This is a genomic window from Candidatus Thiosymbion oneisti (assembly GCF_004359955.1).
Classification (GTDB): Bacteria; Pseudomonadota; Gammaproteobacteria; order Chromatiales; family Chromatiaceae; genus Thiosymbion; species Thiosymbion oneisti.
This window is the reverse complement of record NZ_SMSC01000002.1, coordinates 57,187-172,529: the sequence shown is the minus strand read 5'-3', so window position 1 is coordinate 172,529 and position 115,343 is coordinate 57,187. Positions and strand designations below refer to the sequence as shown.

General features: G+C 60.4%; 107 protein-coding genes (2 of these 107 only partly in view). 52 read left to right on the top strand and 55 right to left on the bottom strand.

The window, feature by feature from the left end:
- Together E1958_RS01795 and ureC are read left to right on the top strand one after the other, a co-directional pair.
- Positions 1 to 119, top strand: the 3' end of a protein-coding gene (locus tag E1958_RS01795; protein ID WP_133510339.1) for an urease subunit beta. It extends 205 nt beyond the left edge of the window; only the last 119 of its 324 coding nucleotides appear in the window; the start codon falls outside the window, past its left edge; the stop codon is at positions 117 to 119.
- Positions 116 to 1,819 carry an urease subunit alpha gene (gene ureC / locus E1958_RS01790; protein ID WP_133510338.1) on the top strand — a complete coding sequence of 568 codons (1,704 nt, stop codon included), beginning with the start codon at positions 116 to 118 and terminating at the stop codon, positions 1,817 to 1,819. Before E1958_RS01795 ends, ureC begins: the two co-directional genes overlap by 4 nt.
- 35 nt (positions 1,820 to 1,854) lie before the next feature.
- Here ureC and E1958_RS01785 read toward each other — a convergent pair whose 3' ends face one another.
- Positions 1,855 to 2,181, bottom strand: coding sequence for a hypothetical protein (locus E1958_RS01785; protein ID WP_207787618.1), 327 nt, complete (start codon positions 2,179 to 2,181; stop codon positions 1,855 to 1,857).
- 75 nt (positions 2,182 to 2,256) lie between these two features.
- On the opposite strand from E1958_RS01785, the gene E1958_RS01780 reads away from it, so the two are divergent.
- The 7 genes from E1958_RS01780 to greA all read left to right on the top strand — a co-directional run bounded on the left by E1958_RS01780 (position 2,257) and on the right by greA (position 10,486).
- Positions 2,257 to 2,931 (top strand): Fe2+-dependent dioxygenase, encoded by a 675-nt coding sequence (locus E1958_RS01780; RefSeq protein ID WP_133510337.1) that lies wholly within the window; start codon positions 2,257 to 2,259, stop codon positions 2,929 to 2,931.
- 532 nt (positions 2,932 to 3,463) lie between these two features.
- Positions 3,464 to 4,606: a glutamine-hydrolyzing carbamoyl-phosphate synthase small subunit gene (gene carA, locus E1958_RS01775; protein ID WP_133510336.1), complete on the top strand. Its 1,143-nt coding sequence runs from the start codon at positions 3,464 to 3,466 to the stop codon at positions 4,604 to 4,606.
- A gap of 63 nt (positions 4,607 to 4,669) precedes the next feature.
- Positions 4,670 to 5,851, top strand: coding sequence for a TIR domain-containing protein (locus E1958_RS01770; protein WP_207787617.1), 1,182 nt, complete (start codon positions 4,670 to 4,672; stop codon positions 5,849 to 5,851).
- Between the two features lie 131 nt (positions 5,852 to 5,982).
- A complete protein-coding gene (locus tag E1958_RS21585; protein WP_133510335.1) occupies positions 5,983 to 6,129 on the top strand; it encodes a GxxExxY protein in 147 nt (48 codons plus the stop codon).
- A 151-nt stretch (positions 6,130 to 6,280) separates the two neighbouring features.
- Positions 6,281 to 6,694, top strand: a complete 414-nt coding sequence (locus E1958_RS01760) for a GxxExxY protein (protein WP_133510334.1) — start codon at positions 6,281 to 6,283, stop codon at positions 6,692 to 6,694.
- A 95-nt stretch (positions 6,695 to 6,789) separates the two neighbouring features.
- A complete protein-coding gene (carB, locus tag E1958_RS01755; RefSeq protein WP_133510333.1) occupies positions 6,790 to 9,996 on the top strand; it encodes a carbamoyl-phosphate synthase large subunit in 3,207 nt (1,068 codons plus the stop codon).
- A gap of 1 nt (position 9,997) precedes the next feature.
- Positions 9,998 to 10,486, top strand: coding sequence for a transcription elongation factor GreA (gene greA / locus E1958_RS01750; protein ID WP_089728415.1), 489 nt, complete (start codon positions 9,998 to 10,000; stop codon positions 10,484 to 10,486).
- 162 nt (positions 10,487 to 10,648) lie between these two features.
- Here greA and E1958_RS01745 read toward each other — a convergent pair whose 3' ends face one another.
- The 11 genes from E1958_RS01745 to E1958_RS01690 all read right to left on the bottom strand — a co-directional run bounded on the left by E1958_RS01745 (position 10,649) and on the right by E1958_RS01690 (position 19,430).
- Positions 10,649 to 11,569, bottom strand: coding sequence for an urease accessory protein UreD (locus E1958_RS01745; RefSeq protein ID WP_089728418.1), 921 nt, complete (start codon positions 11,567 to 11,569; stop codon positions 10,649 to 10,651).
- A complete protein-coding gene (locus tag E1958_RS21810) occupies positions 11,512 to 11,634 on the bottom strand; it encodes a hypothetical protein (protein WP_424945060.1) in 123 nt (40 codons plus the stop codon). The genes E1958_RS01745 and E1958_RS21810 overlap by 58 nt, the downstream gene beginning before the upstream one ends.
- Before the next feature lie 75 nt (positions 11,635 to 11,709).
- On the bottom strand, positions 11,710 to 11,847 hold the full coding sequence (locus tag E1958_RS01735; RefSeq protein WP_243448329.1) for a type II toxin-antitoxin system RelE/ParE family toxin: 138 nt from the start codon (positions 11,845 to 11,847) through the stop codon (positions 11,710 to 11,712).
- The gene (locus tag E1958_RS01730) at positions 11,837 to 13,246 is read right to left on the bottom strand and encodes an ABC transporter permease (RefSeq protein WP_133510330.1); all 1,410 of its coding nucleotides are present in this window, start codon (positions 13,244 to 13,246) and stop codon (positions 11,837 to 11,839) included. Before E1958_RS01730 ends, E1958_RS01735 begins: the two co-directional genes overlap by 11 nt.
- Before the next feature lie 301 nt (positions 13,247 to 13,547).
- Positions 13,548 to 13,907, bottom strand: a complete 360-nt coding sequence (locus tag E1958_RS01720; RefSeq protein ID WP_424945058.1) for a HigA family addiction module antitoxin — start codon at positions 13,905 to 13,907, stop codon at positions 13,548 to 13,550.
- A 15-nt stretch (positions 13,908 to 13,922) separates the two neighbouring features.
- Positions 13,923 to 14,807 carry a hypothetical protein gene (locus tag E1958_RS01715; protein ID WP_133510329.1) on the bottom strand — a complete coding sequence of 295 codons (885 nt, stop codon included), beginning with the start codon at positions 14,805 to 14,807 and terminating at the stop codon, positions 13,923 to 13,925.
- 314 nt (positions 14,808 to 15,121) lie between these two features.
- Positions 15,122 to 16,099 carry an ABC transporter permease gene (locus E1958_RS01710; RefSeq protein WP_133510328.1) on the bottom strand — a complete coding sequence of 326 codons (978 nt, stop codon included), beginning with the start codon at positions 16,097 to 16,099 and terminating at the stop codon, positions 15,122 to 15,124.
- Positions 16,100 to 16,102: 3 nt separating this feature from the next.
- Positions 16,103 to 16,558, bottom strand: a complete 456-nt coding sequence (locus tag E1958_RS01705; RefSeq protein WP_133510327.1) for a clan AA aspartic protease — start codon at positions 16,556 to 16,558, stop codon at positions 16,103 to 16,105.
- A gap of 56 nt (positions 16,559 to 16,614) precedes the next feature.
- Complete coding sequence (locus E1958_RS01700; RefSeq protein ID WP_243725218.1) at positions 16,615 to 18,795, bottom strand: ABC transporter substrate-binding protein; 2,181 nt, start codon at positions 18,793 to 18,795, stop codon at positions 16,615 to 16,617.
- A 50-nt stretch (positions 18,796 to 18,845) separates the two neighbouring features.
- Positions 18,846 to 19,130 (bottom strand): HigA family addiction module antitoxin, encoded by a 285-nt coding sequence (locus E1958_RS01695; RefSeq protein WP_089728888.1) that lies wholly within the window; start codon positions 19,128 to 19,130, stop codon positions 18,846 to 18,848.
- A 21-nt stretch (positions 19,131 to 19,151) separates the two neighbouring features.
- On the bottom strand, positions 19,152 to 19,430 hold the full coding sequence (locus E1958_RS01690) for a type II toxin-antitoxin system RelE/ParE family toxin (RefSeq protein WP_089728886.1): 279 nt from the start codon (positions 19,428 to 19,430) through the stop codon (positions 19,152 to 19,154).
- A 298-nt stretch (positions 19,431 to 19,728) separates the two neighbouring features.
- Between E1958_RS01690 and E1958_RS01685 the strand changes: the two genes are divergently transcribed.
- The 14 genes from E1958_RS01685 to E1958_RS20010 all read left to right on the top strand — a co-directional run bounded on the left by E1958_RS01685 (position 19,729) and on the right by E1958_RS20010 (position 44,474).
- Positions 19,729 to 20,505: an enoyl-ACP reductase FabI gene (locus E1958_RS01685; RefSeq protein WP_133510326.1), complete on the top strand. Its 777-nt coding sequence runs from the start codon at positions 19,729 to 19,731 to the stop codon at positions 20,503 to 20,505.
- A gap of 406 nt (positions 20,506 to 20,911) precedes the next feature.
- The gene (locus E1958_RS01680; protein WP_133510325.1) at positions 20,912 to 21,520 is read left to right on the top strand and encodes a c-type cytochrome; all 609 of its coding nucleotides are present in this window, start codon (positions 20,912 to 20,914) and stop codon (positions 21,518 to 21,520) included.
- Positions 21,521 to 21,538: 18 nt separating this feature from the next.
- Positions 21,539 to 22,831 carry an FCSD flavin-binding domain-containing protein gene (locus E1958_RS01675; protein WP_133510324.1) on the top strand — a complete coding sequence of 431 codons (1,293 nt, stop codon included), beginning with the start codon at positions 21,539 to 21,541 and terminating at the stop codon, positions 22,829 to 22,831.
- Positions 22,832 to 23,643: 812 nt separating this feature from the next.
- On the top strand, positions 23,644 to 28,758 hold the full coding sequence (locus tag E1958_RS01670) for a 2-oxoacid:acceptor oxidoreductase family protein (RefSeq protein ID WP_133510323.1): 5,115 nt from the start codon (positions 23,644 to 23,646) through the stop codon (positions 28,756 to 28,758).
- A gap of 459 nt (positions 28,759 to 29,217) precedes the next feature.
- Positions 29,218 to 32,574 (top strand): ATP-binding protein, encoded by a 3,357-nt coding sequence (locus tag E1958_RS01665; RefSeq protein ID WP_133510322.1) that lies wholly within the window; start codon positions 29,218 to 29,220, stop codon positions 32,572 to 32,574.
- 96 nt (positions 32,575 to 32,670) lie between these two features.
- Positions 32,671 to 32,913 (top strand): P-loop NTPase family protein, encoded by a 243-nt coding sequence (locus E1958_RS01660; protein ID WP_207787918.1) that lies wholly within the window; start codon positions 32,671 to 32,673, stop codon positions 32,911 to 32,913.
- A 430-nt stretch (positions 32,914 to 33,343) separates the two neighbouring features.
- Positions 33,344 to 33,763: a type II toxin-antitoxin system VapC family toxin gene (locus E1958_RS01655; protein WP_133510320.1), complete on the top strand. Its 420-nt coding sequence runs from the start codon at positions 33,344 to 33,346 to the stop codon at positions 33,761 to 33,763.
- A 613-nt stretch (positions 33,764 to 34,376) separates the two neighbouring features.
- Positions 34,377 to 35,528, top strand: a complete 1,152-nt coding sequence (locus E1958_RS01650) for a DUF3322 domain-containing protein (RefSeq protein ID WP_089724366.1) — start codon at positions 34,377 to 34,379, stop codon at positions 35,526 to 35,528.
- A 195-nt stretch (positions 35,529 to 35,723) separates the two neighbouring features.
- Entirely contained in the window at positions 35,724 to 36,509 is a 786-nt protein-coding gene (locus tag E1958_RS01645; protein WP_133510319.1) for an RnfABCDGE type electron transport complex subunit D, read from the top strand.
- Entirely contained in the window at positions 36,506 to 37,894 is a 1,389-nt protein-coding gene (locus E1958_RS01640; RefSeq protein WP_133510318.1) for a DUF2330 domain-containing protein, read from the top strand. Before E1958_RS01645 ends, E1958_RS01640 begins: the two co-directional genes overlap by 4 nt.
- A 598-nt stretch (positions 37,895 to 38,492) precedes the next feature.
- Positions 38,493 to 39,974, top strand: coding sequence for an AAA-like domain-containing protein (locus E1958_RS01635; protein ID WP_165742222.1), 1,482 nt, complete (start codon positions 38,493 to 38,495; stop codon positions 39,972 to 39,974).
- 719 nt (positions 39,975 to 40,693) lie between these two features.
- The gene (locus E1958_RS21115; RefSeq protein ID WP_133510316.1) at positions 40,694 to 42,151 is read left to right on the top strand and encodes an AAA-like domain-containing protein; all 1,458 of its coding nucleotides are present in this window, start codon (positions 40,694 to 40,696) and stop codon (positions 42,149 to 42,151) included.
- Complete coding sequence (locus E1958_RS01625; protein ID WP_243725217.1) at positions 42,117 to 44,252, top strand: WD40 repeat domain-containing protein; 2,136 nt, start codon at positions 42,117 to 42,119, stop codon at positions 44,250 to 44,252. The genes E1958_RS21115 and E1958_RS01625 overlap by 35 nt, the downstream gene beginning before the upstream one ends.
- A gap of 51 nt (positions 44,253 to 44,303) precedes the next feature.
- Positions 44,304 to 44,474, top strand: coding sequence for a hypothetical protein (locus tag E1958_RS20010; protein WP_165742040.1), 171 nt, complete (start codon positions 44,304 to 44,306; stop codon positions 44,472 to 44,474).
- A gap of 307 nt (positions 44,475 to 44,781) precedes the next feature.
- On the opposite strand, the gene E1958_RS01620 is transcribed toward E1958_RS20010, so the two are convergent.
- The 8 genes from E1958_RS01620 to clpB all read right to left on the bottom strand — a co-directional run bounded on the left by E1958_RS01620 (position 44,782) and on the right by clpB (position 51,750).
- A complete protein-coding gene (locus E1958_RS01620; RefSeq protein WP_133510314.1) occupies positions 44,782 to 45,045 on the bottom strand; it encodes a Txe/YoeB family addiction module toxin in 264 nt (87 codons plus the stop codon).
- The gene (locus E1958_RS01615; protein ID WP_133510313.1) at positions 45,042 to 45,305 is read right to left on the bottom strand and encodes a type II toxin-antitoxin system Phd/YefM family antitoxin; all 264 of its coding nucleotides are present in this window, start codon (positions 45,303 to 45,305) and stop codon (positions 45,042 to 45,044) included. The genes E1958_RS01620 and E1958_RS01615 overlap by 4 nt, the downstream gene beginning before the upstream one ends.
- Before the next feature lie 212 nt (positions 45,306 to 45,517).
- Positions 45,518 to 46,594 carry a DegT/DnrJ/EryC1/StrS family aminotransferase gene (locus tag E1958_RS01610; RefSeq protein WP_133510312.1) on the bottom strand — a complete coding sequence of 359 codons (1,077 nt, stop codon included), beginning with the start codon at positions 46,592 to 46,594 and terminating at the stop codon, positions 45,518 to 45,520.
- A 73-nt stretch (positions 46,595 to 46,667) separates the two neighbouring features.
- Positions 46,668 to 46,988: a type II toxin-antitoxin system PemK/MazF family toxin gene (locus tag E1958_RS01605; RefSeq protein WP_089729892.1), complete on the bottom strand. Its 321-nt coding sequence runs from the start codon at positions 46,986 to 46,988 to the stop codon at positions 46,668 to 46,670.
- Positions 46,975 to 47,352, bottom strand: coding sequence for a hypothetical protein (locus E1958_RS01600; protein ID WP_089729890.1), 378 nt, complete (start codon positions 47,350 to 47,352; stop codon positions 46,975 to 46,977). Before E1958_RS01600 ends, E1958_RS01605 begins: the two co-directional genes overlap by 14 nt.
- Before the next feature lie 301 nt (positions 47,353 to 47,653).
- On the bottom strand, positions 47,654 to 48,712 hold the full coding sequence (locus E1958_RS01595) for an AI-2E family transporter (protein WP_133510311.1): 1,059 nt from the start codon (positions 48,710 to 48,712) through the stop codon (positions 47,654 to 47,656).
- Positions 48,713 to 48,722: 10 nt separating this feature from the next.
- Positions 48,723 to 49,130, bottom strand: coding sequence for a hypothetical protein (locus tag E1958_RS01590; RefSeq protein WP_133510310.1), 408 nt, complete (start codon positions 49,128 to 49,130; stop codon positions 48,723 to 48,725).
- 22 nt (positions 49,131 to 49,152) lie between these two features.
- A complete protein-coding gene (clpB, locus tag E1958_RS01585; protein ID WP_133510309.1) occupies positions 49,153 to 51,750 on the bottom strand; it encodes an ATP-dependent chaperone ClpB in 2,598 nt (865 codons plus the stop codon).
- Positions 51,751 to 52,138: 388 nt separating this feature from the next.
- Between clpB and E1958_RS01580 the strand changes: the two genes are divergently transcribed.
- Positions 52,139 to 52,429, top strand: coding sequence for a type II toxin-antitoxin system HicB family antitoxin (locus tag E1958_RS01580; RefSeq protein WP_133510308.1), 291 nt, complete (start codon positions 52,139 to 52,141; stop codon positions 52,427 to 52,429).
- Here the strand turns inward: E1958_RS01580 and E1958_RS01575 are convergent.
- The 8 genes from E1958_RS01575 to E1958_RS01540 form a co-directional block, all read right to left on the bottom strand.
- Positions 52,424 to 53,608, bottom strand: a complete 1,185-nt coding sequence (locus E1958_RS01575; RefSeq protein ID WP_133510307.1) for a restriction endonuclease subunit S — start codon at positions 53,606 to 53,608, stop codon at positions 52,424 to 52,426. The two genes, E1958_RS01580 and E1958_RS01575, sit on opposite strands and share 6 nt — an antisense overlap.
- Complete coding sequence (locus E1958_RS01570) at positions 53,608 to 55,149, bottom strand: class I SAM-dependent DNA methyltransferase (RefSeq protein WP_133510306.1); 1,542 nt, start codon at positions 55,147 to 55,149, stop codon at positions 53,608 to 53,610. Before E1958_RS01570 ends, E1958_RS01575 begins: the two co-directional genes overlap by 1 nt.
- A 57-nt stretch (positions 55,150 to 55,206) precedes the next feature.
- Positions 55,207 to 56,424, bottom strand: a complete 1,218-nt coding sequence (locus tag E1958_RS01565) for an ImmA/IrrE family metallo-endopeptidase (RefSeq protein WP_133510305.1) — start codon at positions 56,422 to 56,424, stop codon at positions 55,207 to 55,209.
- 13 nt (positions 56,425 to 56,437) lie between these two features.
- Positions 56,438 to 56,722, bottom strand: coding sequence for a type II toxin-antitoxin system HigB family toxin (locus E1958_RS01560; protein ID WP_133510304.1), 285 nt, complete (start codon positions 56,720 to 56,722; stop codon positions 56,438 to 56,440).
- Between the two features lie 253 nt (positions 56,723 to 56,975).
- Entirely contained in the window at positions 56,976 to 59,366 is a 2,391-nt protein-coding gene (hsdR, locus tag E1958_RS01555) for an EcoAI/FtnUII family type I restriction enzme subunit R (RefSeq protein WP_133510303.1), read from the bottom strand.
- Positions 59,367 to 59,392: 26 nt separating this feature from the next.
- On the bottom strand, positions 59,393 to 59,854 hold the full coding sequence (locus E1958_RS01550; protein ID WP_133510302.1) for a DUF6941 family protein: 462 nt from the start codon (positions 59,852 to 59,854) through the stop codon (positions 59,393 to 59,395).
- The gene (locus E1958_RS01545) at positions 59,851 to 60,348 is read right to left on the bottom strand and encodes a helix-turn-helix domain-containing protein (protein ID WP_133510301.1); all 498 of its coding nucleotides are present in this window, start codon (positions 60,346 to 60,348) and stop codon (positions 59,851 to 59,853) included. Before E1958_RS01545 ends, E1958_RS01550 begins: the two co-directional genes overlap by 4 nt.
- A complete protein-coding gene (locus tag E1958_RS01540; RefSeq protein ID WP_133510300.1) occupies positions 60,293 to 60,685 on the bottom strand; it encodes a hypothetical protein in 393 nt (130 codons plus the stop codon). Before E1958_RS01540 ends, E1958_RS01545 begins: the two co-directional genes overlap by 56 nt.
- 792 nt (positions 60,686 to 61,477) lie before the next feature.
- Here E1958_RS01540 and E1958_RS01535 point away from each other — a divergent pair.
- Positions 61,478 to 61,705: a hypothetical protein gene (locus E1958_RS01535; protein WP_133510299.1), complete on the top strand. Its 228-nt coding sequence runs from the start codon at positions 61,478 to 61,480 to the stop codon at positions 61,703 to 61,705.
- A 522-nt stretch (positions 61,706 to 62,227) separates the two neighbouring features.
- On the opposite strand, the gene E1958_RS01530 is transcribed toward E1958_RS01535, so the two are convergent.
- The 3 genes from E1958_RS01530 to E1958_RS01520 form a co-directional block, all read right to left on the bottom strand.
- Complete coding sequence (locus E1958_RS01530) at positions 62,228 to 62,878, bottom strand: RnfABCDGE type electron transport complex subunit G (protein ID WP_133510298.1); 651 nt, start codon at positions 62,876 to 62,878, stop codon at positions 62,228 to 62,230.
- Positions 62,875 to 63,888 (bottom strand): RnfABCDGE type electron transport complex subunit D, encoded by a 1,014-nt coding sequence (locus E1958_RS01525; protein ID WP_133510297.1) that lies wholly within the window; start codon positions 63,886 to 63,888, stop codon positions 62,875 to 62,877. Before E1958_RS01525 ends, E1958_RS01530 begins: the two co-directional genes overlap by 4 nt.
- 138 nt (positions 63,889 to 64,026) lie before the next feature.
- Positions 64,027 to 64,281: a DUF234 domain-containing protein gene (locus E1958_RS01520; protein WP_133510296.1), complete on the bottom strand. Its 255-nt coding sequence runs from the start codon at positions 64,279 to 64,281 to the stop codon at positions 64,027 to 64,029.
- Positions 64,282 to 64,331: 50 nt separating this feature from the next.
- On the opposite strand from E1958_RS01520, the gene E1958_RS01515 reads away from it, so the two are divergent.
- Positions 64,332 to 65,090: an SDR family oxidoreductase gene (locus E1958_RS01515; RefSeq protein ID WP_207787913.1), complete on the top strand. Its 759-nt coding sequence runs from the start codon at positions 64,332 to 64,334 to the stop codon at positions 65,088 to 65,090.
- Between the two features lie 328 nt (positions 65,091 to 65,418).
- Here E1958_RS01515 and E1958_RS01510 read toward each other — a convergent pair whose 3' ends face one another.
- The 10 genes from E1958_RS01510 to E1958_RS01465 form a co-directional block, all read right to left on the bottom strand.
- On the bottom strand, positions 65,419 to 66,951 hold the full coding sequence (locus E1958_RS01510; protein WP_243448516.1) for an ABC transporter substrate-binding protein: 1,533 nt from the start codon (positions 66,949 to 66,951) through the stop codon (positions 65,419 to 65,421).
- Entirely contained in the window at positions 66,952 to 67,362 is a 411-nt protein-coding gene (locus tag E1958_RS01505) for an SseB family protein (protein ID WP_243725216.1), read from the bottom strand. It abuts the gene before it with no gap.
- A gap of 106 nt (positions 67,363 to 67,468) precedes the next feature.
- Positions 67,469 to 67,591: a HigA family addiction module antitoxin gene (locus E1958_RS01500; protein WP_424945059.1), complete on the bottom strand. Its 123-nt coding sequence runs from the start codon at positions 67,589 to 67,591 to the stop codon at positions 67,469 to 67,471.
- An 18-nt stretch (positions 67,592 to 67,609) separates the two neighbouring features.
- A complete protein-coding gene (locus tag E1958_RS01495) occupies positions 67,610 to 68,926 on the bottom strand; it encodes a homoserine dehydrogenase (RefSeq protein WP_133510294.1) in 1,317 nt (438 codons plus the stop codon).
- Between the two features lie 66 nt (positions 68,927 to 68,992).
- Positions 68,993 to 69,211, bottom strand: coding sequence for a DUF2283 domain-containing protein (locus tag E1958_RS01490; protein ID WP_089726205.1), 219 nt, complete (start codon positions 69,209 to 69,211; stop codon positions 68,993 to 68,995).
- Positions 69,208 to 69,450: a hypothetical protein gene (locus E1958_RS01485; protein WP_133510293.1), complete on the bottom strand. Its 243-nt coding sequence runs from the start codon at positions 69,448 to 69,450 to the stop codon at positions 69,208 to 69,210. Before E1958_RS01485 ends, E1958_RS01490 begins: the two co-directional genes overlap by 4 nt.
- A gap of 181 nt (positions 69,451 to 69,631) precedes the next feature.
- Entirely contained in the window at positions 69,632 to 70,831 is a 1,200-nt protein-coding gene (gene alaC, locus E1958_RS01480) for an alanine transaminase (protein WP_133510292.1), read from the bottom strand.
- A 194-nt stretch (positions 70,832 to 71,025) separates the two neighbouring features.
- Positions 71,026 to 72,807 carry a hydantoinase B/oxoprolinase family protein gene (locus E1958_RS01475; protein WP_133510291.1) on the bottom strand — a complete coding sequence of 594 codons (1,782 nt, stop codon included), beginning with the start codon at positions 72,805 to 72,807 and terminating at the stop codon, positions 71,026 to 71,028.
- Between the two features lie 14 nt (positions 72,808 to 72,821).
- Positions 72,822 to 73,145 (bottom strand): hypothetical protein, encoded by a 324-nt coding sequence (locus E1958_RS01470; protein ID WP_133510290.1) that lies wholly within the window; start codon positions 73,143 to 73,145, stop codon positions 72,822 to 72,824.
- A gap of 834 nt (positions 73,146 to 73,979) precedes the next feature.
- Positions 73,980 to 74,744 carry a DUF3050 domain-containing protein gene (locus E1958_RS01465; protein ID WP_133510289.1) on the bottom strand — a complete coding sequence of 255 codons (765 nt, stop codon included), beginning with the start codon at positions 74,742 to 74,744 and terminating at the stop codon, positions 73,980 to 73,982.
- A 517-nt stretch (positions 74,745 to 75,261) separates the two neighbouring features.
- Between E1958_RS01465 and rpmE the strand changes: the two genes are divergently transcribed.
- From rpmE to E1958_RS01450, 3 genes are all read left to right on the top strand, one after another.
- Entirely contained in the window at positions 75,262 to 75,462 is a 201-nt protein-coding gene (gene rpmE, locus E1958_RS01460) for a 50S ribosomal protein L31 (protein WP_089724061.1), read from the top strand.
- A gap of 24 nt (positions 75,463 to 75,486) precedes the next feature.
- Positions 75,487 to 76,773, top strand: coding sequence for a glutamate-5-semialdehyde dehydrogenase (locus E1958_RS01455; protein WP_133510288.1), 1,287 nt, complete (start codon positions 75,487 to 75,489; stop codon positions 76,771 to 76,773).
- Positions 76,774 to 76,941: 168 nt separating this feature from the next.
- Positions 76,942 to 77,127: a hypothetical protein gene (locus E1958_RS01450; protein ID WP_133510287.1), complete on the top strand. Its 186-nt coding sequence runs from the start codon at positions 76,942 to 76,944 to the stop codon at positions 77,125 to 77,127.
- Positions 77,128 to 77,528: 401 nt separating this feature from the next.
- Here the strand turns inward: E1958_RS01450 and E1958_RS01445 are convergent, their stop codons facing one another.
- On the bottom strand, positions 77,529 to 78,734 hold the full coding sequence (locus E1958_RS01445; protein WP_133510286.1) for an exo-beta-N-acetylmuramidase NamZ family protein: 1,206 nt from the start codon (positions 78,732 to 78,734) through the stop codon (positions 77,529 to 77,531).
- An 831-nt stretch (positions 78,735 to 79,565) separates the two neighbouring features.
- On the opposite strand from E1958_RS01445, the gene E1958_RS01440 reads away from it, so the two are divergent.
- The 14 genes from E1958_RS01440 (at position 79,566) to E1958_RS01375 (ending at position 93,652) form a co-directional block, all read left to right on the top strand.
- Entirely contained in the window at positions 79,566 to 80,279 is a 714-nt protein-coding gene (locus tag E1958_RS01440) for an ATP-binding protein (RefSeq protein ID WP_133510285.1), read from the top strand.
- 19 nt (positions 80,280 to 80,298) lie between these two features.
- Positions 80,299 to 81,075 carry a HesA/MoeB/ThiF family protein gene (locus E1958_RS01435; protein ID WP_133510284.1) on the top strand — a complete coding sequence of 259 codons (777 nt, stop codon included), beginning with the start codon at positions 80,299 to 80,301 and terminating at the stop codon, positions 81,073 to 81,075.
- 584 nt (positions 81,076 to 81,659) lie between these two features.
- Positions 81,660 to 82,061, top strand: a complete 402-nt coding sequence (locus E1958_RS01430) for a BufA1 family periplasmic bufferin-type metallophore (RefSeq protein ID WP_089726231.1) — start codon at positions 81,660 to 81,662, stop codon at positions 82,059 to 82,061.
- A gap of 111 nt (positions 82,062 to 82,172) precedes the next feature.
- Positions 82,173 to 82,634 (top strand): DoxX family protein, encoded by a 462-nt coding sequence (locus tag E1958_RS01425; protein ID WP_133510283.1) that lies wholly within the window; start codon positions 82,173 to 82,175, stop codon positions 82,632 to 82,634.
- Positions 82,634 to 83,182, top strand: coding sequence for a gluconate 2-dehydrogenase subunit 3 family protein (locus E1958_RS01420; protein ID WP_133510282.1), 549 nt, complete (start codon positions 82,634 to 82,636; stop codon positions 83,180 to 83,182). The genes E1958_RS01425 and E1958_RS01420 overlap by 1 nt, the downstream gene beginning before the upstream one ends.
- Positions 83,183 to 83,224: 42 nt before the next feature.
- Complete coding sequence (locus E1958_RS01415; RefSeq protein WP_207787857.1) at positions 83,225 to 83,626, top strand: DUF6973 domain-containing protein; 402 nt, start codon at positions 83,225 to 83,227, stop codon at positions 83,624 to 83,626.
- A complete protein-coding gene (locus E1958_RS01410; protein WP_133510281.1) occupies positions 83,626 to 84,129 on the top strand; it encodes a hypothetical protein in 504 nt (167 codons plus the stop codon). The genes E1958_RS01415 and E1958_RS01410 overlap by 1 nt, the downstream gene beginning before the upstream one ends.
- A gap of 85 nt (positions 84,130 to 84,214) precedes the next feature.
- Positions 84,215 to 84,649: a hypothetical protein gene (locus E1958_RS01405; RefSeq protein WP_133510280.1), complete on the top strand. Its 435-nt coding sequence runs from the start codon at positions 84,215 to 84,217 to the stop codon at positions 84,647 to 84,649.
- 447 nt (positions 84,650 to 85,096) lie between these two features.
- Positions 85,097 to 86,821, top strand: a complete 1,725-nt coding sequence (locus E1958_RS01400) for a GMC family oxidoreductase (RefSeq protein WP_133510279.1) — start codon at positions 85,097 to 85,099, stop codon at positions 86,819 to 86,821.
- A gap of 506 nt (positions 86,822 to 87,327) precedes the next feature.
- Complete coding sequence (locus tag E1958_RS01395) at positions 87,328 to 87,960, top strand: SCO family protein (RefSeq protein WP_133510278.1); 633 nt, start codon at positions 87,328 to 87,330, stop codon at positions 87,958 to 87,960.
- Positions 87,953 to 88,840 carry an archaetidylserine decarboxylase gene (gene asd, locus E1958_RS01390; RefSeq protein ID WP_133510277.1) on the top strand — a complete coding sequence of 296 codons (888 nt, stop codon included), beginning with the start codon at positions 87,953 to 87,955 and terminating at the stop codon, positions 88,838 to 88,840. The genes E1958_RS01395 and asd overlap by 8 nt, the downstream gene beginning before the upstream one ends.
- A 983-nt stretch (positions 88,841 to 89,823) precedes the next feature.
- Positions 89,824 to 91,365 carry an acyl-CoA synthetase gene (locus tag E1958_RS01385; RefSeq protein ID WP_133510276.1) on the top strand — a complete coding sequence of 514 codons (1,542 nt, stop codon included), beginning with the start codon at positions 89,824 to 89,826 and terminating at the stop codon, positions 91,363 to 91,365.
- A 25-nt stretch (positions 91,366 to 91,390) separates the two neighbouring features.
- Positions 91,391 to 92,485 (top strand): alpha/beta hydrolase, encoded by a 1,095-nt coding sequence (locus E1958_RS01380; protein ID WP_165742301.1) that lies wholly within the window; start codon positions 91,391 to 91,393, stop codon positions 92,483 to 92,485.
- 189 nt (positions 92,486 to 92,674) lie between these two features.
- Complete coding sequence (locus tag E1958_RS01375) at positions 92,675 to 93,652, top strand: patatin-like phospholipase family protein (RefSeq protein WP_133510275.1); 978 nt, start codon at positions 92,675 to 92,677, stop codon at positions 93,650 to 93,652.
- Between the two features lie 162 nt (positions 93,653 to 93,814).
- Here the strand turns inward: E1958_RS01375 and rsfS are convergent, their stop codons facing one another.
- The 7 genes from rsfS to E1958_RS20735 form a co-directional block, all read right to left on the bottom strand.
- On the bottom strand, positions 93,815 to 94,168 hold the full coding sequence (gene rsfS / locus E1958_RS01370) for a ribosome silencing factor (RefSeq protein ID WP_089728035.1): 354 nt from the start codon (positions 94,166 to 94,168) through the stop codon (positions 93,815 to 93,817).
- Positions 94,169 to 94,212: 44 nt separating this feature from the next.
- Entirely contained in the window at positions 94,213 to 94,875 is a 663-nt protein-coding gene (nadD, locus tag E1958_RS01365; RefSeq protein WP_133510274.1) for a nicotinate-nucleotide adenylyltransferase, read from the bottom strand.
- 188 nt (positions 94,876 to 95,063) lie between these two features.
- Entirely contained in the window at positions 95,064 to 95,486 is a 423-nt protein-coding gene (locus tag E1958_RS01360) for a hypothetical protein (RefSeq protein WP_133510273.1), read from the bottom strand.
- Positions 95,467 to 96,348, bottom strand: coding sequence for an alpha/beta hydrolase (locus E1958_RS01355; protein WP_133510272.1), 882 nt, complete (start codon positions 96,346 to 96,348; stop codon positions 95,467 to 95,469). Before E1958_RS01355 ends, E1958_RS01360 begins: the two co-directional genes overlap by 20 nt.
- Before the next feature lie 1,199 nt (positions 96,349 to 97,547).
- Positions 97,548 to 98,669, bottom strand: coding sequence for an outer membrane protein assembly factor BamC (gene bamC, locus E1958_RS01350; protein WP_133510271.1), 1,122 nt, complete (start codon positions 98,667 to 98,669; stop codon positions 97,548 to 97,550).
- A gap of 221 nt (positions 98,670 to 98,890) precedes the next feature.
- Complete coding sequence (dapA, locus tag E1958_RS01345) at positions 98,891 to 99,766, bottom strand: 4-hydroxy-tetrahydrodipicolinate synthase (RefSeq protein WP_133510270.1); 876 nt, start codon at positions 99,764 to 99,766, stop codon at positions 98,891 to 98,893.
- Positions 99,767 to 100,015: 249 nt separating this feature from the next.
- Entirely contained in the window at positions 100,016 to 100,255 is a 240-nt protein-coding gene (locus E1958_RS20735) for a hypothetical protein (RefSeq protein ID WP_208108557.1), read from the bottom strand.
- Between the two features lie 42 nt (positions 100,256 to 100,297).
- Between E1958_RS20735 and E1958_RS01330 the strand changes: the two genes are divergently transcribed.
- From E1958_RS01330 to E1958_RS01320, 3 genes are all read left to right on the top strand, one after another.
- Complete coding sequence (locus tag E1958_RS01330) at positions 100,298 to 100,837, top strand: glycine cleavage system transcriptional repressor (protein WP_133510269.1); 540 nt, start codon at positions 100,298 to 100,300, stop codon at positions 100,835 to 100,837.
- Positions 100,838 to 101,135: 298 nt separating this feature from the next.
- The gene (locus tag E1958_RS01325; protein ID WP_133510268.1) at positions 101,136 to 101,606 is read left to right on the top strand and encodes a peroxiredoxin; all 471 of its coding nucleotides are present in this window, start codon (positions 101,136 to 101,138) and stop codon (positions 101,604 to 101,606) included.
- A 91-nt stretch (positions 101,607 to 101,697) separates the two neighbouring features.
- Entirely contained in the window at positions 101,698 to 103,116 is a 1,419-nt protein-coding gene (locus E1958_RS01320) for a PhoH family protein (RefSeq protein WP_133510267.1), read from the top strand.
- 139 nt (positions 103,117 to 103,255) lie between these two features.
- On the opposite strand, the gene E1958_RS01315 is transcribed toward E1958_RS01320, so the two are convergent.
- Positions 103,256 to 104,032, bottom strand: coding sequence for an ABC transporter permease (locus E1958_RS01315; protein ID WP_089728740.1), 777 nt, complete (start codon positions 104,030 to 104,032; stop codon positions 103,256 to 103,258).
- Positions 104,029 to 104,964 (bottom strand): ABC transporter ATP-binding protein, encoded by a 936-nt coding sequence (locus E1958_RS01310; RefSeq protein ID WP_133510266.1) that lies wholly within the window; start codon positions 104,962 to 104,964, stop codon positions 104,029 to 104,031. The genes E1958_RS01315 and E1958_RS01310 overlap by 4 nt, the downstream gene beginning before the upstream one ends.
- Before the next feature lie 304 nt (positions 104,965 to 105,268).
- Here E1958_RS01310 and E1958_RS01305 point away from each other — a divergent pair, with 304 nt between their 5' ends.
- Complete coding sequence (locus E1958_RS01305) at positions 105,269 to 108,463, top strand: N-6 DNA methylase (RefSeq protein ID WP_133510265.1); 3,195 nt, start codon at positions 105,269 to 105,271, stop codon at positions 108,461 to 108,463.
- Positions 108,464 to 108,489: 26 nt separating this feature from the next.
- Here the strand turns inward: E1958_RS01305 and metA are convergent, their stop codons facing one another.
- The 4 genes from metA to E1958_RS01290 form a co-directional block, all read right to left on the bottom strand.
- Positions 108,490 to 109,560 carry a homoserine O-succinyltransferase MetA gene (gene metA, locus E1958_RS01300; protein WP_133510264.1) on the bottom strand — a complete coding sequence of 357 codons (1,071 nt, stop codon included), beginning with the start codon at positions 109,558 to 109,560 and terminating at the stop codon, positions 108,490 to 108,492.
- Position 109,561: 1 nt separating this feature from the next.
- The gene (locus E1958_RS01295; protein ID WP_133510263.1) at positions 109,562 to 110,410 is read right to left on the bottom strand and encodes an ATPase; all 849 of its coding nucleotides are present in this window, start codon (positions 110,408 to 110,410) and stop codon (positions 109,562 to 109,564) included.
- A 339-nt stretch (positions 110,411 to 110,749) separates the two neighbouring features.
- Positions 110,750 to 110,920: a hypothetical protein gene (locus tag E1958_RS20005; protein ID WP_165741800.1), complete on the bottom strand. Its 171-nt coding sequence runs from the start codon at positions 110,918 to 110,920 to the stop codon at positions 110,750 to 110,752.
- Positions 110,921 to 110,995: 75 nt separating this feature from the next.
- Positions 110,996 to 111,289 carry a hypothetical protein gene (locus E1958_RS01290; RefSeq protein ID WP_133510262.1) on the bottom strand — a complete coding sequence of 98 codons (294 nt, stop codon included), beginning with the start codon at positions 111,287 to 111,289 and terminating at the stop codon, positions 110,996 to 110,998.
- Between the two features lie 256 nt (positions 111,290 to 111,545).
- Between E1958_RS01290 and E1958_RS01285 the strand changes: the two genes are divergently transcribed.
- The 5 genes from E1958_RS01285 to E1958_RS01270 form a co-directional block, all read left to right on the top strand.
- Positions 111,546 to 113,042 carry an aldehyde dehydrogenase family protein gene (locus E1958_RS01285; RefSeq protein ID WP_133510261.1) on the top strand — a complete coding sequence of 499 codons (1,497 nt, stop codon included), beginning with the start codon at positions 111,546 to 111,548 and terminating at the stop codon, positions 113,040 to 113,042.
- A 199-nt stretch (positions 113,043 to 113,241) separates the two neighbouring features.
- A complete protein-coding gene (locus E1958_RS21580; protein ID WP_279381391.1) occupies positions 113,242 to 113,364 on the top strand; it encodes a hypothetical protein in 123 nt (40 codons plus the stop codon).
- Between the two features lie 81 nt (positions 113,365 to 113,445).
- Positions 113,446 to 113,814, top strand: a complete 369-nt coding sequence (locus E1958_RS01280; protein WP_133510260.1) for a DUF779 domain-containing protein — start codon at positions 113,446 to 113,448, stop codon at positions 113,812 to 113,814.
- A 224-nt stretch (positions 113,815 to 114,038) separates the two neighbouring features.
- Positions 114,039 to 114,518: a DUF1353 domain-containing protein gene (locus E1958_RS01275; RefSeq protein WP_165741798.1), complete on the top strand. Its 480-nt coding sequence runs from the start codon at positions 114,039 to 114,041 to the stop codon at positions 114,516 to 114,518.
- A 160-nt stretch (positions 114,519 to 114,678) separates the two neighbouring features.
- On the top strand, positions 114,679 to 115,343 hold the 5' portion of the coding sequence (locus E1958_RS01270; RefSeq protein WP_133510258.1) for a TRAP transporter substrate-binding protein. 421 nt of this gene lie beyond the right edge of the window; only the first 665 of its 1,086 coding nucleotides appear in the window; its start codon is at positions 114,679 to 114,681; the stop codon falls past the right edge of the window.

The following is a 115,343-nucleotide window of genomic DNA, read 5'->3' as shown; positions in this document are numbered from 1 at the left end:
TGCGCTTCGAGCCGGGTCAGTCGCGGACCGTGGATCTGGTTGCCTATGCCGGGTCGCGCAGGATCTACGGCTTCAACGCCAAGGTCATGGGTCCGCTGGATGGGGAGGGCAACCCATGACCAGCATCGGCCGGCAAGCCTATGCGGAGCTGTACGGTCCCACCCTCGGCGACCGGGTGCGGCTCGGTGACTCGGCGCTCTTCATCCAGGTCGAAGCAGACCGCACCCACTACGGCGACGAGGTCACATTCGGCGGCGGCAAGGTGATTCGAGACGGCATGGGTCAGTGCCAGAGGCAGACCGACACGGTGGTGGATCTGGTCATCACCAATGCCCTGATCCTGGATTACTGGGGCATCGTCAAGGCCGACGTGGGCATCAAGGACGGCCGTATCGCCGCTATCGGCAAGGCCGGAAACCCGGATACCCAAGCCGGCGTGGACATCCTGGTCGGGCCGGGGACCGAGGCCATCGCCGGGGAAGGCCGGATCCTGACCGCCGGTGCCATCGATGCCCATATCCACTTCATCTGCCCCCAGCAGGTGGAAGACGCCCTGATGTCCGGCGTCACCACTATGCTGGGCGGCGGTACCGGACCCGCGACGGGGACCAATGCCACGACCTGCACCCCCGGGCCTTGGAATATCCGGCGCATGCTCCAGGCCGCCGAGGGGTTGCCGATCAACCTGGGGTTCCTGGGCAAAGGGAATGCCAGCCTACCCCAAGCCTTGGAGGAGCAGGTCCGGGCCGGGGCCATGGGCCTGAAGCTGCACGAGGATTGGGGCACCACCCCGGCGGCCATCGACAACTGCCTCGCGGTGGCGGAGAAGATGGACGTCCAAGTCGCCATCCATACCGATACCCTGAACGAATCCGGCTTCGTGGAGGACACGATCGCGGCCTTCAAAGAGCGCTGTATCCATACCTACCACACCGAGGGGGCCGGGGGCGGCCACGCACCGGACATCATCAAGACCTGCGGCCTGGCCAACGTCTTGCCGTCCTCCACCAACCCGACCCGACCCTACACGGTCAACACCGTGGATGAGCACCTGGATATGCTCATGGTCTGCCATCATCTGTCTCCGTCGATCCCTGAGGACGTGGCCTTCGCCGAGTCCCGCATCCGCCGCGAGACCATCGCCGCGGAAGATATCCTGCACGACCTGGGGGCCTTCTCGATGATCGCCTCGGATTCCCAGGCCATGGGCCGGGTCGGAGAGGTCATCACCCGCACCTGGCAGACGGCCCACAAGATGAAGGTGCAACGCGGCAGTCTGGAGGGCGACCCAGCCGCTCACGACAATGCGCGCGCCAAGCGCTACGTGGCCAAGTACGGCATCAATCCTGCCATCACTCACGGCATTGCCCATGAGGTGGGCTCCGTAGAAGTGGGCAAGTTGGCGGACCTGGTGCTGTGGAAGCCCGCATTTTTCGCCACCAAGCCGAGTCTGATCCTCAAGGGCGGCATGATCGCCGCGGCGCCCATGGGCGATCCCAACGCCTCCATCCCCACCCCCCAACCAGTGCACTACCGGCCCATGTTCGGCGCCTTCGGCGACGCCCTGGGGGCGACCTGCATGAGTTTTATCTCCCGGCAGGCGCAGCAGGCCGGCGAGCACGAGAGGCTGGGGTTACGGCGGCTGATCGGCGTCGTGCGCAACACCCGCCGGATACGCAAGCAGGACATGATCCACAACCATTACCGGCCCAGTATCGAGGTCGATCCCCAGACCTACGAGGTCCGCGCCGACGGCCGGTTGCTCACCTGCGAGCCGGCCGCGGTGCTGCCGATGGCACAGCGATATTTTTTGTTTTGAAACGATGGTTAAGCATCAGTACATCGCAAAGATTTTCAGGACTGCCTGATGAACTGGGTATTCTGAATTTCACCATGGATGTCGATCTCCACCGTGTCGACATCCGGCATTCGGCTCAGGATATAGCCGGCCGTGAGCATACCCAGTTTCTGGTTCTCGTTTTCCAGGGCGGTCAGGAGCTTGTCGGCAACGATCTGGCAGCGTTCCACTTGATTCGGATGTTGCACCCACTCGCGGCTCATCTGCCAGCCTTGGTCCATGTCGGCATCGAGTCTTGCGAAGTATTCCTCACCCTGCGCGAGCACGGTCTCGGGTACGTTGAGGCTATATTCCTGATCGTCGATGATGGCCTTTAGAATCATAGTGCGCCCCTTTTTATGCAGCCCGGCAGGACCGCATTCTAGCAGAGGCGCTTAAGTCCCAATGGAAGATTGCCCATGCTCTTGACCGTCCCCGGCCTGCTCGACCAGGCCCAACTCGAAAAGATCCACCAGGTCCTCGCCGCTGCGCCCTGCGTCGATGGGAAGCTCACCGCCGGCTTCGCCGCCGCCCGGGTCAAGGACAACCTGGAGCTGCGGGCGGATCCCGCGCGTATGAAGCTGTTGATCCGCATCCTCATGGCGAGTCTCGGCCACCACGAGACCTTCCGTTTCGGCGCCTTACCCCATCGGGTGGCGGACCCCATCTTTGCCTGCTACCGACCCGGCATGACCTACGGCGACCATGTGGACGATCCCATCATGGGCAGTACCGGGCCGCGCTTGCGCAGCGACATCGCGATCACGATCTTCCTCAATCGACCGGAGACCTACGACGGGGGTGAGCTGGCGATTCGGACCTCGTTCGGTGAGAAACAGTTCAAGCTCCCGGCCGGGGATGCGGTCATCTACCCCGCCTCGAGCCTGCATCGGGTCACGCCCGTGACCCGGGGCGAGCGCCTGGTGGCCCTGACCTGGGTCCAAAGCTACGTGCGCGATCCCGCGCAACGGGAGCTGCTCTACGAGCTCAACCTGGCGCGGGAGAAGCTGCTGAAGGAGGCGCCGGAAGAGGAGACGACGGGGTACCTGGACAGGTGCTACGTAAACCTGCTGCGGATGTGGGCGGAGGTATAAGGCGGGTTCCGGGGGAGGAATGAGGGACAGCCTAGGTGTCAGGTCCCGGAAGCGGCGGATGGCTGCTTGGAACGGGGACTAACATGCCAGGGTTCCTTTGGATAGCCAAGTTATACGCACTCGCCCCGATAACCTCATTGCCGCCGTGGACAGGGCATTGGCCTGCCCTTAGAATTCGGCCCGGTAAGATATGCGGGCTAGGATGGTATCGGGTATCCCGCCACCACGCATGCTTCCTAGCTAACCGTATCGAAACTAAAGCCATTGGTTGCCCCTCACCCCAACCCGCTCCTCCAAGGGGGCAAAGGAGCGAGCCTGGCATTACTTTCGATTTTCTTAGAACCTGTCTGGCAAAAAAGGCAAACCCTTGTTTATAAAGCTGTACCCAATTTGCTCGGAGCAGAGATTTAGCAGATAAATCAATGCATTACGTTTTTTGCCAGACAGATTCTTAAGTCAAATGCTGAAAGGACGAGACGCGCTCCCTATGCGTCACTGGCGGTGCCCCTGATACCACCCGGTTCGTTCGGAGATGCCCTTGAGAAAACCCGCTATTCTGGTCCTGGAAGACGGGTCCATCTTCCGTGGGACTTCCATCGGTGCGGATGGCCAAAGTGTCGGCGAGGTGGTCTTCAACACCGCCATGACCGGCTACCAGGAGATCCTGACCGATCCGTCGTACTGCCGGCAGCTGGTAACCCTGACTTATCCCCATATCGGCAACGTGGGCGCCAACGCGGATGACGAGGAGTCCTCCCAGGTCCATGCCGCCGGATTGGTCGTGCGTGATCTCCCGGTACACGCCAGCAATTGGCGTCTGCAGGCGTCCCTGGACGACTATCTGGTGCGCCATGGCGTGACGGCCATCGCCGACGTCGACACCCGGCAATTGACCCGAATCCTGAGGGAGAAGGGCGCCCAGAACGGCTGTATCCAGGCGGGGAATGCCATCGACGAGGCCACCGCGGTCGGGGCGGCGAAGTCGTTTCCGGGCTTGCAGGGAATGGATCTGGCGAGAGAGGTGACCACGCCGACCCCCTACGAGTGGACCCAAGGGGTCTGGGACCTGAGTGCCGGTGGCTCGGATGTGCCGCCCCCGAGCGACGAGCGGCCCCCGCTGCAGGTGGTTGCCTATGACTATGGGATCAAGCGCAATATTCTGCGCATGCTGGTGCAGCGCGGCTGCCGGGTAGCCGTTGTGCCTGCCCGGATGCCGGCTGCCGAGGTACTCGCGCGGCGGCCGGACGGTATTTTCCTATCCAACGGCCCTGGGGATCCGGAGCCATGCGATTACGCGATTACGGCGATTCGCATGCTTCTGGAGACCGGTATCCCCCTGTTCGGCATCTGCCTGGGACATCAGCTCCTGGCCCTGGCTTGCGGCGCCCGCACCCTGAAGATGAAGTTCGGCCACCATGGCGCCAATCACCCGGTGCAGGACCTGGCCACGGGTCGGGTGATGATCAGCAGCCAGAACCATGGCTTCGCGGTGGACGAGGACAGTCTCCCGGCCCAGGTCCGGGCGACCCACCGTTCTCTCTTCGATGGCTCCCTGCAAGGCATCCATCACCGGGAATATCCTGCCTTCGGTTTCCAGGGCCACCCGGAGGCGAGTCCCGGACCACATGACGTGGCGCCTCTGTTCGACCACTTTATCGATTTGATGCGTGAATGAATGAAAAAATTAGCCGCAAATGAACGCGAATGAACGCAAATGTATCAAGAATAGTCGATGAGGGTGAATCTATATCCCGGCGTGTTATCGGGTCTTGGGCGTAAAAAGGGAAAGGATATGTCAGTAGCTGATGAACTTTTCAGAATTGCGGACAGCATGGAAGCAAAGGGTAGAATTCTGGAAGAAAAGTTCAGTAAGCCTTTGCAACAATTAACAGATGCCGCCGAAGAAATAGGGAAAGCTTGGAGTGGATCATGGTTTGGCTATCATTCCCGGGTCTACTATGCAGGGTTAACTGCTCCACCTTCTGGAGCGCGTTTTAGTAAAGAATGGGGAATGATGGACTCACTCGGGATCGGGGCTACCGTTGAGGATTGGAGAGAATATCGATTTGACGATGTTATCGATTCAATAAAGCAAACAGCAGGCAATCCTGATACTACTCAACAAGAAGAACTGTCAGCGACTACAAGCAAAGAGTTTGAAGAAGCTCAATCCAGTATTTTATCGCTTTTGGTAAGTATGCTTGAGGCCCGTCGTGATGACAAATACTTGAACGATATTTCTAAAAAAGTAGAAGAAATGAAGGTTTTTGGTGCAAGCGACTTCATCAAAGCTATGAGACCAAGTGGCCAAGTGATATCCTGCGATATGTCAGCCATTCAGGCTGGTCTTCATACACCACCCCATATCAGCGTTTTAGCACAAGTACTTGCAATTCGATACCCGTTCACTGCTTGCGAAGAATTATCGAAGCTAAGCTGGAGAGCTGCCTCTCATATCCAAAATGTAGAAAAACACAAATCTCGATCAGAACGAGTTGGAACAAACGTATTTATAGGACATGGGAGGTCGTCCGTATGGAAAGACCTAAAAGACTTCATTCAAGATCGAATGCGTCTTCCATGGGATGAATTCAATCGTGTACCCGTTGCAGGTTTTACGAATATTGCGCGTCTTTCTCAAATGCTGGATGAGGCCACCATTGCGTTCCTGATAATGACAGCCGAAGATGAGCTGGCTGACGGAAAGCAACATGCGCGCCAAAACGTGATTCATGAAGCAGGACTATTCCAGGGGAGGTTCGGTTTTGAACGGGCAATCATTCTCTTAGAAGAAGGTTGCGAAGAATTTTCAAATGTTCAAGGGTTGGGGCAAATTCGTTTCCCAACAGGTAATGTATCTGCTGTTTTTGAAGGTATCCGCAGGGTTCTTGAGCGTGAAGGACTTGTTGATGAAAATTAGCATCTAGCGACGCTTTGTGTATCAAATCAATCTGACCCGGCAGATTTCAGCCAGACCTTTTCAACCGATTTGCGTTTATTTGCGGCAAAAAATAATTCCCATTGATACATAACCAGAAGAATTAGTCGTAGATGAACGCAAATGCATCAAGAACAGTCGATGAGGGCGAACCAATCTCTCGGCGTGTTATCGGGTGTGCGTTCGAGATCAGCAATATCTTGGGGCCTGGGTTCTTGGAATCTGTGTACGAGAACGCTTTGTGCGTCAAGTCAATCTGACCCGGCAGACTTCAGTCAGGCCTTTTTCAACCTATTTGCGTTTATTTGCGTTTATTTGCGGCGAAAAATAATTCCCATCAGGTGACGTGGTGTCCCTGTTCGATCATTTCATTTCATCGATTTGATACATAACTAGAAGAATTAGTTGCAGATGAACGCAAATGCGTCAAAAACAGTCGATAAAGACGAACCAATCTCTCGGCGGGTTATCGGGTGTGCGTTCGAGGTCAGCAATATCTTGGGGCCTGGGTTTTTGGAGTCCGTGTACGAGAACGCTTTGTGCGTCGAGCTGGCTGAGCAGCGAATTCCCTTCGAGCGGCAGAGGGAGTTGGTAGTCCGCTACAAAGATCGGGTCGTAGGGACCTTTGTCGCAGACATTTTGGTTGCAGGTGAGCTACTGGTGGAACTGAAGGCGGTCAATCGCGTTATCGCGGAGCACAGCGCCCAAGTGATGAATTATCTTCGGGGTACGGGTCTTAGCGTGGGGCTGTTACTGAATTTCGGCACGCCTCGCTTGGGAGTGAACCGCATCGTGTGGAGACACGACGACCACAGATCAATCTGACCCAGCAGACCTCGGCCAAGCATTTTCAACCTATTTGCGTTTATTCGCGTTCATTTGCGGCAAAAAAGTAATCCCCATCAGGTAACAGAGTTTCCATGCCGAGACGAACAGACATCGAAAGCATCCTGATCATCGGCGCCGGTCCTATTGTGATCGGTCAGGCCTGCGAGTTCGATTACTCCGGGGCCCAGGCCTGCAAGGCGCTGCGGGAGGAGGGCTATCGCGTCGTCCTGGTCAACTCGAATCCGGCCACCATCATGACGGACCCGGAGATGGCCGATGCTACTTACATCGAGCCCATTAGCTGGCAGACCCTTGAGCGCATTATCGAGAAGGAGCGCCCGGACGCTCTGCTGCCCACTATGGGTGGTCAGACGGCGCTCAATACGGCCCTCGACCTGGTGCGCGAAGGGGTGCTGGAGCGGTATGGCGTCGAGCTGATCGGGGCCTCCCGGGAGGCCATCGACAAGGCGGAAGACCGGGATCTATTCCGCCGGGCCATGCGCAAGATCGGGCTGGACCTGCCTAAATCCGCCATGGCCCACAGCCTGGAAGAGGCCCGGCAGGTACAGGCCCAAATCGGCTTTCCGGCCATCATCCGACCCTCTTTCACCCTGGGCGGCAGCGGCGGCGGCATCGCTTACAATCGGGAGGAATTTGAGGATATCTGCCGGCGCGGGCTGGACCTTTCTCCGACCAGCGAGCTGCTGATCGAGGAGTCGGTTCTAGGATGGAAGGAGTACGAGATGGAGGTGGTGCGGGACCACCGGGACAACTGCATCATCATTTGCTCCATCGAGAATCTCGACCCCATGGGGGTACACACCGGCGACTCCATTACGGTCGCCCCGGCCCAGACCCTAACGGACAAGGAATACCAGCGGATGCGCGACGCCTCGATCGCCGTACTGCGGGAGATCGGCGTCGACACCGGCGGCTCCAATGTGCAGTTCGCGATCAACCCGGACGACGGGCGCATGCTCATCATCGAGATGAATCCCCGGGTCTCGCGCTCCTCGGCGTTGGCCTCCAAGGCCACCGGCTTTCCCATCGCCAAGGTGGCAGCCAAGCTGGCGGTGGGCTATCGGCTCGATGAGTTGGAGAACGAGATCACAGGCGGTGCTACCCCCGCCGCATTCGAGCCCACCATCGATTATGTGGTCACCAAGATCCCCCGCTTCGCCTTCGAGAAGTTTCCCCAGGCGGACCCCAGGCTCACTACCCAGATGAAATCGGTGGGGGAGGTGATGGCCATCGGACGCACCTTTCAGGAGTCGTTGCAAAAGGCCCTGCGCGGGCTGGAAACGGACCGGTCCGGACTCGACGAAGTGGTGGACCCGACTCACCCGGAGGTCCACCGAATCCTGCGCCGGGAGGTCCGCCAGTCCGGTGCGGAACGCATCCTCTATGTAGCCGATGCCTTCCGGGCCGGCATGTCGCTACGGAAGCTTCACAGGCTCAGCTGCATCGATCCCTGGTTCCTGGCCCAGATCGAAGCACTCGTCCGGATCGAGGCGGACGTCAGATCCGAGGGGGCCGCGGGACTGACCGCCGGGCGTCTACGCTTTCTGAAGCGCAAGGGGTTTTCCGATCGGCGCTTGGCGTCGCTGGTCGGTATCGACGAGCAGCGGGTCCGGGCGCTGCGGCACGCACTGGATATAGGTCCCGTCTACAAACGGGTGGATACCTGTGCCGCCGAGTTTGCCGCCGGCACGGCCTACCTGTACTCCACTTACGAGGAAGCGTGCGAGGCTGAACCTACCGAACGCAAAAAGATCATGGTCCTGGGCGGCGGGCCCAACCGCATCGGCCAGGGCATCGAGTTCGACTACTGCTGCGTCCACGCTGCCTTCGCCATGCGCGAGGACGGCTATGAGACCATCATGGTCAACTGCAACCCGGAGACCGTATCCACGGACTACGACACCTCGGACCGGCTCTACTTCGAGCCCCTGACCTTAGAAGATGTGTTGGAGATCGTCGCCAAGGAGCGGCCCTTCGGCGTCATCGTCCAGTACGGCGGTCAGACCCCGCTCAAGCTCGCCCGGGATCTGGAGACCGCCGGTGTGCCCATCATCGGCACCACGCCGGACTCCATCGACCTGGCGGAGGATCGCGGACGCTTCCAGCACCTGATCCGGGATCTGGGCCTGCGCCAGCCCCCCAACGCCACCGCCAGCAGTGAGGGAGAGGCGGTGACCGAAGCGATGCGGATCGGCTATCCTCTGGTGGTGCGACCTTCCTATGTGCTCGGCGGCCGGGCCATGGAGATTGTCTACGACGAGACCGACCTCAAGCGCTACATGCGTGAAGCGGTGCGGGTATCGAACGCATCCCCCGTGTTGCTCGACCGCTTCATCGCCGACGCCATCGAGGTAGACGTGGATGCCGTCTGCGACGGCAAAGAGGTACTGATCGGCGGCATCATGGAGCACATCGAGCAGGCCGGTGTACACTCCGGCGATTCCGCCTGCTCGCTACCTCCCTATACGCTCTCACCGGCCATTCAGGAGCGGATGCGCGAGCAGATGATCAAGCTGGCACGGGCCTTGAAGGTGGTCGGGTTGATGAACGCCCAGTTCGCGGTCAAGGATCAGGAGATCTACGTTCTGGAGGTCAATCCGCGGGCCTCGCGTACCGTGCCTTTCGTCTCCAAGTCCATCGGGGTCCCCCTGGCGAAGGTGGCGGCACGTTGCATGGTCGGCGTATCCCTCCGGGAGCAGGGTCTGGTCAAGGAACGCCGGCCGAAACACTACTTCGTGAAGGAGGCCGTGTTCCCGTTCATCAAGTTTCCCGGCGTAGACACCGTGTTGGGGCCGGAGATGAAATCCACCGGGGAGGTCATGGGCGTCGGCGAATCCTTCGGCGAGGCCTACGCCAAGGCCCAGGATGGGGCCGGGACGGGATTGCCGAGCCGGGGCAACGCGATGCTGAGCGTACGCCAGGCGGACAGGTCAAGATTGGTACGGGTAGCCAGGGAGCTGTTGGAGCTCGGCTTCGACCTTTACGGCACCCGCGGCAGCGCGGCGGCGGTAGAAGAAGCGGGTATCCCATGTCGGGCTGTCAACAAGGTCGCGGAGGGACGCCCCCATATCGTCGACATGATCAAGAACCATGAGGTCAGCTTCATCGTCAATACCACCGAAGGTGCCCAGGCCATCATCGACTCCGCGGAGATCCGGCGGGCCGCCCTCCAATATAAGGTAAGCTACACTACCACCATCTCCGGTGCCGAAGCGACCTGTCTGGCCTTGAAGCAGCTGGACGCTGTCGGAGTCAATCGGTTACAGGAACTTTACTGACATGCACAAAATACCTCTGACCGCCAGCGGCGCTGAGCAATTGCGTTCCGAGCTCGAGCGCCTAAAACGAGTCGAGCGGCCCCGGATCATCGAGGCCATTGCCGAGGCGCGCTCACACGGCGATCTCAAGGAGAATGCCGAGTACCATGCGGCCCGCGAGCAGCAAGGCTTCATCGAGGGTCGCATCAAAGACATCGAGACCAAGCTCTCCAACGCCCACATCGTCGATGTGACGGATGAACACACCCGGACTCTGGCTAACGGCAAGGTGATCTTCGGCGCCACCGTGGAGGTGCTGGAGCTCGACGGTGACCAGGAGCAAACCTTTCGGATCGTCGGCGACGACGAGGCCGACTCCACACGTGGTCTGATTTCCATCAGCTCGCCCATTGCCCGATCCCTGATTGGAAAGCAAGTGGACGACCTGGTTGCGGTCGAGACGCCCGGCGGACTACGCGAGTTCGAGATCCTGGGAGTCCGTTACGAATGATTCCGAACCACAAAGACGCACAGGGATTGATTTTCCTTAAGTTAATGGCATTGCGGTATAGCCCCCATGACAGTTCTGATTTTGTTCGTTCCGTGTTTACCTCCGCACCCCTTCACGGTCCTAAAAGGGTTCCGCGCAGCCAAAAAGGGCATTCCCGTGCCATCAGGTAGACCAGATGCGTGGTGGACAGGTATCACGTCCCATCAGCCGGGGCCGGAGTATGCCCCAAAGCGAACGAAAGATCCGACTCACCGACTCGACGCCTGGGGCAAGGCAGCGCGCGACGAGCAGATCCTCGATCAGGGTCAGTCCAGTAGGGTGGTCTTTCTCGTTCGATAAGGCTGCCCGTGCCACTTCCAAGCTCCCCGGTTCCACACCCGTGGCGACGAAGGTCCCGCACACAGGAAATCCACGCAGGCTACTCGGCCCGTCGAGCGCCTGCCCTGTGTTCACCCGCAGGCGGTCCCTCAGCATGGGTCGGCCGTCCCGGTCCAGCCTGAACTCAAGATCTGCAGTGCCTGGATCGAAGCGTTCACCGGTCACGGGCCGTCCCAGACTCTGTATCTCCCAGCCGATGAAACGCGCATCACCGGCAAGCTCGACGCTTGTCCGGGTACGTGCCTGCGCGCCGGGGAACAGAATATTCTCCTGGGGAAACCATTCGAGTAATCCGCCGGCGGCGATCCTGAGGCCTTGTTGCACGGTCGCGGCAGTGCCTGCACTGCGGTAGAACTTGGCCGCTCCGGGCGTAGTGACCAGCACCGAAGCACCCGCAGCGACATCCAGCCTGATCTCGATCCGGTCGCCGCCGACCAGTCCCCCCGGCGGGTGCAGCAGATAGAGCTGGCAACTATCCCCCTCCGGGTAAAAGGGGCGCTGGACCGTGAGTGGTCCGACCTGGCGTTTATGGGCCAGGACCGTTCGCCCGGCTCTCACCTCGAACCCCAGATCGAGCCTGCCTAACCAGCCTCCCCCAACCAACCTCCCAGAAGCATCGGCGCCGCGTTCGAGGAGATCGTCGGGTTTTAACGCACCTCTCTCCGGCCCCTGTTGGCGCCCACTGTCATTAGGGTGTGTTGACATTTCAGAATCGCTGACAAGGATTGCCGCGTCACGCCTAACCTACGTGCCGCCTCGGTAACACTCATGCCTTCCGGCAGGTATTCGCGCAACACCTCTCCGGGATGCGCAGGGTCATGCATGTGTGACATTTTTACCTCAAGTCAATGGTAATCCATGTAATCGACATCGACGGCATCCCCATTTTCAAAGCGAAAAACGAGGCGCCAGTTACCCCTCACTGTGACCGTCCAACCACCGGACAGATCACCCTTCAGACGATGCAGTCGCCTATCTGACATCCCGCAACCGCGGATCGAAGGCATCGCGCACGACGTCCGCGAACAGGTTGGCGAACAGGACCAGGGTGAACATGAACAGGAAGGCCGCCGCCAGTGACCACCAGACCACCGGCTCCCGTGCCAGCTCCAGGCGCGCGCCGTTGATCATGTTACCCCAGCTGTCCATGGTGGGATCGACGCCGATGTTGATGTAGGACAGCACCGCCTCGGCTAGTACCAGACCGCTGAAGTCGAGCACCAGGGTAATCAGCACGATGTGCAGGACATTGGGCAGGATGTGGCGGCCGATGACCGTGGCATGGCTCACGCCTAGGGCCTCCGCCGCCTGCACATAGTCGACCTCACGCAGCTTAAGGGATTCCCCGCGCAGCAGCCGGCACAGGCCCGTCCAGCTGGTCACGCCGAGGATGATGCACAGAAACAGCAGCCGCAGATCCGCCCGCTCTACCAGGCTGGCGAAGTCTTGCTCGTGATTGCTCATGTAGATCTGGAGCATGAGAATGGCGGCGGCGATCAGGAGCACGCCGGGGATCGAACTCAGGGTGGTGTAGAGGTATTGGATGATGTCGTCCGCCAGGCCCCGGAAATAGCCCGCCATGATGCCGAGCAGGATGGCCGCGGGCAGCATGACCAGGGTCGTCAGGGTGCCGATGACCAAGCCGGTGCGGACGCCCTTCAAGCTTTGGTAGAAGACGTCCTCCCCCACCTTGTCGGTACCCAGGATGTGGTACTTGCCCGCCAGCTCCCCGGCGACAAAGCCCAGCATCAACATGACGCCTAAGGTCAGCAGGGCCGCCCGCCAGGGGACAGAGGTGCGGCCTGCCCAAACCAGCGCCCAGCAGGTCCGCCGCAACCCGACGTCCATGCGCCGTGCCTGGAGCCACAACAGTAACCAGGCCACCAACAGCCAACAGATCAGACCCATGAGCAGACCACGCAGGGCGCTCCAGGTAATGTCGGGAAGCCGGTCCTGGTGCGGATCGGCCAGGTGACGCCCACCCCATTGCAGCCGCGGGTAGTCCCGGATCACCCGGCCATCGGGCAGCTCCAATCTCTCCTTGGCATAGAGGTGGGTCGCGAAGGGTGCGGAGTAAGTCTTCTCCTGATGCTCCCGCAAGGGCGTCAGCCACAGATCCAGGAGGCTCAGGATCTCCGGCGAGTATACCGTCGTATCCGACGCGGCCAGGTCCTCTTCCCGGGGGTGGAAATGCACACTGTCCAATAGACCGATGACCACATAGAAGGCGAGGATGACCAAGGCCGACACCCCGACCCGGCTGCGCCCGACCCGACGCCAGGGCGCGCGCAGGTGCTCGTGGCGCGCGGCATAGAGGGCGAACCCCAGCGCTAATGCAAGCAGCAGGTAGATGAGCGCATCGGTCAGCAGGACGACGGGCAACTCAGTATCCCCGTGGGTGGATTAGTATCCAGTTTCACCTTATTTTTCGTGCTTAGACCCGTAGGGTGGGTTGCGCCCACCAGCTAGGCTAGGGCGGGTTGACATTTGTAGTTCTCGGGTCCGATTGCGGCCTTCTAAAAGAAGAAAGCGAGGCCTGCTATCCTGTTCTCGGTTATCCACAGATTACGCAGATTTTCACAGTCGGCAAGCGCCTTTACCTTTATCGGCACCAGATCCGGTTTTCCGGGATTGCTGAGCTCGATATCTGCAACTACATGGCCCATAGCAATGGATCTGTGTGTCAGGCGGCAACTTCCTGTAAGGCACGCACCGGCGGCTGTTTGTGCCGCATCGCCTGGGCCAAGTCATAATTGGCCTGCATGGTGAGCCAGGCGCGCGCCGTGCTGACGCCGGCAAGTTCCAGGCGCACGGCCAAGTCCGGGCTGATGGCGGCATGGCCGTTGAGCACGCGCGACAGCGCGACCCGCGACATGCCGAGGCGTGCGGCGGCTTCTTTGACCGACAGACCCAGCGGCGTGAGTACGTCCTCGCGGAGCAGCGCGCCGGGGTGCGGAGGGTTCTTCATCATGGCTATGCCCCTGTCAGTGGTAATCTTGGTAATCTGCGGATAAAAGATGTGATTACCAATGGTTCCGCACATTCCCACGGGAAAGCATCATTTGTGTGGATTCGCGTGATTCGTGGTCAGTTCCGATTTCTTCTGTCGTAGCCCCGCAATCAGTCTGTCCTTCTCCTCCAGGGCCTTGCCCTGCTCCCCGATGACCTTGTCCTTCTCTTCCAGGGCCTGGCCCATTCCCGCGATCTGTCGTTCCATATCCTCCAGCTCCGCCAGGATATCATCCTCCACATCCATGGTCTGTCTGATCTTCGGCTCGGTGATGGCCCGATTCAACCAGCGGACTACCTGTCGATATTCTTGCGGATAAGCGGCCTCATCGATGTCCAGGATATGCTCGTCACTCGATACTTTCAGGTGTTGGTCGAAAATGGCCAGGAGTCGTCCCGCAGCCGTTTTGTACTCCGGACCCAGGTAGGGAATCTGGATCACGAAGCTGTCGTGGGTAAGGCTTTCAATGAATTCCTCCCGAGCGGAGATTGCTTGCCCGGTGGCGGCGTCATAGTAGTTTCTGAGCACCTTGATGACCGGCACCTGCACATGCTCCAGTTGATACCCCAGGAAATAGATGCTGATGATGGGGATGGCCTGTTGCACCTTGCTTCCTGATGCGAGCATGAATCCCTGCTCGTAGTGTTCCCCGAGATAACGACGAAACCGCATGATGTCGGCGGCGAACTTGGCCTTTTGGATCTCGATGACAACCTGTTTGACAGCGCCGTCCCGGGTCTTTATCCGGGCGGAAAAATCCAGCCAACACACGGTGAAAAACCGATTTCCCAGCGTCATCGAAATTTCCTGGGGAAGCAAATCCAGCGCCATGATCTCCTCATCCAGGATGGTCGAGAGAATCAAGATGGCGATCTCGTTATTCTGCATAAGATATTTGAATACGACATCGTAGATTGGGTTGGCAATTTGCATTGAGTTTCACCTCGAGCTTCGGAAATCCACCCTCTCTGACCGACCCGATTGCATCGCCTGCGAATAAATTGCCTCGTTTTATACATTACTAATAAGGCTTCGCCTCAGACCGTTGATGCATGAATTTTGGCGTGTTGGTATATGAGAAGGTCCGCACAGCGGACCCTACACCAACTTAGCCACAAATGGACGCAAATTGAATCAATTCCAAATTGGCGTTTATTCGCGTTCATTTGCGGATAAAAAGTAGCCGAGTTTGGCGCCTATGAAAATATTCGTGTCTATTCGTGTCCATTCGTGGTTCTTGTTTCCAGTCAACCCAGCCGCACCCGCGGGTCCACCAGGGTGTAAGAGATGTCGGTGAGCAAGAGCCCCAGGATATAGAGGACCGAGCCCAGGAACACCATGGCCCGCACGATGGCGAAGTCTTGGTTATTGATGGCGTCGATGGTGTAGCTGCCGAGCCCGGGGATGCCGAAGAAGGACTCGGTGATCAGGCTGCCCATGAACAGCAGCGGCAGTACCACTACGACGCCGGTCAGGATCGGGATCAGGGCGTTGCGGAGCACGTGCCGGAACAGGACCAGGCGCTCACTCAGGCCCTTGGCGCGGGCGGTGCGCACATAGTCCTTGCCGATCTCCTCCAGAAACAGGGTGCGATACCAGCGCGTGCCGGTGCCGATGCCCCCGATGACCCCGATAATGACGGGCAGGACCAGAAACTTCCAGGCCGCCGGCCCGGTGTCATAGCCGGAGATGGGCACCAGGTGGAACAGCTTGCTGAGCAGATATTGGCCGCCGATGATGTAGAAGAGCCCGGAGATAGACATCATGGCGACCAGCAGGACCACACTCGCATAGTCGATATAAGTAGCCCGAAAGAAGACGATGAACAGGGCCAGGCTGATGTTTACAGCCAAGCCCACCAGGAGCACGGGGACGGCGATGGCAAGGCTGGGCCACATGCGCTGGGCGATGTCGAAACCGATGTCTCGCCCGCTGTCCGAGGAGCCGAAGTCGAAGGCGAACAACCGCACCGATTTGGTGAAGAAGATGGTATTCGTAACCTTGCCCGGTCCCGTGGCCTCTTGATCGAAGAGCAGGGGCCGGTCGTAGCCGCGCTCCCGCTTCCAGGTTGCGATTGCCTCCGGCGTGACCCGCTTCACGCCCAGTTGCATGCGGGCCATGTCATCGGGGGAGCTGACCACGAAGAACAGCAGGAAGGTGATCAGATTCACGCCGATCAGGATGGGGATGGCATACAGTAGTCGGCGGAGGATGTAGGCGGTCATAGATCAGGCTATCGAATCATCATCGGGGTATGAGATTTCGGATTGTCGGGGAGCTCTTTTTTTAGCCGCAATAGCCAAGCGTTTTGCGACCGACAGTGCGATATCCGGACTTTCCGGATTCACGACCAGGGTCTGTTTAGAAGGCGCTACGAGTATGTCCATATCTTCCATCGGAACAGCACCGAGCAAGACCTCGTCTCCGAATACCAAGGCACCGGTGAAGCAAGCACGATTCTCGAACCTCACCACCAGCGGTCCCATGTATGGGACCCGGTGTCGCTTGCCGTCGGCTGTCGTCACCTCCCGTTGGTACAGTTCTTCGAGCCTGAGCTGGATCGCGATCCGTTCCGGCAGACACAAATGCAAGGAACCCGTATCGACCAAGCATTTCACTGAGACCGGGGCAATATCCCGGTGTCTCGGATTCGAAAGTTCGATGTGTGCATTTACCAACCCCATAATTCACTCCCGTACTGATGACAGCCAATTTGCGCTCATTTGCGGATAACAAGGATTCATGGCGGCAGGGCAGCGCGGCGCTCGCGGCGGCGGAAGACCCGGACCGCCGGCAGTGCCCCCACCGCCAGCAGACCGGCCGTCAACCACAGGGGCCAGAGCACGGGCCGGTTCCATTCCCGGCGCAATCGCTCGCGCCGGGCGGCATCCACGCGGCAGTATTTGAGGGCGTTGTTGGCCATTAGGTTGGGCTTCAGGTTCCCCACCCAACCGTGGTATAGACTGAATGCCTTGGGATAGCGGCCCCACAACCAAGGGGCATCCCGGCGGGCGATCTCCACCATCTCGTCGATCACCGCTCGACGTTCAGGGCCGTTGTCCATGCTCTTCATTTGCTCGAACAAGGCATCGAAGCGCGGATTGGCATAGTTGGAGGAATTCTCCCCGCCTCCCGCCACCTTGCTGTTGGGGCCGTAGAGCAGGAACAGAAAGTTCTCCGGGTCCGGGTAGTCCGCGTTCCAGCCCCGGATGAAGATCTGCCCGGTACCCTTGCGCATCTTCTCCTGAAAGCGGTTGTAATCCGTCGCCCGCACCACGAGCTGGATGCCGAGCTTTTTGAACTGCTTGCGCAGCCAGCTCAGGCGCGCCTTGCCGTCCGGGCCTTGGACCACGGCCTCGTAGTTCAGGCTCAGGGCCTTGCCCATCGCCGGGTCCCGGCCGCGTGGATAGCCCGCCTGGGCCAACAGGTCTTGCGCCTCCTCCAGACCGCGGCGCACGGCCCGCCCGTCCCGCCAGCTGTAGACATAAGGATTGATCCCCGGCTTGCCTTCACGGTATCCGAAGATGCCCGGCGGGATCGGCCCCTGGGCAGCAATCCCCCGGCCATTGGCAAAGATGGCGATAAATTCCTCATAGTCGACGGCAATGGAGATGGCCCGCCGCAGCAGACGCGCGCGCTCCGAATCACCGCCTACTACCGGATCGCGCATGTTGAAGCCCATATAGTAGATGGACGTCAGAACCGCCGTCCGCAGCCCGATCCCTTTTTCCCGCATGCGGTCGGTCAGGAGCGCTTCGCCCTGACCGCTGAATTGGATCACCTGATCGAAGGCATCGGAGGAGATCCCCGAGCTATCGTAGTAGCCCTGCAGAAACTTGTTCCAGTAGGGGATGTTTTCCTTCTCCAGGCTGTAGACGGCGCGCTCGATGAAGGGCAAAGGCCGGCCGGCGTCCGCCAATAACCCCGCCGCTTCATCTCCCGGCATGCCCTGGGCGGGATAGGACTCGCCGTGAAAGTTGGGATTGCGCGCCAGTACCATGCGCAGATTGGGATTGTTCTCTTCCAGCCAGAAGGCCCCGGTGCCCACCGGATACCAATCCAGGGTAAGATTGCGCCGCTTCATACCGGGTTGGGCATAAAAGCGGTCCGCCTCCCACGGGATAGGGGCGAAGAAGGGCATGGCGAGCCAGTAGAGGAACTGGGGATACTTGCCCTCGATGCGGATGCGGTAGCTGTATCTGTCCACAACCTGGGCACCGGCGAAGGGGACGGTCCGCAGATCCAGGAAGGGCCGCGCCTCGCCGGGAATGGGCGCAGGTGCTGCCTGCTCGATACGCTCGGCCAACGCCGCGAAGTCATGGATGTGCTCCTTCATGGTGCCGGCAATCGGCGAGTGCAGCCAGGGTACGGCTAGGCGCTTGATCTGATAGACAAAATCCTCCGCCGTCAGCTCCCGGGTGCCCTGATGCGGGAAATCGGACAAGCGATTGATCCCGGTAAGATCCGCGGCCGTCAGGTCCAGGTACCGCGGTCGCCCGCCTTCGTCTTTTGCGAAGGCGGGATGGGGCTGATACCGGATCCCGGGCCGGATGCGGATCAGATATTCGCTATAGGCGATCTTTTCTGCGGATGTATCGGCCGGGAGCGGCTTGTCGTCCGCATCCCGATAGGTCGGCACCGGCACCTGGGTGGCGGAGAGGGGAACCAGCTCGTAGGGCCGTTTCAGGAAGTGATATTGCAGCGGCGGCTCGTAGATCTGGGCGATAAAGACATACTCGTTCGAGCTATAGGAGCGCGCCGGGTCCAGATGCTTGGGACGCTCGGAGAAGGAAGCATAGAGAACATCGGCCCCCGCCTGGTCGCGCGGATAGGGGTGGTTCCAGGGGGTATCGCCGCAGGCGCTCAGCAAGCTTGTTAGCAGCAAGGCCGGCAGCGAGGCCAGCAGCAGGCCCAGTCTAATGCGCTGCAACCTTCAGGTCTCCACCGGGTTTGTTGCTCACCCCAGCGGACCTATGCAGTCCGCGGAGAGACTTCTGCTTTGATCCTGTCGCCCGAATCTCTGACAGCAGCTTTCAGATCATAGGCGGTTTGCAGGTCCATCCAGAACTCGGGGCTCGTCCCGAAGTAACGCGAAAGCCGCAGCGCAGTGTCCGGCGTGACGGCATGGCGTTCGCGCACGATGTCGTTGACACACGGGGCCGGAACCTCGAGCTCGACGGCCAGGGCGTTCGCCGACAACCCGAGAGGGATCAGAAACTCCTCACGCAGGATCTCGCCGGGATGGATGGGACGCATCTTGTTTATTGTCCTGGATCCTCAATGGTAATCGACGATTTCGGCATCATAGGCGTTACCGTCCGCGAAGCGAAAACACAAACGCCACTGATCGTTTATCCGGATACTCCACTGCCCGCGCCGGTCTCCCTTCAGGGCCTCCAACCTGTTCGCCGGCGGTATGCGCATATCATCGAGGCGGCGGGCGATGTCGAGCATCTGGAGTTTCCGCTCCGCTACCGACTGAAAGGAGCGAAATCGTATTGTGGGCTTGCCGCGAAACAGGGCCTCCGTGTGCTTACAGCGGAAAGATTTGATCATCCAGCAACAGTATAATGCATTCCTTTAAGCCGCTAGGGGGCTGTTGACATTTATCCAAGCATGGGCGACTAAGTCAAAGAGTTTTGTGTGCTGACAAGGTGGGGCGAGGAGGAATTGTGGGCCTATTTCGACGAACCGCAACTTACAACCGTTGCACGCAGATAAAGAGCCGCAATCGGACCGGCCACCCCACGGGGACTGGACACTCGGAGAAGAAATAAAACAAGAACCAATGATCGCACTTCACACGTGCCTTGTCAGCCATCGGTTCAACCACCACACACAGGATCGGAACACTATGGGTTTCTTACAAGATAAACGGGTCCTCATCACCGGCGTCGCCAGCAACCGTTCCATCGCCTACGGTGTGGCGCAGGCCATGCACCGCGAAGGGGCCCGGATCGCCCTGACCTACCAGACCGAGAAGCTCAAATCCCGGGTCGAGGACCTGGCCGCCGAGTGCGGATCGGAGCTGGTGTTGCCCCTGGACGTAACGAGCGACGATCAGATAGCGGCCGTCTTCCGGGATCTATCCGGCCATTGGGACGGTCTCGATGCCATCGTGCACTCGATCGGCTTCGCCCCCCGGGAGCAGCTCGAAGGCGACTATATCGACGCCGTCACCCGTGAGGGCTTCGCCATCACCCACGACATCAGCGCCTACAGCTTCGCCGCCCTGGCCAAGGCCGGACGCGGGATGATGCAGGGCCGCAAGGGTACCCTCCTGACCATGACCTACCTGGGGGCGGTGCGCGCCGTGCCCAACTACAACGTCATGGGCCTCGCCAAGGCGAGCCTGGAGGCAAACGCCCGCTATCTGGCCGCCTCCCTCGGCCCGGAAGGTATCCGGGTCAACGCCATCTCCGCCGGCCCCATCCGCACCCTGGCCGCCTCCGGGATCGCGGATTTCCGGGGTATGCTCAAGCAGGTGGAGGAATGCACCCCCCTGCGGCGTAACGTGACCATCGAGGAAGTCGGCAATGCGGCGGCCTTTCTCTGCTCCGATCTGGCCTCCGGGATTACGGGCGAGATACTGTACGTGGATACCGGTTACCACATCTTAGGTCTGGGCTGACTCCTACACCCGGCTAAACACCGCCGCCGGTCCGTGACCCGAGTACGGCTGTACCGAAGTACCGATAACATCGGTTTGGTTCTTCCATCGGGAGTTATTTTTTGCCGCAAATAAACGCGAATCAACGCAAAAATGTTAACGATAGCCCGTAGGATGTGGTGAGCGCCGGGAGCGGAGCGACCGGCGCGAACCGCATCAATGGTGTGGTAAGCACCTGTCTGCGTCCCTGCACGCAGACAGGCAGGGACGCACAGGCAGGCCGTGAACCGCATCTTTGGACTTTCGGTTTCGCTCGGATTCAATCGGTGATGCGATTGAACGGAAGGGGGCATCTCGACCCCGCACGGGCTCCTTGACGTTTTAGGGTGCCCTTAGTTACCACCCCGAAAAATACAAAGGAGATGACATGGCCAAACCAACAATGAACCTGGCCTTAGCCACCGGCGCGTTGGCGCTCGCTCTCTCGACCGCCGGATCCGCCGGCGACACCGCCAGCGCAGGCATGCTCGCGGGCACCTGCTACGGTTGCCACGGCATGCACGGTAACAGCCTCGGCCCGGCCTCGCCCAGCATCGCTCAGATGGAAAAGACGGCCTTCGTCGAGACCATGCAGGCATTTAAGAGCGGCGACACCTACGGCACCATTATGGGCCGCATCGCCAAGGGCTATACGGATGAGGAGATCGAGCGGATGGCCGGTCACTTCGCCGCCCAGAAGTTCGTCCCGGCCAAACAGGAATTCGACGCGGCCGCGGCTAAGAAAGGCGTCAAGCTGCACGATAAATACTGCGAGAAGTGCCACGAAGAAGGCGGCAAGCCGATCGCGGGCGAAGACGCCGAGTATCACCTGCTGGCCGGCCAATGGGTCCCGTACCTGGCGAATACCATGACCGACTTCCGCGAAGGCCGCCGCGAGATGCCCAAAAAGATGAAGAAAAAGCTTGACAAGCTGCTCAAGAAAGAAGGTGAAGCGGGCCTGGCGGCCATCAACGCCTTCTATGCCGGCCAGCAGTGAGTGAAGAGGAAAGCACCCATGAACATGAATCGTCGCGATTTCGTCAAGGCCGCCGGGGCCGCTACCGCTGTCGGCATGGTTGGTGTTCCGCAGCTGGCCCTGGGCGCCGGCAAGAAGAAAGTCGTCGTCGTCGGTGGGGGTACCGGCGGTGCCACTGTCGCCCGCTACATCAAGCTGGCGGATGCCTCGGTGGACGTCACCATCATCGAGCCCAACACCCATTATCACACCTGCTACCTGAGCAATGAGGTGCTCGGCGGCGACCGCACCATCGATACCATCAAGTTCGGCTACGACAAGCTCGAGGCCATGGGTATCGAGGTGGTTCACGCGACCGCCGAGCTGGTCGACCCGGCCGCCAAGGTCGTCAAGGTCGGCGGCAAAGACTATGCCTTCGATCGCTGTGTCGTCGCCCCCGGTATCGAGCTGCTCTATGACAAGATCGAGGGCTACAGCGAAGCGGCCAGCCGCAAGCTGCCCCACGCCTGGAAGGCCGGTGAGCAGACCAGGCTCCTGCGTGCCCAGCTCGAAGCGATGCCCGACGGCGGCACCGCCGTCATCGCCGCCCCCCCGAATCCCTTCCGCTGTCCGCCCGGACCCTACGAGCGCGCCAGTCAAATGGCCCACTACTTCAAGCAACACAAGCCCAAATCCAAGGTCCTGATCCTGGACGCCAAGCAGAAATTCTCCAAGCAGGGCCTGTTCACCCAGGGTTGGAAGGCCCTCTATGGCTTCGGTGCCAACCAGGCCATGATCGAGTGGCAGCCGGGTCCGGACGCGGCCGTGGTCAAGGTGGACGCGGGCAGCATGACGGTGGAAACCAGCTTCGGCGACGAGGTCAAGGCCGACGTCCTGAACATCATCCCGCCGCAACGGGCCGGCAAGATCGCCCAGGTCTCGGATCTCACGGATGATAGCGGCTGGTGCCCGGTGGACAAGAAGACCTTCGAGTCCTCCAAACATCCGGGGGTGCATGTGATCGGCGACGCCTGCATCGCCACCAAGATGCCCAAATCCGCCTACGCGGCCAACAGTCAGGCCAAGGTGTGCGCGGCCGCGGTAGTCGCCATGCTCAAGGGTGAGGAGCCGGGAACCCCCTCCTACGTCAATACCTGCTACTCCATCATCGGCAAGAACTGGGCTGTTTCGGTGGCTGCGGTCTATCGGCTCAGCGAAGACGGCAAGACCATCGCCGGGGTCGAGGGCGCCGGTGGTCTGACCCCCATGGATACCTCCCCCGAGGCCCGGCGGCGCGAAGTGCAGTACGCCTACAGCTGGTTCAAGAATATTACCGCGGATATCTTCGGTTGATGGCGAAGCTATGAGGAGAGTCACCGGTTTCCAGGGAAGGGTATGAACCGCAAAAGCGCAAAGGACGCAAAGGACGCAAAGTAGGGGCATCCCTTGCGAGTGCCCGGTTCATCAGTCGCCGGTATCGTCGCAGCCGGCACCGACCGCCCGTCAGGTAGGTTGGGCAAAGGGCCAGGGATGGCCCGTGCCCAACATTCGGTATTCAGTCGGGTACGCTGTCATCCTGAACACGTCGTAACCCGACACGACGCCCGCTCAGGCAACGCCAAATAGCTCCGAACAGCTCCTATGACCCATTATTCGGTTGCCCCGAGCCCCGCGCGGGAAATGCAGCGTTTGCAGCCTTCTTCCGGTCGCAGAATAACACCGGAACTTAGGAGGTTGCTTTTAAGACAAATAGGCACAATCAGGTACGATGGTATGAAGATTGGCTACTATCCCGGAGCGGGCCGATTAGCTGCTGAAAAGGGTCTCGATCCCCTGCGTTGGCGCAAATCTTGCTAAATTTCAACCAGATCGCGCAGTAAACGCTATTTCGTAACAATCACAGTGTGGTACTTGCAGTATCATTACTAACCTACGATCAGTTCTACCAATCTCGCACGGCGCCAGCTTCCGGTTCCAGGGACCGGGAGCTGGTTATCTATCGCTCCAGTGATCTATCGTTCCGGTGCACGCCGGAGCGGCGGTGCCTTGGAGGGTTCACCGCCGGAGGCGGTGGTATGTTTGTTGTTAAGTTACGGGGCATCCTACCTAACCAAACCCCCTAGCGAGATGTAACCAGCCGTCTGACGGCGGCAGAGGAGTACAGCATGTATCAGGCCGAGGCCAAGGTCTTGCCGCGGAGACAGGAGATCCCGACAATCGGGATCGGCACTCAAGTGGACTTCGATAACACGCGGGAAAGCGAGGAGCGCTGCAAATTTCCGGGCATCGCAACCGTTATCCACGGTAACGGGGCGATTGCGCATGTCATGGGACAGGTCTGCGGCGGTGTGATCGGCTATCCCATCACGCCGTCCACGGAGATCTCCGAGCTGTTCGAGGCCTATCGCGCCAAGGGTGGCTGTAATGTCTGGGGCAAGCACCCCTTCTTCTTCGAGCCGGAAGGCGAGCATTCGGCCCAGAGCGGCGCCATGGGCGCGGCCCTGACCGGCGGCCACTATATCTCGAACGCCTCTTCCAGCCAGGGCATTCTGTATGGGCTGGAGTCCCACTATGTGACCGTGGGCAAGAAGATCGGCGGCTTCGTGCTGCAAATCGCCGCGCGTTCGGTGTCTCGGCACTCCTTGAACGTGATGGCCGGGCACGACGACGTCTATGCCCTGTTGCCGTCCGGATATACGGTGCTGTTCGGGAGCAACCCCCAGGAGGCGGCCGATCTGGCCGCCATCGCCTACAAGGTGAGCGCCCTCTCCCTGATCCCGGTCGCCAACGCTATGGACGGCTTTGCCACCAGCCACATGCAGAGCGAGGCCCGCATGCCGGAGCCGGCGTTGCTCAAGGAGTTCCTGGGCGATCCGGCGGGCCGGATTAAGGCGCCGACGGTGGCCCAGGAGATCCTGTTCGGGGCCAAGGGGCGCGTCTTTCAGCTCGGGGAGTACCTCAAGCGTCACGCCGGGGACATCATGCAGGAGGCGCTGGCCGAGCTCCGCGCCTTCTTGGAAGCACGCGGCGCGGATATCGAACAGGACAACGCCGGCGCCCTGATCGAGGAGACCCTGCCCTGGGTCCCGGAAGCGCTGCATGAGCAATGGCGGCGCCAGTGGCTCAATGCCTTCGAGCAGGGGACCCGCCAGCGGGTGCCCGCGTTGGTGGATGTTCTGGACCCGGGGTTGACCGGCGGCGTCCAGAATCAGCCGGATTTCCAGGCCGGGGCGGTGGACCACCACACCCACTTCGTACGCGAGGTGCCGCGCTTCGTCGCCCAGGCGATGGCGGAATACGGGGCCTTGACCGGACGCCGTTACACGCCCGTCATGGGGTATCGGGTCGAGGACGCCGAGCATCTGATCATCGGTCTCGGGTCCGTGACCGACGACGCGGAAGCCGTGGCCGCTTATCTGCGCACCCAGGGGAAAAAGGTGGGCGTGGTCTCGATCAAGCTGCTGCAGCCGTTTCCGGAGGGAGAGCTGATCGAGCTGCTCGTCGGGAAAAAGGCGGTGACCGTGCTCGAGCGCTCCGACCAGACGGCGCTGACGGATCTGGTGATGAAGGCCCTGTTCAAGGCCCGCGAGAACGGTGGCCTGATCCGCCACCAGGGCATTCCGGCGATCACCGACCTGCCCAAGGTGAGCACCGGCATCTTCGGTCTGGGGGGGCATGATCTGCAACCCCGCGACCTGATCGCCGCCTTCAAGAACATGGAGAGCACGCTCAACGTCCCCTTCTTCTACCTGGGCTCTCGGTTCTTTGCGGACGCTCCGTCGCCGGGCGTCGCCGCGCTCCAGGCCAAGCTGCGGGCCGCCTATCCAGAAACCGAATTCATGGCCTTGCCGACCAAGGACAATCCTCCGCGCCTGCTGCCACCGCAGGCCTTTCGGGTCCGCTTCCACTCGATCGGCGGCTACGGGACCATCGCCACCGGCAAGCTGCTGACCGATATCCTGGCGGGTGTCTTGGGCCTCCACTCCAAATCCGCGCCCAAGTACGGCTCCGAGAAGAGCGGTGCCCCCACCAATTTCTATATCTCCCTAAGCCCGGAGCCCATCAAGATCACCAACGCGGAGCTGGAAGACGTCGAGATCGTGGTCTCTCCCGACCACAAGGTCTTCAGCCATACCGATCCGCTGCGCGGGTTGGCCCCCGACGGCACCTTCATCCTCCAGTCCCACGAGACCCCGCTGGAGGTCTGGAAGCAGCTCCCCGCCTATGCCCGCAGGATTATCCGTGAGCGCAAGATTCATCTCTATCTGGTCGATGCCTTCGGGGTCGCCAAAAAGCACGCCCCGGCCCCCGATCTGGAGATCCGGATGATGGGCGTCGCCTTTATCGGCGCCGTATGCGGGCACGTGCGCCAGGTGGTCGCCGATGCCTCGGAGGAGGCCGTCCTCGACAAGATCCGCCAGCAGGTGAGCAAGAAATTCGGGGCCAAGGGGGAGGCAGTCATCGAGAGCAACATGGCGGTGATCCGCGAAGGGTTGGAGTCGACCCTCAAGGTGGACTACGAAGCGGCCGATTTCACCGCGGCCGAACAGCTGGTCGCCGTGCCCAACGGGCCCGATATCGCCGTATCCGCCTCTATGGTTAGGACCAGCGGCGGGTCGGCGACCTCCGCGTGCTTCGACATGGATTTCTACCGGGAGGTCATGGCCGACCGCTTCCGGGACGGGACCATCGGCGATGCGCCGGTCATCCCCGGCACCGGGTTGTTCATGCCGGTAGCGAGTGCGGCCTGGAAAGACAAGGGCCTGTTCCGCCTCGAGGTGCCCAAATACAAGGCCCATCTCTGCACCGGCTGTATGGATTGCGCCTTTGTCTGCCCGGATGCGGCCATCCCAAACAGCGTGCACGACATCCACGACCTCTTGCTGACCGCGATTCGGGGCCTGAAGCTAACCGACCACCAAAAGGACACCATGACGGGCTATGTGTTCGACCTCTCCAAGACCATCCGCGACACCTATCGCAAGCTGCCCAGCAAGGACCCCAAGCCCTTCCACGCGATCGTGGAGTCGGCAGTGACCGGGCTCGCGCTCGAGAACGCCGCCCTGGAACACGGCTTTAAGGGCATGGTCGAGGCGCTGTCCATCTTCCCGGTAGCCAAGACCAAGCCCTTCTTCGGTGCCATGGAACAGGCGGTCCCGGGCACCGGCGGGCTCTACTCGGTAAACATCGATCCCTGGAAGTGCAGCGGCTGCCTGGAGTGCGTCGATGTCTGCGGCTCCGGTGCCCTCAGCGCCCGGCGGCAAGATGCCGCGGTGCTCGAATCCTTAAAGCAGGAGTTCGAGTTCTTGAGCCGGACCCACAACACGCCCATGCGCTTCTGGGAGACGGCCACCGAGCGCGGCGGCGACGCCAAGCGCCTGATCCTGAATCGTGACAACTATTATGCTATGACCGGCGGACACGGTGCCTGCCGCGGCTGCGGCGAAGTGACCGCGCTGCGCATGCTGATGGCAACCAACCGGGCGATCCACGAGCAACGGCGTCGGGACCACGTCAAGGAGCTGGAAAGTCTGATCGAAGGACTGACCGCCAAGCTGGACGCCGTGCCCTATGACGACCATGACCCGGACCGCTTGGAACGGATCTCCTGGACCATCGATCGGCTCCAGGCGCGTTTGTATCGCTTCGAGAGCGGTCCCACGGGTCTTGGCCCCACCGGGGCGGTGATCGCCAACGCCACCGGTTGCAGCAGCGTCTACGCCTCGACCTTTCCCAACAACCCCTACTCGGACCCCTGGGTCAACAGCCTGTTTCAGGACACGGTGCCGGTAGCCAAAGGGATGTTCGAGGGCCTGAGCGCCGGTGCCGTCGATGACTTCCGCGCCTTGCGCACCGCCAAGCTCGATCTGGAAGACCACTACAATCCCGAGCTCCATGACGCCTTCTTCCGCACCTTCAACTGGGAGCAATTCTTCCCGGAAGAGCTCGACCTGCTGCCCGCCGTCATCAGCATCGGCGGCGACGGGGCCGTCTACGACATCGGCTTCGGCGCCCTGTCGCGCCTGCTGGTCACCCACACCCCGCTCAAGGTCATGGTGCTCAACACCGGGGCCTATTCCAACACCGGCGGCCAGGCCTCGACCGCCAGCTTCACCGCCCAGGACTCGGACCTGACCCGCTTCGGCGTCGCCCATATCGGCAAGCACGAGGACCGCAAGGAGCTGGGACTGATCGCGGCCTTCCATCCCAAGGTCCTGGTCATCCAGACCAACGACGCCCTCCAGGGCCACTTCATGAAGAACGTCATGGAGTTCCTGAGCTACAACGAATCGCCTGCGGTGTTCGATACCTATACCGCCTGTATGTCCGAACACGGGATCGCCGACAACGCCGGGAGCCGGCATGCGGAATTGGCGGTGCAGAGCCGGATGAGTCCGGTCTTCGTCCATGATCCGCGCCGGGGCGATACCCTGGCCGAGCGCTTCGTCCTGGACGGCAATCCGGACATCGGCAAGGACTGGACCACCACCACCCTGGCCTATGTGGACGCCGACGGTCAGGCCCAGCTCAAGGAAATACCCTTCACGCCGGCGGATTTCGCGGTCCACGAGGGGCGCTTCAAAAAGCACTTCCGGCCCGCCGACGCGGATGCCAACCTGGTCCCGGTACCCGAGTACATCGATCTGAACGAGACCGAACGCCACGGCAAGATGCCCTTCATCTGGTCGACGGACGACGACCGCAGGCTGATCAAGCTGGCCGTCTCGCCGGCCATCGTCGAGCTGACCGAGGAACGCCGCCGCAACTGGCGCATGCTCGAATACCTGGGCGGTCTGCATGTGGATCGCATGCAAGAAGACCATCGCCGGGAGCTGGAGCAGTGGCAACACAAATACGCGCAGGCAGACACCCAGCGGGAAAGCAGCATCGATGCCATTGCCAGGGGCATGGCCGAGCTCGCCGCCGGCTCGGATGCCACGGCCAGCCAGTCGGTGGTCCCCCTGGATGCGATCACCATGGGTGCGAGCGTCGGCGCCATGCCCGAGGCCGGTCCCAAAGCCGGCGACGCGCCGCTGGTACGGATCACGGAAGCAGACATGCCCAAGTGCACCAACTGCAAGACCTGCTACCAGGATCTGAGGGAGCTGTTCGAAAAGACCACCATCATGGTCGACGGCGAACCGAAAGAGGTCAGCCGCGTGATTCCCGGCGTGCTCGACAAGATCGAACTTACCCCGGAGCTGATCCGAACGGCCGCCCGGGTCGCCACCGACTGCGACGCCGAGATCATTCGGTTTCAGCAGCCGACTACGGGCTGATCTCTCGTCCGAGCGTGAACCGCTTGGGAAAACGACGAATCACGCGGAACCTGCTAGATATATAATCACACGGGACCTGACACCCCTCGCTACGCTCGAGATGATAACTCCCTTCGGTCGAGATGACAGAGACTGGTTTCACCATAAAATTTTGGTGAAGGGGGTACTAGTACCTAGTTTCGACCGATATTGCAAGTTCATAGTATCTGCTGGTTCACACGCTTGGCTTTCACGCTCCGGCGCCAAAACTAGCAGAATCGATCGAAACTAGGTACTAGGGGGCGTTCTCAATTGAGCTAAATCCTCATGAAAATCAAGCACATCAGGCCCATGCAGCAGCGGCTACGAGTTTCCGAGACACTCCGCGGCGCGGAGCTTCCGCGTTCCCACGCGGCGCGTGGGAACGAGAGAAAATCTGTTAATTGAGAACGCCCCCTAGGAGTCCAACGATTAGGATCCATGAAGCAATCGGCCCTTGCCTTCGATAGTGACGCCGATCCGGCTGTCGGCGGCGCGGTCGGCGACCTGTTCGGCACGGACCCCGAGACCACCCGGTCCTATGTCATCGAACAGCTGGAGGTCTTCAACTGGGGTCCCTTCAACGGCCTGCATCGCATCCGGATCGACCCCCAGGGCACTGCCGTCATCGGCCAGACCGGCAGCGGCAAGACTACGCTGGTGGATGCCCTGATGACCCTGATCGCCGAGCGTCCTCTGTATAACCTGGCCTCCACCGGCGGCCACGAGAGCGACCGCGATTTGATGTCTTACATCCGCGGTGTATCGGGCGAGGGCAACGAGAGCGGCGACAATGCCCATATCGCCCGTCAGGGGGCGACTGTCACCGCCTTGAGTGCACGCTTCGGGGATGGCCGGCAGCCGGTTACCCTGGGTGCCCTCCTGTGGCTGGATGGGACCAGCTCGGCCATGCACGACCTGAGGCGGTTGTGGCTGTTCAGCCGCGACGGTGCGCTCGGGGTCGGCGATTGGCTGCCGGTGCTGCGCGCGGGCGGTGCGCGTGCCCTGAAGCAGTTCCTGCGCGATCAGGGCAGCTCGCCCCACGACACCAAATCGGCCTATCTGGCCCAGATCCAACGCTTCTTCGAGGTCGGCAGGAACGCCTTTGCCCTGCTCAACCGGGCGGCCGGTCTCAAGCAGCTCAACAGCGTGGACCAGCTCTTCCGGGAGCTGGTACTCGAAGACAAATCCGCCTACAAACGCGCCGAGGAGGTAGTCGCCGGCTTCGATGTGCTCACGGATATTCACCGCGAGCTGGAGATCGCCCGCAGCCAGCAGCGGTCCCTGCTGCCCATCGAGACCGAGGAGCGAACACGCCGACGCAAGGTCGCCGAGGTCGAGCGGCTCTCGGATCTGCAACGCATCCTGCCCGTCTGGTTTGCTACCCACGCCTGCCGCTTGTGGCAGCAGCGACACGCGGCGATCAGCACCGAGATCACTGCGCTTCAGGACCGCACGCTGGAGTTGGAGCAACAGGAACAGCGGTTGCAGGATCAGGTGGACGACCTGCACCGCATCTATATCGAGGCCGGCGGGGGCAACCTCGAGCAGATCGAACGGCTCATCGCCAACCAGCAGGACATCGTCCAACTCTGTGAAAACACGGTCGCCGACTACCAGCGGCTGGTTGCCGGACAGGGCCTGGACCCCGGGCTCAGCGCGGGCGCCTTGCGTCGCAACCAGGAGCGCGCGCGCCGGATGCGCGCCGAGCAGGGGCCCCTGCTCGAACAGCTGGAGCAACGCCGCGACGAGCAGTCCGGCCTGGCGTTCGGCGCGCGGAGCAAGGTCCGGGATCTGGAGCAAGAGTTGGACCAGGCCAAGGAACACGCCCATTCCAATCTGCCGGGCAATTATCTGGGCTTCAAACGCGACCTGGCCGCAGCCCTGGGAGTCCCGGTCGGTGACTTGGCCTATGTCGCCGAGTTGGTGGAGGTAAAGTCGGAGGAGCAGGCCTGGCGGGGGGCTATCGAGCGCGCCTTGGGGGGCCAACGTCTGCGGTTGATCGTACCTGGTGAGCGGATGGCCGCAGCGCTCGCCTGGGTAAACCAGCGCCACAACCGGCTCCACGTGCGCCTGCTGGATGCGGCTCAGCACCGAGGGCCGGCGCGATTCTTCGACGACGGCTTCACGCACAAGCTCAACTTCGCCGGGCATCCGTTGCGCGAGGCCCTGAAAGGCTTCCTGGCCGAGCATGATCTGCACTGTGTGGCGGACACCGACCAGTTGCACCGGACCGCCCACGCCTTGACCATGCAGGGGACCATTTCGGGCCGGCGGGGCCGTTTCGACAAGCAGGACCAGCGGGCGCTGGACCAGGGCTGGATGACCGGCTTCGACAACCGGGACCGGGTGCGCCAGCTTGAAAACGAATTGGAGCAGGCGCGGGATCAGGTCCGCACCCAGGCGGCGGCCTTCGACCGGGCCAAGCAGGAACACGAGACCCTCCGGCAGCAGTTGGTGCTGTTGGAACGGCTCGATGAGCTGGACTTCGCTGCGATTGACATCGAGTCCGCGCGGGCCGAGCTGGAGCGGCTGCAGGCCCAGCTGCGGGCCCTGCAGGACCCGGAATCCGAGACCTTCCGTGCCCGACAGGCCTGGGAGCAGGCCAGGCAGAGGCTGCAACGGCAGCGCGGGGAGCTCCGGACGCAGCGCGAGACCATCGGAAGTCTGAAGGCCAACCTGGCGCGTGCGGACGAGCGGCTGAGCTCGGCGCGTAACCGGCGTGGCAGCGGTCTGAACGATGAACAGACGGCCTTGGGTGACGGTTACCTGAAACGACCCGATGCCGAGGCCATCGAACGCCTGGACGACCTGGAGCGGGAGGCCGCGACCAAGCTGCAGCGGGAGTTCGAGACCGCCGGCACCGGCTTGGCCGGCTCGGAGAACAAGCTGATCCGCCTGATGAACCAGGCTCAACGGGAGGATACGGGGGCCTTGGCCGAGGTCGGGACCGAGATCCGTGACGTCCCCAATTATCTGCAACGGCTCGAGGTCTTGACCAAGGAGGCGCTGCCCGAGAAGCTGGATCGGTTCCTCGGCTATCTGAACAAATCCTCCGACGAGGGCGTTACCCAGCTGTTGGCCCACATCGACAACGAGGTATCCATCATCGAGGAGCGCATTGCCGGACTCAACGAGACCCTGATCCAGGTCGATTTCCAGCCCGGACGTTACCTGCATCTGGAGCCGCGCAAGGTGATCCATCAGGCGTTGACCGACGTCTACCGGGCGCAGAAGGTACTCCGGAGCGCCGCACTCCAGGACGACCAGGGCGAATCCCACTATCGCGCTCTGGTCGAGCTGGTGCGGCAGCTGCGGGATGCGGTGGAACGCCGCAAGACCGCCGGCGCGCGGGCCTTGTTGGACCCGCGCTATCGCCTGCAGTTCTTCGTCAAGATCATCGAGCGCGATGGCCGGCACGTCATCGAGACCCGTACCGGTTCCCAGGGCGGCAGCGGCGGCGAGAAGGAGATCATCGCCAGCTATATCCTGACCGCTTCCTTGAGCTACGCCCTCTGTCCCGACGACCTGGGCCGGCCCCTGTTCGGCACTGTGGTGTTGGACGAGGCCTTCTCCAAGAGCTCCCAGGCGGTGGCGGCCCGCATCATCGAAGCGCTGCGCCAGTTCGGTCTGCATCCGCTGTTCATCACCCCCAACAAGGAGATGCGGCTGCTGCGAATGCACACGCGCTCGGCGGTCCTGGTGCACCGACGCGGCCAACAGGCGGTTACCGCTTCCTTAAGCTGGGAAGAGCTGGACCGACAGGCCCACCAGCGGCTCCAGGGTGAGGACACCTGATGCCTTGCTGACCAGGTAGCTGGTGTGGCTAGACGCACGGAAATAGTGTATCATCATGACGCATGTGTTTTGATGCAACCAAGGGAACATGATGCCATGCCCTCGCTGCAAATCCGTGATATGCCCAATGATCTGTACCAGGCCCTCACCTTCCGAGCCCGCCAGGAACACCGCAGCCTGGTCCAACAGGCAGTGGTCGAGCTGCGGCGCATTCCGGCACTGACCGCCGGTGAGCGTCGCAAGGCGGTGATCGCCCGCATTCGCGCCACCTTGCAGCAACCCGACGAGTCTCTGAGCCCTGCGCCCGAGACGCTGGTGCGCGAGGACCGGGAGCGTTAGTACCCCGTTTTGCCTTATTTTTCGGGTAGTGGTTAAGGTTTAAATGGGAACATCGCCAATAGCAGTGGGTTGGGCACGCCACAAGCTGCACTCCCCCTCCCGGCGGGAGCGGGGGCGAAGCGGCCAGGGCCGTAGGATGCGGTGAGCGCGGTAGGTCTTACAGGATGGCACCACGAGGAGGCGCGAACCGCATCGATGGATACCCGCAGCGAACCGCATCAACCCACGTAATAGCAAGTCCTCTTTCAAGCTCGCGCAACAACGCAGCTGGCTGCTTCTCGCCGCGCCTGAAGGGAGCCCCCCAAACGCACCAAGGCGGCGTTACAGCGTTTGGCAATAGAGCGAGCTATTCCCTGCGCGCTGTGCCTAGCCGTGGCGCGTTTGGAGGGGCTCTGAGAGTGGAAAATAAGGCGAAACGGGGTACTGGAGGATGCGTTTAGTGCTGGATGCCTCCGCCGCGGTGCGACTGGTAATGCGCGCCGAGGCCGCGGACAAGTTGCTTGAGCCCGTCTCGGCAGCGACGGTGGTGATCGCACCGAGCCTCTATGCGAGCGAGGTAGCCAACGCCTTGTGGAAGTATGTGAAGGCCGGCAGCCTGGAGGCGGAGACAGCACTCGGGCGGTACGAAGAGGCCATCAACCTGATCGATGACTTCACCCCCGATCGGGAGCTTGCAACAGAGGCCCTCACGGAAGCGGTACGATATCGGCACCCCGTCTACGATCTGCTCTACGCCGTCCTGGCCAGACGCACCGGGGGCGCCCTCCTCTCCATGGACCAGCGCTTAAAGACGCTCCTCGATCGGATGGGGATCGACACCATCAGTACAGCCATACCCAAGTATCGATAACATGGAAATCGTTTTTTTGCCGCAATAAACGCCAAGCAGTCGTAATCGGCTCACCATTATCGACGGTTCTTGATCCATTTGCGTTCGTTTGCGGCTAAGAAGCCGTTTGGTTAAAACGGATCCCAGCGCCTAACCTCGGGTTGCGTTAAGAGGCTGTCTAAAAACTAATACATTGGTAGTGGTAAATTTTTAAATGGCAGCGTGGAGCGGTTCATCGACCACTCCCGGTTTCTTTTTGAATCCCCTCACCCCGGCCCTCTCCCGGCGGGAGAGAGGCGAAGCTCGTAGGTTGGGCAAAGCCGCCAGGGCAATGCCATTAAGTTAGCTGCCGGCCGCTGGTCGTGGTAGGTCGGGTCAGGCGCGTGCTTCGGTGTTCGGTTGGGTCACAGGATTGGAGCGCGCCGTAACCCGACAGACGATGATGGGAGCCAGCCTGGGATGTCGGGTTACGGCGCGTTTAGCCTCGGTTGTCCACGCCCGCGTCGCAAGGTGCGCCTAACCCGACCTACAAAACTTAACTTAATGGCATTGGCCGCCAGGGACGGTGGCGTGCCCAACAAATCATTTAAATATTAACCACCACCCGCCCAATAATTCAGGATTGCTCTAACCGATGAAGACACCTGACGCCTTGCGCCACAAGCTCCGGGACCAATGGCACAACGGCGGCATCCGCCGCCGACGGCTGCTGGGGCAGGATCAGTGGCCCTTGATCCTAGCCATCGGCAAACCGGCGCCGGCCCTCATGGCCGGTGACATCGCCGCGGTGCGGACCCATATCGAACGCTGGCGTCGGATGAAGATAGGCGAGGTGCGTTGGGAGGCGGTGAGCTACCGAAGTCTGGCCGCTGCCGTCGAGCTCCCGATCAGCTGGGTGCTGCACTCGGCGAAGCAGTGGGTCGAGGCCATGGCCGATGCCGACATTCGTCAGGAATATCGCCTCCTGTCCGGTGTCATCGCCGCGGTCAATCCCCAGTTTCATCCCCTCATCGTCCAGCAGCGTCAGCAGGTCCTGGCACAGGGGGCGGAGGAGACTATCCGGGTCTGCGCCGTGGCCGACCGACTGACGCCGGGCTGCGCCGACGGGCGCCCGCTACGGGCCTTGTCGATCGCCGACTGCGACAGCAAATTCTTAGAACGCAATCGCCCCCTCCTGACCCGGCTGCTGGAACTGCGCTTCGGCCCCGCCGTCGCTCAACAGGGGCTGGAAGGTTTTCTCGGGGCGCTCGACGAGAGCGAGCACTGGCTGCTGGTTGCACCCCTGGAGCCGGGCCTGTTGCCGTTCGAGCAGCTGCGACTACGCAGCAGCGAGCTGCGCCGCTCCGCCCTGCCCGGTAGCCATCTGATGGCGGTCGAGAACGAGCGTTCCCTCTACCAGCTACCGCCGCTGCCGGGAACCGTCGCCGTCCTGGGCGCCGGGCTGAACCTGAGCTGGCTGCAGGCCCCCTGGCTGGATGATCGGACCTTGGCGTACTGGGGCGATCTCGATACCTGGGGCCTGAGCATGCTGGCGATGGCCCGCCTGCAGTGGCCGCATCTTATGGCCCTGATGATGGATGCGGCCACCTTCTCGGCGCTCGCGCCGCGGCATGCCGTCATCGAACCGGTCAAGGCAGACCCCCGGCCGCCTGCCGGACTCGACGCCCAGGAGCAGGCCCTGTATCGAGACCTCTACGACCGGGAGAAGGGTCGCCTGGAACAGGAATTCGTGCCGATCGAGCTGGTGCATCGGGTGGTGAACCGTTGGCGTTTCGGTTCTTTTTGAGCCGCAAAGGGTAGGCTGGGCTGTGCCCACTGATGATTTCCCGGTTTCAACGAAGTGGATTTTCCTATAGGAAAAATACGTTTTGGTCCATTAACCTTGATTTGCGACCATTTGCGGCCAAATTTTCCGTGGCGTTCCTGCCAGCTCAATGGTATCGGTAGTTGAAGGCATCTGTACTAGAGCTGAGTCATTGTCATGGACCCGCGCTACTATCAGCTGGCGGTGCAGATCGCCCTGTTGCTGTTCGGCATCCTGCAGCTACAGTTCGAGCTCTCGCCGGCGCGTATCCTTGCGGTGGTGGCCCTCGCCGGGCTGCTGCAGCTCCTTTTCACCCGCCGCTATCACCTGCCGGCCAATCTCCCCAGTGCGGCTAACAGCGCCCTGTCGATCCTGTTGCTGCTGCGCTCGAACGCGCTCGGCTGGCTGCTGCTTGCCGTTCTGATTGCGATTGCGAGCAAGTTTCTGGTGACGGTTCGCCGCCGCCATCTGTTCAACCCCTCGGCCCTCGGCATCGTGGTGGTGATCCTGATCGGCGACGCGGCCTGGGTCACACCAGGTCAGTGGGGCCGGGATAGCTGGCTGCTGTTGCTGACGGCAGGTGGCGGCCTGATCCTACTGATCGGCCCGACCCGCATGGCCACGACCCTCGCCTTCGGCGTCGTCTATGCGCTCGCGCTCTTCGGGTACGCCGCCTGGCTCGGCGACCCCTGGCAGATCCCCCTGCACCAGCTGCAGAACGGCGCCTTGCTGATCTTTGCCTTTTTCATGCTGTCGGATCCCAAGACCACGCCCGCGTCGCTGGCCGGTTGCCTCCTCTATGGCACCTGGGTTGCGCTACTCGGCTGGGCGCTGCAATATCTGTTTTTCATCCCCAACGCCTTTCTCTATGCCTTGATTCTTGCTTCGCCACTGACCTTATTAATCAACCAGTACCTGCCGGGGCGGGCCTTCGTCTGGCCCGGCACCGGGAGTCATTCATGAACATAAAACCCATCCATTGGCTACTGCTGTGCCTCTTGACGGCACCGAACCTGGCCTCCGCTTTCTGCGGCTTCTATGTCGCCAAGGCGGACACCAAGCTCTTCAACCGCGCATCCCAGGTGGTGATGGTGCGTGATGGTGACAAGAACGTCGTCACCATGGCGAGCGATTTCCAAGGCGATGTCGATGAATTCGCGATGGTGGTGCCGGTGCCCAAGGTGCTGCAGGAAAAGCAGATCCATGTCACGGAGAAGGCGATCCTGGAGCATCTGGACGCCTATTCGGCGCCCCGGTTGGTGGAATATTTCGACGAGGACCCTTGCCGGCGCTACGAGATGGCCGCACCCGCCGCAATGGCCGCCGCCCCGATGGCGAAGCGTGCCGTTGCCCGCCGGCGCGCCAAGAGTCTCGGCGTCACCATCGAGGCCGAATACCAGGTCGGCGAATACGACATCCTGATCCTGTCGGCCAAGGAGAGCGACGGCCTCGTCACCTGGCTCACGGAAAATGGCTACAAGCTGCCCCGGGGTGCGCGGCCGGTGGTCGGCAGCTATCTGAAGCAAGGCATGAAATTCTTCGTAGCCAAGATCAATCTGGAGAGCTACCGCAAGGGGAAATACGGCTATCTGAGACCACTGCAGATCGCCTACAGCCATCGCAAATTCATGTTGCCGATCCGGCTCGGCACCGTCAATGCCAAAGGTCCCCAGGAGTTATTCATCTATGCCTTGACCCGCAAGGGACGGGTGGAGACAACCAACTACCGCACCGTCAAGCTACCGGCGAACATCGACATCCCCGTCTACATCAAGGAAGAGGATAAATTCGCCGATTTCTACCGCGACCTGTTCCGCACCCAGGTCACCAAGGAAGGCGGCCGCGCGGTCTTTCTCGAATACGCCTGGGACATGAACTGGTGCGATCCCTGTGCCGCCGATCCCCTGAGCAACAAAGAATTACGGGAGCTGGGCGTCTTCTGGCTCGACGACCGCCGCCCGGCTCCGAGGTCTCGACCGGCCCCGCGCATCGCGCCGCCGGCACCGGGGGCGAAGGATGTCTATATCACCCGCCTCCACCTGCGCTATGACCGCGCCCATTTCCCGGAGGATCTCAAGTTTCAGGTGACCGGCAACCGTGAGAATTTTCAGGGGCGCTATGTGATCCGCCACCCCTGGCAGGGCGATGCCAATTGTGAGGCGGCCAAGCGCTATCTCAACGAGACACTGCCGAGGCGTCTGGAACAAGAGGCCGACAATCTCGCCCGCCTGACCGGCTGGGATATCAAGGATATCCGCGCCCGGATCAAGCTGCCGCGGCGGTCTCCAACCAACGCTGGGTCCAAGGGTGACAAGGGCGCCTGGTGGGAAGACATCTGGGAGCACTGAGGGAGCCGCTCATTGCGCTGCCCCTGGGCGCGGTATTCGTCGAGCGGACTCGTAGGGTAGGCTGTGCCCACCAATACCGCGCCTATCCGGTGGGCACAGCCCACCCTACGCCTCCTACCCTTCTTTTGGCTCGTTCCCACGCTCCAGCGTGGGAACGCCGTTGTGGCCGCTCCAGCGGCCAATGCCTCATGACGCTGGAGCGTCAAGATCCCTCCTCCGTCGGGACAGGCTTGCTCCCACGCTGGAGCGTGGGAGCCAGAGACGGGCTTGGCTTGGCTGGAAGCGAGTCGGATCGGTTGGGCCAAGGGCGTAGGATGCGGTGAGCGTGGGAAATCTTCCAGGATGGCACTGTCAGGTGGCGCGAACCGCATCGATGATGCGGTGAGTGGCTGAAGGCGGGATGCGCTGCGCTTTCCCGCCCTACAAGGTTGGTGCACACCCTCCCCGCGCGAACCGCATCAACGAATGGCCCGTGCCCAACACCGATCGCCGACGGGAGACGGAATCTGCGGTCCCTGCCCACACCCAGGCTATCCACGAACTGAAACCCCTACTCAAACCGCCTTTGCTACCAACGCTTCCGAAACCGGAGCAACCAATGAAATTCGACACCTTTCTCTCCTACAACAGCAAGGACAAATCAACCGTCCGGGACCTTCGCGAGCAGCTGACCAGGCGCGGAATCACCACTTGGTTCGACGAGAAGCAATTACCGCCCGGCCAGCTATTCCAGAAAGCCCTGGAGCAGGGACTCGAGCAAGCAGCCAGCACATTGATTTGCATCGGACCCAGCGGGATCGGAAATTGGCAGGCGCACGAGATACGGGTCGCCTTGAACCGTGCCGTTACAGCAGGCGTGCCGGTGATTCCGGTGCTGCTGCCGGGTGCCCCGCGAGAACCGGAGCTTCCGGCCTTCTTGGCCGAGTATCATGGGGTGGATCTGCGCGAAGGCATCGATGAGACCGGCATCGATCAGCTCATCTCCGGCATCACAAGAAAGCACCCCGAGGGCGCGGCAGACCCCGCCCGACCCGATCCCGAGCTGCCGCGCCCGGTCGAGTCCGCCTTGCCCACGGTCGGCGGGGCCGTGGCGCCCGGCTCCCCCCTCTACATCGAACGCAAACCCGACGCCACGGCACACCGACTGATCGCCCAACCCGACGGCGTTACCCTGACCATCAGGGGCCCGCGCCAGATCGGCAAGAGCTCCCTGCTCCAGAGGCTGGTCGCAACGGCAACGACCGCAGGCAAACAGGTCGCCTACATCAATGTCCAATCGGACTTCGACGCGGCGAACTTCGAGGACGCCGAAGGCTTCTACCGCCGATTCTTCGCACTGGTCGCACTGCTGCTAGACCTGGAAGACCGGACCAACGACCCTCAGGCCTGGAGTCCAAAACTCAGTAACAACGGTAATGGCAACCGTTATCTGCGCAAGCACATCCTAGCCCCCCTGGATGGACCCTTGGTGCTGGCCATGGATGAGGTCGACCGCATCAGCGCCGCGTCATTCGCCACCGACTTCTTCGGCATGCTGCGCGGTTGGCACAACGACCGTGGCATGAAACCGGAGCTCAAACACCTCGACCTGGTGCTGGTGATCTCCACCGAGCCCAACGCCCTGATCGCCAGCGCCCACCAATCGCCGTTCAATGTCGCCACGCCCATCGAGCTGGACGACTTCGATCTCGCCCAGCTACAACGACTCAATTCCCTGCACGCCGATTGTCTTGCTGCGGCCGAATTGGAACGCCTCCAGAATCTACTCAACGGCCATCCCTATCTGACCCGGAGCGCCCTCTACCACATCGCCACCGGCCGGCATAGCGTCGAAGACCTGTTTGCAAACGCCTTGCTCGCCGGCCCTACCGGCCCCTTTGCGGATCACCTCAGCCGCTATCAGCGGTATCTCGCCCAGGATCCGGTCCTGAGCACGGCCATGGCCACCGTCATCAAAGACCGGGCCCGCCCGCAAGACCCCGCAGGCCACCGGCGGCTGCTGTGGCTCGGCCTGATCCGGGAGACCGCCGAGGGTGCCGAGCCCCGCAACCGGCTCTACGAAGACTTCTTCGCGCGGTAGTGGTTAATGTTTAAGTGTAATATGGCCGACAGCACTAGCCGTTGCGCCCCCTCTCTCGTTCTCCGGTTCCCGCGCAGCGCATGGGAACGAGAAAATGTCGGCGGTCCCGGAGGCCGACAATATGTCGGCGATCCCAGGGGCCGACAGAATGTCGGCGGTCCCAGGGGCCGACAAAGTATCGGCGGTTGCGGGGACGCTGGGACCGCCGTCTTTCAGACGGCTTACGCACCCAATGACCAGCTGTCGGCAACGGTCAGAGCAGACGCCTTCCGGGCCGCACCGGATAACGCCGGACCGCCGGCAGGTTCGGTTCCCGTGTATACGCAAGGGTGGACACCAGCCTGATGCTCTCCGCGGCGCCCGGAAGCTTCACTTCCCCGCGCACTAGGAACGAAACGTCGGGCGTCACCTTTGACGCACTCTCAAGGGGAGGGGCTTTTGGCTCGTTCCCACGCTCCAGCGTGGGAATGCCGTTGTGGCCGCTCCAGCGGCCAAGGTTTCATGACGCTGGAGCGTCAAGATCCCTCCTCCGTCGGGACAAGTTTGCTCCCACGCTGGAGCGTGGGAGCCAGAGGCCGATTTGTGGGGATACTTCAGGGTAGTGGCCCCTTGTTCCTCCGAGAGAGGGAGAGGGGACAGCAAAGAAACGGGGAGTGGTTGATGAGCCTCTCTCCTTTACCACTTATTGATTTATCACTACCCTTCGCCCGGCGCCTGCAATGACACAGCTCACCTACACCGTCGGCGGCAATGTCGACAGCACCACCAGCCTCTACGTCGAGCGCAGCGCCGACGAGGAGCTGCTGCGGCTCTGCCGCGAGGGTCAGTTTGCCTTCATGCTGACCTCCCGGCAGATGGGCAAATCCAGCATGATGGATTACACCGCCCGCCGGCTGGAGGCAGAGGGCGTGCGCACGGTGCGCATCAGCCTGGAGAGGATCGGCACCCAAGGCGTCACCCCGGAGCAGTGGTATCTGGGACTGGCCGTCGAGATCCAAGACCAGCTCGGGCTCGCGACCGACGCCCTGGACTATTGGGAGGAGCAGGCGCATCTGAGCCTGACCCAACGCCTCTCCAACTACCTGGAGCGGATCGTCCTGGCCGAGACCGAAGGCCGGATCGTGATCTTTATCGACGAGATCGATACCACCCTTAGCCTCGACTTCTCCTGCGACGACTTCTTCGCCGCCATCCGCATGCTCTACAACCTGCGCGGCCAGCGGCCCCAGCTCAGACGTCTGGGGTTCGTGCTGATCGGGGTCGCGACCCCCAACGACCTGATCGCCGACGAAAAAAGGACGCCGTTCAACATCGGCCAACGGGTGGAGCTCGGCGATTTCAGTCGCCAAGAGGCCACAACCCTGGAGGCCGGGCTCGGTGCCGACGCTGGCCGCCTGATGGACCGGATCCTGCACTGGACCGACGGTCACCCCTTCCTCACCCTGCGCCTTTGTGACTCGCTCGCGGATCACCAGCCGGACCACACCGCAGATACGGAACCCAGGGAGCGGGTCGACACAGCCGTCGCTGATCTATTCTTCGACCAACAGGCGGGCCAGGATCTGAATCTGGAGTTCGTCAAGGACATGCTGACCCGCCGCTTGCCCGGCGGCGTACCGCCCGAGGAGATACTGCTCACCTATCAGCGCGTACTCCAAGACCGCGCGCCCGAGCCGGACGAGGCCCGCAGCCCGATCAAGAACCACCTCAAGCTCAGCGGTGTGGTCAAGCGTGACGGCCCCAACCTGAGGGTACGCAACCGCATCTACCATAAAACCTTCGATGACCCCTGGATCAAGCAACGGCTGCCGGTCAAGGCCCTCTGGCAGCAGATCTGGCGCCGCTTGACCACCACCCTGGCGCCGGTGGCCGTGGTCGCTTCCCTGTTGTTCCTGGTACTGGCAATGGCTACCGGCTGGCTGGCATGGGACGCGACCACCGCAAAGAAAGAAGCAGACCAACAGCGCGCCCTTGCGGAAGCGGCGGAGCAGGAGGCGAAACAGGCACAACGGGAGGCGGTCGAGGCCCGCGGCCGCCCGCATCGACTCTATGAGTACCAGCGGCCTGCTGGCGGCCTATTCCCCGAGCCCTTATGCAGGCGATGTGCGTCGTGCTGCGCTTCTGGTGCGCCAAGCGGAAACCATGGCCGGCGAGACAGGGCTCCCGAAAGGACGTGAGTACGACATCCGCCTAAGCGCCTTGAGCAACCTCCTGCGCGCCAATCAGCTAATCGGCCACCTGCGTGCGACCTGGCAGGGCCATAGTGGCACTGTTACAAGCGTCGATTTCAGTCCCGATGGCCGCCGGGTGGTCTCCGGCAGTTGGGACAACAGCCTGCGCCTGTGGGACGCCGAGACCGGCCGGCCCATCGGCAAACCCTGGCGGGGGCACAGTAGTGGTGTTACAAGCGTCGCTTTCAGTCCGGACGGCCGCCGGGTGGTCTCCGGTAGTTTGGACAACAGCCTGCGCCTGTGGGACGCCGCCACCGGCCACCCCATCGGCGAGCCCTGGCAGGGGCACAGCGCCGATGTTTGGAGCGTCGATTTCAGTCCCGACGGCCGCCGGGTGGTCTCCGGCAGTTCGGACCACAGCCTGCGCCTGTGGAACACCGCCACTGGCGAGCCCATCGGCAAGCCCTGGCAAGGGCACAGCGCCGATGTTTGGAGCGTCGCTTTCAGCCCGGACGGCCGCCGGGTGATCTCCGGTAGTAGGGACAAGAGCCTACGCCTGTGGGACGCTGCGACCGGCCGCCCCATCGGCGAACCCTGGCAGGGGCACAGCGGCCGGGTTTCCAGTGTCGATTTCAGTCCCGACGGCCGCCGGGTGGTCTCCGGCAGTGAGGACCACAGCCTGCGCCTGTGGAACACCGAGACCGGCCGCCCCATCGGTAAGCCCTGGCAGGGGCACAGCGCCGATGTTTGGAGCGTCGATTTCAGTCCCGACGGCCGCCGGGTGGTCTCTGGCAGCTCGGACAAGAGCCTGCGCCTGTGGGACGCCGAGACGGGCCAGCCCATCGGCGAGGCTTGGGGAGCTGGGGGGCAGGGGCACAGCGACAAGGTTTGGAGCGTCGCTTTCAGCCCGGACGGCCGCCGGGTGGTCTCCGGCAGTTCGGACAAGAGCCTGCACCTGTGGGATACCCAGACCGGCCGGCCCATGGGCGCGCCAGGGCAGGGCCACAGCGCCTCGGTTTGGAGCGTCGCTTTCAGTCCCGATGGCCGCCGGGTGGTCTCCGGCAGTGAGGACAAGAGCCTGCGCCTGTGGGACGCCGCGACCGGCCGCCCCCTCGGCGAGGCTTGGGGAGCTAGTGGGCAAGGCCACAGCGCCTCGGTCTCCAGCGTTGCCTTCAGCCCCGACAGCCGCCGGGTGGTCTCCGGCAGTCGCGATAGCAGCCTGCGCCTGTGGGACGCCGCGACCGGCCGCCCCCTCGGCGCGCCCTGGCAGGGCCACAACGTCTCGGTCTCCAGCGTTGCCTTCAGCCCTGATGGCCGTCGGCTGGTCTCCGGCAGTGGGGATAAGAGCCTGCGCCTGTGGGACGCCCAGACCGGCCGCCCCATCGGCAAACCCTGGCAGGGCCACAGCGCCTCGGTCTCCAGCGTTGCCTTCAGATCCGACGGCCGCCGGGTGGTCTCCGGTAGTCGGGACAAGAGCCTGCGCCTGTGGGACGCTGCGACCGGCCGCCCCCTCGGCGAGGCTTGGGGAGCTAGTGGGCAAGGCCACAGCGCCGCGGTTTGGAGCGTCGCTTTCAGATCGGACGGCCGGCGGGTGGTCTCCGGCAGTGAGGACAAGAGCCTGCGCCTGTGGGACGCCGTGACCGGCCGCCCCCTCGGTAAGCCCTGGCAGGGCCACAGCGCCGCGGTTTTGAGCGTTGCCTTCAGCCCGGACGGCCAGCGGGTGGTCTCCGGCAGTTCGGACAACAGCCTGCGCCTGTGGGACGCCGAGACCGGCCGGCCCCTCGGCGAGCCCTGGCAGGGGCACAGCGCCGCGGTTTGGAGCGTCGCTTTCAGCCCGGACGGCCGCCGGGTGGTCTCCGGCAGTGGTGACGACCCGGATAACCGCTGGGACTCCATGCTGTTGCTCTGGGAAATGCACGAGGACGCCTGGAGGCAGCGTGCCTGTGCCATTGCGGGCCGTAACCTGAGCCTGGCCGAGTGGAACCGCTACCTGCCCCGAGACCTCGGCTACCAGAAGACCTGCGACCAGTACCCGGTCCATGCCAGCGTCATCCGCGACCGGCTCGACGAGGCAGCGACCGACTGGGTGGAAGGAGATGAACGCTAGGCCGAGGAGTCCCTTGCCAAGGCCCTCGATTGGATTGAGGAGATGCCGGCCATGCACGACCGTATCGCCCTGCTCCGGTCCCAGCTCGAGGGCTTGCCGGACGACCACCCCATCCGCCCGACCCTGGACCGACAGATCGAGCGCTGGATGGAGCAGTTACCCGAGGCCAACCGTAGCTATTGGCGTCGGCGCATGAGTCCTCAGGACCGTAGGCTGGGGTGAGGAACGAAACCCAGCTTCTTTCGGCATATGAAGACGGGAATGCTGGGGTTCGCAAGCTCACCCCAGCCTACGGGCTGTCTATAAAAGGGCCGTTCTCTCGTTCCCACGCTCCAGCGTGGGAACGCCGTTGTGGCCGCTCCAGCGGCCGAGATCCTTCGCCCCACTCGGGACCAGATTTCATGACGCTGGAGCGTCTAGGATGTGCTCCCACGCTGGAGCGTGGGAGCCAGAGACAGCCGCGGTGCGGAATGACCGAAACCTTGAGCATGGACGCTTGCTTTGCCCATCCTACCGCGCTCACCGCATCCTACGCTCGGTAGTGAAACCGACAGGACAACACGCGGATTTCGCTGTCGGTGACCTCATAAACGAGACGATGCCTCAGGTCGATGCGGCGCGACCAGCACCCGGCAAGGTCGAATTTCAAGGCCTCCGGTTTGCCCTTGCCTGCGAATGGGTTGCGTAGGGTTTCCTCCAGCAGCCGCAGAACCTTCCGGGCGACGCGCTTGTCGGTTCGCGTCCACCATTGCAGGTCTTCCAGGGCTTGGGGGTCCAGGATCAGCTGCCTCACAGACCAAGCCGCGCTTTCGCATCCTCCCAGGGTATCCCGTCCTCCCGACTCCTGCGCCGGGCTGCCAGGAGTCGCTCTGCATTGACCGGGTTTCCGAGTAGGTAAAGGGTTTCCTGGAGCCCGGTGTAATCGGACTCTGCCATCAGGACCGCCCCTGCGCCGTTGCGACGCTGGATATGCAAGGGGGCATGATCCTCGTTGACCTGGTCCATCAGGTGTTTCAGGCGGTCCCGTGCCTCCGTATAGCTAAAGGATTTCATGTTGCGATTGCTCAGTAGTGACAGGTTTTCTGTCAGAATAGCCTTGCGCCGAAAATCTGTCAAGGCGTAAAGCCTGTCTACCCGACACTACCGACACCTGGTACAGCAGTGCCGAAGTTTCGTGGTTTTCGCGGTTATCACCCGCCGTCCATCGATGCGGTTCGCGCCTCCTCGTAGTGCCATCCTGAAAGACCTACCGCGCTCACCGCATCCTATGCGGCTCGAACCTGTTCGATCACCGCATCCTGGTCGGATTCGGTCAGCCAGGGCGACATGGGGAGGCTGAGCACCCGCCTGGCGGCCGCGGTCGCGTTCGGCACCTGAGCGTTCGGGTCCTTGAGGGCCGGCTGGCTCGGCAGTGGGACCGGATAGTGCACGGCGGTGGGAATACCCACCTCCCTCAGCCTCTCGGCCAGCCTGTCACGGGCCTGGACCCGGATCGTGTACTGGGCGTAGACGCTCCTGTTATAGGGTTCCACGTAAGGGACCTGAACGCTGTCGGCGAGGCGCTCCGTATAGCGCCTTCCGATCCGTTCACGCGCCTCGACTTCCTGCGGAAACACCTCTAATTTTGCGAGCAACACCGCCGCCTGTAGCGTGTCCAGCCGCCCGTTGATGCCGATCAGGGGGTGATGATAGCGGCGGTCTTGTCCGTGCACCGAGAGCCGACGAATCCTGACGGCAAGGGCCTCGTCGTCCGTGAAACAGGCCCCCCCATCGCCATAGCAGCCCAACGGCTTGGAGGGGAAAAAGCTCGTGCACCCGATGGTGGATAGGGCACAGGAGCGCCGGCCCCGATAGGTGGCGCCGAAGCTCTGGGCGGCGTCCTCGATCACCGGTAGCCCATGGCGTCGGGCGACGGCGTTGATCGCATCCATCTCGGCGCATTGGCCATACAGACTGACCGGCACGATGGAGCGAGTGCGCGGCGTGATGGCCGCCTCGATCAGGTCCGGGGCGATGTTGTAGGTGCGCGGATCGATGTCGACGAAGACCGGCCGCGCGCCGAGCAGGGCGATCGCCTCGCCGGTGGCGATGAAGGTGAAGGGTGTGGTGATGACTTCATCTCCCGATCCGATGCCCAAGGCCATCATGGACACCAGCAGGGCATCGGTTCCGCTGGAGATCCCGATGCAATACCTGACGCCGACGTACTCGGCCAGCCGCGCCTCGAGCTCCGCGACCTCGGGGCCCAGGATGTAGCGCCCGTGGTCCAATACCCGCCGGATGCGGGTATCGATCTGTTCCTTGAGCTGGCGATACTGGGCCTGAAGGTCGATGAACTGCATGGATTTCCTCGTGGTCTTGGGGTTTTCCCGGCCGCGGATGCGGACCACCCGCGCCGGATAACGACAGACCTTATCAGAGCGCGAGCTGGATCCGAACGGCGTTCTCGACAGCACGCAGGTGCGTCGCCGATAGGGTACCGAGCTGCTCGATCAGACGCGATTTGTCCGCGGTGGTCAGCTGATCCGCCATCGCCTTGCTCTCGGCCTCCCTGATGCGGACCCTGGCCTCGCTGGGATAGAGCCTGGAGGTATTACTGCTCAGCGGGACCACCTGCACCCGGTTCAGAAAGCGGTTGGCGGAGTCGTTGCTGAGGATAACGGCGGGGCGGCGTTTTCTGATCTCGCCGCCGACTGAGGGGCCGAAGTCGACCCACCAGACCTCACCGCGACGCATTCGCTACGTCTCCGATCAGGGCTTGGCTCCACTCGGTCGCTGCCTGCTCGCGTTCGGTATCGCTCGCCATCTCACGATAGGCGGCGTCCAGCTCGGTCTCCGGTGCCAGCTCCTGTGCGTGTCGGAGTACGACCTCGGCGAAGTCATCCGGAACCCGAAACCAGAAAGGGTGTCCCCGGCTCTGCGGACTGCCCAAGGGCTGATCCGCGGCGTTGCCGTTCCAGCGGATGCCGACGCCGGGCTCTCCGTCCCAGTCGAGCCGGGCGACGGCACAGTCGTTCGGGCCGCCGTCGTAGATCACCTGCACGTTGGAGATGTGGCGCTTCGGACCAATGACGGTCCTCGGGTCGCGGTAGTCGATCATGACGTTGCTCCTCGCGTTTGATCGGGACGCAGGAAAGATCAGACATATCCCGTATACATATAGACATATGGTGTCATATTATATGACATTATATATTGTCATATGATATCTATTCGACATGTATGTTCATACATGAGATCATATCGAGCCCGTAGGGCGGGTCAGGCGCGTGCACCAGGCGCCGCGATTGCCGCGGCGGTGGGCGCGCCGTCACCCGCCGGATGGCAGCCCGCAGGTCGGGGCAGGCCAGGGATGATCGCTATCCGACGGAGATGGCTGGCATACGGCGGATGGCGCAAGCTTATCCGCCCTGCGCCGGCTCCGCGGGCACCTTGATCTCCGGGCCGAGCATGATCGCGATGGGGCGAGTCTGGGGGTTGGCGTCGAGGGCGATCTTAAGGGCCATCGTCAGCGGCACCGACAGGAACATGCCCACCGGGCCCAGAACCCAGCCCCAGAAGACCAAAGAGACAAAGACCACAAGGGTGGAGAGACCCAGGCCCTGTCCCATGAATCTGGGCTCGATCATAGTGCCGACGACGGCGTTGACCACCAGGTATCCGAGGGCGATCCAGAGCGCCGACTGGACATCGAGCTGTACCAGGGCCAGCAGGACTGCGGGGATCGCTGCGATGATGGAACCGATGGTCGGCACATAGTTGAACAGAAAGGCCACCAAGGCCCAGAGCGGCGCGAAGTCGAGCTCGAGGTACCAGAGCCAACCCCAGATCAAGCCCCCGGTGAGCAGGCTCATGAGGGTCTTGAGGACCATGTAGCGGTTGATGTTGTCGAGCACGCTCCGCAGCCGCGCGAGGGAGGAATCCGGTGCCCGGAGCCCTGCCTTCAACTTGGCCGGGAGGTTGGATGCCTCGAGCAGGATGAAGATCACGGTCAATACGATCAGGAAGGCATTGGTCAGCATGTCACCCAGACCACCGAGCAATACCCCGGCCATTTCCATGGCCTTGCCGGTATCCAAATAGTCGGTAAGGGCCGCGTACGGCACCTGGATCCCCACGTCTTTTAACCAGGTGACCAGCTCCTGGGTCAATTCCTTGAGCCTCATCTGGTATTCAGGCAGCTGGGCCATGAAGGCGTTGAGAGACCCGGAGACTAGGACGACGATGAGACCACCGATGGCGATCATGACCGCGCTCGCCGCCAGCAGCGCCAGCCAGGCGGGCGTCCCGCGGTGTACGAAATAGAACATGGTCGGGGCGGCAATGACGGCGATGAAGCCGGCGAGTAGAAAGGGGGTAATCAGCGAGGCGGCCGCATGCAGGCCCGCGACCACCAGCACGAAGGCACCGCTGACCAACAGAAACCGCGCCGCGGGGTTGAATTCGACCTCGGTTGTCATTGCCCTTACCTCACTCGAACGACGGAATCCCGGACTCCAGCCACCAGCCACCGCTAGCCTTGTCGTAGCGCCACAGCTGACGATCCAACACAGCGCGTAGCCGTTGCACGTCCTCGTGGACGTACTCGATGCGGACTAGCTGCTCCGCACTTTCCTCGTCATGCATACGCGGAGGCTCCAACACCTCATAGCCGATGATCCGTAGGTTATCGATGTGCTGCGGGATCTTCCGACGTCGGTCAGGGTGGACATAACCGTAGACGGTCTGAAAATAGCCCCACCGCATGGCCTCTCCGTAGGTGGCGAGGGTTGCCCCCAGGGCCTTGGCCAGATCGTCTTTTTCGGTGGCGCCGGCGCAACCGCCGAGGGTGAGCAGGGCAGCCGAAAAGAACGCGGATAAGGTTCCGTTGTGGTTCAAACCTGGTCCCGCAGCTGGTTGTTCAATCGACCCGCTTACCTTCGGTGACCTGCTCGAAATCGAGCCGTCCGTCGCGCAACGCCACTTCGACTGTGTCGCCGGGCCCGAACTTGCCTGCCAGGATCGCTTGAGCCAGCGGGTTCTCCAGCTGGGCGCGGATGGCGCGCTTAAGGGGCCGCGCCCCATAGACGGGGTCGAAACCCGCCTCGCCCAGATGGTCCAGGGCGGCGTCGCTGATCAGGAGCCGCAGCTCGCGTTCTTCCAGGCGCTCCCGCAGATAGCGGATCTGGATACGGGCGATGGCCCGGATCTGCTCCCGCTGCAGGGGATGAAAGACCACGATCTCGTCGAGGCGGTTGATGAACTCGGGCCGGAAGGCCACCCGGACCACTTCCATGATCGCGTCCTTCATCTCGGCGTAGTGTTCTTCTCCCGCCTTCTGCCGGATGATATCCGAGCCCAGATTGGAGGTGATGACGATCACTGTGTTCCGAAAGTCCACGGTGTGACCCTGGCCGTCGGTCAGGCGCCCGTCGTCCAGCACCTGGAGTAATACATTGAACACGTCCGGATGGGCCTTTTCCACCTCGTCCAGCAGGATGACGCTGTAGGGCCGGCGGCGGACGGCCTCGGTGAGATAGCCGCCTTCCTCGTAGCCCACATAGCCCGGCGGGGCGCCGATGAGCCGGGCTACCGAATGTTTCTCCATGAACTCGGACATGTCGATGCGTACCATGGCCGCTTCGGTGTCGAACATGAACTCGGCCAGGGCCTTGCACAGCTCGGTCTTGCCCACCCCGGTGGGCCCCAGGAACAGGAAGGAGCCCAGGGGCCGGGCCGGGTCCGAGAGGCCGGCCCGGGAGCGGCGGATGGCATCGCTCACCGCGCGTACCGCCTCGTCCTGGCCGACCACGCGCTCGCCGATCGCCTGCTCCATACGCAGCAGCTTGTCGCGCTCCCCTTCCAGCATCCGGGAGACGGGGATGCCGGTCCACTTAGAGACGATCTCGGCGATCTCCTCGGCGGTTACCTTGTTACGCAGCAGCTTCTTTTCCGCGTGTTCGGCCTCAGCGGCGGTCTCGAGTCGCTTCTGCAGCTCCGGGACCCGCCCGTACTGGATCTCCGACATGCGTGCCAGGTCGCCGGCTCGACGCGCGGCCTCCAGCTCCAGCCGCGCCCGGTCGAGTGCTTCCTTGATGTGAGCGGTCCCTTGGACCGAGGCCTTCTCCGATTTCCAGATCTCGTCCAGATCCGAGAACTCGCGCTCCAGGCGTCCGATCTGGTCCTCCAGGTCAGCGCGCCGTTTCCGGGAGGCCTCGTCGGACTCCTTCTTCAGGGCCTCGCGCTCGATCTTGAGCTGGATGAGCCGGCGGTCCAGCTTGTCCATCTCCTCGGGCATGGAGTCGATCTCCATACGAATGTGGGAGGCGGCCTCGTCGACCAGATCAATAGCCTTGTCCGGGAGCTGGCGATCGGTGATGTAGCGGTGGGAAAGGGTGGCGGCGGCCACGATGGCCGGGTCGGTGATCTCCACCGCATGATGGACCTCGTAGCGTTCCTTCAGGCCCCGCAGAATGGCAATAGTGTCCTCCACATTGGGCTCGTCCACCAGCACCTTCTGGAACCGCCGCTCCAGGGCAGCGTCCTTTTCCACGTACCTGCGGTACTCGTCCAGGGTAGTAGCGCCGATGCAATGCAGCTCACCGCGGGCCAGGGCCGGCTTGAGCATATTACCCGCGTCCATGGCGCCCTCGGCCTTGCCGGCCCCGACCATGGTGTGCAGCTCGTCGATGAACAGGATGAGGTTGCCCTCCTGCTTGGCGATGTCGTTGAGCACGGCCTTGAGCCGCTCCTCGAACTCGCCGCGAAACTTGGCGCCGGCGATCAGGGCTGCCATATCCAGCGCCAGCAGACGCTTGGACTTGAGCCCTTCGGGCACCTCGGCGTTGACGATGCGCTGGGCCAGGCCCTCCACGATCGCCGTCTTGCCCACGCCGGGCTCACCGATGAGGACCGGGTTGTTCTTGGTGCGCCGGGCCAGGACCTGGATGGTGCGGCGGATCTCGTCGTCGCGGCCGATGACCGGATCGAGCTTGCCTTGCTCCGCCTTCTCGGTCAGGTCGATGGTGTAGCGCTCCAGGGCCTGGCGTTGCTCCTCCGCATTGGCGTCGTCTACCGTCTGGCCGCCGCGTATCTGGTCGATAGCCTGTTCGAGGGCGTCCTTGCTGGCCCCGGCGGCGCGCAACAGGTTGCCGAGCGTCCCCTCGTCGTCCACCGCCGCCAGCACGAAGAGCTCGGAGGAGATGTACTGATCGTTGCGCTGCTGGGACAGCTTGTCCGTCTGATTGAGTAACCGCCCCAGGTCGTTGGAGACGTGCAGGTCTCCGGCCACGCCCTGGACCTGGGGCAACCGCTCCAGGGCCTCCCCGAGACTGGAGCGCAGCCGATTCACATTGACATCCGCCAGCGCCAGCAGATGACGGACCGTGCCACCCTCCTGATCCAATAGCGCCAGCATCAGGTGGATCGGCTCGATGAACTGGTGGTCACGCCCGACCGCCAGGCTCTGGGCGTCCGCCAGGGCCATTTGGAATTTTGCCGTGAGTTTGTCCATGCGCATGGGTGATCTCTCTTTCAGTGTAACTACCCGGAGGTCGTCTTAAGAGACTGTCTGAAAATCAAGGTGCCTCGATGTCAACTGCCGGTCGAAGAATTCAGCCGCAAATGAACGCAAATCAAGATCACTGCCTAAAATTTGTAATAATTTACCACTACCGATTCGCCGTGGGGTAGTGCCCGATATCCGGATGCATCCCGCCGGCCAGTCGCCAGCTACCAGCCGGCGACTGGTAGCTGGTCGCCCTGATTCGCGTTCATTCGCGGCAAAAAATAATTCCAATTGGAAAATAATGCAAAATGGTATAGTTTGGCGTTGCAGCGGACAGCTTTGCCGCAGGTGAGCTTGAATGTTGGGTTTGTTACTCCACAAGACCTAGAAGAGAGATAAAATGATTTCCAACGACAACTTGTCATTTACGGCTATAATCGAACAGGATGAAGATGGTTATTTTGTTGCTACGGTTCCATCACTAAAAAGTTGCCACACGCAGGCAAAAACTTTGGAAGAGTTATATCCAAGAATTCAAGAGGTTATCGAATTATGTCTTGAAGAAGAGCAACCGATAAATATGAAATTAATAGGCATCCAACAGATTCAAATCAGCGGAGCAAAATTGACTGGAAATTTAAAGGGAAATTTTGATTGCAGAAACATTCCTATTAATGACATCGGCTTATAGCTCCCCCTTAAAGGCCCGGTCGAGGATGGCGGGGAGCAGGGCGTCGAGTTGCAGGCCAGCCGATTCGCGGTCCTGTTTGGCGATAGCCAACTGTTCGGTGGTTGTTTTGATCTTTTGTTGCCACCTGATGGGGGGTAGCCAGATTTCATCCGAGAGTAAGACATCCTCCTTTAACCGGATTCGCCGATTACCTGCTCCTCCGCCAATCCCAGTGACTTTTCGCTTAATCGCTTCCCAGACTACCGGAGTTGAAAAATAGGCCAGCATAAACTCCGGTAATATCCTGTCAGTTACACATGCAAACGCGGGAAATTCGTTTGAAACATGATGTTGGTCATAGTCCTTGCCAATGATGGCGAAAGCCCCCTCATAGGCGTTGAGACGCCCATAGATGAATTGTCCCTCACGCACTCGGTAGAGCTTCGATGCCTTGATCTCATCACCGGACAGCGGAGCCTTTTTAAATAAGCCCTTGGCGAAGCTGTAGATGCCGAAATGCGGGTACTCTTTTCCAGGCTCGACCTCCACGGGATCGAATACCTGGGTGAGCACCTCGCCTAGAGCCACGCGCTTCCAACCTTGTGCCAGCTTTTCATCATCGGTGAGGTCATTCCGATGAGCCATTGCCACCAGCAGGGAATCCATGTCGGTCCGGATTGCCTGTCGCAGTTGCCTGGCCTGGTCGATCTTCGCGGCCAGGGATTCGATCTTGGCGACAATACGGCGTTGTTCGTCGAGGGAAGGTAACTCAATCTCGATCTCAGCAAAGCGATTTTCCTTCAAGCGAACGCGGTTTGTCGTTCCCTCGCTCGCCTTCTTGCACACATCTACGAATCTCTGGGTCTTGCTCAACCACCCGAGAAAATCGGCACTCAAGCGATCCAGATTTGGCGTGAAGACAGGAAAATCGTTGGTAACTACTGCGCCATCCAATTCTTTGGGAATTACTCCGAAGGCGCCATGCCTTGCATCGATCCGCGAAACGATAAATTGGCCAGGTGTAACCTGGAGACGTCGCAACGAGCTAATCTCCGAACCCAATTTGATCCCTCGTAGGGAAACACCTCGCCCCCAAAGTCGAACCGTAACTTCTTTGTATTCTGTATCCGGGGCGATCGGTATCCACGACTCGGACTTTGTGAGGATATCTCCGATACTGACAGTAGACCAAACAGCCATTAAGGCGTAACCCCAGCCAATCGCCTTCCAATCTCTTCCATAACCCCCATCACCCTTCGCTCCTTCTCCAGCATATCGGCGATCAGCTCTTCCGGTGGCCGGTGCTCCAGTGATTCCAGGCTGTTGGGGTTTTTGATATCGAGATTGGCCGAGAGCAGCTTGCCTGTTTGGTCATATTTCAAGACATCGGCGGCGCGGATCTTCCAGGCCTGAGCGTTCTCCGCGCGCCGGTTCCACCAGGCCAGGCAGGCGTCGAATTCGGTGTATTCCATGGGCTTGGTCTTGGTGTATTTCTTGCGCCCTTCCGGCGGCGGAATCTGGTGGAACCAGATGTCGCCGGTGGGACCGGAGCGGTCGAAGAAGAGCAGGTTGGCGGGGATGTCGGTGTAGGGGGCAAAGACGCCTTCAGGCAGGCGCACGATGGTGTGCAGGTTGTAATGCTTGAGCAAGTCTTCCTTGACGCGGGCGGCGATGCCGTCGGCGAACAGGGTGCCGTTGGGCACGACCACGGCGGCGCGTCCGCCCTGGTCCGATCCTGGCCCCGGCCGTTTGAGTTTGCGCATGATAAGTTGCAGGAATAAGAGCGCGGTTTCGGCGGTCCGCAGGTCTTCGGGGAAGTTGCCGAGGATGCCTTTTTCCTCCTCGCCGCCGAAGGGCGGATTGGTGAGGATCAGGTCCACCCGGTCCCGGTCGCCGATTTCGCGCAATGGAAAGCGCAGGCTGTTTTGGGGATCGATGCGGGGGTATTCCAGCCCGTGCAACAAGAGGTTCATCTGGACCAGCAAGTAGGGCAGGGGCTTGGCCTCGCCGCCGTAGAGGCTGTTGTTTTGCAGGGTCGCGCGGTCTTCGACGGTACGGCACTGCGGTTCCAGGTGGCGCATGGCCTCGACCAGAAAGCCGCCGGTGCCGCAGGCGGGGTCGAGGATGGTCTCGCCCAGCCTGGGGTCGGTCACCTCTACCATGAAGCGCACCACCGGGCGCGGGGTGTAGAACTCGCCGGAGTCACCCGCCGCGTCGCGCATTTCGCGCAGCATGGTCTCGTAGAGGCGGCTCAGGGTGTGCATCTCTTCCGATGAATTGAAGTGGATGCCGTCGATCTTATCGATCACATCGCGCAGCAGGTAACCGTTGAGCATGCGGTTTTGCAGGCCCATAAAAACGGTGGCGATGACGTCGCGGCGGTCGCCGCCGGCGGCCCCTTGCAGGTTGCGCAGGTAGGCGAACAGGCCGGGGCCTTCACGACCGTCGGGCAGGATGGCTCGCTCCTGGTTGATGAAGGCGATCAGCTCGTCGCCGGTGATGCCGCCCTCCGCCGCCGCCCAGTCGCGCCAGCGGTAAGGTGGCTCGATGGCGGATCGGAAGGTCTTGCCCTCTAAAACGGCCTCGGTCTCGCGTCGCTGCTCCAGGTCGTCGAGGAATTTGAGGAACATTACCCAGGTAAGGATCGGCAGCCGGTCCAGCTCGCCGGAGAGGCCCTTGTCCTTGCGCATGGTCTGGCGGGCGGATTTGACGATGCCGGCCAGTTGTTGGGCCGTGGTCATGGGTGGTTCGGCTGTTTTTTTTCTTGGCATGGCGTCGACTGCCGGCGCTGCGCTCGATCAAGTGCGGGCGAACTCTGTTGCGAATAGCGGCTTGATCTTCGTACGAAAGCGTTTACCGAAAAGTTTATGGTTATTCGATTCTCGCCGCAGACGCCCGGCGATAATCTCTGGAGCGATGTTTAACTGGCCGGCAAGGGCCACCACGGAAGGAATGTCGGCGGGTTTTCGCTCCCCCCAGCGTGCTTGTGGAATGAGTACGTCTTGGGCCAGCATATCGGCCTCACGCTCGACTCGATTATTGTCTTCGACATCCAGGTCATCGATAAACCAAGCGGCATCGCCGTCCAGATGGAGGGCGATATGAGCCAATTCGTGCATCAAAGTGAACCAAAAGTTATCGAGCCGATCATGCCGCAAGGTGAATGCGATCACCGGGTTACCGTCAGCATTTTTACAAACGGCCCCGTCGAGGTAGGTGCGCGGTAGATGGGGCTCAGTAACGAGATGAATACCATGGCGGTTGAGATATTCCCTGGCGATCAATGGACCTTGGGAGGACCACGACTCGCGCGCCAACCTGACCATGAATTCCTGATTCACCGTGCCGATTTTGTACCTCGTAGGCAAGGGGGTGGCCTGGGCCTTTTGCAGGACGCGAATCTGCCAGATGCAAAGGGCGTACGAATCCATCTCCTTGTCGTTGGGGCGCAGGTGGGCGCTGGTGCGCAGCAGGGCCGGACGCAAGGAAGGGCCGCCCGGGACACTGTCCAGAAAGCGGCTCAGGTGTTCGGCGGCATATTCTTTCAATTCTTGGAGAGATCCCGAGAAGCTGTCGAAGTAACCCCGGTTGCGCATCTCGGCAAGAGGGAAAGCCTGCCAGTCGATATCGGATTCATTGGCGGATCTCTGGTTCGGCTCACGGATGAGGACATCAGCGGAGAGGCCAAGACCGCTGCTGAGTTTGCGAATCATATTCAAACTCAGCGGTCGTTTGCGATTGAGGACCTCGGAAACCCTGGAGGTCGAACCGATATATTGCGTGAGATCGTTTCGGGTTAAGCCCATTTGGTCCATGCGAAATTGAATGGCTTCGACCGGGTCCGGCGGTTCGATGGGATACCGTTCACGCTCGTAATGTTCGACAAGCAATGCCAGGAGGTCCAGTTCATCCGCCTCCGCAGTACCGGCTACCGGATCTTTGTCCATCAGTTGCATCAGGCGCTCGAGTGCCTGCTGATGCTCCTGATCGGTTTTGATGATTTTTGCCCGGTTCATGGTATGCACCCGATCAAAAGCGTTGCTTGTTGTATTCGGCGTGGGTTCCGACCCATTCGACAACCGCAATGCCACTTCGATAGCGTACTTTCGTCACCAGGCGGTAGTGATTGCCTTTGATATTGAAGATGACTCGGTTGCCGGCGAGGAAGTCGACGCTGCGATAGCGGTTCTTGATGTCCTGTGGCATGGTCCAGTCGCTACGCTCGGCCTCGTCGAACCATGCCTCCAGCGCGTCCTTTGCATCGGCGTGTCGTTGCCAGAAGGCTGCCAACTTGTCTCGCCCGAGAACCTTCATTGTAGACTGGAATATCCCAATTTAGGAATAAATTTTTCAATTCCCATATTGGTATTGGGGAGGCACTGAGAAAAGGGTTTTTCTGCCGGTCCCAAGCTCATTAGAGTTGTTCCCTTTGCAACATACTTTAAAATCAGTATGTTACGAGAACCATTTGGCGCCTAACCCTTTGTTTTCTGGTTAACAACCATCGTGTCGGCCTCATGTTCTAATATAACCGATTGATTTTTAAAGACTCGCATCGGGAACAACTCTATTGTTGGTATAGCAGCATTTGCAGCCTGTCCATCGCCTGTTTCATCCGGGGCGCGCCGCCAAAGAGCTCGGCGATTTCCATGACATTGCCGCGCTCGGAGATGGGCGGTACTTGCAGGGCATCGGGGATGCTGAACTGGCTGGGACCGAAGTCGGTGTATTTGTCGAGCAGCGCGGTAAGGATGGCCCGCGCCTCCGGTCCGTATTGATCGAAGAAATCGGGCCGATTTTTGCGCAGATAGTTGGCGCGCTCTTGCCTGGTCCGAAGCGGCGTATCGAAGGCGAGATGGCAGAGCAGGTCGAGGGGGTCGGCATCGGGCCGCCCGGTCGCCTCGGCCAACTCCTCGAAGGCGATACCGCGCGCTTCCAGTTCCAGCATCACTTCTTCGCGCTCGAGGGGATCGGCCCAGCGGTTTTGCAGTTCGTCGGCCGAGGTAAACAGGGTGCGGACCTTTTCCCCGGCATAGTCGGTGAATTGCACGACGCGGAGCTGATGGCCTTGCGCGTCCAGTTCATAGACCAGGTGGGCAAGGATCTCGATGTGCCCGCCGTCCACATAGAATTTGCGCGGTTCTCCCGGTGGTGGGGGAGCGGCGATTATTTTCCCTCCTCCTTCTTTCCCTTCATCTTCACCTTCATAGTCCGGTGGCGGTGGCTCTTGGATGTCGTCATCTTCCGGTCCTATTTCATGCCCTTCGCCGTCGATGGCGATCTCTTCCTCGATTTCCGGGCAGCCGTCGAAATCGGGATCGGCGAAGTTCCGAGTCGCGGAGCCGGTGTAGTCGAGGATGTTGAACCAGGTCTTGCCGTAGTCTTCGCAGATGCGGGTGCCGCGCCCGATGATCTGCTTGAACTCGGTCATGGAGTTGACGACTCGGACCAGCACGATGTTTTTGCAGGTGGGCGCGTTCACGCCGGTGGTCAAGAGTTGCGAGGTGGTGAGAATGACCGGGCTGGTGGTCTCCAATTCCTGAAAGCGGCTCAGGTGCCTGGTGCCGGTCCTGCCCTCTTCCGAGGTAACGCGGGCCACATAGTCCGGGTGCCTGCGGACCAGATCGGCGTTGCGGTTGTTCAGGGCGCGGCGCATCTCGTCGGCGTGTTCCTGATCGACGCAAAACACGATGGTCTTGGCGAAGCGGTCCGTGCGTCCCATGAACTCGGCAAGGTGGCCGGCAAGGTGGCGGGCAATGGCCTGGGTACGGGCGCGCAAGGCGATGGCGCGCTCGAAATCTTTGGTGTGATATTCCTCGTCGGGGATTTCCCGGCCGTAGCGGTCCACTTCGCCCTTGCCGGGTCGCCATCCGGTGGCGTCTACCTGGGTCACGACCCGGTGGACCCGGTAGGGGGCGAGGAAACCGTCATCGATCCCCTGGCGCAGGCTGTAGGTATAGAGTGGGTTGCCGAAGTATTCGTAGGTGTCGCGGTTGTCCTCGAGCAACGGCGTGGCGGTCATGCCCAACTGGTAGGCAGGCTCGAACCATTCAAGGATTTCCCGCCAATTGCTGCCGTCACGGGCACTGCCCCGGTGGCACTCGTCCACGATGATGAGATCGAAGAACCCCTGCGGGTATTCGCGATAGAGACCGGGACGGCGGGAGTCCTCGGCGATGGCCTGGTAGATGGCGAAGTACATCTCCCGGCTCTTGATCGCTTCGCCTTCGATCTTGTGGCGGGCATCGCCGAAGGGGGCAAAGGTCTTGTCCTTGGGATCGTCGACCAACAGGTTGCGGTCGGCCAGGAACAGGATGCGCGGCTTGCGGTATGCGCCGGTGCGGTTCCAGCGGGCATTCCATAGCTTCCAGCTGATCTGAAACGCTACCAGGGTCTTGCCGGTGCCGGTGGCCATGGTCAGCAGATTACGGCGTTTGCCTTGCAGGATGGCCTGCACGGCCCGGTTGATGGCGATTTCCTGGTAATAGCGCGGGGGGTTGTCGGGGACGGGGTGATAGGGGGTCAGTAGTTTGTCCGCGATCCTGTCCTCCAGCCCTTGACCGGCCTTCAATCTGGAGAATAGTTCCGCCGGCGATGGGTAGGCCGCCAGCTCGGTTTCTCGTCCGGTCAGGTAGTCGAATTCGATGATTCGGTGACCGTTGGTGGCATAGGCGAATTTCAGCCCGAGGATTTCGGCGTATTCCTTGGCCTGCTGCAAACCTTTACCGGGCGGGTCGGATTCGGGCTTGGCCTCGACCACGGCCAGCGGAAAATCGCGGGTATAGCGCAGGAGGTAATCGGCCCGTTTCCGGTCCCGGCGGCGGACGACACTGCCCCGCACCTCGACCCGCCCGTCGGTGAAGGTCTGCTGTTCGGTGATGGAATGCGGATACTGCTCCCAGCCCACCGCCCTGAGCTTGGGGGTTACATGGGCCCGGCAGGTATCCGCTTCATTCAATGTGGAATCCACTACCGGAGGTCATCTTAAGTTTGCTTGGGAACCGCGTCGACCGGGGGCTGGGCCTGATCCACTTTCAGCCCCTTGCCGTGCAATTCTCCGTCCTCGGTCCGGACGCGGACACTCAAGGTACAAGGTCCATCAAATCGCATCGGGGAGAAAGTAGCCGTAACTTGATTTGCCAGAATGCCCATTTTTCTTTGTTCTATCGTCAGGTCTTTGGCCGAGTCGGAAAGGGCCGTTAATTGTGCCTCATCGGAGGCGATCTCCTGCACGATTTCTGTATCCTTCAAAATACGCAGATTAAGAGAACGGAATGGCTCCTCGGCAGGCGTTACGATATTTACGAACAGGCACAGCTTGGGAAGCGTGACCGGAAACGCGGGAACCAATAATTCTCCCGAATAGACCCCGATAAAGGAGAGCTTTCCGCCCATCTCGTGGCGGATGTCATCACAAAAGAGGGTCTCGACGTAGCGCGTAATCATTTCCGTTGCGCCTGGGCGATGGCTTCCTGACGTTTGAGCGCCTGGTCCAGGGTATTCAGGTCGATGCCTAAGGCCCTGGAGAGCTTGCGGCAGGTCTCGATGGTCAGATTCTCCGTACCTCGCTCGATACGGGCGATATGGGATTGGCTGGTCCTCAGCTCCGCCGCCAGACGGGCTTGCGACCATCCTTTGCGCAACCGCAGGGTACGCACCGTGTCACCATCCTCGCCATAGAAGGTGTCGGCGACCCAACGCCTGCCCTCTTCCAGGGCGGCACGGCGCTGGCCGTCCTGCTCCCACTTGCCCACCAATTGACTGATGGCCGTGTGTTTAGCGGGGACCTGGGGCTGGAACGCAGTGTAGTCCTCGAAAATAAAGACCTGGCACTGGATACGGCTGGTCGCTTCGACTGTCGTGCCAGGCGGAGCGAAGACCTTCTCAAAGCGCCTGATAGGCGCAGAGGATGCGCCGGCTGATCGGGTGGCTTGCATCATAGTTGAACTCCCTCGGCGCTATGGCCAATACGTGGTAGTGCTGCCTCCGTGGCTCGAAGGCGTAGACGACGCGATAGCGAAGTCCCTTGGCTTCCAGATCCCATAGCTTCAAATGCCACAAATCCTGCCCCTTTCGCCAGTGCGCTTGCCACTTGCTGACGTGAAAATCTGCCGACCGATGAGCGCCGTAGTCGTGCTGGGTCAGGCGGTCCAGCAAGTCGGGGTCGCCTTCCAGTTGCGCCAAGAGGGCCAGGATTCGGGCCGCCGCCTGAGGTTCCTCCTTCCAGAGGGCCTCCAGGTCGGCCTCGGCATCATCGTGTACGAACAGGGCAATCAATATATCTACCTAGATATAAGCTGGTCAATACTAGTACCTCATTTCGCTTGATATTGCGGGTAGAGTCGCTTGAGCTTGTGCGAGCTTTCTCACCCACAATGCTAAGAGGCTGTCTAAAATTAAGATACTGATTTTAGGGCATAAAATCTGTAAATTTCGCGCTCGTTCCCACGCTGGAGAGACTGTGAAAGAATTCGCCCTTGGTGGTGGCGAGGGTAAGCTCCCGGTCGAGTTCGATCCGAGAGGTTGAGATTGATGGCGAGAGGTTACAAGCCAGGCGTCGCCCGTGCCCAGGCCGCACGCCTGCCCGCCTGGCTTGAAGACTAGGTGAGCGAAACCAACCCCGGGCAATCGACGCTTATGTTGCACGCTTCGATTTACGCGTTGGGGTTTACCATGCGACGGTGAGCTCACGCCCGGTCAGCCGGCGTCTGATCCGGCGGTGCTGCCTGCTTTATGTTTACGACGATCTCAACTGGGTGCGCAGCCCCGGCGTCTGGGCGAGTGCCGGCGCAACCTGGAGTTGATCTGGCTGCGGGAGGGATTAGTCCCGAGAGCTACCTGCACCAGCTGAGCGCCTCTGACGCGGTCAACGGGAGTTGCGGGCGCCAACCGTGATTCCCCATCAAAAAGCCGTGCCAAGAGCTGGAGCTGCTGGGCGCAGAAACGGCGATCGTGGCATTGACGGCTGGTTTTTTCAATGCCAGCGCCAGTGACGCCAGCATCAATGACGCAAAGAAGGCCGAAGCTGAACTGGAAGCAGATCGAGCGGTGATCTGACGCTGACCCTGCTTGGATGCCAACGACGCGCAGGAAAACCAGGCCGGCGACCGGTTGGGTGAAGACCCCACGCTGGCGAGCAAGTTGGAGGAACTCAAGACGCGCCAGGCCCGCCAGCAGGCGCAACGCAAACAGCTTGAGGAGCGTGGTGAGACCCAGCGCTCCCGTACCGACCCTGATGCGCGGGCCTTGAACAAGCAACCAGCCTGTGACGGGCTACAAGGTGCAACGTTGCGTTGACGACAAACACCAGCTCATCATGCATTACCAGGTCACCAACGCCGGCAATGATCAGAACCAGCTCAGAGGCTGTCTAAAAACTAACCTATTGATTTTCTATTGGCATTGATTTTCGGCTGGCTCCCCACGCTGGGGAGCGTGGGGAGCCAGCCGAAAACCAGAGCGGCACAAACCGAAAATGGATCCGAGCATCGGGTTGCGTTACACCGCGTTCGATGCCGTGCCGGTCCGGGCGCGGTCCTGGGTTATTTGGCGCTGTTTGGGAGACCGGACGTGTTGGGTTACGGCGCGTTCAGCCCTGTCACTGTGCTTCAGGATCGAACCGCGCGCCTAACCCAACCTACACTTAACGCAAGGCCGCGCGGGCCGGCAGCGCGGGGGTAATCTGGATGTAGGTTGTGTTAAGACGCCGGTACGGGCCTGGCCGTCGATCAACGAGCCTTTGGGCGTCGCAACGCAACACGTCAAACCCTGCCCCGACGCAGGAGGGATCTTTCCCCAAAACCGAATCATTCAGGATTGCTACTCCAAGGGCGGCGCGGCCTCGGGCGCCGGCAGGCGTTCGAGCCAGCGCGCGTTGCCCTGGTTGATGATCCTGACCACTGCCTTGGAAGAGATGGTGGCGCCCGTGATGGCGTTGATCTGGTTGGCCGCCGCCTTGGTGCCCTGCTTGACGGCCAGGATCCGGGGGTCGATGGCCAGGTCCCAGAAACCGGCGACGAAATCGGCGTCCTTGTAGATCTTGTCCCCCAGCCCGGGGGTCTCGCGACTCTCCAGGATCTCCATGCCGACCACTCGGCGGGCGGCGGGCAGATAGCCGTAAATGAGGCGGATGGTGTCCTGAAAGCCGGGGCCTGCGTTGGGGATGGCATAGCCCAGGAGTCGGCCCTGGGCGTCGTAGCCGCCGAACAGGGCCTCTTCGTCCTGATCCTCCGCTTCCTTGACCAACAGCCGTCCCTCCCGATAGACCAGGCGCTGCATGTGGGTGGTGCCGGGCAGCACCTTGAACACCGCCTGGCGCAGGACCTTGGCCTGGTAGGCAACGATGGTGGGCCGAGTGGCCTCGAATACGGAGACGATGATGAGTCCGGACAGCAGGCCCGCTAGCCCTAAGGTCGCAACCAGCCGGGTAGAGCCGGGCTCCCGGAGCGATCGGTCTTGGTTGCTGCTCACGGGGTCTTGATCCCTTTGCCGAAGACCCGGGGCTGGGTGTAACGGTCGATGAGGGGGGTGGCGGCATTCATCAGCAGGATGGCGTACATGACCCCCTCGGGGAAGCCGCCGAAGACCCGGATCAGGACCACTAGTAGCCCCACACCTACCCCGAATATCCAGGCGCCCTTAGGGGTGATGGGGGAGGTGACCGGATCCGTGGCCATATAGATGGCCCCGAGCAGCAGGCCGCCGGAGAACAGGGAGAACAGCGGATCGGGGTAGCCGGCCGGATCGATCAGGAAGAGGACCAGCGAGAAGGCGGCTACCGAGAGCAGGATGCTGGTCGGGATCCGCCAATCCAGGTCCCGACGCAGTACCAGGTAGATGCCGCCGAGGACCAGCAACAGACCACTGGTCTCGCCGATGCAGCCGCTGGTCTTGCCGATCACCAGGTCCCACAGGGGCGTAGACTGGCCCTCGAACTTCATGGTCCCCAGGGGCGTCGCTGCGCTCATACCGTCATAGGTCGCCTGCAGGAAAGGGGCGGCGAGAATGGAGGCCTGGACAGCGAAGAAATCCCCGGTGTGGGCGTTCCAGGTGGTCATGGCCACGGGGAAGGTAGCGAGCAGAAAGGCCCGTCCCACCAGTGCCGGATTGAACAGGTTGTAGCCCAAGCCGCCCCAGATCAGCTTGCCCAGACCGATGCTCACCACCCCGCCGAGGAAGGCCATCCACAAGGGCAACCCCGGGGGCAGGCTGAGGCCGAGCAGGAGTCCGGTGATCAGACCGCTGCCATCGAGCAGCTTGGCCCGGCGCTGCCCGGACGGGGAAAAGACCCACTCGGTCAGCACGGCCCCGGCGATGCCGGCGCTCACAATCAGCAGGGCACCTAGGCCGAAGAACCAGACCCCGGCCAGGGTCGCCGGTGCCAGGGCGAAGGCCACATCCCCCATGGCCTTGGCAGTGGTCAAGGGCTGCTTGAGCAGGGGCGCCGGCTGGACCAGCAGCTTGGGGTCCTGGAGCTTCAACTCGATCTCACTTATGGCTGCGGGGTATGCACTGCGTGGTGGGGGCCGGAGAGAACTCCCCTCCCAGCTATCCGGCTGAGAATTCTATACAATTGAAAGCAAAGACGCATCAGACAATTTGTTCGCTACTACAAACCGTCAAGCGTCCAGATCCAACAAAGAAAATCCCTGTAATTTAATCTCATAATCGGGGTACTGTTGTCGGATTTTTTGGGCTTTTTTATCCAGCAGGTTGAGATTAATCTTTGAAACCTGTCGTTTAACTTCGGCGACGAGGATGGTTTTATCAGACTCGTTGACAGCCACGATATCAATTTCGTTTTGATTGTTCTTTTCCCAGTATCGACCTATTTGAGTAAATTCATGGCTCGCAATGAGTTGCTCAATGAACATTATGAGCCAATGGAAATTGCTCGCAACGAACCATCACATAGGGCCTTCTCGTGTCCAAGGTGGATAACAATCCGGAACGGCGCCTGGTCCTGATCACCGGTGCCAGCCGCGGTATCGGGCAGGCGCTGAGTCTCAAGCTGTTGGACGCGGGGGACCGGGTTATCGGCATCGGGCGGGATTTCTCGCACTGGTCCCTCCCCCGGGCCGGCTTCGAGGCGGTTACGGTCGATCTGGCGGATCTGGATACGCTGCCGCAGCGGCTTTCCCAGGTTGCCGGGGATCACCGCCCCTGGGTTGACAATGGGTTGGACGCGGTCATATCCAATGCGGGTGCTGGCCGTTTCGGTCACCTGGAACAGTCCTCGCCGCACCAGATCCGCGCATCCGTAGATCTCAATCTGACCCAACATATTCTGGTTGCGCGGTCCTTTCTACCTCTGCTCAAGCGGCGGGGGCGGGGCGACCTGATCTTCATGGGTTCGGAGACCGCCTTGTCGGGCGGCATCAAAGGCGCCGTCTATAGCGCCTGCAAATCCGCACTGCGTGGGCTCGCGCACTCCCTACGTCAGGAATGCGCTGCTGCTGGCGTGCGGGTCGGCATCGTCAACCCAGGTTTGGTGAGGACCAGCTTCTTCGAGGGGCTTGCCTTCCGCCCCGGCGAGGCCTCCGAAAATGCCATCGCGCCGGACGCCGTCGCCGATGCGATCATCGCCATGCTCGACGCACCCCCCGGGACCGTGGTGGACGAGATCAACCTGTCGCCCCTCAAGAAGGTCATCCGCTTTGGCCCTCCCACAGTGCAATCCTGAATATTTGGCGTTGTTTGGGGGGAAAGATCCGTCCTGCGTCGGGACAAGTTTGTAGTGGTAAATTTCTAACTGATAGCATAGTTGATAGTCCCAAAAGAATTGAGTCCGCCCAGCCGCGCAGCAACCCAACCTACCCTCTACCATTAACGATTCACCACTACCGATATTTTTATTTAACGTGCAGGCATCCTGTAAATCCTGAGTAATCCTGTCTATTAAGGTTTCGCGACAAATCATTCAGGACCGCGCCAATGACCGGCATTGCCATTGGGTTCGACCCCATGGGTTGCCCGCCGTGCTGCTTGTCCGCACGGACCCCGCTTTGAGCCTAGCGATGAACCTTCCGCCGTTCCGTAGCACCGGATCCAAGCTCTACCTCCGCCAGCCCGTCATAGTTGCCGTCGGGGGCTAACCGATAGCCCTGGACCTCGCTGCGGTAGGCGTAGACCTGATGCTCGTACCACAGGGGGATGTAGGGCAGCTCCTCCAACAACAGCGCCTGCAGCTCTCGGTAGTGTTCGGCCTGGCGCTCCGGGTCCTGCTCCGCCCGCGCCGTTTCGATGAGGCGGTCGGCGCGCGGGCTGCGATAGCGGCCCCGGTTGGCCCCCTGCGGGGGAACGGATGCGCTGTGAAAGACGTAGCGGAAGATGTCCGGGGTGCGGATGCCCACCCAGGACAGGCTGTAGAGCTGGAAGCGGCCCGCTTTGATGTCGCCGTAGAAGGTGCCCCAATCATAGCTGCGGACCTCGACCCGGATGCCTACCCGCGCCAATTGGGCCTGGATGACGGTGGCTAGGCGCACGCGGAAGGGATCACTGGAGGTCTTGTAGACCAGCCGCAAAGGCTGTTGGGGACCGAATCCGGCAGCGGCCAGCAGCGCCTCGGCACGGGCCGGATCATGGGCATAACCCGCGAGCCCCGGAGCGCCGGCCCAGTGTTCCGGGGGGAACATGGCCTCTGCGAGTCGGCCCCCGTCCCGGAACAGAAAGCGCAGGATCGCCCGCCGGTCGATGGCGTGGGCGATGGCCCGGCGCACCGGCAACAGACCGGTGACCGGGTCCCGGAGGTTGAAGCCGAGATAGGAGAAGTTGGCCCCGTCGAGCTCCCGCACCCGCACCTCGGGACGCCCCCGCAGATAGTCCAGGAGCTCCGGGGCCAAGTCGTTCTGCAACAGGTGGATCTCGCCCCGCAGCAGCTTCATGACCCGGACATTGGGGTCTTTGACTAGCAGCAGCTCCAACCGCCGGCGGTCACGCCTGCGTTCGAGGCGCAGACGGCCGGTCTCGGGCCAGTCGAGGAACCGAAAGGGTCCGCTGCCCACGGGTGCGCGTTGAAACCCGTGGTCACGCCGAATCAAGGCTGCCGGCAGGATGCCGATGCCGAGATAAGCGGGGAACAGGGGATCGGGCTCGGCGAGCCTGAATTCGATCCGGTCCGGTCCGTGGGTCCTGATGTCCTGGATGATGCTCAGCAGGGCACGGTGCGGGGAGGCACCGGCGGGGTCCAGGATGGAGGCATAGGTCGCCTTGACGTCTTCGGCATCGAGCCGGCTGCCGTCGCTGAAGATCCGCCCGTCTTGCCCCAGGGTGAACAGATAGCGGGCCGGGGTGGGTTGCTCCCAGGTGGCCAGCGCGGGTATCGGCCGGCTCGCCGCGTCGAACGCCACGAGTCGCCGGTAGAGCAGGCGGTTGATGCGCTCGGAGGCGGCGTCCGTCGCGAACCTGGGGTCCAGGTTGCGCGGCGCGGTGGCGAGCCCCATGCGCAGGGTTCCGTCCGGTATGCGGGCCGGTATGCGGTCATCGCAGCCGGCGAGCGGGATACCGAGCAAAACCGCTGACAGTAGAGCCTTACCTGTTCTCAATCAGTTGCTGCCCATGGCCGCGATCCGGGCCAGGTCCTGGGCCTCGAAATCGATACCGAACGCCAGGCCGGGGTTGAGCGTGATGCCGTAACCGATGCCCAGCTTCTCCAGGATCCAGGTGAACTCGACGACCAAGCCGCCGCCATAGCCGGGGTAGTCCTTCACGAAGGCCTTGGCACGCTCGGGATTCGTGAACAACACCAGCACCTCTTCGCCGCCCTCGGTCCGGACCTTGAGCGGCCGGGCCTTGGTGTCGGTTGCAAAGCCGCCGATTTGGTGCTTCTCGTAAACGGGCATGAAGACCTCGGAGTCGAGTAGGGTCCGGAGAAAGGACGCCGGCGGAATCCGATTCTCCTGTGCGGCCATAAGCTGGCGTTCCAGGTCGTTTTGGGGTTGGAAATCGGTAGTCACGTGGTTGCTCCTCGGGCAATCGGCATTGCTTGGGGAAGCCGGGCTGAATGCCTTACGCCGTCCTATTCAGGGGCTCGATCCGGGCTTGAATATCCTCACCGGTCCGTTACCGGGCCAAGCTCAGATCGTAGCCGGTTTGCAGGTTCATCCAAAACTGCGCCGATATGCCGAAATAACGCCCTAACCGTAGCGCCGTATCGGCGGTAATACCACGCTGGCCGTGCATGATTTCGTTTAATACTTCCTTTCACCCCGCCAACTGCTCCATCCGGATCCGCACTACCTTGCCCGTCACGGACTCCAGAGCCTCGATGCGGGCGAGGGCCCGGTTCATGCGGCCTTCACGGACCCGATGACTGAGCATAATCAGGGGCACATGGGTATCGCCCTCCTGCGGTTCCTTCTGCTGGATGGCCTCGATGCTGATGCCCTCCTCCCCTAAGATGCCGGCGATGCGGGCCATGACGCCCGGTTGATCCAGGGCGATGATGCGCAGATAGTAGGCGGTCTCGACCTGTTCCATGGACAACACGGGCATGTCTGAAAGCTGGTGGGGCTGAAACGCGAGATGTGGGACCCGGTTGTCGCGATCGGTGGTGAGCGCACGGGTCACATCGACCACATCCGCCACCACCGCGGAGGCCGTGGGCATGGCACCGGCACCCGCCCCGTAGTAGAGGGTGGGTCCCACTGCATCGCCCTTGACGAGAACGGCGTTCATGACCCCGTTCACGTTGGCGATCAAGCGCCGATGGGGGATGAGCGTGGGGTGGACCCGCATCTCGATGCCTTGGTCGGTCTTGCGCGCGATACCCAAGTGCTTGATGGCGTAGCCCAGGCCCGCCGCGTGGCCGACGTCCTGGGTCTCGATCTCGGAGATGCCCTCGGTATAGGTCCGGTCGAACTGCAACGGGATACCGAAGGCCAGCGACCCCAGGATGGTGAGCTTGTGGGCGGCATCGATGCCTTCCACGTCGAACGTCGGATCCGCCTCCGCATACCCCAGGGCCTGGGCCTCAGCAAGCACATCGCCGAAATCCCGACGCCGGTCCCGCATCTCGGTAAGAATGTAGTTGCCGGTGCCGTTGATGATACCGGCGATCCATTCGATATGATTGGCCGCTAATCCTTCGCGCAGGGCCTTGATGATGGGAATACCGCCGGCCACGGCGGCCTCGAAGGCCACCATCACGCCCCGCTCGCGCGCAGCGGCGAAGATCTCGTTACCGTGCAGGGCGATCAGGGCCTTGTTGGCGGTGACCACATGCTTGCCCTTCTCGATGGCCCTGAGCACCAACTCCTTGGCCGGCGAGTAGCCCCCGATGAGTTCGATGACGATCTCGATGGCGGGATCTTCCACCACGGCAAAGGCGTCTTCCGAAATGCGTCCGATCCGGTCCAGGCCGCTGATGCGCCGGGGATCATAGTGACGCGCCGCGGCATGGGCGATGCGGATCTCCCGTCCGGCCCGGCGGGCGATCTCCCGCGCGTTGCCTGCCAGCACGCTCACCGTGCCGCCGCCGACGGTACCCATTCCCAACAAACCGATATTCACCGGTTCCATACGTCTCTCCTCTTCTCGTTCCGGCAGGAAAAACACGCGAATATTCGCCCATTTCTCGCTAATTTGTCAGCTCGTGATGGTTTGTTTTGCGAGCGGCATCTTGCTCACCATGAGTTCATGAAGCTCCACCTTCGAACTCGCATTATCTATATCTATGCCTACCACATATTCCAATTCGTCGTAATCCAGAACAATCCCCTCTGAGATCTCACGGCTTTCCACGCTCGTGTGGCCTGACAAGTCGATGTACAAGGAGTCCGTATCCGGATAATAGTTGAGTTTCATAGCTTAAAACCTCTGTCGGGGAAGGCGTTACGAATCGTAGTTTTATCCTCAAGGGTCACCACGCGAAGTATACGTCCTTTCAGTTCTTCGATTGCCGCCCAGAATCGGTATCGATTGTGTTCTTGCAGCTCGGATTTCATTGGATTCTCAACGACTCGGATACACCACACCTTTTTGATATAAGACCGTTTGCGCAGGACCTCGTTCTCAAAATAGTCAGTGAACTTGTATTCCTTCATAAGGCAAACTATTTTCCTGGCGTTACGTTCCTCAGCTTCTGGCCAATGGCTTGGCCCAGGCGCCCGATGCCGCGTGGCACTGTGCTTGAAAGTTACCGTGGAGCCGGACCACGGCATCGGGTCGCCGGCAGCTAAATATTATCGGAATGACGGAGGTGGGGGCTGAACGGTTACCATATTTCTAATGACCACGGGCATCGCACCGCAGCATGTCGCGGATGCCGCGGACGGCCTGGCGGGTACGATGCTCGTTCTCGATCAGGCCGAAGCGCACATGGTCATCCCCATACTTGCCGAAGCCGATCCCGGGTGAGACTGCGACCTTGGCCTCCCGCAGCAACTTCTTGGAGAACTCCAGCGAGCCCAGCTCCCGGTAAGGCTCGGGGATCGGCGCCCACACAAACATGGTGGCCTTGGGCTTCTCGATCCGCCAATCCGCCGCCGTGAGTCCATCACACAACACATCCCGGCGGCGCTGGTAGCGATCACGGATCTCGGCCACACAGTCCTGAGGGCCCTCCAAGGCGGTGATGGCCGCCACCTGGATCGGCGTGAAGGTCCCATAATCCAGGTAAGACTTGATCCGCGCCAGGGCGGCGATCAGCTCCCGGTTGCCGCACATGAATCCGATCCGCCAGCCGGGCATGTTGTAGCTCTTCGAGAGCGAGAAGGACTCCACCGCGACCTCCTCGGCGCCCGCTACCTGGAGGATCGAAGGGGCCCGATAGCCGTCGAAGACGATATCCGCATAGGCCAGGTCGTGAATCACCCAGATGCCGTGCTCGCGGGCGATGGCGACGACCTCCTCGAAATAGTCGAGATCCACGCAACGGGTGGTGGGATTGCTCGGGAAATTGAGGACCAACAGCTTCGGCTTGGGCCAGGAGTCTTGGATGGCCTTGCGTAGTTCATCGAAGAAGTCCATCCCCGGCACCATGGGAACATGTCGCACGTCCGCCCCGGCGATGATGAAACCATAGGGATGAATGGGATAAGCGGGATTGGGTACCAGTACCGTGTCGCCGGCCCCCATGGTCGCCAGGGCGAGGTGCGCCAGACCCTCCTTGGAGCCGATGGTCACGATCGCCTGAGTGTCCATGTCCAGCTGTACATCATAACGCCGGCGGTACCAGTTGCAGATGGCGCGGCGCAGGCGCGGGATACCGCGCGAGACCGAATAGCGATGCGTATCCCTGCGCTGGGAGGCCTCCACCAGTTTATCCACGACATGCGGCGGCGGCGGTTGATCCGGGTTCCCCATGCCGAAATCGATGATGTCCTCCCCCCGCGCCCGCGCCTCCGCCTTCAGCTGATTGACGATGCTGAAAACATAGGGCGGCAGACGCTTGATGCAGCGGAACTCGTGATGGGGCACGACGATGGACTCCTGGCAGGAAACGGCACAATCAAATTAAGAGGAGTGTACCGCCCCGGATGCAGGTTTCAAACACACCGGCTACACATGCCGGATGGGCGTGTGCGAATTTCGGTAGCAATCCTGAATGATTCGGCGTTGTCCGGGGAGGATCTAATGTGTTGCGTTCGACGCATAAAGGCTCGCTGATCTCGGTAGCATCAGTGCCTGCATCTTTTTCTCGTTCCCACGCGCTGCGTGGGAACGTGGTGGCTCCGCGCCGCGGAGTGTTTCAAGCCGGTGTCCTCCATTCGGTCGACGCGGGTTCCATTCCCTCCAGGCCCCGATAATTCCGCGCATGGGATTAATACCAATGCCCCGGTTGATCCACTTCCCGGCGTTGGTCCGGGGGGTTGGGAGTGGTCTCCTTTTTGTCTTCCCGCTTCGCCCTTGTGTGTTGCCTGGTCGGTACTGCCCCAACCGCCGCCACCCGGTGTCTCGATCCGCAGGCAGTCCCCGGTGGCTACCTCCAGGGCGACCTTTCCCGGTAGCTCGTGGCCGTTAAGCAGATTCCGGCCCGTTCGTCCCGATCCGCCGCCGGCAGCACCCCAGGGGGCATGGCGGCGGCGTTCCGTAATCAGGGAAACATCCGTGGGGGAGAGAAATTCCAGCTCTCGCACCAGTCCGTCGCCGCCGGCCCGCCGCCCCGGTCCGCCGGACCCGCGGCGCAGGCCATACTTTGTGATCCGCAGGGGAAAGCGGGTCTCCAGCACCTCGATCGGGGTGTTCAGGGTGTTGGTCATGTGGGTCTGTACACCTGAGTGTCCGCCACCCATCGCCCCGGCCCCCATGCCGCCGCCGATGGTCTCATAGTAGTCCCAAGCGGTACCGCCCATAGCCAGGTTGTTCATGCTGCCGTGACTGGCCGCCGGGATGCGCTCGGGAACCGCCTGGGCCAACGCCCCCGTAACGACGTCCACGATGCGGCTGCTGGTCTCCACATTGCCCGCTGCTACCGCGGCGGGGTAGCGGGCGTTGAGCAGACAACCGCCAGGGGCCGCCAGACTTACCGGCCGCAGACTGCCGGCACAGGCGGGCGTCTGGGCCGGCATGAGGCAGCGGAATACATAGAAGACGGCCGCCGCGGCGACCGCCAACGGACAGTTGATGTTGCCCGGCACCTGCCTCGCCGTGCCCGTAAAATCGACCTCAGCGGTTCCGTCCTGCATCCGAACCCGGACCCGAATCCGGATATCCCGGTTTCCCTGACCATCGTCGTCCATCCAATCTTCGAAGCCATAGGTGCCGTCCGGGATGGTCCTGAGGGCGCCTCTGGCCAGGCGTTCACCATAGTCGTTCAAGGCCGCCAGGTCGGTTTGGAATACCTCGGGTCCGCGCCGGGCAACGAGCTCGCCGAGCCGGGCCAGACCGGCCCGATTGGCGCTGATTTGGGCGTAAAAATCACCCCCGGCGTCTGCCGGGTTGCGGGTGTTGCCAGTGATGGACGCCAACAGCTGCTCGTCGAGGGAGCCGCGCCGCATCAGGTGCACAGGCGCGATGATCTGCCCCTCTTCATGGATCGAACGGGAGATGGGCATGGAGCCTGGTGCACGCGCCCCGATGTCCGCATGGTGGGCCCGATTCACCACGAAGGCAACGAGCCGGCGGTCGGCAAAAAGGGGGGCGATGACGGTCACATCCGGCAGATGGGTCCCACCCAGAAAGGGGTCGTTGAGGATCACTATATCGCCCTCATCCCACTGCATGGCAGCGACCACGGAGGCCATGGCAAAGGCCATGCTACCCAGATGGACCGGGATGTGGGCGGCCTGGGCGCAGAGCTTGCCGGCGCGATCGAATACGGCACAGGAGAAATCGAGCCGGTCGCGGATATTGGGGGAGAAGGCGGCGTTGCGCAGCACCGCCCCCATTTCGTCACAGACTGCCTCCAAGCGGCTGGAAAAGATGCTGAGTTCTATCGGGTCTAATGCCGGCGGAGCCAAGGATTGTCTCCGATTTACCGCGCAAGAAATCGTTCGTACAGAAGCACGGCATAGGGAACACCCAAATCGGCAAGGGACTGGATGCTGGTAAGTCCTGCAGCCGTATCCGCTTTAGCGAGTCGGTGAAGTTTGTCGGCAGAAACCGCTGGCGCACCCTTCTTGAGTATGTCGCAGGCTGCGGCAATCAGCGCATGAATCCGCTGCTCCGTGACGCCGCCGGATCGCTTGAGTGGCTTATCTGGCTCCATACGGATATTCCGGTCGATGGTACGCGCTGCACCCTGGGTAACCTCGGTTCCCGTGTGCTGCCTGGCGTAGTAGGCCCATTCCAATGCCATTAAGTTAAGCGTTACCGACGCGGTTTGTGATCGATCGTGCGCTGTTTTTTCGCCCTCACCCCAACCCCTCTCCCGCCGAGGGTGTCGTAAAAGGTGACGCCCGACGCGGTCTTTCTCGTTCCCACGCGCTGCGTGGGAACCTGGAACTCCGCGCCGCGGAGAACATCGGGCCGGTGTCCACCATTCGTATACACGGGAATCAAACCTGCCGGCGGTCCGGCGTTATCCGGTGCGCCCAGAGGCGTCTGCTCTGAGCGTTGCCGCCAGCTGGTCATAGGGTCCGTAAGCCGTCTGAAGACGGCGGTCCCAACCGGACTCGCGTCCCGGAACCGCCGACACGTTGTCGGTCCTGGGATCGCCGACATTCTGTCGGCTCCCGGAACTACCGATATTTCGTTGGTCCTTCTGGCTATCGGGTAAAACCTGAATGCCGAGTTGCCGGTCAAATGGTCATCAGTCAGGCTTAGTTTTCTCGTTCCCACGCGCTGCGTGGGAACCAGAGACCGGGAGCGGGGCTGTTGCGACACCCTCCCGCCGGGAGAGGGGCTTTGAGGCTTAACTTAATGGCATTGAGGCCCATTCCGGGGGCGTGAATCCCAGTACGCAGCGAAGGACGATCAGGGAGATCGGAATATCGAAAACAACTGGCGTTATGGTCTCCGGCGTTACATTCTGGAAGTCGGCCATGGCCCGTTTCAGGGCTTCGTATCCTGTTTCAAAGGTTGGATATTCAACGAAGCCGGGACCCTTTGGCATGACCAAGAACTCAGATTCCAGCCGGATCCCACAACCAATGCCAAACAACCCAGGACCGCGCTATGTGCTTCAGCGGCCTTATCCGGGCTCCGCCGCTGAGCGAATGTCGGAGAGAATCCCGTCCCACAGGCGGATGCGCGCGCGGATTGCCTGCCGGGCGCTCTCCAGGGCCTTGGTATAGCGGTCGTGATCGTCTCCGATCATCCTTTTGAGAATGTTTATCGCGGCCGGTCCGTGTTGCTCGCTGTCCAGCTCGATGTGCCGCTCCAGATAGTAGACCATGCCGGGTGCCTCCTCGGCGGGAATACCCCGGGTCGCAAGCAGCTTCCGGAACATCTTAGGGATAGAGTCCTCTCTACCGAATAGAAAGTTACCGGCCACCTCTTCCCGGCTGCCCCGCTGTGCCAACGTGAGATTCGAATGCACGAACTCGCGTGCGTAGCGGGGCACGCACGCCGCCTCAAGGGACTCGTCGATCCCATCTCCTTGCTTCAGACAGCACAAAAAGGTGTCGAACATCCGGGTCGGCGCGCCGACCTCTCGCATCCCTTTCAAGTAGAGGGTCAAATGGCTGGCCGGGCTGCCGTCGCGATCGACGTCGGACTCCTCGTTGAGGACGATGTCGTTGATCAGCCGCGCCGATGCCTCATCTTCCGGGGGAATCCATGGGACCTGGACACAAGTCAGGAAGTTTTGCAGGCGCTTGGCCAGGCTCATGAAATCCCATACCGCGAAGACGTGGACCCGCATGAACCGGTGCAGATCGTCCATGGTCTCGACGGCGTTGTAGATCGGATGTGCGATCAACTCCATTTGTAGATTCTTCAGCTCATCGACAAACATGTTTGGATTCCTGGGACCGGGGGTTGATCGAGGTATGCCGGGTGTAGCCCCGGGTAGGTCGAGGTGCCGGAGGAACCGCAACGATTATGACTCCGAGAACCAGTGGAGCCACACGGCCTCATGGTAGGCTCTAAGGGATGAGCGCAGCAAGCGAAAGAGGGTTGGAAACCTGCTTGAACAAGCAGGGCAGGGTGATGACAGTTGTCAGTGCCAAAGGAGCTGGTAGAAGTCTTTTGTGGCCTATGGGCAAGGTTATCAACCGCTTCGGTAGATCTGACCTGAAATGAGCCTGAAGGAGGAAGAGTGAGGGCCGGATTCAGGCTACCGATTGTTGGGGGTTGTTGATAATGCCGACACCGGCCGCCTTCAGGCTCATCTCACATTGGAATCACGCCCTCGCTTCAGGCTCATGTCCCGCCGGAAGCGGCTATGGATTGCAATTAGACACCCCGAATGGCATTCTACACAGTTTACTAAAATAATGAACCTAATCAGAAGCGGGGCGAGTAGAGCTATCATGAAAGCGGGAATCCACCCAAAGTACGGCGATATCAAGGTCGTGTGCAGCTGCGGCAACAGGTTCGCCACCCGTTCCACCCTCGGAAAGGACATCCACATCGAGGTCTGCTCCGCTTGCCATCCCTTCTACACCGGCAAGCAGAAGATTGTGGACACCGCCGGACGCGTCGATAAGTTCCGCCGCAAATACGGACGCTGAGTATCCGTGGGAGGATTCATGCACATGCCCGAATCCGTGCCGGAGACCCAGAGCGGCGACATCGCCGCTTACATGCGCGATCTTGGGGAGCGGGCGCGGGCCGCGTCCCGGGTGCTGGCCCGCGCGGATACGACGGCCAAGAGCCGGGCTCTAGCGGCCATCGTCGACGCTATCGACCGTCGGCGCGATACCTTGGCGGAGGCCAACCGCGGCGATCTGGAGGCCGGCGCCGCGAAGGGGCTGGACCCGGCCCTGCTCGACCGGCTGGAGCTGACTCCGGCGCGGGTCGACACCATGATCGAGGGACTGCACCAGATTGCACGTCTGTCCGATCCGGTGGGTGCTATCACAGATCTGACCTACCGCCCCAGCGGGATCCAGGTCGGACGCATGCGGGTCCCGCTGGGGGTGGTGGGGATCATCTACGAGTCTCGGCCGAACGTCACCGCGGACGCCGCGGCCCTGTGTATTAAATCCGGTAATGCCACGGTGCTGCGCGGCGGCTCCGAGGCCCTTCGTTCGAACCAGGCACTTGCTCGAAGCATCCGGTACGGGCTCGAGCAGACCGGGTTGCCCGCGGACGGGGTACAGGTGGTCGCCACCACGGATCGCTCCGCGGTAGGCGCCATGATCGCCATGCCCGAATTCGTGGACGTCATCATCCCGCGCGGCGGCAAGGGTCTGATCGAGCGCATCAGCCGTGAGGCCAGGGTGCCGGTGATCAAGCACCTCCACGGCGTCTGCCACGTCTACATCGACACCGCGGCCGATCCGGAAAAGGCCTTCGACGTGGCCCTGAATGCCAAGACCCAACGCTACGGGACCTGCAATACCATGGAGACCCTGTTGGTGGCGGAGGACATCGCCGAGACGATTCTGCCCAGGCTCGGGGCGGCCTTCCGGGAACGGGGCGTGGAGCTGAGGGGTTGCCCCCGTACCCGGAAGATCCTGCCCTACGCGCTGGAGGCCACGGAGGCCGATTGGGACACCGAGTATCTGGCCCCCATCTTATCCGTGCGCCTGGTCGCGGATCTGGACGCCGCCGTCGAACATATCGCCCGTTACGGCTCCCAACACACAGACGCTATTATCACGGAAAACTACGGCCGGGCCCGACGGTTCCTGCACGAGGTCGACTCGAGCTCGGTGATGGTCAACGCTTCGACACGCTTCGCGGACGGGTTCGAGTACGGGCTCGGCGCCGAGATCGGCATCAGCACCGACAAATTTCACGCCCGCGGCCCCGTGGGTCTGGAAGGACTCACCTCTGTCAAGTTCGTGGTCCTGGGCGACGGGGAAGTCCGCAGTTGATCCTAAAAGCAACAGCAATTTCGGCATGAATATATAATCGACGGCGGGTAGCGATTAAGGTTCAAATGAAAACATTGCCACTCGCAGTGGGTTGGGCACGCCACACACAGCACCCCCTCTCCCGGAGGAAGAGGGCCGGGGAGAGGGGATCAAATCAAGCAACGGGGCATGATGAGCAAATCCGACATGCACACCTTCGAGCGCAAGGTCCGCTTTTATGAGCGGCATCATAAAAGGCAAGCAACCCGCATGATCGTGGTATCGCCCATGATCGATGATCGGGCGCGCCGGGTCGGTGAACACTTGGGTATCGAAATGTATCCCGATTCGCTGGATGTACCGGCCAGCGCATGAAAATGCCCAAGTTTCGGCCTATTTTCACGGAAACATGTGGGACCCGACAGTTATCGATTATCTGCGGGCCAGGAACTCGACACAGCGGTAGTGGATAAATTCTAAATGCTGAAGTCTGCCAACCCCTCCCTCGTCATTCCGGCAGGGATTGCCGGAATCCAGGGCCAAGGATGGCAAAACGGTGGAGTTCAAAGCATTAGGTCGCATTTAAATTTAACCACTACCGACACAGCTATTGGCAAAGTTGGCCTATTACAAGAACGGAATGGTGGACACAGGCCTGATGCTCTCCGCTGCGCGGAGCAACCAGGTTCCCACGCAGCGCGTGGGAACGAGAAACACTGCTGTATTAGGGACACGAATGAACCGCCAAGGCGTTTGAAACACGCAGGCGCAGGCAGTCAGGGATAGCGTAGAAAGGGTTGCCGGTTCCGGGTCCATGCGGTTTCGTCAGGGACCAGCCGGGCCTCCAGATCGGCCGGTCCGGCGGCGGGGTCGTCCACCCACTCGCGGAGGAAGGTCCCGCCGGTGAGCAGGTCGATGGCGAGTCGCTCGGTCTCGTATTCATAGGGGAAATCCCGCCACAGCGGGTAGTCGGGATACTCCAGTCGCACGGATTTGAGCAGCAGGGCGGCAATCCGGTAGGGCTTGAAGCGCGCGTGCCGATAGGCGTGATTGTCGGTGTGGATCTGGAGCCCCGAGCACAGCTTACCGACGTGCTTGTGGAAGCTGGGCTCGAACCAGCAGCTGCGGAGCAGGCAACCTTCCAGCCAGTCGGGCCGCAGCTTGGACATGCGTTCGAGTACGCGCATGCAGTCCAGGTCGGGGGCGCCGATTACCTCCAGGGGGGTGCTGGTCCCGCGTCCTTCGGACAGGGTGGTGCCTTCGAACAGCACGGTGCCGGGAAAGCAGCGGGCCATGTTGAGGCTGGAGGCATTGGGGCTGGGATTGACCCAGGGGATCTGATGCAGGGGCCAACCATAGCCGGGCCCCGCCTGCGGCTGGTAGCCGGCCATGGTGACCACTTCCAGGTCGAGTGCCAGGCCCTTGGCGGCGGCGAGCCAGAGCGCCAGCTCGCCAAAGGTGAGGCCGTGGCGCATGATGATGGGCGCGGCGCCGACAAAGCTCTCCCAGCCCGTCTCCAGGAGGCTGCCTTCTACGGGACGGCCGGCGGGATTCGGGCGGTCCAGTACCCACAGGGCCTTGCCCTTGGCGGCGCAGGCCTCCAGCAGATAGGCGAGCGTGGTCACATAGGTGTAGATGCGGGTCCCGATGTCCTGCAGATCCACCAGCAGGACATCGAAGGTGTCCAACATGGCAGCGGTCGGATAGCGGACCTCCCCGTACAGGCTGAACACCGGGATGCGGTGGCGCGGGTCCAGGTAGTCCGCGCTCTCGATCATGTTGTCCTGCTTGTCCCCGCGCATGCCGTGCTGGGCCCCGAATGCAGCTGTCAACCGGGTTTCGGGGCAGTCCATGAGGGCATCCAGCGTATGACGACCGTCCGCCGTCAGGGACGCGGGGTGGCCGAGTAAGGCCAGGCGTTTGTCTGCCAGCGGCTTACGCCGCCGGGGGTCCCGCAGGAGTTCGTCGATTCCCGGTCGCATGCTTGTGTCCTCTAGTAGGGCTGAGTGCGTGACTCACCTTGGCATCTATTCGATTGCCTCTCTCCAACCCTTCCCCGGCGGGAGGGTGTCGCAAAAATCATTTCGAACCACAGAGAACGCAGAGAACACAGAGACAAGGAAGCGGCCAATGCTCTGCGTTCTCTGTGTCCTCTGTGGTTTAAACTTCACAGACTGGCAGCTGACGCCACCGTTTTTGCGATACCCTCTCGGCGGGAGAGGGGCTTTCGTACTTATTGCCTATGTGTCAGGTCCCGGATGATTACGTGAAATTTTTTTGAAGAGATGGGGTTGCTGTGAGTACCACTGTTTGAGCGTCTGGAGAGGTGTTTTATGGCACACAAGCACAAGACCGTAAGCTAACAGCCAATGCCGATCAGCACAGAGGAGTTGAGTCCGCTAGAGCGGACAAGACGGCGTGAGCGCGAAAGAGACCGTCTTTTTAGACCGCCTTTATCTGACAAAAACCTTTATAAACATAGCGTTAATTTTCATCAAGCCATCTACGGCAAGGGAGTTCCTAGACAGTCTCTAAGCGACGACCCGGCGGGCAGGACCTCTAGGGTGGGCCACGCCCACCAGTATGGGCTGCGCCCTCAATATCGGGTCTCCCTGGTGGGCACAGCCCACTCGACATCCGTGATTCCCCTTCCCCGCACCGAGCCGGTACAAGAAATCCTTTGTGACCGCTCGCTGCGGTAAAAGCTGCCTTGCGACAAGAACCCTATCGGCGTTGCCGTGGGTCGCGCCTTGTCAACCAAGGCCCATCCCGGTTAGATTGCCCTAAATCGACATGCCCCTGGGCGTAGAACCATGACCCAAGTGGAGATAGAACAAGCCGTCGAGTCGATCTGGACCCTGTTCCGGGAAACCGACCGGCGCCTCGACCAGCGCATCGCAGAGACCGACCGGCGTTTCCGGGAAACCGACCAGCGTCTCGACCAGCGCTTCAAAGAGACTGACCAGCGCATCGCGGAGACCGACCAGCGTTTCCGAGAAACCGACCGGCGTCTCGACCGGCGTTTCGAGGCCACGGAGCGGGAAATCGCAGCCCTTTCCGCCCAGACCCGGGCGGCCGAGAACCTGTTTACCAGCCAGTGGGGCCGGTTGCTCGAGGCCCTCGTGGAGCCAGGGGTGGTCGAGCTGTTTCGGGCGCGGGGGATCGCGGTCAATCGCAGCCTGGAGCGGCCGCGGGTGCGCCAAGGCGGGGAGGAGCTGGAGATCGACCTGCTGCTGGTGGACGGGGATGCCCTAGTGGTGGTGGAGGTCAAGAGCACCCTGCGGGTGAACGACGTGCGCGCGCTCCTTAAGGACCTGAAGCGGTTTCCGGAGTTCTTCCCCGAATACCGGGGCTACCGCCTGTTCGGAGCGGTTGCCGCCTTAAGTATAGACGAATCCGCGGATCGGTATGCCTATCGCCAAGGGCTGTTCGTACTGACCCTGGGGCGCGAGGGGCTGGTTATCCTGCGCAATGATGACGCCTTCCGGCCAAAGGATTTTGCCGCCGGCCCGGTCGGTGAATGTTGAAGACCAAAGACCCTCCTCCATGAACGATGACCAATTGCTGCGCTACAGCCGCCAGATCATGCTGCCGACGGTGGGTGTCGAGGGGCAGGAACGGCTGCTCAGGGCGCGCGTGCTGGTGGTGGGGCTCGGCGGATTGGGCTCACCGGTGGCTATCTACCTGGCCGCGGCGGGGATCGGGACCCTGGTGGTCGCGGATTTCGACACCGTCGATCTGTCCAACCTCCAGCGTCAGATCCTGCATACCAGCGCGCGCATCGGGATGCCGAAGGTGGACTCTGCCCGGCAGACCCTACAGGCCATCAATCCGCAGGTCAGGATCGAAGGATTCAAGGGCAGTATCGACGCGAACACCCTGCCCGCCTTGCTCGCCGGAGTGGACGCGGTGGTGGATGGCTGCGATAACTTTACCACCCGCTTCGCCGTCAATGAGGCCTGTTTCCGGGTGGGTGTGCCCCTGATCTCCGGGGCCGCCATCCGCGCCGAGGGCCAAGTGGCCGTATTCTCGGGAACGCCCGGCGGTCCCTGTTATCAGTGCCTCTATCCGCGTGACGGCAGCCTGGACGAGACCTGTGCCGCCACTGGGGTGCTCGCCCCGGTGGTGGGCATCGTCGGCAGTATCCAGGCCACCGAGACCCTCAAGCTCCTCACCGGCGCGGGCGATCCCCTGTTCGGGCGGCTGCTGCTGCTGGACGCCATGACCATGGAGTGCCGCACTGTCCGAGTCACTGCCGATCCGGATTGCCCCGTATGTGGTGTCCGACCATCCGCGGCACAATCGGGCTGTGCCGATTCCTGATCCGCGGGCTAGATCCTTAAGGAACTGTTTGGTTGAAACGGATCCTGGCGTCGTGTTGCGTTACGCCGCGTTCGATGCCGTGCCCGTCGGGGCGCGGTCCTGGGTTATTTGGTGTTGGTTGTGGGATCTGACGTGTTGGGTTACGGCGCGTTCAGTCCTGTCGCTATGCTTCGGGATCGGACAGCGCGCCTAACCCAACCTACACTTAAAGCAAGGTCCGCGCGGGCAGGCCAGGTGGGGGATAATGTAGGTGTAGGTTGCGTTAAGACGCCGGCACTGGCCTGGCCGTAGATCAACGAGCCTTGGTGCGTCGAACGCAACACGTCAAACCCTGTCCCGACGCAGGAGGGATCTTTCTTATCCCGACATAGGAGGAATCTTTTCCCTCCGGACAACGCCGAATAATTCAGGATCGCATCCGCAAAAGGTAGCGCACGAAACCGGAATTCCGATTAGAATCCACATTGCAGCGTAGAGAATTGTCGCTGCGGGCGGGTCTTCTTGTCTGACTGTCCGGCCTCCGAGTCGCTGCAGGTGGTCTGAAGGCTTGGCCTTACCTAATTGTTCCAGAAGAGGATTTTTCAATGTACAAGTCTGTAACCATGAGTGCCCTCGCCTCCGTGCTCGCGTTTGGTCTGGCTACCTCCGGCAACGCGCTTGCCGCCAAGAAGGGGTTCGAGAAGTGCTACGGCGTCGCCAAGGCCGGGATGAACGACTGTGGGGCCAAGGGCCATTCCTGCGCTGGTCAGGCCAAGAAGGACAAGGATCCGAAGGAGTGGGTCTATGTGCCCAAGGGGACCTGCAAGAAGTTAGCCGACGGTAAGCTAAAGGACAAGAAGGATGACAAGTACAAGGACAAATACAAAGACAAGGAGCTGAAAGAGAAGGAAAAGGAACTGAAGGAGAAGAAGGAAGAGGAGACAGGGGGGCTCAAGAAGATCTTCGATGATACGAAGGAAGCCCTGGGGATAGATAAGGACAAGTAAGGACTCCAACGGCGGGTGGCCGTTCAGCGGCCACCTGCTCCGTGAGTCGACTACCTCCCGGAGGAGGTCCCCTCGCCCGCAGTCCGTTTGCCTGAAAGACAAGGAGTCATCATGTCTCAACCCGGCATCATCTTCCGTGCCTTCGACCGCTGTACCGGTTTTTTCACCTTCCTAAGTCCGCTCTTCGATCTCGCCATTCGGCTCTGGGTGGCCCAGGTCTTCTTCATGTCCGGCCTGACCAAGATCCAGAGCTGGTCCGGCACCTTGGCGCTTTTCAAAGACGAGTACGAGGTGCCCTTGCTGCCGCCGGCGGTCGCGGCCGTTCTGGGTACCGCCGCCGAGCTGACCCTGCCGGTCCTGATCGCGATCGGCCTGGCTACGCGGCTCTCGTCGCTGGCCCTGTTCCTGTTCAACCTCGTCGCCGTCTATGCCTATGGCAGCTTCTTGTTCTCCGACGACGGTGCCGCGGGGCTGCAGCAACATATCCTGTGGGGCGCCCTCTTGGCGATGCTCGTCTTCCACGGTCCGGGCAAGCTGTCGCTGGATCATTTGATTTTGCGCCGCTATCGCTGATGGATCGCCGTGCCTTCCTTGCCTCCACCGGGGCCTTTCTGTCCGCCGGGGCACTCGTGCGTCTCGAGGCCTTTGCCGCGGCGGAGCCGGCAACCCTGTCCGGCGCCGGCATCGAGCCGGAAGGCTGGCGCACCCTGGGCCTGGTCCAGGAGCACCTGTTCCCGTCGGAGGCCCAGGCCCCCGGCGCGCGCGAAGTCAATGCCCTGAGCTATCTCCGGTTCGTAATGGGTTGGCAAGGGACCGATCCTGCAGAACCGCGGATCCTGCGCTCAGGTTTGGACCGGCTCCGCGAGATCGCGGCGCAAACCGCAGGCGGCACCTTCGCGGCGCTTAGTCCGTCCGCTCGCGAGCGGGCCCTGCGCACTTTGGAGGCCGAGGAGGGCGGCACCGAGTGGCTCCTGCTGGTGCTCGATTACCTGTTCGAGGCCCTGCTTGCCGATCCGATCTACGGGGGCAATCCGGACGGGATCGGCTGGCGCTGGCTCCGGGTCGAGCCGGGACACCGACGCCCTGGATTGGGTCAGCGGTATTTCGAGCTACGGGCGTAGGTGTTGGATCCCTCAAGGATCCTGGTTTGGGGAATTACCGCGATGGGTATCCATAACGACTACAAACAGTTGACAAAGGCCGAACGGGACTTCATCGCATCATACCCCTTTGCAGCGTGGGCCTTCAGGAAGGCGGCGGAGAAGGCATCCGAAGAAGCGCAGCGTCGGTTTCCTGGACCAGGCCTCCACAATAGACGTGGTGACGCCTTTCGGCACTGCTACTGGAATGCACTGATGGTGAAGGCGGTAAACGCCGAACTTGCGAAGGCGTTTGCCGATGCACACGAGGAGCGCGCGGGACAGCCGGCACGCGAGAAGAAAATGGATCTGCACAATAATGCGGTGGGCCGTGAGATCGGAAAGATCTACCGGCGCAGTAGCGACAAGCGGATTGCTAATGCGTGCGTTGCCGCGCTGAATGCTGGCCGCCTGAGGATCTTGTGATGCTTGTCGGCTCGAGTGGCCTCGCACGACTCGGCAACGGGTACGTTTGCCGGCTTTTTGCCTTGATGCTGTGCAGCAGTCTGAGCGCCGGTTGCGGTGACGTCAACGCCGACCTCCTGCAACAGATTGGGGCGACGGTGCAGGCTCGTCTCGCCGATACAAGGCCGTTACGCTTGGTTGATGTAACCTCGTTTACGTGGGATCGCGTCGCTGTCTTTCCGCCCTACACACCGCGCGCCCTGGTCGAGCGGACGCTCGGTACCTCCGTCCCTTCCGGGGCCGTTGCGATCGAGCGGCGTGACGATGTCTGCCTCCTGGTATTTCTGCGCGCCGGGAAGGTAACGGAGTGGACCCTCCTGCCCCGCAATCTCGGCGATCTGAGCGAGAGTGGTGTGTTGGCGTCGCTCACGCCCGAGACTGCAATATTTCGTGTGGCCGAGGTTGATCGCGGCGAACCCTGGATATTGCTGATTCCAGCCGCCCCGCCGGTAAACTCGCCGTAGCTACCATTCCGCGGGAAGAGCGAATCAGCACCCTGATGGGTTAATCATCCGGCTATAAAAGGGGTTGTTAACCCATGCAATAGCGATGGAAAAATTAATAATCTCAATACTCTCAATAATGCTGAGCACTTGTGCATGCGCAGATACCGAAGCAATCAGGATAAAAAATAAAACTATTTTGCTGAACACGGAAAATTGCAGTATCGAGGTCAATGGTAAAAAGTCGAATCTGGCGTTGAATCGGAACTGTTTCTTTATCAAGAAAAGCAATTCTGAAGAAATACGAATCGAATATTATAAGGATATACTTTCTTACGTGCTGCTTGTGGTAGGAACTTCAGTCGGAAATATGCCTGATTTCCCTTTAACACAATCAAGGAAGGACTGTGGCAGTCAGCTGCAGGCCATAAAAATCTCCAATATCGGTAATATTTCTTTATCCAGAGTAATATCTGATACGATTACCTGTGCCGGTATTGGTGTGGACGAAAAAGAATTTTGGATATTAGCTCATTACTAAGCGTAGCGCGAGAAAGGTCACAACCGATTTTCAGAAAAGAAAAGCAACAGATAATAATTATTGACAAGTGACATTGCCAACTCCACTGTTTATTAAATGTCAACAGCCCCTGGCTCGTTTTTTAGCCGCAAATGGACGCAAATTAAATCGGCTCCGATCTGTGTTGATTCGCATTCATTGGCGGCCGAAAGCGGAGCTGCCAAGATTCAGATTGAGTATGGGAAAATGATTCGGTAGCTTCAATCTATCCGCAGATTACGCAGATTCTCGCAGACCCAAAACGAAATAATCTGTGAAAATCTGCGTCATCTGCGGACAGAAAAGATATCGTGATCTTTTGCAACCGATTCGCGTTAATTCGCGTTCATTTGCGGCTAAAAAGACATCTCTCTCATAACCACAATCCAGCTGTCTGCATTCTTTGGGTACTGATTTGAATAGTCACTCATGAACCAGGATTTCGATGTCTGTGTCATCGGCAGCGGGGCCGGGGGCGGTCCCGTGGCCTTGACCCTCGCCCGCGCCGGCTACTCGGTGGTCGTCTTGGAGAAGGGGCCCTGGTTCCGGGAGCAGGACCTATGCAAGGACGAGCTGACCTGTTGCCGGCGTTGGATCTACACCCCGGACCCGCGCCACGAGCCCCAGATCGTGGAGACCGAGGACGATCAGGGCGGGTGGCAGGAGAGCAGCACCTACCGCTCGGCCTGGACCTTCTGGAACGGCAACTGCGTCGGCGGCTCCAGCAACTTCATGAGCGGCTATTTTCATCGCCTGAAGCCGATGGACTTCCGCCTGCGCGAGCTCTTCGGCCCGGTCGCGGGCGCCAATCCGGTCGATTGGCCCATCACCTACGAGGACCTGGAGCCCTACTATAGTCGGGTCGAAGAGGAAGTAGGGGTCTCCGGGCGGGTCACGCCCCATCCGTATCTGGAGCCGCGCAGCCGACCGGATTTCCCCTTTCCGCCGCTCGCCGAGCATCCGCTCGCGGGCCTGATCGACCAGGCGGCCACCGGGCTCGGCTATCACCCCTTTCCTACCCCGCGGGCCATTTTGCCCTATGCCGCCAAGGGGCGGGGCGGCTGCTCCTATAACGGCGGGCGCTGCGGCAGCACCGGTTGCTCCACCGGCGCCAAGGGCAGCTCCCGCGCCGCGCTGCTCGACCAGGCGGTAGCCACGGGCCGCTGCGAGATCCGTCCCCACGCCATGGTCAGCCGGTTGGTGAGCGATCCCTCCGGTCGGCTGACGGGGGTGGAGTATTACGACCGGCGTGGGCGCCTCCAGCGACTCGATGCCGGCATCTACGTGGTAGCCTGTCAGGCCATCGAGAGCGCGCGGCTGCTGCTCGGCTCCGTCGGCCCCCGCCATCCGCGAGGGCTCGCCAACGGCAGCGGCCAAATCGGGCGCAACCTGCTCTTCGCCGGGGGCGGCGCGGCCTCGGGGCGGCTGGTCTATGCCCGGCTCCCGGAGGCTCAGGCGGCGACACTCAAGGACTCGCGTACCTTCGTCAACCGGGCGTTGCAGGATTGGTACCGGATCGACGATCCCAAGTTCGGCCCACCGGCCAAGGGGGGCACCATCGACTTCGTGCACCGGCACCCGGCACCCATCGCCCGCGCCCACGATCAGGCCCAGGGCCCGGACGGACTGCGCTGGGGCCTGCCGCTCAAGCGCCGGCTGGAGTCCCACTTCCGCGACGGTATCTACATCAAGGTGGAGGCCTTCTGCGATTGGATGCCGGTCGACGATTGCTTCGTCCGTCTCGACCCCAAGCTCAAGGACAAGTGGGGACTGCCGGTAGCGCGCATCCGTACCGGTTTTCACGTCCGGAACCTCGAGGTCGGCTGGTATCTGACTACCAAGGGGGCGGAAGTGCTGAAGCGGATGGGGGCCGAGGACGTACTGCACTTCGCCTCCGGCGCCCCGCCCACCAATCTGGTTGCCGGCACCTGCCGCTTCGGCGACGACCCGGCGACCTCGGTGCTCGATCGGGATTGCCGCGCCCATGAGGTGGAAAACCTGTTCGTCACCGACGGCAGCTTCATGCCCACCGGCGGCAGCGTGCCCTACACCTGGACCATCTACGCCAATGCCTTCCGGGTCGCCGACCGGATCGTCGCCCAGCTGGGCGGGCCGAAACGGGCGGGTGACGGCACGGGCCGGGAGTCGGTCTGACTTGGGCGTTCGTAGCGGCCGTGCCGATCCGTGATCCACGCAGCAGCAGACTCCTAACAAGGCTTAGAGGCTGTCTAAAAACTAACCTATTGATTTTAAATCGGTAGGTTGGGGTGAGGATAACAACCGGAAAGAGAACCACGGATGAACATGAATGGACACGAATTCCACCGGCCCCAAAGCCCTCTCCCTTGAGAGGGTGTCGCAAAAGCCCGTCGGTGGGCGGTTGCGGGCGGAAACGGAATAACCTGATCTCCCGTTTCTTCTGCATCACACCAAGACACCAAGCCACAAGGGGTATAAAGGATTTTTTAGACAGCCTCTTAGCCTCAGACCGACGAGGCATGAATTTTTGGTAGTGGTTAATGTCTAAGTTGTAACATGACCAAGCAGCACTGACCGCTATACCCCCTCTCCCGCCGGGAGAGGGTTGGGGAGAGGGAGAAACGAAACTAATCCCACACGCGCTTTTTCGTGCAGGGCATAAACTCGACTCATTTGCAAAGATGCAGGTCCCTCGAGGAATCCTGGCCCGGCTGGCCCTGGCCGTCGCGGCCATCGGTCTGTTCCTGGTGGGCTACTACTGGGGAAACCAATACCAGCGCGCCACTTCGACTCCCCTCGCAATCGAAGGGGTCCTGATCCGACCGGCCCGCCTGCTTCCCGAGTTCACACTCCGAGACACAGCCGGGCAGCCCTTCACCACCGAGCATTTGGTGGGGCACTGGACCCTGCTATCCTTCGACGATCCAAACCAAGCCCTCGGCCAGCCAGCGGTCACGCGCATGATCGAGATACACAACCGCCTAGCGGACAATCCCGACCTCCAGGAGCGGCTTCTGCTCGTACTTGCGACCCAGCCTGAGGATTCGACCCCGGCGTTGGACTTCGACCGCTTGTCTCCGGTGCTTAGGCCCCTGTCGGGCACGGCCGGAGAGATGCAACGCCTGCGGACGGCCCTGGGAATGCCGGTGCAGGCAACTACCCCAGCCGCGGCCCAAGCGATTCCCGGCTACCTGATCGGACCCTCGGGTCGACTGTTGGCCCTGTTTCCGAGCGCCCAAACGCCTGCATCCATCGCCTCTGACCTGGCCGCCATCGCCGCCCATGACGAGACCCTGAGCCCCGATCATGATTGACAGACCACTGCGCTGGTATCACCGCCTCTACGTGGGTATCCAGTACCTGTTGCCCCATCACCTACTCTCGGCCCTCATGTTGCGGGCCACCAGGGTCCGCTGGCGACCGGTCAAGGACCTGCTCATCGGCACCGTCGTCCGCTACTATGGGGTGGACATGACCGAGGCCCGAGAGCCCGACCCCAGGGCCTATGCCAGCTTCAACGCCTTCTTTACCCGCCCCCTGCGGCAGGACGCCCGCCCCATCGCCATGCAGGAAGACGCCGTGGCCTGCCCGGCGGACGGGACCCTGAGCCAGCTCGGCACCATCGACGGCGGCCGCGTCTTTCAGGCCAAGGGATATGACTGCTCACTCCCGGAGCTGCTGGGGGGGCGTCAGGACTGGGCCCAAAGGTTCGACGGCGGGGTATTCGCTACTATCTATCTCTCCCCCCGGGACTACCACCGGGTACACATGCCCGTGGATGCCACCCTGGGGGAGATGATCCATGTCCCCGGACGGCTGTTCAGCGTCAACCCGGTCACCACGGCCCTGGTGCCACGATTGTTCGGCCGCAACGAGCGGGTACCCTGCCTGTTCGAGACCGGATGCGGCCCCATGGCCCTGATCCTGGTAGGGGCCATCTTCGTCGGCAGCATGGAGACCGTATGGGCGGGTCAGGTCACGCCCACCGGCATCCGTAGGCCCGGTCCGGCCCACGAGGGAGAGACGGTCATCCGTTTAGACAAGGGCGCGGAGATGGGGCGCTTCAACATGGGCTCCACCGTCATTCTGCTCTTCGGACCGGGCAGGATCACATGGGACCCAGGACTCAAACCCGGTGCTCGCCTGCGCATGGGGCAGCGAATCGGACGGATCCGTGAGTACGCCCCGGAGTGACCGGAGATATGAGAATGCCTATTGATCGATCAACCCTTACCCCGTATGAAGGAAAACGACGAATCACGCGAATCCACGCAAAAATCGGTTCGTGCCGGCTTGCATGATTCCTGGGTCGTGTTGACCTTTAGAAGGTCCGCACAGCGGATAGAAGGTCCGCACAGCGGACCCTACACTAACCAATTGATCGAGGCTCTTTATGGATTCCGGACTGCTTTGGAGTGCGCCGGCAAAGCGGCGCGGCCGCATCGAACCTCAGTCATGGGGGATACCAGCAGTGTTTGCCGGGAATCCGGGCCCTTAGGTTCCATCCGCGCCGCGGCGACGGCGCTTTCCCCTGGCCACAACACCCTTGTTGGGAACGGATACATCGCTAAATCCAAAGCGGCGGCAGGATGGTGCCACTTGGCCGCCCCCCGCTTATGCTTGGCGCTGTAGGTTCCGGTAAGCATCGGGGTCAGGTTGCCGCCGCATTCCAAAACGTCCGGTGGTACCCTTCCATGATCGTTGGCAGTCCGGAATCCATAAAGAGCCTTGATCGATTGTAGGGTCCGCTGTGCGGACCAGGATGTTGCAACCATTTGACACATGAAAACAGCTTCTCGTCCCCACGTGCCGCGTGGGGACGTGGAAGCTCCGCGCTGCGGAGAAGGTGGGTCGGAACAGCCTCTTGCCGACAAATCCTGGCCGGCAGGATGCCGGCGTTCCCAGCGTTACGGCGGAATACGCTGCGCTTTCCCGCCCTACGGTCCTCCCCAACCCTCTCCCGCCGAGGGTGTCGCAAAAGTTCTTTCGAACCACAGAGGACGCAGAGAAGAGCATAAGCCAATTCTCTGCGTTCTCTGTGTCCTCTGTGGTTTAAACTTCACAGGCTGGCAGCTGACACCACCGTTTTGCGACACCCTCCCTAATGGGGATGCCAAAACCTGCGGGGGAAGTTACCATATTGGAACTAGGGGATCACCTGGGAGCCGACTGTCCTCATGCACGCAGCCGATCTACTGAGCCATCGTGCCTTGCTGACGCCGGAGCGGGAGGCGTTGGTGGAGCTGGCGACCGGGCATCGCTATAGCTTCGCCGATCTCAATGCCCGCGCCAATCGTCTCGCCCATTTTCTGCGCAACCGCCTTGGAGTGGAAAAGGGGGACCGGGTATCGATCCTGGCCCACAACAGTGTGGTCTACTGTGATCTGTTCTATGCCGTGGGCAAGATCGGGGCCCTGTTGGCGCCCCTGAACTGGCGGTTGGCGGCGCGGGAGTTGGCCTATATCGTCAACGACAGTCGGCCCAAGGCGTTGTTGTGCGGGCCCGAATTTGCAGGTACCTTGGCATCATTGCGGGCCCAGGTGGACCTGGGTACCTGCGTCGCGCTGGAGGGCGCCGCTATCGACGGGGCCCTGGATTATGATACGGGCCTGGCGGCGGCACCGGAGACGGAACCGACGCGGCCATCGGGGCTGGACGCCGAGGACCCCTACTGCCTCCTCTACACCTCTGGTACCACCGGGCAGCCGAAAGGGGCAGTGATCCCGCACCGCCAGGTGTTCTTCAATTGCATCAACACTGCGGCCAGCTGGGGACTTTCGGAGCAGGATGTCTCGCCGGTGTTCGTTCCCCTGTTTCATGCCGGTGGTCTGTTCGCCTTCCTGACGCCCTTGTTCTACCTCGGCGGCAAGATCATCCTGGCCCGCGGCCTGGAGGTCGAGGAATCCTTGCGGGTCATCGAACAGGAAGGCTGCACCGTCATCCTCGGGGTGCCGACCATCTTCCAAATGTGGATGAAGTCGCCGCGGTTCGCGGCGGCGGATTTCAGCCGGGTGCGCTGGTTCATCAGCGGCGGGGCGCCTTGTCCCGAGGCCATCATGAAGGTCTGGCGGGAGCAAAAGGGTGTGGTGTTTCGCCAGGGATACGGGCTCACGGAGGTGGGTCCCAATTGCTTCAGCATGACGGACGCGGAATCCGTCCCCAAGAGCGGATCGGTAGGGAAGCCGATCTTTCACAGCGAGATGCGCATCGTCGACGAGTCCGGCGAAGAGCGACCCGTGGGCGAGGTCGGGGAGCTTCTGATCCGTGGTCCTCACGTCTGCTCGGGATATTGGAAAAACCCGGAGGCTACCTCCGAGGCCATCCGCGACGGCTGGTTTCACACCGGGGACATGGCGCGGCGCGATGAAGACGGCTTCTATTTTATCGTCGGCCGTTTTAAAGACATGATCATCAGCGGCGGCGAGAACATCTACGCCGCCGAGGTCGAGGCCGCCGTCCTGGAGCACCCGGAGATCGCGGAGGCGGCACTCATCGGCGCGCCCGATGCAAAGTTCGGGGAGGTAGGGCTGGTGGTCGTGGTGGCGCGGGAGGGCACAGCACCCGCCGCGGAATCCGTACTCCGGACCTGTGCGGATCACCTGGCGCGCTACAAGATCCCCAAACGCGTAGTCTTTGCCGACGCCTTGCCCTACTCGCCCTACGGCAAGGTGCAAAAGGCGGAGCTCAGGCAACGTTATTTGAATTTAAAGGAGGGCTGAGGTTCTGCCTCGGTAAACAGCCGGCTTGTCGATTCCAACGTCTATTCCAACCTTGGCCGGTGTCGTCGCGCAGACGGTCACCACCGCCCGGATCACCACCCGCGTCCTGTTTACCGGCCCCGAGACCGGGACCCCGGTCCTGTTCCTGCACGGCAATGTCACCTCCGCTACCTGGTGGGAGGAGGTGATGCTGAGTCTGCCCGGCACCTATCGGCCTGGGGGCTATCGAGGAATTGCGCCGGACCAGCGCGGTTTCGGCGCGGCGGACCCGAATAAAAAGATCGACGCGACCCGGGGCATGGGCGATCTGGCGGACGATGCCTTGGCCTTACTCGACCATTTGGGGGTGGCGCAGGCCCACCTGGTGGGAAACTCCATGGGGGGCTCGGTGACCTGGCGACTGCTGATGGCGGCGAGCGAACGCCTCTTGACGGTGACCTTGGTCAACCCAGGCTCTCCCTATGGTTTCGGCGGCACCAAGGACGTACAGGGCACCCCCTGCTGGGAGGATTTCGCCGGTTCCGGCGGCGGTTTGGCCAACCCTGAGTTTCTGCGCCTGGTCGAGGCCGGTGACGCTGGCCTTGACAATGCATTCTCTCCGCGCGCCGTGCTGCGGATGCTGGTCTACAAGCCGCCCTTCATCCCGGCCCGCGAAGACGACCTGGTGGCGGCCACCCTCCGGACCCACATCGGACCTGAGGATCTGCCGGGAGACAGCGTCGAGTCCCCGAACTGGCCGTTCAAGGCGCCCGGTCGCTGGGGTATGGCGAATGCCGCATCGCCCAAGTATGCCGGTGACCTGGAGGGCCTGTACAGGATCGAGCCGAAACCTCCCATACTCTGGATACGCGGTAGCCATGACCTGGCGGTCTCCGATGCGGCGGCCTCCTGCCCGGGGGCACTCGGGGCCGCGGGACAGATTCCCGGCTGGCCGGGGGCCGAGGTCTTTCCGCCTCAGCCCATGCTGGGCCAGACCCGAGCCGTGTTGGAGCGTTATCGGGCCGCCGGCGGCGCCTATGAGGAGGTGGTGATCCAAGACACCGGTCATGTCCCCTTCATCGAGAAGCTACCCGAGTTCAATCGGATCTTTCATCCCCATTTGGAGACCCCGCGGACGTAAGGTAGTTGGTGTGTCGTTTGATAGAAACCGCTTAATGCCCACCGCCAATCCGGGAAACCATGTTTGAACCGATAGGTCAAGGTCAGCAGGTGTTTACGCCGATTTCCGGGTAGCCGTTCGGAATCCATAACGGGCCTTTTTCAAGACACCCGGTAGACAATCCGGATAACAAACAAGGTAGAAACAGTCATGAAAAAATACGGTTTTGTCGCCTCCGGCGGCGGTTACAGAAGTTTTTATACGGAAGGGGCGCTGGTCTGGTTACGGCAGAATGGGGTCTCGGTATCCCATATCGCCTCCACCAGCTCGGGGAACAATATCGCCCTGGATTACCTCCTCTGGGATCAGGAGAAAGAGGAGCTGCCGCCGGTCCTTACCCGGACCATGCGCTTGAGTGTGGGAGACATCTTTCATGTCTTCAAGAACTTTCTGGGTCTGCGGCCTTCTCTGCTCCCCAACGGCTCTCACCTGTTCACCGTCGACAAGGACAGTTGCCGCAATTCCCTGACCCTGGACCAACCCGCAAGACAGGAGATCCTGAGCGGAAATCTGGCTGCCGTGAGCTGGGATGTCTTCACCACCAACCTGACGAAACGTGAGGGGAGGTCTTTCCGAATCAATGACATCCTGTCCGCAATCAATCCGGGTACGCTGGACCGCTTCATGGACGTATTTCTGGCCGGCATCACTACTATCCCTTATTTCAAGGCGGTCGAGATCGACGGCGATTTCTATCTGGAAGGCGGATACCTGGACAACACCCCCTTGAGGACCATGTTCGAAGATCCGGAAGTGGATGAGATCATCGCCGTCGATTTTACCGACTATGATTACCACGACGCGCTCAAGAAGCTGTATGCGACCCAGGTGTTCACCTTGCCGTTGAACAGCATCGACATGTATCTCCTAGTGAGCGACATCCAGCTGAGCCTACCCAATATCAAGGTCTTTACGGAGGCCAATCGCATCAACCGCATGCTCGAAGCACTCGACAAGACCTCCCTCGAGCTCGACGGGAAGACCTACTATCGCAAGCCGGTCCATGTATTGAGTCCCAAGAATCTGGAGAGCATGACCATCTCCTTGAAGGACAGTACGATCCAGAAAAAGTACTTCGAGCTTGGAAAAAACGATATGGCGGAGCTATCGGCCAATCGTTTGACATAGACGCGTGCCCCAGGGCAACCGACCTAAAAAATTTCTTGTACTCCGCTGCTGGAGGGCTTTGAATGCCGCTGCTCCGTTTCGATTGATGCTGCTGGCTTTGACGCTGGAAGGTGAGAGCCAACCAGCGGCTATGAATTCGCAATATCAATCAAAACTTAAGTGCTAGCGCACGGCTGCCTCGGATGCTACCAGCGCGGGCGCCGACCAGAGGCGTTCGAGGTTATAAAAGTCGCGCACCTTGGGCAACATGATATGGACCACTAGACCGTTGAGGTCCACCAGGGCCCATTCACCCTCCCGCACCCCCTCAGTGCCCAGGGGAGGCTCTCCCGCATCCTTGGCGCGGAAGGCGACCGTCTCGGCCAGCGCCTTGACGTGACGTTCCGAGGTGCCGGAAGCCACAATCATAAAGTCGGTCACCGTGGTCTTGTTACGCACATCCATAACCGAGACGTCCCGGGCCTTCATGTCGCCGAGGACGTTCAGGATCAGCCGTTTCAGTTGCTCTATCTGCATCGGATCTCCTCTGGACTTAAGGATTTCAGGCACAGCGTAGGATTCTAAGGGTCATTCAGGTCGATAGTAAGGGCTTGTAGGCGATACAGCCCCTCGCGTTCGATGAAGGCCAGCACGCTTGCGGGGAGCAGGAAGCGCGGACTTAAGCCCTGCGCGACCTGGGATCTGATGGCCGTGGCGGAGATATCCAGCTGGGTCACGTCCCGGCACAGGATCAGGCCGCCGGGGACCTGGGCTAGTGCTGCGGGGTCCGTGGCCAGACGCGGCTCCATCCAGCGCCGCAGCTCAGGATCCGTCACCGCGTCCGCTCCGGGGCGGCGCATGATCACTAAATGGGCCATACCTGCGATGTCCTCCCAGCGATACCAGGTCGGGAGTTCTGCGAAGGCATCCAGTCCCGTCAACAGGCAGATGGGGAGCTGGGGACCGAACTGTGCGCGTAAGGACACGAGGGTGTCGTAGGAGTAGGAGCTGCCGGTGCGTTGGAGCTCGCACGGGTCCGCGACAAACCCCGGTTGGCCTTCCACTGCCGCCCGCACCATGGCGAGACGCTGAGCGGCCGTCGCCACCGGTTGCATCCGATGCACGGCGGTCCTCAGGGGAACGAAGCGGATCTCTTGCAGCGGCAAACCCTGGAGCATATCCAGGGCCGGGCGCAGGTGGCCGAAGTGGATCGGATCGAAGGTGCCGCCGAAGATGCCGATCATGCCGCGCGCGTTCGGGTTTCCATCCGTGCGATTACCGATGAAGGTAAGTGCTTAAAGCGCCCCAAATCTTTCTCGCTATCCGACAAGAGGGAGGGGCAAGGGTTCCCACATGTTTCCGTGAAAATATGCCGAAACTTGGGTATTTTCATTAGTTGGGATGACTAACCTCACACGGCGGTCATATAAAGTTAGGGCATAAGTTGCGTCGAGTCAGTTGCCGGGTTTATCGTCAAGGTCTTTGTAAAGCGATCGTATTCCATAGTATAAGCCTTAGCCCAGCTATTATCGCTGTGATAGGGAATAATATGCTCCTCATCTTTATAGCCCGCAAATTTGGCCTCCGTAAACACACTCAAGGCCCAATCATCTTTCCACGGAGTACCAACAAAACATCTATTTATTTGAACCAGATTGTTTTTGATATCCAGAGCTTTTATCATATTGCCGACAATAAAAAAGCGGTGATTGGTTTCATCTATCCGCATGATATCGACATTAAGAATGTTTTCAACACAATCTGCCGCTTCGCTACTATGGGTAGCCGCACAACCCAATCCGGAGATTGCTGCTGCACTTATTACAATAAGGAGCTTACTTATTGAACTGATCAAAATTCCACCTCCTTTCCTCCCGTCTATCCGACGACGCTAAAAATGAACTGATGAGTTCGATACGTGCTCGATGGACTCGGATATTCGAGTCCATAAATGGATGCGCAAAGTCGCTTCGCACTTCGACGCGACTCCCTCGTGTTTTTGCGAGGTCTCTTAGTTCCTGCGAATTCTTTAGTGGTACAACTTTGTCGAGTTCTCCGGCAACCATTAGAAATCGGGAACCATCTTTCGGGAAGTTGACCACCGGATCGTACTCTTTCGGGCATCCCACGTTTGAGACGCGGCTTGGCGTCGAGTCAATGACGGCGCGATCGAAGGAGATGCCTGATCCAACTACATTTAGCAAAACGATCCCACCGAAAGATATGCCGTAGAGAAATCGCCTGCCGTGCGTTGATCCATTGATGCTGTCGAAGATTTCCTTGTAGTCATTTACAATTGCCTTCAGTCGGCGCTTTCCTTCTGAATTGCCGTAACCCCGATAGTCGAAGATGTACGCCTCAATTCCTGCTTGTGAAAAGTTGGCTAGACTGGAAAGTAGTTGATCAGCCAACATTGCGTTACCTTGAGCTACCAAGACAGAGCCAACAACAGTTCCCTCAGGGTGCATGCTTCTTAGCTTGTAGCCCCTCAAGACACGACCGTCCTTTGTCTTGTGCGATATCGGTTCTGCGTTTGGAACGTGATTAGCAACTTCTGTACTCGGCTCGCCGGCGGCACTGCTCCACAGCAAGAACATAAGAGGTTCTTGTATTGACCCGCAGATGCTCTTCTCCAGATTTTCTGGTTTGGCTACAGTGGCGGTCATCAGTATCGAGATGAGGATAAACGACGTGAGAATCAGACGAAGCTTTTGCATGTAACTTCCTCCGCGCCCCTTGTGCTGCTGCCACCTAACGCTTCACATCAGCCGACCCACAAAAGCAGAGCGAAGCGGCACTTTTGTGGGTCGGCTGGATGTGATTGGCAGCTTAAATGTTAGGCGATTCGTTCGTCCCCTCGCCCCAATCCTCGGCTGGCTGTACCTGCCAGGTGTGTCGGTAATTGTCGCATTACCGAGGCGCGAAATTAAAGAACTGCCTTCAAAGCCGCGATCATTGTCCGTACCTGGTGGTATCCTCTCTCCTCGCTTTCAGGGTAGCATTGTCCGCAACCCAGTTATCTGGGCTGTCTCGTATGCTTCTTGTCTCGCCGGACGACGTTGACGTCCCAACCAGAGCGATCCAGCTTTCTTTCTTTTCATGTCGGCCCTCGAAGATCTCGCCTGGGCGGTTGACATTCAACTCTGCGCGATGAGTTTTTTTACCGTCCTGGGGCGAGGCCGGCGAAGCCACTGGCGATCCTTATCCCCGCCAGCGGCCCGGCCGTGATTGTGAAGGCCGGTCCGGACCCTCGACAGGCCTGATGGGGGTCGGTCAGTCTTCCGAGCTAATTATCAGGGCGCCTGCTCGGGCTTAAGGGAAGACCCGCGGTAACGCGTGCGGCAGGCCAGAGCTGGCCTGATCAGGCCTAGCAATCCCACTTATCACAGGGTCTCCGACCCGTGGCGGCCCTCGACCGGACTTCAGCAGACCCGATGAGATCGATTCCGTCTTCGAGAGAGCTAATTACATCGGGGCCACCAGCAGGCTTCGATCCGATAATGCATTCGGCAGATAGAGCTGGCCGGATCCAGACTAATCTTATCACAGAAGTCCCCTGACCCGTGGCAGCCCTCGACCGGACCCTCGGCAGGCCCAATCGGATCAGCCCCAGCCTTCCGAGCCAATTATCGGGCCTGCTCAGGCTTGGGAAGACCCGATAACGCATTCGGTAGGCCCGATCTGGCCGGATCAAGCCTGCTTGAAATCCCCACATATCAGGGGGCCTTCCCGACGCGTGGCAGGATCCTCTGCAGCATCCGGATCCCGGCCAACCTTCCGAGCCACGGTCAAAGTGAAACGGAGCGGCTATGGCTCATGGGATCTCTGAAACACTCCGCGGCGCGGAGCTTGGGCGTTCCCACGCAGCGCGTGGGAACGAGAAAGATACAAAGCGCATCGCGTGCGGCGCGGAGAATCAGCGGATTTGTTCGCTCAACAGCTGTAAGATGCGTTCTGCGGTAGCGGAAGATGCGGGCTGGCCGACCTGGTCACGCACGACGACGCGGGTCTGGGTGCCGTCGCCCATGAGCTTGACCTGGTACTGGGCGACCCCTTTTTCGTCATCGCGACGCCAGAACGCGAGCCTCGATCCCCAACTCTTTTTTCTCTCACCTTTTGCCGGATCATCGTATCGGACATAGTAGACCCCACGCATACGGTCCCGGTCCTCCACCGCGAAACCGACTCGATCCAAGGCCACTCCGGTCAGGCGCCAGGCCCGTCGGTACTCATCGGAAATGATCAGCAGGCTCTCCCCGCCGGGACCCTTGGCAAGTCGCGATTTCGGGCGTTTGGTTGCCTGCTGCTTAGCCGCAGCCAGCTCGCTTTCCGGTTGCTTGGAGGCACCAAGGTAGACCATGAGCCGACGCAACATGGTTACCTCCTTGCCCGGATCCGCAGGGGCCGGCTCCCAGACGGACGACGCTTCCCCGCCCGCCACACTGGTGCGCAGATGTTCCTCCATGGCCCGGTGGGTCAGATACAGATCGGTCATCCCGGCACTTAGACCCGGCTCGATACGGACGCGATACTGATCGCGTATGGAGGTGGAATAGAGCCCATCCACCACCTTACGCAGTAGTTTGGTAACGAAGTCTCGACGGATCTCGGCCCGATTCTCCAACCAATCGGTCTTCATGATGCCGGTGGACGGGTCTTGCTCCACCAGCAAGATACCTTGAGAACGCCAGAAGCTGATTAGCTTCGGCCACACCTGTTGGGGTGAGCCATCGATCTCGAGCCAGCGATTATTCCCCTCGCGGCGCAGTTTGACGTCTTTCACCTCCGGCAGCACTTGGGCGCTGCCCGCGGTCCGGCGCCGCGCCGATTGCTCGCCCACATACTCGGAGTAGGTGGTGGCCCCATCGAGCGGCGGGACGTCCATGGCATCGTCAAAGCTGCCGGCGGTCAGGTCCGGCGGAATCTCCAAATTCTCCGCCGCCTCGCGTTGCTTCTTGTATTGCAGGCGTTGATCGGGTAGATAGTCGCCCACATTCGGTGTACTACCGCATGCCGATAGCAGCAGTACACTCAACATAATAATCGCGAGGGCCAGCGTGTTCCGCATCGGGGTTGCGCTTCTGTTATCGCAAGGCCCTTCGGCAAACCGCATCGAAGGCACCCCCCTTGGGCAATTCCTTGAAGAATAATTCATAGCACACGCCCGCTTGCTTGTCTTTTCGTCTAACGTCCAAAGTCGTTCGCTGCTTCGTGGCCTACCCTCCGCACTCAGGGTAGGTTCTCCGCTTGCCACTCGCCCTAAATGACGCCTGCCTGCTCCATGGCGGCTCGCACGGTGGGCTGCGCGTCTGCCGTCAGCCAGGTCAGCGGCAATCTGATCCCCCGCGCTGACAGCCCCATCTCAGCGACCGCCCATTTCACGGGTATCGGGCTGGACTGCACGAACAGACCGCGGTGCAGGGGATCGAGGCGGGCGTTGATCGCCAGCGCCTCGTCACGCCGACCGGACAGGGCCGCGGCACACATCTGCTGCATGAGCCGGGGGGCAACATTGGCGGTCACCGAGATATCCCCGTGACCACCCTGCAAGATGAACTCGCAGGCAGTCGCATCGTCACCACTGAGCAGGTCAAAATCCTCCGCGCACAGTGACTTCAAGCGGACGAGCCGCTCCAGGTCTCCGGTCGCCTCTTTGATACCCACGATATTCGGAATCCGGGACAAACGCGCCGCGGTCTGGGGCAGCAGATCACAGGCCGTCCGACCGGGCACGTTGTACAGGATTTGTGGCATCTCCACGGCCTCGGCGATGGCCTTGAAGTGCAGATACAGTCCCTCCTGGGTCGGCTTGTTGTAATAGGGTGTGACCAACAAGGCTGCGGCCGCTCCGGCCCGTTGCGCGCAATTGGTCAGCGCGATGGCCTCGGTGGTGGAATTCGCACCGGTACCTGCGATCACCGGGACGCGACCCGCGGCGAACTCCACGACGCTGCGCACGAACGCGCAATGCTCCTGCTCATCCAGGGTCGCGGATTCTCCAGTGGTCCCGGCGGCAACGATTGCCGAGGTGCCAGCTTCCACGTGGAAATCGACCAGCCGACGTAGGGAATCCTCGTCGATCCGGCCATCTTCATGCATGGGTGTGATCAAGGCAACGATGCTACCGCGAAACATAACAAGGCGACTCCGGGATGGGAAAATTAGGGCATATTATCTTGCCGTGACTCGGGTAGCACAACCTAACTGCTTTTCCAGCTACCAGTCGCCAGCTACCAGTCGCCAGCTACCAGTCGCCAGCTACCAGTCGCCAGCTACCAGTCGCCAGTCACCAGTCACCAGTCACCAGTCGCCAGTCACCAGTCGCCAGTCACCAGTCGCCAGTCACCAGTCGCCAGTCACCAGTCACCAGTCACCAGTCGCCAGTCACCAGTCACCAGTCACCAGTCGCCAGTCACCAGTCACCAGTCGCCAGCGATTCTCCTCCGTAGGTGTAGAAACGCGTCGCTGGTAGCTGGCAGCTGGCGACTGGTAGCTGGTAGCTGGTAGCTGGTAGCTGGCAGCTGGTAGCTGGTAGCTGGTAGCTGGTAGCTGGTAGCTGGCAGCTGGCAGCTGCATTCCCCGGCCGTGGGCTTCGAGGCGCGCCCGAGCCCATGCTAAACTCAAGTCCGATCCAACCGCTGACAAGACTCATTGGGATTTAAGACCATGCCCACGCAGAAGACCTACCTCGTGCTCTCCGCCCTGGGGGAGGATCACCCCGGCATCGTGGATACCTTGTCCAAGACCATCCTCGAGCAGGGTTGCAACATCGAGGACAGCCGTATGACCGTCCTGGGTGGAGAGTTCGCGGCCATCCTTTTGGTACAGGGCAAGTGGAACACCCTGGCCAAAATCGAGAACGCATTGCCGGAGCTCGAGCGGCGATTGGGCATGACCATCATCTCCAAGCGTACCGGGGAGCGAACCGCCGAAGCCAACCTGTTGCCCTATGCAGTGGACGTCATCGCCATGGACCACCCAGGCATCGTCAACAACCTGGCCGGGTTTTTCTCAGAGCGCGGCATCAACATCGAAGACCTGACGACCAGCACCTACGCCGCCGCACATACCGGAACGCCGATGTTCGCCGTGCACATCACCATCGGCATCCCCGCGGACATGCACATCGCAACGCTCCGCGAGGAGTTCACGGATTACTGTGATGGGTTGAATCTGGACGCCGTACTCGAGCCGCTGAAGGGGTGAGGCGATATTTGGGAAGCTGCCCGGCTAAAAGCAATCCTGAATGATTTAGCGCGGTTTGGTGTACCGAACTTTCTTTATCCACAGATTACGCAGAGTTCCACAGATTAAGAACGAAACAATCTGCGTAATCTGCGGAATGAATCCTCCCCGCCCCAAGGGGCGGGGTATCAATCGGATGGAAGTCTTTTTTCTCGCCGCAAACAGCGGGGAATTCGACCCACAGAGATTAAAAAGACGCTTTCTCTCGTTCCCACGCGGCGCGTGGGAACGAGAAAAAACCAATCTAAGGAGATCACGAATGAGCCTAACCATCGGCGACAGAGCACCCGACATCGTGCTGACAACCACCGGCGAGAAGCGGTTGCAGCTATCCGATTTTCGCGGCAAAAACCTGGTGCTCTTTTTCTATCCCAAGGCAAGCACACCCGGTTGCACGACGGAGGGGCAGGACTTCAGGGACGCCGCTGATGCCTTCGCGGCGACCGCCACCAAGATCCTGGGCGCATCCCGGGACGGACTCAAGGCCCAGGAGAACTTCAAGGCCAAGCACGCCTTTCCTTTCGACCTGGTCTCCGACCAGGACGAGGCCTTGTGCAAGCTGTTCGACGTCATCAAGCCCAAGAAGATGTTCGGTAAGGAATACTTGGGGGTAGAACGCAGCACCTTTCTGATCGACAAGACGGGCGTACTGCGTCGGCAATGGCGGAAGGTGAAAGTCAAGGGCCACGTGCATGAGGTCCTCGCGGCCGCCGAGGAACTGGACCCCTGAGTCCGAATCCCCCTCCGTCGATGGCCGTCAGGAGCCTTTCGATGCTGCGTTTCGAACCGCGATTGACGCTGAGGCATGGTGGGATTCGGAAATGACCAAACGCGATAATGACAGGCCCCGCCTCTTCGTCCTCGACACCAACGTGCTGATGCACGACCCCACGTCCCTATTCCGCTTCCATGAGCACGACATTTATCTGCCCATGGCCGTGCTCGAGGAGCTCGATAAGGGCAAGAAAGGGATGTCGGAGATGGCACGGAACGTGCGCCAGGTCAGCCGCTTTCTCGATGGACTCATGAGCGGCGCCGACCAGGAGAAAATCGCCGCCGGACTGCCTCTTACGCCGTTTATCGAGAACAGCGGCTCCCATACGACCGCAGCCAACGGGCGCATCTTTTTCCAGACCGCACCATTGGACCTCGACCTCCCGGCGTCACTGCCGGGCAGCAACCTCGACAACCACATCCTGGGCACCGCCCAAGCCCTCCAGAAGATCCACCGGGACCACACCGTCATCATCGTCTCCAAGGACATCAACCTGAGAATCAAGGCGGCGGTTCTGGGTATCCCGGCGGAAGACTATGCCAACGACCAGGTACTGGACGACGTTTCGCTGCTCTACACGGGGCAGGAGGAGCTGCCGGAGGGCTTTTGGACCTGTCACGACAAAGCCGTGGAGTCCTGGCAAGCGGCCGGCCGCACCTTCTACAAGATCAAGGGGCCGGACATCGCCGACTGGTATCCGAGCCAGTGCCTTTATTGCGAGGAAGACGAGCGCTGCGAGGCCATCGTGCGGGAGAAGCCTTCCCCCACCGCGGCGATCATCGAGCTGGCCGAGGATTTCCGCTCGCCTCGGCACAACGTATGGGGCATCACCGCGCGCAACCGGGAGCAGAATTTCGCCCTCAATCTGCTCATGGACCCGGGGCTGGACTTCGTTACCCTGCTCGGGGCCGCCGGTACCGGTAAGACCCTGCTGGCCCTGGCCGCCGGCCTATCCCAGGTGCTGGACCGCAATCTTTACCGCGAGATCATCATGACCCGGGAAACGGTGCCGGTCGGGGAGGACATCGGCTTCCTGCCCGGAACCGAGGAGGAGAAGATGGCCCCCTGGATGGGGGCCCTCATGGACAACCTGGAGGTACTCACCCAGACGGAGGGCGGTGAGTGGGGCCGGGCGGCAACCAATGATCTGTTGCGTAACCGCATTCGCATCTCCTCCCTCAACTTCATGCGCGGGCGCACCTTCTTACGCAAATACATCATCCTGGACGAGGCCCAGAACCTCACGGCCAAGCAGATGAAGACGCTGATCACCCGGGCCGGACCCGGCACCAAGATCGTCTGCCTGGGCAACATCTCCCAGATCGACACCCCCTACCTCACGGAGACCAGCTCCGGACTCACCTACGTGGTCGACCGCTTCAAGGATTGGGCACACGGCGGACACATCACCCTGATCCGCGGCGAACGCTCGCGGTTGGCGGATTTCGCATCCGAGTGTCTATAACCGGCGGAATATCCGCCAATACCATTGTTTAAGAGGCTGTCTAAAAACTAACCTATTGATTTTCGGCTGGCTCCCCAGGCTCCAGCGTGGGAACGAGCGTGAAACGACGAATCACGCGAATCCTCGCGGATGTCAGGTGTCAGGTCTTGATGCCGACTCCGCGGCGCAGCAGGTGGAGGCTGTAGAGGGTCAGCACGGCGATAAAGCCCAGGATGATCGCGAAGGCCACGCCCACCGGGATGTCGCTCACCCCCAGCAACCCGAAACGGAAGGCGTTGACCATATAGAGCACCGGATTGGCGAGGGACAGGTTCTGCCAAAAGGCCGGCAAGAGCTCGATCGAGTAGAAGACCCCCCCCAGATAGGTCAGGGGTGTGAGCACGAAGGTGGGGATGATCGAGACGTCATCGAAGCTGTTGGCATAGATGGCATTGATGAATCCCCCGAGGGCGAACAACACGGCGGTGAGTATGAATACCAGGATGGTGATGCTATAGCTGTGGATCTGGATCCGGGCAAAGACCAAGGCCACCAGGGTCACTAGGACACCGACCACCAGGCCCCGAGCGACGCCGCCGGCGACGAAGCCGGCCAGGATCACCCAATTGGGAACAGGGGCGATCAGCAGCTCCTCCACATAGCGGGAGAACTTGCTCGCATAGAAGGAACCCACCACGTTGGCGAAGGCATTGGTGATGACCGCCATCAGCACCAGGCCGGGGACGATGAAATCCAGATAAGCGAAGCCACCCATGGGCCCGATGCGTTCGCCGATGAGCCGGCCGAAGATCACAAAGTAAAGGGTCGTGGAAATGGCCGAGGGCAGCACCGTCTGCACCCAGATCCGCGAGAAGCGCCGGATCTCCTTGACCAGGATGGTGGAGAAGGCGATCCGGTAGTGCCGCCAGCGATTCATGCCGGCAGGTCCCTACCGCCCCTGTCGTTTTCCACCAGGGTCAGGAACAATTGTTCGAGCCGGTTCTGCTTGTTGCGCAGGCCCACGACCTCGATGCCGGCGTGCGACAGGGCCTCGAACAGACCATTGATGCTGGTGTCCTCGGCTACTTCCACCTCCAGGGTGTGGTCGTCGCGCTGCTCGAGCACGAATCCGTCGCGCTGCGGTAGCCGCGTCGGCCGCCGCTTGAGATCGAGTACCAAGGTTTGGGTCTTCAATCTGCCGAGCAGGGCCCCCATATCCACATTCTCCGTGATCCGGCCGTCGTTGATGATAGCGATATTGCGGCACAGGCTTTCTGCCTCCTCCAGATAATGGGTAGTGAGGATGATGGTGGTGCCGCCGGCATTGAGCTCGCGCAGGAAGCGCCACACGGCATGGCGGATCTCGATGTCCACCCCGGCGGTGGGCTCGTCCAGGATCAACAGCCGTGGCCGGTGTACCAGCGCGCGGGCGATCATCAGGCGTCGTTTCATGCCGCCAGACAGCACCCGCATCTGCGAGCCCCGTCGGTCCCAGAGGTCGAGCTGACGCAGCGCGTATTCCGCCCTCGCTTCGGCCTCGCGCCGCGGGATACCATAGTAGCCGGCCTGATTGATAACCACCTCGATGACCGGGAGGAACAGGTTGAAATTGAACTCCTGGGGCACCAGGCCCAGGCTGGCCTTCACCAGCTCCGGCTCCCGATCCAGATCGTGGCCGAAGACATGCACCTCGCCCCCGGTCTTGGTGACCAAGGAGGCGACGATGCCGATCAGGGTCGACTTGCCGGCGCCGTTGGGTCCGAGGAGGGCGAAGAAGTCACCCTCGTCCACCGTCAGATCCACACCTCTCAGGGCCTGATGGCCGTTGCGGTAGACCTTGGTGAGCTTTTTGACGGCGAGTGCGGGCATGGAAATGGCGAGTATAACAGCGGGTGCAGCGGTTAAACTAGGTGCCCCTGGTATGCTTTTCAACCCAATGCCATTAAGTTAAGCGTTACTGGTCAACAAACAAGAGGAGAAACGACGAATCACGCGAATCCGCGCGAAATTGTCATCCCGAACCGAAGGGAGGGATCTTGTTCGCGCCGATTCGCGCGCTTCGTCGTTTTCTCTTCCGCATCCTGATCGACCACGACAAGCGGTCAGCAGCTAACTTAATGGCATTGCCCCCCACCCAGCGAACCTGACCGCACACCAAAGGATAAATTAATCAATGCCGATACCGGAATACATTAAAGATATCGAGCACATTGCAAGGACGGCCCGTTCCGAATCGAAGCTCGAAGGGGAGTTCAACCGGATATTAAAGGAGTGCCTGGCTGAATTTGGCGTCGATTTTAATCCTCATGTAAATGAAACACTAAAAAGCATGGGCCTCTCTCAGGTGGATGCCGATCGTCCGGATGGTGTATTTGGTCACATCGTCTATGACTACAAGGCCCCGAAAGTCCTGTCGTCTGTTAAGGGTTTACAGGGGGCAAAGCAACAAATTGAGAGATACCTTGACCGCATCACCGGAGGTCATAAAAGGGATGCCGTAGCTTGTGGGCAATGGTTCGGTTATGTCTGCGATGGAATTACCCTTGTATACTGCCGTTCTAATTCACGAGTTTGGCAGTGGTCGCGCCCCTTGCCGATTACGGAAAGCACATTGCTCTTTCTCGTACATGCTTTCCGATCACTCCAACGCAAGCCCTTAACGGCGAAACTTCTTAGCTCGGCTTTCGGCAAGGAATCCGAGGTAGCCCAAGAACTCATCCGCGTGATGTGTTCCCACCTCTCGAAGCCACGACACAGGACCAATATGCTATTCAGGGAATGGAAGAGATTGTTTGAACAGGTTTCTATGTACGGCCTTGATCAACTTCCTTCTCTTAAACAATGGGCCGTGGATAATGGTATAGCAACCAAGGATGCTTCACATATCCTTTTTGCAGTGCACAGCTATTATAGTCTGGTGGTCAAGATTGTCACTTCGGAGCTACTCTCGATCTCAACCCACAATACATTTTCCGTATGTGAAGAAGTCACAGCAACGACTACAATCGAAGACCTTTATGCTGTGATGACTCGCATAGAGAATGGTGAGTATTATCGGAGATATCGCATCAGCAATTTTCTCGAAGGTGATTTTTTCAGCTGGTATATGAATGAACGATCACACCCTTTAGCCTCAGCCATAAGGGAGATCGCTCGTGAATTCCTCCAATTTGAACCAGCGAGCGCAATTCTTTTGCCGGAAGCAAAACGAGACCTGTTGAAGGAGTTTTATTCGTCACTTGTAGATGAACAAATTCGGCATGATCTCGGTGAATACTATACGCCCGACTGGTTGGCACAGCATCTGCTCAACCAAGCGGGATACCAAGGAGACTTGCATACGAAAGTTCTCGATCCTGCCTGCGGCTCCGGAACTTTTCTGGTTGAAGCCATTATCCGCTTAAAGGAGATCTGTTTTTCCGAAGGACTTTCAGCGCTTGAAACCCTGGAAACAATCCTGGCTAATATCAAGGGTCTTGATCTCAACCCGCTTGCTGTAATCTCTGCCCGCGCCAACTATATTCTTTCCATCTATGATCTTGTCTTCGATCTCGGCCACGATATCGAATTACCCGTGTATCTGGCTGATTCTATTAATGTTCCCGTTAAAAAACAAGACAGAGACGGCTCCAGGTATCTCGAATATCGCCTTGATACCGAAGTCGCAGATTTTGTACTTGAAATCCCATGGGAGCTTGTGCATTCACAGGTTATTGGACATGTCCTTTTCGCATGTGAAGAGGCCATCCTACGAAAGCAACCGTTCGACAGGTTTTTACGCACAATCCAACGGAATAAACAAGTTGCCCCTCATCTTTCTGATAACGTCGTCGAGCGGTTGCGCCGTTTTTATGATGTCATTGAATCCTTAGAGTCCCATGATTGGGATAAGATCTGGTGTCGCATTATTAAGAACAACTTTAGTCCTCATGGCTTTTCACCATTTGATTTGATTATTGGAAATCCACCTTGGGTACGCTGGAGCAGATTGCCGGAAACATACCGTAATCGTGTTAAAAATTTTTGTAACTACTATGGCCTCGTATCCGGTCGAGGATATTCGGGTGGTATTGAAAGTGACATTTCCACGGTAATTATTTTCAGTGCCGCGGACAACTGGCTCCGGGATGGTGGACTGATTGCCTTTCTTATCACTTGGACGGTCTTCAAAAGCAGCTCCGCACGTGGCTTCAGGATCGGCAGCTTACCTGGAGATACCGGCCTCAAGGTAACGCTGATTGAAGATATGACCAACCTACAGCCTTTCCCTGACGCAACGAACGAAACAGCCGTTTATATTGCCGAAAAAATACACCCTTCACACAATACCCAGTTTCAGAAGACAACCTGCAAGATTTGGAAACCTCAGCGGGGAAAGGCCCGTGTCGCTCCTTCCATGCCGCTTTCCGAAGTTTACGAGAGGTGCAAGATCGAGGAAGGCGTGGCCTGTCCTATCGGTGAATGGGGTACGCCTTTCTTCACCGGAGACATGGCACACTTCAGACAATCGGCCTTTCTCAGAGGAAAGAGTCCGTACTTAAACGCATCGCACCGGGGAACCATCTCGGATTGCGCACGTGTTTATTGGGTGAAGGTGCTCAGGTACTCCTCCGAAACGAAGCGTGCCCTCATCCGAACGCTGACAGAGGAGGAATTACCCCGCGCTCGTACCATCGACCCTGTTGCAGGTGCATGGATCGAAGCCGATCTCTTGTTTCCCCTTATACGCGGACGTGATCTTGGACGCTACTGCTCGAGCACTGATGGTTGGTACCAGATTATTCCCAACAAACACTATGAGAAGGTGGAATCGGAAGAGGATTTTGCAGACAAATATCCGCTTGCTTATTCCTATTTTAAGAACTATGAAAGTATCTTGCGTAATCGTTCCTCTTACAAACGCTATCAGAGGCACCTACCCTTCTATGTAGTCTATTGCGTCGGAGACTACTCCTTTAGTACCTACAAAGTTGTCTGGATGGAACAGCAGGCACCGGGGTCATTTCGTGCTTCGGTTGTGTCCGAAGATAAAAGCTCGATCGTACCCAATAGGCTTATTATTCCCGACCATAAGCTGTACTTTACGTCATTCGATACCGCCACCGAAGCCTATTATCTCTGTGGGTTCCTCAATTCTCTTCCCGTGCGCACTTGGCTTGGTGGGTTTCTTCTCGATAAGCAGATCGGCACAACCATTTTCGAGCATATGAATGTTCCCCGATTCAATCCAGGTAATGAGGCCTCCAAGCGCATCGCGGTTATTTCAGAAGCCGCGCACGCAGACCGTGACGGGACAAAGAATAAAAGGTTTCTGCAACATAAAATGGAAGAGCAGCTCACGGAGTACGTGAGAAAAGTATGCACATAAGGCGAGCAGATTGAGACCCCGGCGGGCTATCGATACAAGCCGAGCGGGTCCTGGAGATTCACCCCGTCCATGAAGGGGATACGACGGTCGTTGTTGGTGAGCTGGTAGATCCTGCCGATCCAATTGCCTACCACGCCTTCGGCGGTGTCATGCCAGGTGTTGTCGAGGCCGGTAATGATGTGCGCCTCGGGAAACGCCGGCGGCTCGTGGCCACTCTCTCGGGCCGCAAAGACCCGCTCCCGATGTTCGTCGAGGATAGCGCGGTCTCTGATCCCGATGTAGTGCTCCGGAACGGGGGGATAGTCGTCCCTGTGCGCAGCGGCGAAGCGATTGACCTCGCGCTTGTATTCCTTGAGCAAGGAGACGGTGTCGTACTCCGGGTGGCCCTGGAAGAAGACGATTCGGAATCCGTCTTCACTCACCGCGAGATGGACGCCGGCCTCGTCGCTTTCCACCAAGACGTGCAGTCCCGCGGCATCGAACTGGTCGCGGCCGATCTCGTTGAAGCGTGAGTGGGGGACGTCGAACAGGGTGTTGACGTCATTGACCAAGGGGTGCCGCCGGTCGACCACTCGGTGTGGATAGACCCCCCAGCGCTTGTCGGGTAAGGGATGGCGGCGCTGGCCGTAACGGAATTGCAGCACGGCATGGGTGGCGAGGCAGGAGCAGAGGGTCGAGGTGACATGCCCGAAGGCCCAGTCGATAACCTCGATCAAGGGCCGCCAGAAGGGCTCGTCTGCCAGATTGGGATGGCTCACATTAGCGCCGGTGATGATGAGCGCGTCCAGTCCCTCCGCCCGGATGCGATCGAAATCTCGGTAATAACGGTCAATGTGCGCCTGGGCCGTGGGGGACCGTTGCAGCTCCCGGAGGGTGAAGGGGTAGACATAGAATTGGGCGATCTGATTGCTCTCGTTGATGAGGCGTAGAAACTGCCGTTCCGTGGCCGCCAAGGCCGCATCCGGCATCATGTTCAAGAGCCCGATGTGCAGCTCACGGATATCCTGCTGCAGCGCCCGGTCCGGCTCCAGAATGGACTGGCCTTCTCGGCGCAGCTGCGCGAACGTCGGGAGATCGGTATTGGCGACGATCGGCATGTCAGGCCCCCTTGCTGGCGATGGCCTGCTCGAGCAGGCCCAGGAAGTCCTGTTCGTCACGCACCTGCATCGCCTCCGTGGCGCTGACCTGGTAGCCATGGGGTCCGGCGATGGCCTCGTATCTGGGGACCCGGGTATGGAAGAGTCGGGGAAAGACCCAGCGCGTGAAGTCGTCCGGGTCGATCTGGGCCACAAACTCCAGACGGTGCAACGCCAGGTAATCCTTGACCGCGGTCTTCAGGAACTCCGGTCGATAGTAGAGCGGCTTGGGATCGGCCTGGGCACGCTCGATGAGCATAGTCTTGTCCTGATCCGGGACCCGGATGTAGAGGATCAGGCTGTGGCGGGCGAGCAGATCGATCACCGCCGGCTCGTCGAGCTCGCACAGGCTGCCGCCGACATCATTGACGAGGTGGCGGTAGCCGTAAATCTCCTGCGCCTTGCGCACAAACTCGGGTAGATCCTGCATGGCCCGGATCTCCGCGTCCCGGTACAGGGCCTGACGACGGTTGAACTCGCCCAGCGGGAGCCCACCGCGCTCCGGATTTCCGAGCTTGCCGATGAAGCTCAGCACCGGCCCGAGGTCGTCCACCTTGATGTTGTTACGCACGAAGATCCAATCGCGCCGCAACAGGTCTCTGAGAAAGGGTACCTGCATGGCCTGGCTCTTGATCAGGTCGAGGATGGGCTCGTCCAGGTACCGGGTCCCGATCCGGTAGTCGCCCGAGTAGTGAAACCAGTCCTGGCGCCGCAGCAGAGTCGAGAGGCAGGTCTTCCCCACGCCGGACATGCCGAGCAGGGTAACGCACTTGTTCCCCCAGGCGCGGAACTCGTCGACGGTGAACTTCAAGCCAGGTCCTCCTTGGCAAACCGGGGCCAGTCAAATCCGAATGATAACATTCGAGGACCTGTAGGATGGGCAAAGCAAGCGTCCATCAGGACGGTTCATAAGGTCTCGGTCATTTCGCGGAGGTTCCCGGACCGCGGCTGCCTGAGGGTGCACAAAGCGCAGCGTGCCCATCAACAGTGGGCTGCCGGCGGCAAAGCGTAGGCTGTATTGAGCGCCTGTCTGCGTACAGGGACGCACAGGCAGGCAGCGAACCGCATTGCCGACGATCGTTTGCATTGCGGCACATTGGAGATCTGCTTATAGTTTTGTTCCTTACGATTATTTGGGTGCATTCGTGGCTCAATCAGTCGCCAGCAACCCGCGTAGGGCGGGTAAGCGGCCCCCCGCGCGGCTGCGGTAGCCCCATGAGTCGGGGCCGCGCAACCCGCCGGCCAGTCGCCGGCTTCCAGCGGGCAGCAGCCGGCGACTGGTAGCTGGTAGCTGGTCGATACGATTCGCTGCGTTCAGCACATCCTCGCCATGTTCTGATTCTACGGGCTTTGCTCAACACGGCTGGAAGCAACCGCAAACCCCGTAGGCGGGCCTTTACTCGATATTCGCGGCCCGCTTGAAATGGTCCGTCAGCTGCTTGCCGTAATCGATGGCGCGGTCCAGCTCCGCTGTGTACTTCTCGACCGCGCCGGAGGATGTGGCGAGCGCCACTTCGTGGGCCTTGGCGTCCACGGCACTTGCCGCACGCTCGGTGTAGCTACGGGCCTCGCCGCCGGTTGCGAGCTGGAAGGGGCCGGTCAGCCGGCGTGCGTCGACCTTATTCAGGATGGCATGGACGCAAATCCGCTTGCCCGATGCCGATCCGGCTGTTGAGAGGGTATCGGCCATATGGTAGCTTGGAGTTTCCAGACAAACCCTCGGGAAATACCCCGTAGCTCAATGCCATTAAGTCAAGCCCCCAAACCTCTCTCCCAGCGAGGGTGTCGCAAAAGCTCCTCTCCCGCCGGGAGAGGGGTTGGGGAGAGGGGGTGCAGCTTGTGGCGTGCCCAACCCACTACGAATGGCGATGTTTCCATTTAGACCTTAACCACTACCGGAACCTGTATCCTATCAACACCGACGCTGCCCAAAGCAGGAGGACATCATGCTGTATCAAAAACCGCAATTCAAAAATCAGTACGAAAACTATATTGGGGGAGAATGGGTGGCCCCGGTTGACGGTGAATATTTTGATGATGTCTCGCCCGTTGACGGAAGTCTGGTTACCAGGGTCCCGAAATCCAACCATAAAGACATCGACTTGGCTGTTAAAGCTGCTTGGAAGGCGGCTGAGACTTGGGGAAAAACCTCAGTGACCGAACGGAGTAATCTCCTGTTCAAGATCGCCGATCGCATAGAGGAGAACCTGGAAAAGCTGGCCTTGGTAGAGACTTGGGATAATGGTAAAGCGATCAGGGAGACGCTGGCGGCGGATATCCCATTGGTAATCGATCACTTTCGTTATTTCGGTAGCGTCATTCGCGCCGAGGCAGGAGAGGTGAGCGATCTTGATGCCGACACAGTTGCGATGGAGATCCATGAGCCATTGGGGGTAGTGGGTCAGATTATCCCATGGAACTTCCCAATCCTCATGGCGACCTGGAAGCTGGCCCCGGCACTAGCGGCCGGCAACTGCGCGGTTCTAAAACCGGCGGAACAGACGCCGGTATCCATCCTGTTCGTGATTGAAGCGATTGCCGATTTACTGCCTGCCGGGGTGGTGAATGTGGTTAACGGCTTCGGTCCGGAAGCAGGTAAGCCCTTGGCAACTCACCCGGATATCAAAAAAGTCGCATTTACGGGTGAGACCACGACCGGTCGGCTCATCATGCAATATGCATCGGAAAATATCATCCCCGTGACTTTAGAGCTGGGCGGTAAATCACCGAACATTTTCTTCGAAAGCGTCATGGCAGAGGACGACAACTTCCTCGACAAAGCCGTTGAGGGGCTCGTCTTGTTTGCGTTTAATCAAGGTGAAGTCTGCACTTGCCCATCTCGCGCCTTAATCCAAGAGAATATCTATGATGAGTTCATGGAACGGTGTCTAAAGCGTATCGAGGCCATCACCATGGGTGACCCGCTGGATGCGAACACCATGATGGGGGCGCAGGCATCGAACGATCAGTATGAAAAGATATTGAATTACATCGATATCGGTAAACAAGAAGGCGCGGAACTCTTGATCGGTGGTGGGGCTTATACTAATAAGACTTACCCGAACGGCTATTATGTTATGCCTACCCTATTCAAGGGCAACAATAAGATGCGTGTTTTCCAGGAAGAGATCTTCGGCCCCGTCTTGTGCGTGACGACATTCAAAGATGAAGCCGAAGCATTGGAAATCGCCAATGATACCCTATATGGACTGGGTGCCGGCGTATGGACACGCGATGTGCATCAAATGCAGACACTCACCCGCGGCATCGCAGCAGGTCGCATCTGGTGTAATTGCTTCCATCTCTATCCTGCCCATGCTTCATTCGGCGGGTATAAGAAATCCGGCATCGGACGGGAAACCCATAAAATGATGCTCAATCATTACCGTCACACCAAGAATGTGTTGGTGTCTTACGATAAGAATCCGTTGGGGTTCTTCTAAGCACATAATCAGGTCCAGGCGGTTCATAACGAACTGCCTATACTTTTGTAGGGCAATGCCGTTAAGTTAAGCGTCGAGCCCGTTTGGCCCAATCGCTGCTACCCGCGAAAGATCAAGCCCCCCGAGCGCTTCATCGCTTGGGGGGGGAAGTGAACCACGGATAAACACGGATAGACACGGATCGGTTCATGAAGATGAGATGCGGCAGATCATCGGCTGTGCGATGGCGGTGCTCGACGACCCGAAGCTCGGCCGGGTCCTGAATGTTCGACGGGCACGGTTGGAATGGAATCGGGTTGTCTCACCGAGTCCATCGGTGTGAATCCGTGGTTCTATTCACAGAAACGACAAAGGTTGCCGGTAAGGCCCAACTTAATGGCATTGTTTTGTAGGGTAGGTCTATATGACTGTAGAACGGGTATCGATTACGGATCGGGCCAAGGCAGTTATCGACCGATTGCGGGAACGGCATGGGGATCTGATTTTTCACCAAAGTGGTGGTTGCTGCGACGGCTCTGCCCCGATGTGTTTTGCAAAAGGTGACTTTTTGATTGGTTCCAGAGATGTCTGCTTGGGCGAAATTCACGGTTGTAACTTTTATATGGCCTCGGACCAATTTGAATTCTATAAGAACATGCATATAACCCTTGACGTTTCAGAAGGCAGAGGATCTAGTTTCTCATTGGAAATCCCGCTCGGTTTACGTTTTATGGCAATTTCAAGATTGTTTACGGATGACGAATTAGGCAATGTCAGACCGGTTGAAGCCTGACACGGCTTCCATTCTGTCGAGCATATCAGTACCAAAGTGCCCATAACATAGAAATCATTTTTTGCCGCAAATGAACGCAAATCGATCGCAATCATCTTACCAGTATCGATAATCCTCGACCCTGTTGCGTTTATTTGTGTTCACTATTTGTGTCTACAGAGAGAAATCTTATGTCCAAACAACCGTTACTTCACAAGCTCTCTATCCTTGGTCGAGATGACAAGATGACTGAATCTTATCCTAAGTGGACCCCCGTAGAGGTGAGACTTATCGAAAATGAGAATCATGGGAGGATAACGAGATGGATAAATAGAAGCAAGTGGGAGCTGTTAAAAGATTTTGAGTATCATGCAAATCCAGAAATTTGTTTTGTTATTCCTAAAGGATTTATATCTGATGGTGCAAGTATTCCAAAATTTTTTCATTCATTTCTCAACCCATGTGGAGTTTTATTTATTGCGAGCGTCATTCATGATTTCGCTTGCGAACATGGTTATTTAACAAAGCGTCATCTTGTTAATGGGAATAGTGAGGAAATAAAATACACTATGTCAAGGAAGTATTGGGATAATTTATTCCTAAAAATAGCAAAGGAAACTAACGATCTACTGATCGTTAATTACATTGCCTGGTGCGCCGTAAGACTCAATTCGATAATCAAAATCGAATTACCCAATTATTTCAGGAAATCAAAATGTCAATAAAACTAGCACAAACCGCACTAAAAAATCTTGACCTCTATAATGGGGAGATTGATGGCATCAACGGTAACCAGGCAACAATTGCAAACAACCTATGACACTGATAATGGGCCTATAATCTCGTGGGATTCGGTACCCGACACCATAAGACGAGGATAGAAGAATGCAACGTCGCGATTTCTTCAAGCAGGCCGGGGTCGCCTCATTGACGCTCGGTGCCTGTACCGCCGGTATCAAGACCGCCCAGGCTGGTACCGCTTACAAGTGGAAGCTGGTCACCACCTGGCCCAAGAACTTCCCTGGTCTGGGCACCGGCGCCAACCGGCTCGCTGAACTCATCGGTGAGATGAGTGGGGGCCGTATCCGGGTGAAGGTGTATGGGGCCAAGGAATTGGTGCCCGCATTCGAGGTCTTCGATGCCGTCGCTCAGGGCACGGCCGAGATGGGCCATGGCGCGGCCTATTACTGGAAAGGTAAGAGTGAGGCCGCCCAGTTTTTCACCACCGTCCCCTTCGGTATGACGGCCCAGGAGCGGAACGGCTGGCTCTACCATGGGGGCGGCCTAGCGCTCTGGACCGAGCTCTATGCCCGGTTCGGTCTAGTCCCCGCGCCGGCTGGGAACACCGGGGTCCAGATGGGGGGCTGGTTCAACAAGGAGATCAAGAGCGTTGCGGACCTTGCGGGACTCAAAATGCGGATTCCGGGCCTCGGCGGTGAGGTGCTCAAACGTGCCGGAGGCACGCCGGTCAATCTGCCGGGGGGTGAGCTCTTCACCGCTCTGCAGTCCGGTGCCATCGACGCCACCGAGTGGGTAGGGCCCTACAACGA

Excerpts from the sequence above, each read along its gene's own strand:
- E1958_RS01290 (WP_133510262.1), bottom strand. The coding sequence starts at position 111,289 with ATGGCCGATACCCTCTCAACAGCCGGATCGGCATCGGGCAAGCGGATT.
- E1958_RS01595 (WP_133510311.1), bottom strand. The coding sequence starts at position 48,712 with ATGACAACCGAGGTCGAATTCAACCCCGCGGCGCGGTTTCTGTTGGTC.
- E1958_RS01315 (WP_089728740.1), bottom strand. The coding sequence starts at position 104,032 with ATGAATCGCTGGCGGCACTACCGGATCGCCTTCTCCACCATCCTGGTC.
- E1958_RS01355 (WP_133510272.1), bottom strand. The coding sequence starts at position 96,348 with ATGCAAAAGCTTCGTCTGATTCTCACGTCGTTTATCCTCATCTCGATA.
- E1958_RS01670 (WP_133510323.1), top strand. The coding sequence starts at position 23,644 with ATGTATCAGGCCGAGGCCAAGGTCTTGCCGCGGAGACAGGAGATCCCG.
- E1958_RS01465 (WP_133510289.1), bottom strand. The coding sequence starts at position 74,744 with ATGTTTGTCGATGAGCTGAAGAATCTACAAATGGAGTTGATCGCACAT.
- E1958_RS01690 (WP_089728886.1), bottom strand. The coding sequence starts at position 19,430 with ATGATCAAATCTTTCCGCTGTAAGCACACGGAGGCCCTGTTTCGCGGC.
- E1958_RS21585 (WP_133510335.1), top strand. The coding sequence starts at position 5,983 with ATGAACGCAAATGCATCAAGAACAGTCGATGAGGGCGAACCAATCTCT.
- E1958_RS01680 (WP_133510325.1), top strand. The coding sequence starts at position 20,912 with ATGGCCAAACCAACAATGAACCTGGCCTTAGCCACCGGCGCGTTGGCG.
- nadD (WP_133510274.1), bottom strand. The coding sequence starts at position 94,875 with ATGATCGGCATCTTCGGCGGCACCTTCGATCCGATCCACTTCGGCCAC.
- E1958_RS01430 (WP_089726231.1), top strand. The coding sequence starts at position 81,660 with ATGTACAAGTCTGTAACCATGAGTGCCCTCGCCTCCGTGCTCGCGTTT.
- E1958_RS01545 (WP_133510301.1), bottom strand. The coding sequence starts at position 60,348 with ATGATGCAAGCCACCCGATCAGCCGGCGCATCCTCTGCGCCTATCAGG.
- E1958_RS01760 (WP_133510334.1), top strand. The coding sequence starts at position 6,281 with ATGAACGCAAATGCGTCAAAAACAGTCGATAAAGACGAACCAATCTCT.
- E1958_RS01640 (WP_133510318.1), top strand. The coding sequence starts at position 36,506 with ATGAACATAAAACCCATCCATTGGCTACTGCTGTGCCTCTTGACGGCA.
- E1958_RS20010 (WP_165742040.1), top strand. The coding sequence starts at position 44,304 with ATGCACGACCGTATCGCCCTGCTCCGGTCCCAGCTCGAGGGCTTGCCG.
- E1958_RS01415 (WP_207787857.1), top strand. The coding sequence starts at position 83,225 with ATGGGTATCCATAACGACTACAAACAGTTGACAAAGGCCGAACGGGAC.
- E1958_RS01425 (WP_133510283.1), top strand. The coding sequence starts at position 82,173 with ATGTCTCAACCCGGCATCATCTTCCGTGCCTTCGACCGCTGTACCGGT.
- E1958_RS01570 (WP_133510306.1), bottom strand. The coding sequence starts at position 55,149 with ATGACCACGGCCCAACAACTGGCCGGCATCGTCAAATCCGCCCGCCAG.
- metA (WP_133510264.1), bottom strand. The coding sequence starts at position 109,560 with ATGCCGATCGTCGCCAATACCGATCTCCCGACGTTCGCGCAGCTGCGC.
- E1958_RS01625 (WP_243725217.1), top strand. The coding sequence starts at position 42,117 with ATGGCCGGCGAGACAGGGCTCCCGAAAGGACGTGAGTACGACATCCGC.
- E1958_RS21115 (WP_133510316.1), top strand. The coding sequence starts at position 40,694 with ATGACACAGCTCACCTACACCGTCGGCGGCAATGTCGACAGCACCACC.
- rsfS (WP_089728035.1), bottom strand. The coding sequence starts at position 94,168 with ATGCAGATAGAGCAACTGAAACGGCTGATCCTGAACGTCCTCGGCGAC.
- E1958_RS01685 (WP_133510326.1), top strand. The coding sequence starts at position 19,729 with ATGGGTTTCTTACAAGATAAACGGGTCCTCATCACCGGCGTCGCCAGC.
- E1958_RS01715 (WP_133510329.1), bottom strand. The coding sequence starts at position 14,807 with ATGCAAATTGCCAACCCAATCTACGATGTCGTATTCAAATATCTTATG.
- E1958_RS01400 (WP_133510279.1), top strand. The coding sequence starts at position 85,097 with ATGAACCAGGATTTCGATGTCTGTGTCATCGGCAGCGGGGCCGGGGGC.
- E1958_RS01495 (WP_133510294.1), bottom strand. The coding sequence starts at position 68,926 with ATGGAACCGGTGAATATCGGTTTGTTGGGAATGGGTACCGTCGGCGGC.
- E1958_RS01720 (WP_424945058.1), bottom strand. The coding sequence starts at position 13,907 with ATGTGCGGAACCATTGGTAATCACATCTTTTATCCGCAGATTACCAAG.
- E1958_RS01330 (WP_133510269.1), top strand. The coding sequence starts at position 100,298 with ATGCCCACGCAGAAGACCTACCTCGTGCTCTCCGCCCTGGGGGAGGAT.
- E1958_RS01710 (WP_133510328.1), bottom strand. The coding sequence starts at position 16,099 with ATGACCGCCTACATCCTCCGCCGACTACTGTATGCCATCCCCATCCTG.
- E1958_RS01675 (WP_133510324.1), top strand. The coding sequence starts at position 21,539 with ATGAACATGAATCGTCGCGATTTCGTCAAGGCCGCCGGGGCCGCTACC.
- E1958_RS01655 (WP_133510320.1), top strand. The coding sequence starts at position 33,344 with ATGCGTTTAGTGCTGGATGCCTCCGCCGCGGTGCGACTGGTAATGCGC.
- E1958_RS01745 (WP_089728418.1), bottom strand. The coding sequence starts at position 11,569 with ATGTCAACACACCCTAATGACAGTGGGCGCCAACAGGGGCCGGAGAGA.
- E1958_RS01385 (WP_133510276.1), top strand. The coding sequence starts at position 89,824 with ATGCACGCAGCCGATCTACTGAGCCATCGTGCCTTGCTGACGCCGGAG.
- carA (WP_133510336.1), top strand. The coding sequence starts at position 3,464 with ATGCCCTTGAGAAAACCCGCTATTCTGGTCCTGGAAGACGGGTCCATC.
- E1958_RS01435 (WP_133510284.1), top strand. The coding sequence starts at position 80,299 with ATGAACGATGACCAATTGCTGCGCTACAGCCGCCAGATCATGCTGCCG.
- E1958_RS21810 (WP_424945060.1), bottom strand. The coding sequence starts at position 11,634 with ATGAGTGTTACCGAGGCGGCACGTAGGTTAGGCGTGACGCGGCAATCC.
- E1958_RS01610 (WP_133510312.1), bottom strand. The coding sequence starts at position 46,594 with ATGCAGTTCATCGACCTTCAGGCCCAGTATCGCCAGCTCAAGGAACAG.
- carB (WP_133510333.1), top strand. The coding sequence starts at position 6,790 with ATGCCGAGACGAACAGACATCGAAAGCATCCTGATCATCGGCGCCGGT.
- E1958_RS21580 (WP_279381391.1), top strand. The coding sequence starts at position 113,242 with ATGCGGCAGATCATCGGCTGTGCGATGGCGGTGCTCGACGACCCGAAG.
- E1958_RS01395 (WP_133510278.1), top strand. The coding sequence starts at position 87,328 with ATGCAGGTCCCTCGAGGAATCCTGGCCCGGCTGGCCCTGGCCGTCGCG.
- dapA (WP_133510270.1), bottom strand. The coding sequence starts at position 99,766 with ATGTTTCGCGGTAGCATCGTTGCCTTGATCACACCCATGCATGAAGAT.
- E1958_RS01520 (WP_133510296.1), bottom strand. The coding sequence starts at position 64,281 with ATGTTCATTGAGCAACTCATTGCGAGCCATGAATTTACTCAAATAGGT.
- rpmE (WP_089724061.1), top strand. The coding sequence starts at position 75,262 with ATGAAAGCGGGAATCCACCCAAAGTACGGCGATATCAAGGTCGTGTGC.
- E1958_RS01485 (WP_133510293.1), bottom strand. The coding sequence starts at position 69,450 with ATGAAGGAATACAAGTTCACTGACTATTTTGAGAACGAGGTCCTGCGC.
- E1958_RS01575 (WP_133510307.1), bottom strand. The coding sequence starts at position 53,608 with ATGGCTGTTTGGTCTACTGTCAGTATCGGAGATATCCTCACAAAGTCC.
- E1958_RS01605 (WP_089729892.1), bottom strand. The coding sequence starts at position 46,988 with ATGCGTCGCGGTGAGGTCTGGTGGGTCGACTTCGGCCCCTCAGTCGGC.
- E1958_RS01410 (WP_133510281.1), top strand. The coding sequence starts at position 83,626 with ATGCTTGTCGGCTCGAGTGGCCTCGCACGACTCGGCAACGGGTACGTT.
- ureC (WP_133510338.1), top strand. The coding sequence starts at position 116 with ATGACCAGCATCGGCCGGCAAGCCTATGCGGAGCTGTACGGTCCCACC.
- E1958_RS01450 (WP_133510287.1), top strand. The coding sequence starts at position 76,942 with ATGATGAGCAAATCCGACATGCACACCTTCGAGCGCAAGGTCCGCTTT.
- E1958_RS01420 (WP_133510282.1), top strand. The coding sequence starts at position 82,634 with ATGGATCGCCGTGCCTTCCTTGCCTCCACCGGGGCCTTTCTGTCCGCC.
- E1958_RS01660 (WP_207787918.1), top strand. The coding sequence starts at position 32,671 with ATGCCCTCGCTGCAAATCCGTGATATGCCCAATGATCTGTACCAGGCC.
- E1958_RS01455 (WP_133510288.1), top strand. The coding sequence starts at position 75,487 with ATGCCCGAATCCGTGCCGGAGACCCAGAGCGGCGACATCGCCGCTTAC.
- E1958_RS01705 (WP_133510327.1), bottom strand. The coding sequence starts at position 16,558 with ATGGGGTTGGTAAATGCACACATCGAACTTTCGAATCCGAGACACCGG.
- E1958_RS01650 (WP_089724366.1), top strand. The coding sequence starts at position 34,377 with ATGAAGACACCTGACGCCTTGCGCCACAAGCTCCGGGACCAATGGCAC.
- E1958_RS01780 (WP_133510337.1), top strand. The coding sequence starts at position 2,257 with ATGCTCTTGACCGTCCCCGGCCTGCTCGACCAGGCCCAACTCGAAAAG.
- E1958_RS01375 (WP_133510275.1), top strand. The coding sequence starts at position 92,675 with ATGAAAAAATACGGTTTTGTCGCCTCCGGCGGCGGTTACAGAAGTTTT.
- E1958_RS01305 (WP_133510265.1), top strand. The coding sequence starts at position 105,269 with ATGCCGATACCGGAATACATTAAAGATATCGAGCACATTGCAAGGACG.
- E1958_RS01600 (WP_089729890.1), bottom strand. The coding sequence starts at position 47,352 with ATGATCGACTACCGCGACCCGAGGACCGTCATTGGTCCGAAGCGCCAC.
- E1958_RS01615 (WP_133510313.1), bottom strand. The coding sequence starts at position 45,305 with ATGAAATCCTTTAGCTATACGGAGGCACGGGACCGCCTGAAACACCTG.
- E1958_RS01405 (WP_133510280.1), top strand. The coding sequence starts at position 84,215 with ATGGAAAAATTAATAATCTCAATACTCTCAATAATGCTGAGCACTTGT.
- E1958_RS01645 (WP_133510319.1), top strand. The coding sequence starts at position 35,724 with ATGGACCCGCGCTACTATCAGCTGGCGGTGCAGATCGCCCTGTTGCTG.
- E1958_RS01445 (WP_133510286.1), bottom strand. The coding sequence starts at position 78,734 with ATGCGACCGGGAATCGACGAACTCCTGCGGGACCCCCGGCGGCGTAAG.
- E1958_RS01285 (WP_133510261.1), top strand. The coding sequence starts at position 111,546 with ATGCTGTATCAAAAACCGCAATTCAAAAATCAGTACGAAAACTATATT.
- E1958_RS01785 (WP_207787618.1), bottom strand. The coding sequence starts at position 2,181 with ATGATTCTAAAGGCCATCATCGACGATCAGGAATATAGCCTCAACGTA.
- E1958_RS01490 (WP_089726205.1), bottom strand. The coding sequence starts at position 69,211 with ATGAAACTCAACTATTATCCGGATACGGACTCCTTGTACATCGACTTG.
- E1958_RS01320 (WP_133510267.1), top strand. The coding sequence starts at position 101,698 with ATGACCAAACGCGATAATGACAGGCCCCGCCTCTTCGTCCTCGACACC.
- bamC (WP_133510271.1), bottom strand. The coding sequence starts at position 98,669 with ATGTTGAGTGTACTGCTGCTATCGGCATGCGGTAGTACACCGAATGTG.
- E1958_RS01735 (WP_243448329.1), bottom strand. The coding sequence starts at position 11,847 with ATGTCAGATAGGCGACTGCATCGTCTGAAGGGTGATCTGTCCGGTGGT.
- E1958_RS01280 (WP_133510260.1), top strand. The coding sequence starts at position 113,446 with ATGACTGTAGAACGGGTATCGATTACGGATCGGGCCAAGGCAGTTATC.
- E1958_RS01275 (WP_165741798.1), top strand. The coding sequence starts at position 114,039 with ATGACTGAATCTTATCCTAAGTGGACCCCCGTAGAGGTGAGACTTATC.
- E1958_RS01560 (WP_133510304.1), bottom strand. The coding sequence starts at position 56,722 with ATGAAGGTTCTCGGGCGAGACAAGTTGGCAGCCTTCTGGCAACGACAC.
- E1958_RS01665 (WP_133510322.1), top strand. The coding sequence starts at position 29,218 with ATGAAGCAATCGGCCCTTGCCTTCGATAGTGACGCCGATCCGGCTGTC.
- E1958_RS01565 (WP_133510305.1), bottom strand. The coding sequence starts at position 56,424 with ATGAACCGGGCAAAAATCATCAAAACCGATCAGGAGCATCAGCAGGCA.
- asd (WP_133510277.1), top strand. The coding sequence starts at position 87,953 with ATGATTGACAGACCACTGCGCTGGTATCACCGCCTCTACGTGGGTATC.
- E1958_RS01440 (WP_133510285.1), top strand. The coding sequence starts at position 79,566 with ATGACCCAAGTGGAGATAGAACAAGCCGTCGAGTCGATCTGGACCCTG.
- E1958_RS01310 (WP_133510266.1), bottom strand. The coding sequence starts at position 104,964 with ATGCCCGCACTCGCCGTCAAAAAGCTCACCAAGGTCTACCGCAACGGC.
- E1958_RS01635 (WP_165742222.1), top strand. The coding sequence starts at position 38,493 with ATGAAATTCGACACCTTTCTCTCCTACAACAGCAAGGACAAATCAACC.
- E1958_RS01470 (WP_133510290.1), bottom strand. The coding sequence starts at position 73,145 with ATGGCATTGGAATGGGCCTACTACGCCAGGCAGCACACGGGAACCGAG.
- E1958_RS01325 (WP_133510268.1), top strand. The coding sequence starts at position 101,136 with ATGAGCCTAACCATCGGCGACAGAGCACCCGACATCGTGCTGACAACC.
- E1958_RS01695 (WP_089728888.1), bottom strand. The coding sequence starts at position 19,130 with ATGCGTCCCATCCATCCCGGCGAGATCCTGCGTGAGGAGTTTCTGATC.
- clpB (WP_133510309.1), bottom strand. The coding sequence starts at position 51,750 with ATGCGCATGGACAAACTCACGGCAAAATTCCAAATGGCCCTGGCGGAC.
- E1958_RS01580 (WP_133510308.1), top strand. The coding sequence starts at position 52,139 with ATGATTTCCAACGACAACTTGTCATTTACGGCTATAATCGAACAGGAT.
- greA (WP_089728415.1), top strand. The coding sequence starts at position 9,998 with ATGCACAAAATACCTCTGACCGCCAGCGGCGCTGAGCAATTGCGTTCC.
- E1958_RS01550 (WP_133510302.1), bottom strand. The coding sequence starts at position 59,854 with ATGATTACGCGCTACGTCGAGACCCTCTTTTGTGATGACATCCGCCAC.